This window comes from Parasphingorhabdus sp., from assembly GCF_036568145.1.
Taxonomy (GTDB): Bacteria; Pseudomonadota; Alphaproteobacteria; order Sphingomonadales; family Sphingomonadaceae; genus Parasphingorhabdus.
Genome location: NZ_DATCTC010000015.1, coordinates 1 through 115343, shown reverse-complemented (window position 1 = coordinate 115343; position 115343 = coordinate 1). Strand labels below are relative to the sequence as shown.

Below are 115343 nucleotides of genomic sequence, written 5' to 3'. Positions count from 1 at the left end.
TCCGGTCGTTCGTCGTAGCCGCTTCAAACAATATCTTTTGCAACACTGTATTTTGCACCATTACGCCCAGCGGGCCGTCATCCTCATCGGGGATGAAATCAACCTTGCCGGGTTTCAGGCTGTCATTGATAAGGATCCTGTCAATATTACAGCCATGGGGCGCCAGCTTTTCGGCCAGCCCGATCGCCTCGAATATGTTCCAGCTTGCGCTGTTGATGGACGAAACGCGCCCGTCATTCTTCACATCATTCAAAGCAGCGGGATCAGCGCGATCAATGACCGCGACACGCAATCCGTGGGCGGCAAGGGTCAATGCCTGGGTCAGGCCGATTAACCCCGCGCCCAATATAATCGCATCCGATTTGATCGGATCAGTCTTATTCCCGATATTGGCTGTTCCGGTGCTTGTCATTTGGGGCCTTATATCTTTCTGTCTGATACCGGCAGGATAGGCTTCACCGGGCCGAAAAGAAAGTATGTTCCGGTAAACAGCACCCAACAAAACTTGACGGGGAGTCGCCGATCCGCGCAAAGGAAGCTATAGGTGGAAATTATTCGGGCATTTGCCCCGAAAATGATGCACGAAACCGACCGATACCGGGAGTGAAATATGGCCGGAAAAGCGAATGAAGCCAGTTGGCGAGACGTAATGCGCCTCAGCCTGCTGCGCAGTGGTGCGTTGATTAGTGCGATCATGCTGGGTTTATTGGCTCTGTTCCTGTTGCTTGCCTTGGCCACCTATTCGCCAAGCGACCCTTCTTTCAATACAGCCGCGGGCAGTGTTGAGGATAACTGGATGGGGATTGCAGGCTCCTATAGCGCCGACCTGTTACTGTCTTTGTTCGGCGTTCCGGTAATATTCTTCATCCCGTTGATAATGGTTTTCGCCCACCGCCTGTGGCGCAATGTCCCGCAGGCAGAGTGGAGAAAACAGCTCATCTGGTGCCTGGTCGCCGTTTTGCTGGTCAGCATTGGCCTGTCCCTGTGGCTGTCCGATAGCCAGGCCAATTTGCCTTCCGGCTGGGGCGGGCTGACGGGTATGGCCGTTGCAAAGGGTATTGATGCGGGCCTGAATGCCGTTTCGCAAAGCTGGAGCGCGATGATTTCGGGCATATTGACGGCGCTCATGGTGACGGGCGGCCTTGTCATTGGTTATTTCAGCCTTCGGCTCGACAAGTCCCTTTTCTCCCTCCTGCAAGTCGGGCAGCTTGGAAAACATATCAAATTGCCATGGTCCAAGGCGGAGGAAGAAGACAGCGGACTGGTCATCGAGCCGCAAAGGGCGGCCCAAAAACCCAAAAAAGCCCCTGCCCCGCGCAAGGAAGTCAAACCGGACAACCGCCCGCCACCGGAAATCAGCGACCGTGCCTTGCCGCCCAAAAAGGCCAGCCTTTCCAGCGGCAAGCAAGGCGACTTTTTTGGTCCCTATTCCCTGCCCTCCATTGACCTTTTGACCCCCCGGCCGGAAGAAGCCAATAATGTCGTCGACAAGGCAGGGCTGGAACGTAATGCGCGCCTGCTGGAATCCGTGCTGGATGATTTTCATGTCAAAGGGACGATCAACGCGGTTCGCCCCGGTCCGGTTGTGACCATGTATGAACTGGAACCTGCGCCGGGTATCAAGGCCAGCCGCGTGATCCAGCTTGCCGAGGATATTGCCCGCAACATGTCTGCGCTTTCCGCGCGTGTCGCCGCGATACCGGGCCGCACCGTGATGGGGATCGAATTGCCCAATGCCAAGCGCGAGCCGGTTGTTCTCCACGAAATGATCGCCAGTGACAGTTTTCAGGAACAGACCGGGCAGCTTCCGATCATTCTGGGCAAGAATATTTCCGGTGATCCGGTGATAGCCGATCTGGCACCGATGCCGCACCTTTTGATCGCGGGCACCACCGGCTCCGGTAAATCCGTCGGCCTGAACTGCATGATCGTGTCCTTGCTTTACCGGCTGACCCCGGACCAGTGCAGAATGATCATGATCGATCCCAAGATGCTGGAACTCAGCACCTATGACGATATTCCGCACCTGTTATCGCCTGTCGTTACAGAACCTGCCAAAGCCATCCGCGCACTGAAATGGGCGGTTGAACAGATGGAGGAACGCTACCGGATGATGTCATCCATTTCGGTGCGTAACCTTGCCAATTATAACGAGAAGGTCAAAGCGGCCAAAGCCAAGGGTGAGCCGCTGGGCCGCAAGGTACAGACCGGTTACGATCCCGACACATCGCGTCCGATTTACGAGGAAGAGCAGCTCGATTACGAAGTGCTGCCGCAGATCGTGATCATTGTCGACGAGCTTGCCGATTTGATGATGACCGCCGGTAAGGAAGTCGAGTTTCTTATCCAGCGCCTTGCGCAGAAAGCGCGGGCAGCGGGCATCCACCTGATTATGGCAACGCAGCGGCCATCGGTTGACGTTATCACCGGCGTCATCAAGGCTAACCTGCCGACGCGGATCAGCTTTCACGTCACGTCCAAAATTGACTCGCGCACCATCCTTGGTGAACAGGGCGCGGAACAGCTGCTTGGCAAGGGCGATATGCTCTATATGCCCGGCGGCAAGCAACTGACCCGTGTTCACGGCCCCTTTGTATCCGATGACGAGGTCCGCATGATCGCCGACCACTGGCGGGCGCAAGGAACGCCGGAATATATCCAGGCCGTAACCGAAGAGCCTGAGGACGGCAGCTATGCCCTTGACGGTGCGGATCTTTCGGACAGCAAGGAAGACCGGCAATATGCCCAGGCTTGCCAGATTGTCTTTGAAAGCCAGAAAGTCTCGACCAGCTGGCTGCAAAGGCAACTTCGGATCGGTTATAATACAGCCGCGCGGATTATCGAGCGGATGGAGGATGACCAGTTTATCAGCCCGCCCAACCATATCGGACGCCGCGAAGTTCTGCGCGACCAGAATGGTGAAATGCTTTAGGTGCTTTCTATGGTTTTGGCGCAATTCAGCTGTTGTTCAATCGCCTTTTGCTAAGCGTGCATAAGATTTTTCAGGAGTTTTCAATATGTTGAAATATGCCTTTGCCCTTGTCGCAGCGCCTTTGGCGGTCACGGGTGCCTTTGTCGGCGCAACGCCGGCATTCGCCCAGCAAAGCCCTGCGGATAGCCTGAAGGCCGTTTCCGCCCATTTGCGTGCCATGAATACCATGACCGCCAGTTTCGCACAGACGGACCGTAGCGGACAGATATTGGCGGGGAAACTGACCCTGAAACAGCCCGGCCACATACGCTTTCAATATGGCAAGGATGTCAATTTGCTGATCGTGGCCGATGGCAAGGCGCTGACCATGATCGATTATGACGTGAACCAGGTGCAGCGCTGGCCGATCAACAACAGCCCTTTAAGCGCTCTGCTTAATCCCGAGCAGGATTTGTCGAAATATGGAAAATTGATTCCGACTCGCAATCCGGATGTGCTGAGCGTCGAAGTCCGCGACCCCAAACGGCCTGAATATGGGGTGATAACGATGATTTTCACCAAAGTGGCCAGCGCGCCCGGCGGTCTGCGACTTGATGGCTGGGTTTCGCTCGATTCGAAGAACAACCGCACCTCGATCCGGCTGTCGGATCAGAAATACGGCGTTCCGGTCGCCAACAGCACCTTTAACTGGACCGACCCGCGTCCAAATCGTCGCGGCAGGCGATGAATGGAGGCGTCGTCTCGGCAAATGGATGATGCATTAAGCTTTGTTCATCTAAGGGACAGAATCGCAGTTCTATAAGGGTTACAGGATGAGATGAAACGATCAGGTTTTCCCCCTGTTACCTGATCAACAAGTTTTCACTTCATTCTATGCGTGACGAACGCGAGTTAGCCCTCACCTCCTAAATGCCCCCGGAGGTGAGGGTTTTTCGTCTCTAAACTATCGAAAAATTTGAAAAACTGTCCCGCATTTGCTCCGGTTTAAGCTTGGGTTTTGCGGCTATAATCGCTAGTAGTCTGGCGATGAATAATAGCCTGAAAATTGTAAGCTGGAACATTAACAGTATTCGCGCCCGACTCGATATCGTGGAACGCTTCCTGAGAGAAGAATCACCCGACATACTCTGTCTGCAGGAAACCAAGGTACGGAATGATCAATTCCCCGAAGGTATATTCCGGCAGCTCGGTTACAATCACCTCGTCCTCAATGGCCAGCCCATGCACCACGGCGTTGCGATGATCAGCCGTGTGCCGCTTCACAAAGACGAACGGTTCGACTGGCAGGACAATGGCGAGGCGCGGCACGTTGGTGCCCGTCTGGAAAACGGTGTCCGTATCGAAAATGTCTATATTCCGGCAGGCGGGGAAATCCCGGACCGTGAGCTAAACCCGAAATTCGGACAGAAACTCGATTTTTACGAGCGGATGACCCAGTGGTCGGACAAGCTTGATACGCCAACTATCCTGCTGGGTGATTTCAATATCGCTCCGCTGGAAGCCGATGTCTGGAGCCATAAGCAGCTCATCAACGTGGTGAGCCACACACCGCTTGAAGTTGACACGATGGCCAGATTGCAAGCGGCCCATGAATGGGTCGATATCGGGCGCAAGTTCATCCCCGATCCGGAGCGTCTTTATACGTGGTGGAGCTATCGTGCCCGCGACTGGCGCGCGTCGGACAAGGGGCGTCGGCTCGATCATGTCTGGGTCAGCCCCCAGCTCACCGACACGGCGGTCAGCCATAATGTCCACGAAGACGCAAGGGGATGGGGCAAGCCATCGGATCACGCGCCGCTTATTACAGAATTCAATTTCTAAATGGCAACGCCTGCCGCCCCTGATTCCGCTGCTACGGATGCCAAAGGCGCGCGGCGAGCGGCCAGGGGAATAGATGCATTGCGGCGCGGCTGGCCGATCAGTATCGCGGCCGGAGACGCAAAAGCGGATAGCGATATGCTGAACCTGCTGCCCGCCGAAACAGCCGATCTGGACCGGCACCTGTCCTCGCGTTCCCCTATCAACCTGCTGATATCGTCCAGCCGTGCAGACACGCTAAAATTGCTGAACCAGCGGGCCGCCGCCGACCCCGCGCTTCCCGTCCAGATCAGCTTGCCGGGACCGGTTAGCGCGGCAGAGCTTATCGCGATTGCCGACCCGGTTCTCGACATGGAACACCCCATGAAAGGCCCGTTCCGCAGCGAGGAGCTAAGCCATCCGCAAGCCGCCAAGGCCGCTATGGAACTGGCCCGGCAAGCAGGGGTGCTGCCCGCGTTCCTGATCGTGGACGAACCGGCCGAAGACCGGTTAAATGCAAAAGATGCCTCGGCCTATGCTGATTCCACTGCGCTTGTCATCAGTGCCCATGCCAAACTGCCCGTCGCCGCCAATACACAGGCGCATATATACGGTTTTCGCAGCGAGGCCGATTCAACCGACCATGTGGCGCTGGTCATCGGTAATCGGGACGACACGGTCCCGGTCGTACGGCTGCATAGCGAGTGCCTGACCGGTGATGTGCTCGGCAGCCTGAAATGCGATTGCGGGCCACAGCTACACACCGCCCTCGCCCGCATGGCAGAGGCCAACTGGGGCGTTCTGCTCTATTTGCGGCAGGAAGGCCGGGGCATTGGCCTTATCAACAAATTACGCGCCTATGCCCTGCAGGATCAGGGATTTGACACGGTTGACGCCAACCAGCGGCTTGGCTTTGCCATTGATGCGCGGGACTTTTCGACCGCAGCCCGCATGCTGGAACTGCTCAATATCCCGACCGTAAAACTGCTGACCAACAATCCCGAAAAGGTCAAAGGTCTGGAAGCATGCGGCATATCGGTTGACGAGCGCCTGCCGGTAAAGATTCTCGCCAATCCGCATAATGAATTTTATCTCGACACCAAACGGGACCGCACGGGTCATAAGCTTTAGGATCCCATCTCCTATTCCGGCGTAGCGTCAAGATATGCTTGTCCAGAAAGCGAAAAGCCCTACTATGTTCTTGGGGTCGCGGCAAAACTATCTGTAGGCAGGTTGCGCCAAATCAATGCAGCCGCCAAAAATAAAGCCTATAATATGGTGACATAATCAGGAGATAAGCGGTGAAAACAATATTATTGCACGTCTATGACGATTGCGCATTTGAATCACGTTTGCAGGTCGCACTGGATATAGTGCGGGCGCATGAAGCCCATCTGGTCTGTGTCCAGCCTACGACGCAATTTACCCCCATGACATTCGGGCCAATGGGCGATGGTTTCGTTGCAAGTATTGATTTTGCGCAACTGGAAGCTGCCGAACACGAACATCGTGAGAAAATTGAAAACCGCTTGAAAGTGGAATCCGTCTCCTGGGACTGGCACACCAGCTATGGTGATCCGGCGACAATACTGTCCGAGCGGAGCAGCCTTGCCGATCTGGTCATTGTCAGTCAGTCCTTTGCAAAACGGGATGCTGCGGACAAACCCCTCCCCATTGCCGGGGATGTTGCGATCTATGCGAATTGCGCAACCATGGTCGTACCTGTCGAAAACACATCCTTTGATTGTGAAGCTCCGGTCATGGTCGCGTGGAACGGTTCTGCCGAATCTGCCAAAGCCGTGCGATTGGCCCTGCCCATGCTGAAAATGGCCAGCGAAGTGCATCTGGTGACGGTTGGAGAGGAACCCGACAAGTTCCCGCATGTCGAGGCGTCCACCTATCTGGCAAGGCACGGTGTCCCGACTATCCTGCACGAACTGAACGGCAAGGGGAAAGAAACCTCTGCCATTATCACGGACTTTGCAGCCGAAAAGAATGTCGCAGCGTTGGTGATGGGCGCTTATGGCCATAACCGGTTGCGGGAAATATTATTTGGCGGTGTTACCAAAAACCTGCTCCTCAATGCGAAACTCCCGTTGATAATGGGGCATTGAAGAACGCTTAGTGGCTTTATGACTGCCCTTGTTTAGGGGTGATCGCCACTGTTAAAGGGCAGTCAATCGTCCGTTTTGCCGTCACTGCCGCCCTGCTTCAATTCAGGATCAGCACTGGCTTCGACATCGGTTTCAGCTTCGTCTTCCAAGCCAGTTTCATCGTCAATCAGCACGCGCTGTGCCGCACCGTCCAGATCATCAAACTGCCCGTTACGCATAGCCCAAAAGAAAAAGGCAAGACCAACCAGCCCCATAAGGAGCGCAACGGGGATCAAGATGGCTAATCCACTCATGTTTTGGGGCCACTCATATTTGGCGGCCACTCATCTTCGGGGCCACTCAATTCGCAGCACTATTGAGCCGCAACGCATTACCAACCACGATCAGGGACGATAGCGACATCGCAATCGCCGCAATCAACGGCGTCACCATGCCGGTCAGAGCCAAGGGAACCGCTATGATATTATAGCAAATGGCCAATCCGAAATTCTGGCGAACAATCTGCATCGTCCGCCGGGCAGTCTGAACCGCAAGCGCAACCGGCAGGAAGGAATCGCTGGTAAACACCACATCGGCGGCTTGCTGACCAACGTCGCTGGCAGAGCCGGGAGCGATAGACACATGGGCCGCGGCCAGTGCGGGACCATCGTTCAGGCCATCTCCGACCATCAGCACCTTGTGATCCATGGAGTGAAGCCGGGCGATACTATCCAGTTTATCCTGCGGACTGGCCCCGGCCTGCGCGGTCAGGCCGATCGCACTGGCCGTTTTCGCAACCGACGCGCTATTGTCACCTGATATGATCGTGCCGGACAGGCCAAGGGCTTTCAGCCGTTCAAGCGCTTGCGAAACATCGGGACGGATTTCATCCTCTAGCTGGATATCGACCTGTTCGGTGCCGATCATGAGCTGGCAAGAAAGATAGCTTTCCGATTTAACCGGCTTGCCGAGCGCGACCGGTACGCCGTCCCAGCGCCCCGACATGCCCATTCCGGGCACCTCTTCCAGACCGTCGAGCTGGACCGGCGCTATATCTTGAGCCAGCAATGCAGCGCGTATTCCCTTGCTAACCGGATGTTTGCTGGCCTGAGCCAGTGCAAGAGCCACCTGTTTTTGCGGCAAGGTCAAATGATCCAGATCGACTGGCACAGGACGGCCCAGAGTCAATGTCCCGGTTTTGTCGAACAGAGCGCAATCCGCTTCGGATAGCCGTTCAAGCGCGCTGCCATCCTTTATCATCACGCCCTTGCGCAGCAGCGCACCGGAAGCCACGACCTGCGCCGCCGGTACCGCCAATCCCAAGGCGCACGGGCAGGTGATAATCAGCACCGCAACAGAAATCAGCAGCGATTGATGCCAACCGGCACCCATGAACATCCAGAACACAAAAGCAAACAGCGCAAGACTGTGCACGGCCGGCGCATAGAGGCGTGCCGCCTTGTCTGCGATTCGCACGTAAAAAGAACGGTGTTGCCCCGCTTCGTCCATCAGTCGCGCAATATCGGACAGGCTGGTATCTTCACCCGTGGCCGTAATCCGGACGGTTACGGGAGCGCTCATGTTAAGCGTTCCGGCCAGCACGAGGTCCCCCGCTCCCTTGGGCTGCGGTTCGCTTTCTCCGGTCATCAGGGAAAAGTCAAAATTGCTCGTGCCGCTCTCTATCACACCGTCTGCGGCCAGATTGTCTCCGGCTGCAACAACCATCCGCATGTCGGGGCGTAGCTCTTTGACAGCAAGCCATCTGGTTGTGCCATCCTCGTTCAGGACCATCGCGCCCGGTGCGGTCTGTTTGAGCAAGGCGGCAATGCCTGCGCGCGCGCGGTCGCGCATCATGCCATCCAGTACCCGCCCGGCAAGCAGGAAAAACAGCAGCATAACGACACTTTCAAAATAGGCATGTGCGCCGCTGGTCATGGTTTCATAAATGCTCAGGCCGGTTGCCAGCGTGATACCGATAGTGATCGGCACATCCATATTGGTGCGGCCATGGCGAAGGGCGGTAAAGGCTGAGCTGAAAAACGGACGGCCAGAGTAAAAGAACACCGGTATGGCGATCAACGCGGATAGCCAGTGGAACAAATCACGCGTTGCGCCCATTGCGCCGGACCAGACACTGACCGACAGCAGCATGATGTTCATCATGCCAAAACCGGCAACGGCAAGTGCACGCAGCAGCTTGTCCGTCTCGCCCTTATCTTCCGTCAGCGAGTTATCTGCCAATATTTGTGCTTCAAAGCCCAGTCGCTCAAGCATTGCTTTGATCGCGTCTGCACGAAGGGCTGGCAGGTGGGAGACAACAACCTGCTTTGTCGAAAAATTGACTCTGGCCGACAGGATATTCGTCTCGGCAGAAAGGCCGTTTTCGATTTTGGAAATGCATCCGGCGCAGCGGATAGCGGGAACAGCAAAACGCGAGACAGAGGCCTGCGCGCTTTGCGCCTTCATAGCGTCAAGGTCAGTGACGGCGTTCAAAGAACATCCCGTGCCAGCGCCATTTCTTTGCCGCCGTGCGTAATCAGGATCCTCAGTTTCCAGCGGCCCTCGGGCAGAGTATCACTGCTGACATAAGTTCCGGTGCTGTCTTGCCGAAAGCTGAGTTCGACCGGATCGGTTCGCCCTACCGGATGCGACGCCGTAGCAGTGATTTCGGCCCCCTGAAGAACTGTCTCATCAGCGCCCAATACTGTCATCGCCACTTTGCCCTCATGGCGAACGATCTTTGAAACGTCCCAGCCATGGGCAGCCTGTTCGCGGGCTTTTTCCAGCCATTCATTATATTTCTGGCTGGCCACATAACTGTTATCGACAACGGTTCCGCCAAAGGTCGTGACGGCAAAGCTCGCCATCAACAAGTTAACCGCGATCACGACCCCGAAAAAGGAAACAATAATCGCAGTCGCATGATAACCTGTAAATTTCCTGGGCTTTGCAGATTCTGGTTTCATCCGTCATTCCTTGGCCGTTCAAAAATAACTTCTTCGCTATCCTGTGCGGTCCGGTCATCACTGGCCTGAACAGAGAGTATAAACTCTTCTCTTTCAGCCCCCTCACCCGGAGCTGCAACAAATATCCTGACCTTGCCAACACTATCAGCGGGTATATTGACCGTAACGGAATCTCCGGCCGTTTCCCGTGATCCAGAGCCCGACCATAGCACGGCTTGACCAAGGCCCGACATGGAAACTTCCATTGTGCGCGGGCGACTTTCCATATTGCGGATCTTCACGTCATAACTGTTACGTATGGCGCCGTCGGACAACTGCACATAGATTGGGTTGCGGTCCGCCTGCGCCGAAATATCCACTCTCATGCGGTTTCCAAGAACAAACAGCATTCCCAAACCGATACCGACCCAGACCGCAAAATATGCAATCGTCCGGGGCCGCAGCAGGTTTTTCCATGCCGGAACTGCCGGTTGACCAGCCCGCTCCCGATCAGCATCGTCATAGGTGATATAATCAATCAAACCGCGTGGCCGATCAATTTTTTCCATCACCTGATCGCAGGCGTCGATACAAAGCGCGCAGGTGATACAGCCAATTTGCGGCCCTTCACGGATATCTATTCCCGTCGGGCAAACCTGAACGCATTGAAGACAATCTATGCAATCCCCGAAATTTTCCGGATCATTCTTGACCTGCTTCAGGCTGCCGCGTGGTTCGCCGCGCCAGTCCTTGTAAGTCACGATCAACGAATTTTCGTCCATCATCGCAGACTGGATGCGCGGCCACGGGCACATGTATATACAAAATTGTTCCCGCAGGAATCCGCCCAATATAAAGGTCGTCGCGGTTAATATCCCAACGGTTGCATAGGCAACAAACGGCGCCTCACCGGATACAAACTGACGTGCCAGAGCGGGGGCGTCGGCAAAATAGAAAATCCACGCACCCCCCGTGGCAAATGCAATAATCAGCCAGATCGACCATTTGAAGAGCCTGCGGATGATCTTGTTTGCCGTCCACGGTGCATTTTGCAGCCGCACCTGTGCGTTGCGATCGCCATCAATCCAGCGCTCGATATGCTGATAAAGGTCGGTCCAGACGGTTTGGGGACATGCATAGCCACACCACGCGCGCCCGACGGCAGAAGTTACCAGAAAAAGCCCGACACCCGCCATGACCAGCAGACCGGCGACATAATAGAACTCGTGCGGCCAGATTTCGATGCCAAACATGTAGAACCGCCGGCCAGCCAGATCGACCAGAACCGCCTGATCCGGAGCGTAAGGCCCGCGATCCCACCTTATCCACGGTGTGATATAATATATTCCGAGGGTAATCGCCATGACGACCCATTTCAATCGCCGGTAATATCCATCCACCGCTTTGGGAAAAACAGGTTTCCGCTTTTCAAAAAGTTTGCGTTTATCTTGGGTGACTTCAGAAACGCCCATCACCCTCAACCTGTTCATTTTCTATTTTTTCAACTGTGTCTTCCCTCACGTCTTCCATCGCGGGCAAGCTCTCACCGCCGCCCAGGGAATGAACATAAGCCGCAAGCATCCGGATAGTGGCCGAATCAAGCCGGTGGCCCCAGCGCGGCATCACGCCGTTGCGGCTGTTCGTTATGGTATATTTCAGCGATTCACGGTCCAGACCATATAGGCTGATCGAATCTCTCAGATTAGGGGCGCCCTGTGCGCGGTCGCCTTCTCCTTGCGGGCCGTGGCAAATCGTGCAGTTGGCTTCAAATAGTGCCGCCCCGCGCGTTGCCGAAGCGCTGTTCTTTTCCTGATTGGCAATAACACGCACATAGCTGACCAGATCGTCGATTTCGCGTGGCTGCAAAATACCGTCGCGGCCAAAGGCAGGCATTTGTGAAAAGCGAGTCTCGTCATGGTCCGGATTACGGATGCCGTGGATCAGGGTATATTCAATCGCATCCAGATCACCGCCCCACAGCCAGTCATCATCATTCAGGTTCGGATAGCCTTTCGATCCTGCTGCGCCAGAGCCGTGGCACTGGACACAATGAACCTTGAACGCAGAGCGGCCACCTTCGATGGCCTGCTGCATAAGCTCGGGACTGCCCTGCAGCTTGTCAATATCGATAGCGACAAGTGATTGCCGGATGGGTTCCAGCTCGACTTCCCGGGCCGACATCTCTTTTGCAAGCTCGCCCCGGCTGGTCCAGCCCAAAACACCTTCGGTAGCCGAATTGATCATCGGCCATGCCGGATACAGGATGACATATATAATGCCCCAGACGATCGTGGCGTAGAGGGTCAGCAGCCACCAGCGGGGCATCGGGGTGTCCAGCTCTTCGATGCCGTCCCATTCATGGCCAACGGTTGGAGTGCCGGTCAGTTCATCAATACGGCTTTTGTCAGTCATTTTCGCCACCCTCTTCATGGCTGTCATCAAAAATCATATTGGCCGCCTCTTCGTGATCGCGGTTCGCACCGGGGCGAAAGGTCCAGCCAATGAATGTCAGAAAAACCAAAGCCATGAAGACCAGCCCCCAGCTATCGGCAAAATGGCGCAGCTCATCATAGCTCATCGCGGTTGCTCCAGCGGTTCGCCCATTTCGAAATCGACCAGCGTGCCCAACATCTGGAGATAGGCAACAAGCGCATCCATCTCTGTAAGCCTGTCGGGATTGCCGTCAAAATCACGGATTTGCGCCTTGGGATAGCGTTCCTGCAACTCGGTTGGGCTAGCCATGGAATCCGCCTGTGTGGCGAGATCCTCATTCGCCTTTTCGATCGCTTCCTCGGTATAGGGCACGCCGAGCCGCGCCATGGCCCGTAAATGTGCGCTCATATCGCCTTGATCAAGATCACGGTCAGCCAGAAAAGCATAAGGTGGCATGATCGATTCCGGCACCACGGCGCGCGGGTCGACCAAATGCTGCACATGCCATTCATCCGAATAGCGTCCGCCGACACGGGCAAGATCCGGCCCCGTGCGTTTCGAGCCCCACTGGAACGGCCTGTCATACATCGATTCTGCCGCCAGTGAATAGTGACCATAGCGTTCCACCTCATCACGGAACGGGCGGATCATCTGGCTGTGGCAGCTATAACAGCCTTCACGGACATAGATGTTGCGTCCCGCCAGCTCCAGCGGCGTATAGGGCCGCACACCATCCACTTCCTCAACCGTATTGTCGATCCAGAAGAGAGGAGCAATCTCGACAATCCCGCCAATCGCCACCGCGATAAAAGAGAAGACGGCCAGCAAGGTAACATTGCGTTCAATCTTGTTGTGTTGCTTTGCAAGTTTGGACATTTTCCGCCTCCTATTCCGCTGGCTCTGCGGCGACAGGCCGCTTCGCGCCGGTAACAGCAGAGTCAACAATAGGCCGGTCTGCTTCAGGATCATGCGGTGTTTCGGTCATCGGTTTTTCTTCCCGCTGATGTCCGGCAATCGTCATCCAGACATTATAGACCATCACTACGCCGCCCGCGAGATAGAGCAGGCCGCCAGCCGCTCTGATCAAATATAGCGGCTCCATCGCGGTAACAACTTCGATAAAGGCATATACCAGATAGCCATCATCGCCATATTCGCGCCACATCAGGCCCTGCATAATCCCGGCAACCCATAGAGCCGACGCATATAAAACGATGCCGACAGTCGCGAGCCAGAAATGCCAGTTGACCATTCGCAACGAATAGAGCCGTTTCTTGTCCCACAGGCGCGGGACGAGATAATAGACTGCGGCAAAGGTAATCATGCCATTCCAGCCCAGGGCCCCTGCATGAACATGCCCGACCGTCCATTCTGTATAGTGCGAAAGCGAGTTGACCGCCTTGATCGACAGCATCGGTCCTTCAAAGGTTGCCATGCCGTAAAACGCAAGGGCAAGCACCATCATCCGGATGATGGGATCTGTCCGGATTTTGTCCCACGCACCATTCAGTGTCATCAGGCCGTTAATCATTCCGCCCCAGCTTGGCATCCACAAAACGACCGAGAACACCATGCCGAGCGTCTGTGCCCAGTCTGGCAGCGCCGTGTAATGAAGGTGATGCGGACCAGCCCAGATATACAGGAAGATCAGCGACCAGAAGTGGATGATCGACAGGCGATAGCTGTAAATCGGCCGCTCTGCCTGTTTCGGCACGAAATAATACATCATCGCGAGAAACGGTACGGTCAGGAAAAATGCTACGGCATTATGCCCATACCACCACTGGGTCAGCGCGTCCTGCACTCCGGCAAAGGCGCTATAGCTTTTTGAGCCAAGCAAGCTGACCGGCATCGTCAGGCCGTTGACCACATGCAACATCGCAATGGTCAGAATGAAGCTGAGATAAAACCAGTTGGCGACGTAAATATGCGGTTCGGTCCGCTTGACCAATGTGCCGATGAATACAACGGCATAGACAATCCAGACAATGGTGAGCCACAGATCGACATACCATTCCGGCTCGGCATATTCCTTTGACTGGGTAATCCCCAGCACATAGCCCGTTGCGGCCAGAACAATGAACAATTGATAGCCCCAGAAGACAAATCGGGCGAGGCCAGGGAAGGCCAATCTCGCCCGGCAGGTGCGCTGCACAACATAATAAGACGTTGCAATCAGCGCATTGCCCCCGAAAGCAAAAATCACAGCAGAGGTATGCAGCGGACGTAACCGCCCGAAAGTCGTATATTCCAGACCAAAGTTCAGTACCGGAAAAATAAGCTGCAAGGCGATGAACAGGCCAACCGAAAAACCGACAACTCCCCAGAAAATGGTCGCAATCACGCCCCATCGTATCGGGTCATCATCATAGACGCCCGGATCGGCAGGTGCCCTTAATATACCGCGCCCGATCGCCGCATAGTCGGCTTTACTGATCGTCACCCAAAGAACGGTGCCCGCGGCCAGGATTATGATTCCCATATGCACGGCAAATGCAGCATCGGCAGCCAAGGCCATCGCAATGAATGCAATAAATACCACAGCCAGCCACCCGCCGACTTTCAACAAGAGCGTATCCATAAAGTCCTTCCCTGTTAGAACAGTTTGGCAAACCATCTTCAGTGATAGCGCAAATGGGCTAAAACACTGTCATTCGCCTTGATCTATATCAATGAGAGCGCAGCTTAACAAAGGCTATTACCGTTACGCCGCTAATCACTGGGCTAATCATGGGGCCCTGAACGGAATATCACAGCCTTTTTCAGTTACATAAGTGGTTTTTCGTTAGTGCCGGGCCAGCGGAATAAAAGGCATGCGTCGTTTCCACATCAAACACGCCAACAAACCATCATCCCCCTTACCGCGAAGGCGGAAGTGATGGTATTTTGGTTATATCACAATATAATAGGAAACAGGGCCGAACCGCCCCTTCCATTCTAAAGCGGACTGAAACAGCCTAGTTTTTAAAAGGGGCTAGTTTTTAAAAAGGCCTATTTAAAAGGGAACGTCGTCGTCCAGATCATTGTCAAAGGTGCCGCCGCCGGATGATCCGCCGCCTGTGCTTCCCCATTCGTTGCCGGAACCGCCGCCGGAACCACCAGCGCCCCATCCGTCATTGCTGCCGCCACCCGAGGCGCCGCCGCCCATAGCGCCGCCGCTGCCCGGACGGGAATCGAGCATTTCCAGTTTCCCGTCATAGCCCTGCAATACGATCTCGGTCGTATAGCGGTCGTTGCCGGACTGGTCCTGCCATTTACGGGTCTGGAGTTTGCCCTCGATATAGACCTTGCTGCCCTTGCGCAGATATTTTTCGGCAACACCGGCCAGTCCTTCGGAAAAAATGGCGACGCTGTGCCACTCGGTCTTTTCCTTGCGTTCGCCGGTATTGCGGTCTTTCCAGCTTTCAGAGGTAGCAATACGCAGGTTGCAGACTTTGCCGCCATTGCTGAACGTCCGCACTTCGGGGTCGGCGCCCAGATTTCCTACGATAATAACCTTGTTGATGCCGCCAGCCATGTGCTTTTTCCCCTTGGAAGCTGATTTCTGATTCGTGCGTTTGTCTAACCGGCTTTACAGGCCCAGAGCAACCGCCGTCCAGTATGTAATCCCGGCAAAGATATAAGCCAGCACAAAAAGATAGGCGACCATGAAACTTGGCCATTTCCAGCCATTGGTTTCGCGTCTTGTCACCGCGATTGTGGAAATACATTGCGGCGCGAACACGAACCACGCAAGAAAAGCGAGGGCCGTCGGCAATGACCAGCGGCTTTGCAAACGCTCGGTCAGGGATTTGGCCTCCTGTTCCTCGTCAGTCGCGTCAATCGCATAGGTTGTCGCCAGCGCAGAGACAGCAACCTCCCGCGCAGCCATGGCGGGGATTAGCGCCAACGTGATTTCATGGTTGAAACCAATGGGTGCAACAACAGGTTCGATGACGCTGGCGATGCGTCCGGCGGCGGAATATTCCACTTGGCTAACCGGACTATCGAGGGGCACTTTGGGGAATGACAGCATGAGCCATAGCACCACTGTCGCGGCGAATATGATCGTACCGGCACGGCGCAGGAATATCCACGCCCGCTGCCACAAGCCGAGCAGAATATCACGGATATGCGGCACTTGGTATTTCGGCATTTCCATAAGGAAACCGCTATTTGGTCCCTTGGCCACAGTGCTGCGAAGCACCACGGCGACCACCATCGCGCCGACAATGCCAAAGAGATAAAGCGCGAACAGGACCAGTCCCTGTAACCCCACACCCATTCCGACATCACGGGCGGGAATAAACGCGCCGATGATGATCGCATAAACCGGCAACCGCGCCGAACAGGTCATAAGCGGCGCAATCAATATGGTGGTCAGGCGGTCTTTGGGGTCGGCAATGCTACGCGCCGCCATGATCCCCGGAATAGCGCAGGCAAAGGACGAAAGCAGCGGTATGAAGCTGCGACCGGACAGGCCGGCGGTGGCCATCAGCCGGTCCATGATAAACGCCGCGCGGGTCATGTAGCCGCTTGCTTCCAGAACCAGAATGAACAGGAACAGGATTAAAATCTGTGGCAGGAAGACAACGACCGAACCGACGCCGCTTATCGCGCCCTCGACTATGAAGTCCCTTATAAAGCCTGACGGCAAATTGGCATCCACTGTCGCAGCGGCCCATTCGGTTGCGCCCTCGATCCAGCCGATTGGGGCCTCTGACCATGCAAAGACCGCCTGAAACATCACGAACATAAGCGCGAACAATATGATCGGCCCTGCAACCGGGTGAAGGAACAGGGCATCTGCGCGTTCCGACCAGCGCCGGCCAGCCGTTTCCGATATTACCGTCTGATTGGCGAGCTTCTTTGCCAGTTGGATCCGCTCATGACCGGTTCCGGCCTCTGTTATAAAGGCCGGAACCTTTATCGGTGCCTTGTCATCCAGACGTTTTGCCAGCGCGGCGGACAGCTCATCAAGCCCGCGGTGGCGCACCGCAACCGTGGGAACAACCGGCACGCCCAGTGCTTCTTCCAGCTTTGCCGGGTCCAGCGTCAATCCGTCACGCTCGGCCAGATCGACCATGTTGAGCGCGACTACAACCGGGCGGCCCAATGCGATGATTTCCAGAGCGAAGCGCAGATGATTGTCGAGATTCGCGGCATCCAGCACGATGATAATCGCATCGGGCTTGCGCTCGCCTTCCTGCACGCCTTGGATAACGCTGCGCGTCACCGCTTCATCGGGGCTTGTCGGATCAAGGCTATAACTGCCCGGCAAATCGACCAGTTCAACCGGACGGCCATCGGACATCTGGAAATGGCCCGATTTACGTTCGACCGTCACGCCGGGATAGTTCGCGATTTTCTGCCGCGCGCCGGTCAGCGCGTTGAACAGGGCACTTTTGCCAGCATTGGGGTTGCCCGCCAGGACAATGAGAGGTGTTGCCAAGCTCATGATTTATGCCAGAATATCGACCGAGATGGCCGACGCATGCAATTTGCGGATGGCAATCATCATGCGTCCTACTTTCAGGGCGATCGGGTCATGAAGCCCGAACATGCCCTGATATAATTTTTCGACTTCGACGCCTTCTTCCAGACCAAGATTGCGGATCTGGGCACCTTCATTTTCCGACATGGAAGTCCAGTCTATCGCTGAAATCTTTGCGCGTTTGCGCATGGGCAATTTGTCCAGCGTCATCGCAAGCTTAACAGGTGCGTTCATAAGAAAACTCGATAATATCCAGTATAGTGCTTAATTGCGATTGATTATCAATATTGACGGGATAAGGCCAGCTTTAATATTGAATCTGCCCGGGCTTTTTCACCGGCTCGGGCTGTTATGGGTATATGGTGCTGATAAACCGGATAGATTTTCATCAAGCGTTACCGCGATAACGCAGCCGGCCAATGAAACGGGCCATGCTGAACCGGTCACCGCCCGGCCTGAGCAGCTTGGCCTTCGCCTTTTCGAACTGCATGATATTTTCAATCCGCCGGTCCAGAAAGGCCTTTGTTTCGGCATAGTCCTCGCTGTGGTCGTCAAGAAAGACACCCATCGTGCTGCCATAGACAGCCGATAGCATGACCCTTTTTGTATAGTGGTTATAATCGGTCGCTGTATCGCCAGCGAGCCGCCACATCTTGTCCGCGACGCGCCAGCCCATCTTGGCTGCAACCCGCAAGTTCTGCGGCATAGAGAGGATCGCCAGTGCGCGGCGTAATCCTTCCCTGTCCGACTCCATTATATCCATCCGCGCCGTAACCAGCGCGGTAATCCGCTCACGGATCTTCATCGCATCAAGTTCGTCCTGCGAGTATTTCGCGGCCATTGCCTCATCCACCGAGAGGAACCAGGCGTCGATCATGTCAACCGGACCTTCGTTAAAAGCTAGCCGGGCGAGATCGGCATCAACCCCGGTTAAATCCGCTGCTGCCGCGACCGCTTTGTCGTTCCAGCCGTCAAAAGCTGCCTGCGACGCCAAAAGCGGTGCCAGAAAAGCGCGAACCTCGTCCAGCGTCGGGTCTTCTCGCAATCGCTCCGGCTTTTTTGACATCATGTCCTGCGTTCCTTGATCCTCGGGCATCTAACAAATCCGATATAGGCAGAAAGAAAATATTTATAAAGCACTCCATTGCAAACCGCCACCGCCCTGCGTAGCTATTCATCAAGCAATTAAATGCGAAGGAGCAGGTTTATGAGCACATTATTCGACCCCATTACTTTAGGCGCAATCGAGGCCCCCAACCGGATGCTGATGGCGCCGCTGACGCGGTGCCGCTCAACGATGGAGCATGTGCCGACGCCGATTATGGGCGAATATTATGCGCAGCGTGCAGGTGCCGGCCTGATCATTTCCGAGGCCACGGGCATAAGCCAACAAGGCATGGGCACGCCCTTTGCACCCGGCATCTGGAACGACGAACAGACCGAAGCATGGAAGCCGGTTGTTGAACAGGTCCACAAGGCCGGTGGACGGATTATCTGTCAGCTCTGGCACATGGGCCGGATCGTGCATCCCGATTTTCTGGGCGGTGAAAAGCCCGTTTCAGCATCCGCCACCACCGCACCGGGCAACGTGCGCACCTATCAGGGCAAGCGCGAATATGTTGAAGCACGGCCATTGGAGCTGGACGAGTTTCCGGGACTGCTTGATGATTATGCCAATGCGGCGGAAAATGCCAAGAAAGCCGGTTTTGACGGTGTGCAACTGCACGGCGCGAATGGCTATCTGATCGACCAGTTCATCCGTTCGGGCACCAATTTCCGGACCGACCAATATGGCGGCTCGGTTGAAAACCGTATCCGCTTGCTGGGTGAAGTGACACAGCGGCTGGTCGATGTCTGGGGCAATGACCGCGTATCCGTGCGGCTGTCGCCCAATGGCGATTCGCAAGGCGCGGACGATGCAACACCGGTCGAGACATTCACGGCGGCCGCCAAATTGCTCGACAGCATCGGGATTGCGTTTCTGGAACTGCGTGAACCACGCGAAGACGGAACTTATGGCAGCACAGACGTTCCGCCGGTAAGTCCGGATATCCGCCCGGTATTCAGCAAGCCTTTGGTGCTGAACAGCGACTATTTCTATGACAATGCGACCGAGGCACTGGAACAGGGCAAGGCTGATGCGATCAGCTTTGGCCGGACGTTCATGACCAATCCAGACCTGCCGGAACGTTTCCGCACCGGGGCGGAATTGAACCCCATCGACTTTACGCCGACCTGGTATTCCCAAGGGCCGGAAGGCTATATCGATTATCCGCGGATGGACGAGGTGGAGACGGCGAAGGTCGCCGCTGAATAGATCGTCAGAAGGTCATCTGGAGCCGCCGGAACATGCCATGTACCGGTGGCTCAGAGGCTTCCTGATCGACCAGACGCGACTCAAGCCTTTGTAAACGCAGGAATAATTCTTCGCTGGCGTAGATTATATTGCGCGCTTCTTGCGGGAATCTGTCGACTATACGATGGTCGCTGTCCGCAGCTTCACCCAGGGAGCGGCTGATATTCCATATTTGGCCATCACTCAGCCCGTCACTATGCAGGGCACGCTGGTTGAGCAGCCATGCGATACAATGCATCACGCGCGTCGTGACTTTCAGTGATTCGCACGAAAAGGCGACCGACAGCGCCGCGCTATCCGCACATTGTTCACTGAACCGGCCGGACTCGAAATAGGAACGCGCCTCGTCAGAGAGTATCATAGCCTCTGTATAAAGCGCATCCAGCAATCTGGGCGTTATCAATGCTTCGTTAACAGCCATCCCTTTTCTGTAGCATTTTCTAGCGGCAGGAATAGTGAAACTTGGCGGGTTATATGGTTAACGCGCGCACTGTTCCATTGTGACACGGACGCGGCCAAACTGTTAACTGGTGGACAGAAATAGTTAACTACAACCGCAGCCCGCAACGTCATCCGAACATGCAGGCCCATGCAGCCCCATAGGCGCCAGGCTTTTACGCGATGTCGTCGGGTATCAACTGGTTTTCAATCTGTATGATGCGGTCGCGCAGAAGCAATTTGCGCTTTTTCAGACGCGCCCCGCGAAGCTGGTCATGGCTGCCTGATTCGACCAGCGCACTTATCGCCTGGTCAAGGTCACGATGTTCTATCTTGAGCAATTCAAGCCGCTGTCGCAACTCTTGGTCCGATATCCCCATGTTGCCCCCATTCGCCTCTTGAAAGCCTGCAACAAATTTGTCATCTTCATCCTATTCATGGATCATGTCTAAACCAAGACAATAATATCCATGACAATAGTCGCCGGTTTAATGGCCCAAATTCATGGGAAGCCCGCGACATAAAGAAAGGGACACCCGCAACCCACTTTTATCCCGTAACTACATAAATCAGGAGAATATTATGGTTCAGAATCATCTGTCAGCGCTGCGTAACAAACACGCAATCCTTGATCGCAAGATCAGCGAAGAAGAGGGGCGCCCGTTCCCAGATACGATTCGACTCCATGACCTGAAAAAGCAGAAGTTGAGGTTGAAAGACACATTACTGGCGGAACCGCTCAGTAACCCGGCCTAAACCATTCACATTCCCGGCTTTCCCTCCGGCTTCCCCATATTCCGGCTTATTATTCAAGCCCTTATTCAGGAAGCCGACAGGGGAAGTCGCGGCTTATATGGCGCAAACCCGCCCTGCGATTCGGGGCATATCCGCTATCCGGCAGGCAATACTGGATTTTTTTCTGACTTGCGTCCGGTTTTGGATATCGCGCGCTGTCATGGTTTCTGCTAGATCGAAATCATGGTCACTAAAGATACGTCCAGTCTGGTAACAGCTCGTAACATATTGACCGGCCTTAGGTCGATCATGGCATCTCCTGGTAATGCTCAAACAAAGCTTAACCAGGTGGTGGAAACCATTGCCGGGGCGGTGGGCAGTGAAGTCTGCTCGATATATCTGCTGCGCGAAGGCGTGCTGGAATTATATGCCACGCAAGGATTGAAACAGGAAGCCGTCCACGTCACGAAACTGGCCTTTGGACAGGGCCTGATCGGCTATATTGCCAAGAATGCCGAAAGCCTGAACCTTGCCGAGGCGGCAACCCATCCCGATTTCCAATATCGCCCGGAAACCGGGGAAGACAAGTTTCACAGCTTTGCCGGTGTGCCCATCATCCGCAACCAGCAAGCGGTCGGGGTTTTATGTGCCCAGCATATCGACCCGCATAAATATGCCGAAGAAGAAATCGAATCGTTCGAGACAGCGGCGATGGTGTTGGCCGAACTGATATCCAATACCGGCCTTATTGATGAAGACAGTGTCGATAACCCCGATTCTTATAATAACGGTACAGACCGGCTTAGCGGATTGCAGCTGGTCAAGGGCAAGGCCAGCGGCTTTGCATGTTTCCACCAGCCGCGGGTTAAAATCGAGCATACCGTTGCCGAAGATACCGAGGCCGAGCGCCACCGGGTTTATTCCGCTTTTGACAAGATGCGTAGCCAGATTGACCATATGACCAATCAGGCCGAATTTGGCGGTGGCGGGGAGCATGAGGAGGTTTTGCAAACCTATAAAATGTTCGCCTATGACGAAGGGTGGAGCCGCCGCATCAATGAAGCCATCGACAGCGGCCTGACCGCCGAAGCGGCGATTGAACGTGTGCAGCAACATACAAGAATGCGGATGCGCCAGATTAATGATCCGCTGCTCGCCGACCGGATGCATGATCTGGAGGATCTCTCCAACCGCTTGCTACGGATCGTGTCCGGCCAGATGGGCACGGCCGCGACCCTTGGTCTGCGTCAGGATACGATATTGGTGGCGCGCAATCTGGGGCCGGCGGAATTGCTTGAATATGACCGCCGCCGCCTGAAAGGCGTGGTTCTGGAAGAAGGGTCACTGACCGCGCATGTCACGATCATCGCCCGCGCCATGGGCATCCCTATTTTGGGTCAGGTGAAAAATGTCCGCCAATATGTTCGCGAGAATGATTATCTTCTGCTCAACGTCGATGACAATGTGCTGTTCCCCCGGCCCAGCGCGTCGATGCAAGACGCATTTGAAGCGCAGATAGAGCTGACCAACAAGAAACGCGCGGCCTATGCCGAGTTGAAGGACAAGGAACCGGTTACCAAAGACGGCACCCGGATCACCTTGAACATCAACGCAGGACTGCGTGACGATATGAAGATGCTGGCCCTGACCGGGGCAGATGGTATCGGATTGTTCCGCACGGAATTCCAGTTTCTTGTCGCTGCCGCCCTGCCCAGCCGTTCCGGACAGTTGCGTTTCTATCGTGATGTGCTTCATGCTGCCGGGGACAAGCCGGTTGTGTTCCGCACCGTCGATATTGGCGGGGACAAGCCGTTGCCCTATTTCCGGGCCAGCGAAGTGCGCGAGGATAACCCCGCAATGGGCTGGCGCGCCTTGCGTATCGGTCTGGAACGCGATGCCCTGATGAAAGTTCAGGCGCGCGCCCTTATTGAAGCAGCGGCAGGACGTGTGCTGAATGTCATGTTCCCGATGATTGCCGAACCGTGGGAGTTTGACGAAGCCAAAGCGGTGTTTGAGAAACAGCTCGATTACCTGCACGCCCGCGGCAAGCAATTGCCACTGCGTGTCCGCTATGGCGCGATGCTGGAGGTTCCGGCTCTGGCCGAATGTCTGGACCTGATGGCATCACGGCTGGACTTTCTGTCCATCGGAACCAATGACCTGACCCAGTTTCTTTTTGCCGCGGATCGCAGCAATCCAAAGCTGGCCGAGCGGTTTGACTGGCTCAGCCCGGCGATTTTGCGTTTCATCGGGCGGGTTTCCAAACAGGTCGATGAGCTGGGAATTGATCTTAGCATCTGCGGCGAAATGGGTGGACGTCCGCTCGAAGCGATGGCGCTGCTGGGTCTGGGTATCAAACGCCTGTCCATCACGCCGGCATCCATTGGCCCGGTCAAGGCGATGATCCGCTCTTTGGATCTGGGCACTGCACAGGAACAATTGCAAAGCATACTCTCTGATCCGCCAGCCAATCCCAGAGCGACTTTGGAAGAATGGGCGATAAGCCACGAGGTGGAGCTTGGTTAAACCGGATGGTGGCCCGGTACCCGCTCCTGATCCACTGGGCCAAGACTATTGATAATCATTGACTTATCATCACTTTAATGGCTTTTTAGGCCAACAGTGGAAATCGGGCTCGCACCGCGAACCGGCCAAAGGAGTGTAGCGTGGCCGAAGACAATGACGCACAAGCAACAGAACAGGAAAATGCGGAATTAAACCTGCACAGCGCCGGCGATATGCTGCGCGAGGCACGCGAGCAGAAAAATCTTGCCATAGAAGATATAGCAAAGACGACACGTATTCCCCAGCGCCACCTGGAAGCCATTGAAACCGGCGATTATGGTGCTTTGCCGGGCCGCACCTATGCCATTGGTTTTGCCAAATCCTACGCCCGCACCGTGGGGTTGAGCGAGGTCACGATTGGCGCCTTGCTGCGTGAGGAAATGGACGATCAGGGCCATAGCGCATATGAACCGGAAATCAGCGACTATGCACCGGCGAACCCCAGCAATGTGCCGCCCAAATATCTTGCATGGATAGCGGGCGGTATCGCTGTCTTGCTGCTGGCCGGTTTTTTGATATGGCGCGCGACAGTTTTGGGACCGGACGACCTGGTATATGAGGGGGCCGACACACAGCTTGCGGATAATGAAGCGGGCGAGGGCCCTCTGGACGGCGCGGCAAAACCGGCTGGCCCGTCTCCGGCAGCGACCGGCACTGTCATTCTGACCGCAACCGAAGCCGTGTGGCTCAGAATATATGACGAAGACGGGGAGCGTTTGTTTGAAAAGGAAATGGCCGTCGGCGAACAATATACGGTTCCGTCTGATGCCAGCAATCCACAGATTCTGACCGGCAGGCCCAATGCGTTGACCGTCACCATTGATGGCGCGGTTGTCCCGGCACTTGGCCCGCCGGACCGGACGATCAAGGATGTCGGCATCAGCGCCGCCGCCTTGCTTGCCCGCAACAATCCGGGTGGATCAGCGGCCAATCCTGATTCCCAAGCGGCAGAGGGACAGACTAACGCGCAATAGCTTCGCCGGAACTGGGCCGGAATGACCGGGCTTTCACGCCGGATTGTGGCCGGACACTGGACCATGTGCCAGACGGCATGTAGGATGTTATAGTAACCGCCCGTTACTCTATTTACTTTGCCACAGTTTCTATGGTTAACACGTCCTATTCTTTGGAGGCTCCTTTATGAAACCCGTTCTGTCCTTGCTGTCGCCGATTATGTTTGCCGCCCTATCGGTCAGTCTGGCCGCTGCATCCCCTGCCTCTGCACAGGATAGCAGTGTCGGCAAGCGGGTGGAAAAACTGGAAGACGAGATGCGAGCGGTTCAGCGCAAAGTATTTCCCGGCGGTTCGTCCCGTTACTTTGAGCCCGATATCGCACCCGAACCCGCAGCACCGGCCGCGCCATCGACGACCAGTTCCGCCGTTAGTGACCTGATCGCACGGGTAGATACGCTGGAAAGCAGCCTTGCCACCATCACCGGACAGGTCGAGCAGAATAATCACCGGATCAAGCAGCTTGAAGATAAGCTTGCCGCCGCCACTATCGCACCGGTCAGCACCAATCCCGGCGGCGTTACGGGAGGTAGCGGCGCAGGTAACGGCACTGGCACATCAACCCCCTCCCCCGCACCCGATCCGGAGCGTGTGAACGGCGTGTCTTCCATCATCATGCCGGTTAGCGGCGACCAGGGCGAAGATGCCTATATCTATGGCTACCGGCTGTGGGAGGCGAAATATTATCCCGAAGCACAGGCCCAGCTAAAGAAAGCTGCCGAAGACCATCCCAAACACCGCCGCGCCAGCTTTGCCAAAAACCTGTTGGGCCGCGCCTATCTGGATGACGGGAAACCGGCATTGGCGGCGATTGCGCTATATGAAAATTATCAGGAAAATCCCAGCGGGGAACGCGCGCCTGACAGCCTCTATTATCTCAGCACCGCCTTGATCGCGCTGAACAAAAAGACCGAGGCTTGCCAGACACTGGCCGAATTGCAGGATGTCTATCCGGACGCATCCGCTGGCCGGTTGAGCGCGAACATTGCCCGCAACAAGAAAACGGCCAACTGCAAGTGACCGATAACCGATGACCGGCGACGCGCTTTCGGACCGCTTTCGCGGCTCTCTGGCGGCGCTTGTCCCGGACTTTGAAAATAGCGATGACATATTGGGACTTGCCGTATCCGGCGGGCCGGACAGCCTTGCGCTGCTGCTACTGGCGCATGACAGTTTTCCCGGCCGGATCGCCGCCGCCAGCGTCGATCATGGACTGCGTGCGCAAGCGCACGACGAATGTGTGTTTGTCGCCAGAATCTGCGAGAGCCGCGCCATCCCGCACCGGATATTAAAGCCATCCTTCCCCATTCGCGGAAGCATTCAGGCAGAGGCGCGCAAGGTGCGATATGGCTTGCTGAATGGCTGGCTGAAACAAGAGAATATCACATGGCTCGCCACCGCCCACCATGCCGATGACCAGCTTGAAACCATGATCATGCGCATTTTGCGCGGCAGCGGCATTGACGGCATGTCCGGAATCCGTGCCAGACGCGGGCACCTTATCCGCCCGCTGCTGCCCTTTTCAAAAGACATTCTGGCCGGTTACGTCACCGCCAAAGGGATAGAGCCGGTTCAGGACCCGTCCAACAGGGACCCGAGCTATGACCGCGTCCGGGTGCGCGAAGCGCTGATGATGCTGTCCGGATTTGATGTCAGCCTCGCCAGCCAGAGCGCAGCCGCCATTGACGATGCACGCACGGCGATCGTCTGGATGGTCGATAAACTGGCGGCGACCCATATTCGCGAAATGGATGACGGCTGCACGCTGGACAGTCATGACTTTCCCCATGAAATTGTCCGCCGGTTGCTGCTCAAATGCCTGCATATCTGCGACCCGTCTTTGTCCCCGCGCGGTAGCCAGCTGGGCCCGCTGATAAAGGGCCTGTCACAGGGTGCAACACTGACCATCGGTAATATATTGTGCAAAGGCGGACCGGTATGGACTTTCACCCCCGCGCCGCAACGGAACATCAAGAGTAACAATGGGTAAATATATCAATATGTTGCCCAAAAACTCCGCGAGCCGAACAGAGTGATCGGTAAAAACATTGGCGCTTATATTGTCATCCGGGGCAAAACACCTATCTTTAAGGTACAGAATCGCCTGAAACATTTGAAGTCAGCGATACCAACAAGGACGTAACGCGTAATGAATGACGAACAGGATCCCAAGGACAATCCGTGGATGAAAAGCATGCTCATCTGGGCAGGCGTCATCGTGGCACTACTGCTCACGGTTTCGATGTTTGGTGCCGGTGCAGGGGCCGATGGCGCAAATGCGATCAGCTATTCCTCGTTCCGTGCAAAAGTTGCGGAAGGTAGCGTCAAAAGCGTTGCGATTGCCCCTGACAGGATCACGGGCGAGCTGACCAACGGCGACAAATTCGCGACAACTCCGGTCGGCAGCGACCCCAGCCTTGTCAATCTGCTCGATGAAAAAGGCGTGGAATATAGCGGCCAGGCAGAAGAAAGCCCCAGCATCTGGCAATATCTGCTGATCCAGTCCTTACCGTTCCTGCTCATTCTCGGCATCGCATTTTTCGTGCTGCGCCAGATGCAGAAGGGCAGCGGTTCCGGCGCGATGGGCTTTGGTAAATCCAAGGCAAAATTGCTGACGGAAAAGCAAGGCAAAGTCACGTTTCAGGACGTAGCCGGTATTGACGAAGCGCGCGAAGAGCTGGAAGAAATCGTCGAATTTCTGAAAAACCCCAGCCGCTTTGCCAAACTTGGTGGTCAAATCCCCAAAGGCGCTTTGCTGGTCGGTTCGCCGGGTACGGGTAAAACCCTTTTGGCCCGCGCCATTGCTGGCGAAGCCGAAGTGCCGTTTTTCTCTATCTCCGGTTCAGACTTTGTTGAAATGTTTGTCGGTGTCGGCGCCAGCCGTGTCCGCGACATGTTTGAACAGGCGAAAAAGAACGCGCCCTGCATCGTCTTCATTGACGAGATTGACGCTGTTGGCCGTCACCGTGGTGCCGGTCTTGGCAACGGCAATGACGAGCGCGAACAGACGCTGAACCAGCTTCTTGTCGAGATGGACGGTTTTGAGGCCAATGAAGGTATCATCATCATCGCCGCGACCAACCGTCCCGACGTGCTTGACCCTGCATTGCTGCGTCCGGGCCGTTTTGACCGTCAGGTCGTGGTCCCGCGCCCCGATATCGAAGGTCGCCAGAAAATCCTTGAAGTGCACATGAAAAAAGTGCCGCTGGCTCCCGATGTCGATCCACGCACGATTGCGCGCGGAACGCCCGGCTTTTCCGGCGCTGATCTGGCCAACCTTGTCAACGAGGCTGCCCTGATGGCAGCGCGTCGGAACAAGCGTCTGGTTGCGATGGACGAATTTGAAGCGGCCAAAGACAAGGTCATGATGGGCACCGAACGCAAGTCCATGGTGATGACCGAGGACGAGAAGAAGATGACCGCCTATCACGAAGCCGGTCACGCGATTGTCGCTGTCCATGAACCTGCTTCTGACCCGATCCATAAAGCAACGATCATCCCGCGCGGCCGCGCACTGGGCATGGTCATGCGTCTGCCGGAGCGGGACAGCTACAGCTATCACCGCGACAAGATGCACGCCAACCTTGCCGTGTCTATGGGTGGCCGCGTCGCCGAGGAAATCATCTTCGGCTATGACAAGGTATCATCCGGCGCATCTGGCGACATTCAATATGCGACCAAGCTGGCCCGTGACATGGTGACCCAGTGGGGCATGTCCGACGAGATGGGACCGCTGCAATATGAAGAGGAACAGGGTGAAACCTTCCTCGGCTATTCGCAGGGACAGCGTGTTCACATGTCCAACGAAACCGCGATGAAAATCGACAGCGAAATCCGCGGTATTGTCGATGCGGGCTATGACCGCGCCAAGGACGTGCTGACCAAGCATGAAGACCAGCTTCATCTGTTGGCCAATGCATTGCTGGAATATGAAACCCTGTCCGGTGAGGAAATTGCCTCGCTGCTCAAGGACGGCAAGTTCGAACGTCCGGATGGCGATGTCATCCAGCCATCCGCTGTGCCAACGGTTGGAACGTCGATACCGAAATCCGGTAAAAAGCATAAAGGCCCGTTTGGCGATCCCAAACCGCAGGGAGCTTAAGAGGTTACATAAACGCTCTTTTGTGGAGTTAATCGAACAGCCCGCCATTCCAGATCCGGAATTGCGGGCTGTTTCTGTTTGTGGTGCTGTGGCTGTCTTCTCCCTTTATCCCATCACCGTCATTCCCGCGCAGGCGGGAATCGCTGCGGATATAGTGCCATATTTCCAGCGATTCCTGCCTTCGCAGGTATGACGTTAGGTCGCTAAGGTCGTGGATAGAAACCGCTGTCCTACAGAGCCGCGCCTATGATACGCACAGCACGGCTCTTTCTCAGATTGCATATTACCAGCGCGCTATTTCACCCGCCCTGTCTAAAGCGGCGGCAGGGATTTTGGACAAATGTTGGAAAATCCTGCGCAAAAAGCCGGAATCGGCGGAAAATAAAGCGTCCTTGGTGTGAAGTTAGTGAAGTTAGACCCTCGTGCGCCCGACTCCCCAAACAAACGTCGGCACGATGAGGGCGCCCAAATAAAAACAGGCGGCAACTCCTGAAAGAGCGCCGCCCGTTTTTTTCAATTCAGACTATAGCGGATTAACGCCGTCCATAGTCTCCCGAAACACCAGCGCTGCGCGGTGGAGCGGCTGCGGTAAGACGCAGGGCTTCGGCGGACTGGCTGATCGAACCGATTTCATCTGGCGTATCATCGTCGTCAATCTGCACTTTTTGCAGCGACTGGATGAGGCTTTCTTCCAGATCTTTTGGTTTGATCGTTTCTTCTGCAATTTCGCGCAGAGCAACAACCGGATTTTTATCACGGTCGCGGTCGATGGTCAGTTCAGCACCGCCGGAAATTTCACGAGCGCGTTGCGCCGCAAACAGCACCAAATCAAAGCGATTCGTGACTTTATCAACGCAATCTTCAACGGTAACGCGAGCCATAAGGCCCTCCTGATTCTGTATAATTCGTGGAAAGAGTTCTGCACCTAGTGGCCATACGCGCTTTTGTCAAGAAATTGGGTGGTTCCGCGCGCGCTTTGTCTGCATCACACGGCAATGAAGGAAGCGGCGGATATGCCCGTTAATCTTGCAATTAATAATCCGGTTAAGAGGATTGTCCGGCCGCGGCGAATAACCTATGCCTTGAAGCATGACTACCCCTGTTCCCCGGTCCCAGTCAGACAAGTCACAAAATGCTCGCGGCATTGATCCGGGAAATATTGCCGGCGTCGATGCTGAAAAGAACGGTGTCCCGAGGCCGGATCTTCCAGGGCCGGGCGTCCTGTCCGATGACGCCAACTGGTTTGATGTCAGCGACAACAGGTTGAAACTGATCCAGCACCCTGATGATCGTTTGCAGGCCCTCATGGGATTGATCGAACAGGCGCAAAGCAGTTTAAAGCTGTTCTTTTATATATTCGAGGCTGACAATATCGGGCAGCGCGTTCTTGATGCCTTGATCGACGCCTGCAACCGCGGGGTCGCGGTTGAACTGATGGTTGACGGTTTCGGTTCCAATGGCGCGCCCAGAGATTTTTTTGATCCGCTGCAAGAAGCCGGCGGGAATTTCGCGATTTTCTGCCCGCGATTTTCGACCAGCTATCTGGTTCGCAACCATCAGAAAATCCTTATCAGCGACAATCGCCGCGCCATGCTGGGTGGTTTTAACATTGGTAACGAATATTTCGGCCCGCAGCCGGGGGAAGACGCCGCGATACAGGACGAATCAAGATGGGAAGACCTTGGCGTCGTCATAGAGGGGCCAGAGGTCGCCAGACTCAGCGAATATTACAAAGACCTGTCGCACTGGGTGACCAATACCAATAACCAGATTCATTTGCTGCAAAAAATGGTGCATCAGTGGAAACCGGGTAACGGCAAGTTACAATGGCTCATCGGCGGACCGAATAGCCACCTCAGCCAGTGGGCGCAGGCAGTGAAAGCGGATCTGGAGCAAGCCAGGCGCTTTGATCTGGTCAGCGCCTATTTCTCCCCCGGTCAGGGACTATTGCGCCGGATAGCCCGGCTTGGAAAGCGGGGTCAGGGCCGGCTTGTTCTGGCAGGCAAAACCGATAATGCCGCCACCATCGGGGCCAGCCGCTTGCTGTACGGTTTTTTGTTGAAACGCGGCGCACGGCTATTTGAATTCCAGCCCCGGCGACTTCATTCAAAGCTGATAATTATCGATGATGTAGTTTATATAGGTTCAGCAAATTTTGATGTGCGCAGTCTTTTTATCAACGTCGAAATGATGCTCCGCATAGAAGACAAGGCCTTTGCCAATCATGCGCGCCTTATGGTTGACGGGCTGTGCGAAGAATCGAAGCTCATCACCAAGGAATTTTATGACAAGCGCAAGGGACCACTCACCTGGCTGCGCTGGGCCGTATCTTATTTTCTTGTATGTGTACTGGATTATACCGTGAGTCGGCGGCTTAACTTTGGTTCGGAGGAAAGCGAATGGCGCAGTTAGTCGCACGTCAGGAATCATTCGTCGCAAAGCACGGTTATGCTTCTGTTCAGGGATAATCTATTATCTACAAGGAATAGGATACCATGGCGGGAAGCCACATCCATTTCCGCTATTTGAAACAGGGACTCATATGCTGACATGATATATTTTCGCTCGCTGGTCATCGTTTTCCTCTCCGCTATTGTGGCATCCTGCGTTGCGCCATCTGCGGGCCGGACTGTTGGAACCGAACCGCGTGTGGAAACAGCCGCCCCCCGTTATAATGTCCCCCAGCCGCAGCGCCCCCAGACAATAAAGCCTCAGAACCAGCCTGATCCTGCATTGGTGCGGGAAATTGCGGATTTATGGCGAAGCTTTCCGGGCACAACGGGGATTGCCGTGCAAAGCATCGACAGCGGCTGGACCATCGGCCACCGCGCTGACGAGAGCTTTCCGCAGCAAAGCGTGTCAAAATTGTGGGTCGCCATGACCGTGCTGGACAAAGTCGATCAGGGTTTGATCTCTCTGTCCGATCCCATTCGTATTGGCCCGGACGACCTGACGCTTTTTTATCAACCGATGGCAGCGGAAGTGAAACGCCAGGGCACCGTCATCAAAACCGTATATACTCTGCTCGAAAAGGCGCTGGCACACAGTGACAACACAGCGAATGATGTGCTCCTGCACCATGCGGGCGGACCAAGTGCAGTCAACGCTTTCATTCAGCGCCAGCAGCTCGGCAAGGTCAAATTCGGCCCCGGTGAACGCTTGCTGCAAAGCCGGATAGCGGGTCTGGAATGGAAGCAGGACCTGTCGCAGGGCCGTAAATTCTATAGTGCGAGGGCAAGCCTGCCGATTGAAACACGCAAACAGGCGCTGGCAAACTATCTGGCCGATCCGATGGACGGAGCCAGCCCCGGTGCGATTGTTCACGCGCTAAGCCGTTTGGCGAAGGGAGAGCTGCTTTCGGCAAACTCGACCCAGGTGCTGCAATCCATCTTGAAACGCACGCGCAGCGGCCCCAATCGCCTGAAAGCCGGCGTTCCGGCTGACTGGGAATTTCTCCACAAGACCGGTACGGGTCAGGTTCTGGGGGCAGTTTCAACCGGCTATAACGATGTCGGGATTATGACCGCCCCTGATGGCAGCCGCTATGCGGTGGCCGTTATGCTGGGCGATACAACCGCGCCCATTCCCCAACGTATGCAGTTGATGCAATCCGTGACCCGCGCGGTTGCGCGTTATCACCGGCGGTAACGCTCAGGCTTACCTGTTACGGTTTATTGCGGGGCAGCTTTGCTTTTTGCCGCTTCGTGTTCCAGCACTATATTGCGGTCGTCCAGCATCTCTGCCGCATCGTCCAGCGCCTTCGCCTCGCCAACCGTAACTCCGCCAGGGCCGGGGTCATTCTGGGCTGGTCCACAGGACGCCAATATCATCGCGCCCAGATAAATACCATATCGGTTCTTCATAGTCCGCTCCCTCTTGCCGCAATCAAATGCGCGACATTCAGCCCAATTTCAACAGGTAGAGCGTTTGTATCAAACAAAAAAAGGGCTACCGGTAAGGTAGCCCTTTTTTAAACTTGTCGAAAAGGCTTATTGAGCTGCTTCTTTAGCAGCTTCGGCAGCGGCGTCAGCAGCAGCACCAGCAGCATCTGCAGCAGCGTCAGCAGCTTCACCAGCAGCATCTGCAGCAGCGCCAGCTTCTGCGGTTGCGTCAGCACTTGCTTCGCCCATGGCGTCTGCAGTGCCTTCAGCAGCTTCCATTGCTTCGTCAGCAGCTTCGTCAGCGGTTGCTTCTGTGCCTTCTACAACTTCTTCTGTACCAGTTTCAGCATTGTCAGCAGCACCGGAACATGCAGCCAAACCAAGAGCGGCAGCAAGAACGATTGATGTTGTAACTTTTTTCATTTGGGTAAACCCTCTATTATATTCCTCAAAAACCATGCGAACAGATGAAACAATCCCTCACTCTGTTCACGGGGCACGTCATTAAACGGTTGAAAAAAGGATAGCAATAACGAACATACTAGGCCGAGGGTCGCCAAGTGCTTTTTGGTGCCACAATTCACAACATTGTCAAATTAAGGGCGAGAAATCTAGTGCATTGACTACATATAAAGAAATCTTTATATGATATCGCCTGATGGATGCAATATTAGCCATATTTCGAGCACTGGCGGATCCCACACGGATACGAATCATGCTGCTTTTGCTTAAAATGGAGCTTGCCGTGGGCGAGCTGGCGCAGATATTGGAACAAAGCCAGCCACGTATTTCACGCCATATCAGGATATTGGATGAGGCTGGACTGGCCGAACGGAGGAAAGAAGGAAGCTGGGTTTTCTTGCGCCCCGGCCAAGCGGCGGAACTCGATATTCTAAGACGCCTTTTTCGGTCCGATAATGTCATATCTTCACAGCAAGCCATTGATGACGAGGCGAAACTGGCCCTTGTCCGCAAAGCGCGAGCCGAGATGGCAGAACAATATTTCGAAGCCCATGCCGAAGAATGGGATGCCATCCGGTCACTGCACCTTCCCGAAGATGCTGTCGAACAGGCAATGCTGGCATTACTGAAAGATGTTAATCTCGGCCATTTTCTGGACATTGGGACAGGAACTGGCCGGATGGTTGAACTGTTCGGCCCCAATTCAGAAAAAATCACGGCGCTGGACAAAAGCCCCGAAATGCTCCGTCTGGCGCGTGCGAAGATATTGGGGAATGAGGGCGACAAGACCGATCAAGCTGCATTGGCCAGAAAAACCGAACTTAAACTGGGCGATTTCAACCATTTGCCTATTGATGACAGCCAGATTGACAGCGTCATATTGCATCAGGTGCTACATTATGCACCTTATCCCGAAGCGGTGCTGGCCGAAGTATCCCGTGTGCTTCGTAACAACGGCATGGTGATGATTGTTGATTTTGCGTCACATGACCGTGAAGAACTGCGGACCGCCCATGCCCATGCCCGGCTCGGATTTTCCGATGACAGCATGAAAAGATGGTTTGCTGCATCCCAGATAGACATGGTGCAAAGCCGGACGCTGGATGGCGGTGAATTGACCGTCAAAATATGGGTTGGCCGAAAATCGAGTCTGCCTCGCATTCACACAGACAGCGGAAAAGCTTCCTTCGCTGATCTTTCAAACAAAAGTAAAAGAGCCGCTTTATGACCGAATATGCCCGTCCCCTAGGTTTGAGCCAATTGGAAGAAGCAAAGCGCGCGCTTGATGTGCCGCTATTTGCCGGACTGAACGGTGATGCCGATGTTTCCTTTGAGTTTTTCCCGCCAAAAACGGAAAAGATGGAACAAACCCTCTGGAACAGCGTGCTGACTCTTGAACCGCTTAACCCGCGTTTTGTCTCGGTCACTTATGGCGCCGGAGGATCAACGCGGGAGCGCACCCACGCGACAGTTGCGCGGATTGTCAAGGAGACCAATATTCCGGCAGCAGCGCATTTGACCTGTGTCGGCGCCAGCAAAGCAGAAATTGCCGAAGTGGCTCAGTCTTATTGGGAAGCTGGTGTACGCCATATTGTTGCGCTTCGCGGCGATCCGCCAGTCGAGGGACAGCCATTTGAACCACATCCGGAAGGTTATAAAAGTGCAGCGGAACTGGTTTCAGGACTCAAGGATATTGCACCGTTTGAAATCTCGGTAGCGGCCTATCCCGAAACTCACCCGGAGGCGAGCTGCCCGCAGGCCGATCTGGACAATCTGAAACGCAAGCTGGATGCCGGTGCAAACCGCGCAATTACGCAGTTTTTCTTTACCGCGGAGGCTTTCTTCCGCTTCCGGGATGCTGCCGATGCAGCAGGGATTGATGCCGAACTGGTCCCCGGAATATTGCCGGTTTCCAACGTCGCACAGACGCGAAAGTTTGCGGGCCTGTGCGGGGCGGAGATCCCACCATGGATGAATGACCTGTTCGAAGGACTGGATGACCATCCTTCCGCGCGCCAGTTGATCGCGGCGACGGTCGCGGCTGAATTGTGCCGCAAACTTTATGCTGGCGGCGTCCGTCAGTTTCATTTTTACACGCTCAACCGCGCAGAGCTTAGCTATGCAATCTGTCACTTGCTTGGCAAGCGGCCAGTGAGCGGTCAGCAGGAGAAAGCAGCATGACCAATCCGGGCGATCAATTGCGTGCTTTGGCAGCGCAGCGCATCCTTATCTTTGACGGCGGCTATGGAACAGCGATCCAGAATCACGGCTTGGGTGAGCGGGACTATCGCGGCAATCTGGACCTTGCCGATGACCAAAAAGGCAATAATGACCTGCTCAGTCTGACGCGTCCCGATATTATCGAAGGCATTCACACCGCTTATCTGGATGCGGGTGCAGACATAATCGAAACCAATACTTTCAGTTCAACCAGAATCAGCCAGGCCGATTACGGATGCGAACATCTGGTCCGCGATCTCAATATCAAATCGGCAGAAATTGCGCGCCGGGCCTGTGACAAGGCAGAGGCCAAAGATGGCAAAAAGCGTTTTGTCGCAGGCTCCATCGGCCCGACGAACAAGACCTTGTCCCTGTCCCCCGATGTCAACGATCCCGGCTTTCGGGAAATTGATTTTGATTATCTGAAAAGTGTTTACCGCGAACAATGCGATGCGTTGATCGAAGGCGGCGTCGATTTTCTGTTGATCGAGACGATCTTTGACACGCTCAACGCCAAATGTGCCGGTATGGCCGCGCAGGAAGCGGCGGAGGCAAGCGGCCGCGATGTGCCGTTAATGCTTTCAATGACATTGACCGACCTGTCGGGACGTAATCTTTCCGGCCATACAGTAGAAGCTTTCTGGCACGCGGTGCGCCACCTGAAACCCATCACTATCGGGCTTAACTGTTCCTTTGGCGCCGATCAGTTGCGACCGCATCTTGCCGCGCTGGCCAAGCAAGCCGGCACGCTGATCATGGCCTATCCCAATGCAGGTCTGCCCAATGATCTTGGTGAATATGACGAGATGCCGGATCAAACCGCAGCATTGATCGGTGAGTGGCTTGGCACCGGTGACACAGGAGGATTAGTCAATATCGTCGGGGGTTGCTGCGGCTCAACGCCGGAACATATCGCCGCGATTGCCCGCACGGTTGCCGATGCCAAGCCGCGTGCTATTCCTTCTCCGCCTGTCGTCACCCGCTTGTCCGGGCTAGAACCTTTTACAATGGCGGCGTGAATAACCGAACTTGAATAGCGTTAGTGGTGAGCCTGTCGAACCACGCCTCTCGACCAGAACATATCCCGAAACAGAAACGCCCTTCGACACGCCAAGGGCTAACGGAACTTAAAATGACCTCAACCCCTTCTTCCGCACAATTTGTCAATATCGGCGAGCGTACCAATGTGACCGGTTCCGCGCGTTTCAAAAAGCTTATCCTCAACGGCGACTATTCGGCAGCAGTGGAAGTGGCGCGGCAACAGGTCGAAAACGGCGCGCAGATTATTGATGTGAATATGGATGAAGGCTTGCTTGATTCCGAACATGCAATGACGACGTTCCTCAAACTGATTTCTGCCGAACCGGACATTGCCCGTGTACCGGTAATGATCGACAGTTCCAAATGGTCCGTCATCGAAGCGGGCCTGAAATGCGTGTCCGGAAAACCCATCGTCAATTCCATCTCGATGAAAGAGGGCGAAGAGGAATTTCTGAAATATGCCCGCAAATGCATGGCATATGGTGCAGCGGTCGTTGTCATGGCATTTGATGAAACCGGGCAGGCTGACACGAAAGAGCGTAAGGTCGAAATATGCACCCGCGCCTATAATCTGTTAACCGGCATCGGCTTTCCGCCCGAAGATATAATCTTTGATCCCAACGTGTTCGCGGTTGCCACCGGCATCGAAGAGCATCGCCGCTATGGTCTCGATTTTATAGAAGCCACGGCAGAAATTAAGGCAAATTGCCCGCACGTCCATATTTCGGGCGGGCTTTCCAACCTGTCGTTCAGTTTCCGCGGCAACGAACCAGTGCGCCGCGCGATGCATAGCGTGTTCCTGTATCACGCCATCCCCGTCGGAATGGATATGGCCATCGTCAACGCGGGTCAGCTGGACATTTATGATGATATTGATCCGGAACTGCGCGAACATTGCGAAGATGTGATTCTGGACCGCCGCGACGATGCGACCGACCGGCTGATCACTTTGGCAGAAAAGTTTCGCGGCACCGATGTAGCGGCGGAAAAAGCGGCTGCCGAATGGCGCGGTTATGATGTTAGCAAGCGGTTGGAGCACGCCCTTGTCAAAGGCATTGATGCCCATATCATCGAAGATACCGAGGAAGCGCGGCTTGCCATTTTCAACGCAGGCGGACGCCCTATCGAGGTTATCGAAGGCCCGTTAATGGGCGGGATGAATGTTGTCGGCGACCTGTTCGGGTCCGGCAAGATGTTCCTGCCGCAAGTGGTGAAATCTGCTCGCGTGATGAAAAAAGCCGTCGCCCATCTCTTCCCTTATATCGAGGCGGAAAAGGACGAGAAAGCGAAGGGCAAGGGCAAGATTATCATGGCGACCGTTAAGGGCGATGTGCACGATATTGGCAAGAATATCGTCGGGGTCGTCCTGCAATGTAACGGATTTGAAGTGATTGATCTGGGCGTCATGGTGCCCTGGCAGGATATATTGAAAGCCGCGGCTGACAATGATGCCGACATGATAGGATTGTCCGGCCTGATCACCCCGTCGCTGGATGAAATGGTCACTGTTGCCGAAGAAATGGAGCGTGCCAACATCACGATGCCGCTGCTGATTGGCGGGGCAACAACGTCCAAGGCGCATACCGCCCTGCGTATCGAACCTGCCTATTCCGGCCCGACAATTTATGTGCTTGATGCCAGCCGCGCCGTTGGTGTGGCATCTCAGTTGGTCAGCGATACCCAGGCGGAAGGCTTCATCGCAAAGACCCGTGAGGATTATGAACAGGTCCGTATCGCCCGCGCTGGCAAGACAGCGAAAAAACTGACCACGATAAAGGAAGCCCGTGCAAACGCCCCCGTGATCGACATGAGCCAAAAGCCCCCCGCACCCAAAAAGCCGGGGCTGCACGTCTATGACGACTGGGATTTGACGGATCTACGTGACTATATTGACTGGACACCGTTTTTTCGCGCGTGGGAACTGGCGGGCACATATCCCTCTATTCTGACCGACGATGTGGTCGGAGAAAGCGCCAGCGATCTGTTCAGGGACGCGCAGGCCATGCTGGACAAGATTATCGAAGAAAAATGGCTGACAGCCAAAGGCGTCGTAGCTTTGTGGCCCGCGCGTCGCGACAAGGACGACATTTTCTTTAAACCCCTTCCTTACAAGGGAGAGGCGGGAATGGGGCATAATTCAAATGACCCGGACTCCGACAGCCTATCGCTGGACGGCGTGAGCGAAATTTGTCTGCCCATGCTGCGTCAACAGGTGAGCAAGCGGGAAGGCAAAGCGCATAACTGCCTTGCCGATTATATTGATACGGCTGACGACTGGATTGGCGGCTTTGCGGTGACCACCGGCCACGGCATTGACGAGCATGTCGCCCGCTTCCATGCCGATAAAGACGATTATAACAGTATCTTGCTCAAGGCCCTTGCCGATCGGCTGGCCGAGGCTTTTGCCGAACGGATGCACAAGCATGTGCGCATGGATCTATGGGGCTATGCGCCGGATGAAAGCCTCGACAACAAGGCGCTCATCAAGGAAAAATATCAAGGCATCCGCCCTGCCCCCGGCTATCCGGCCTGCCCGGATCACAGCCTGAAACCGATATTATTCGATGCGCTGAATGCGACCAACCACACCGGTATTGAACTCACCAGCGGCTTTGCGATGACCCCGACATCCGCTGTATCCGGCTTTTACTTCGGCCATCCGCAGGCCGATTATTTCGGCGTGGCGCGTATCGGGGAAGATCAGGTCGAGGATTATGCTTCGCGGCGCGGCGTATCGCTGGACCAAGCACGGCAATGGTTGCGGCCCAACCTGAACGAATAGAAGTGCTTATCAGGATATGTAGGCTATCACCCTCTTTGGACAAATAAGCCGTTAGTCCTGAGCCTGTCGAAGGACGCTTCTAAATCACGCGTGACATCAAGGCCGTAAACACCCTTCGACAGGCTCAGGGCTAAAGAAGACAAAAGGCCCGTTATGTTCAATTTAAATCGACAACATATCCGCCAGACATCCGTTGACTAATCGCTCCAAAGGTGGCGCACAGTGGGACAAGGTGATGCTTGTCATTGTTTTGAACTTCGGGCGGCTTTATAGGACAACAAAGGCAAATACCGCCTGTCAGGAGCTTCTCAGGTGAAATTTTCGGTCCCGTCATTCATCATTCTCGCTTTCGCAATCACGGCCGCGCCTGGGGCCATGGCTCAAAACCGGGCTCAAAAGCCGGTCAAAAATAGCGCACCCTTCACGGTGGCGGAAAAGGGACAGGCTTTTCAAAAACTATCGGATGCCGTCAAAGCCATTGGCGCCAGGCGCGGTACGATCGTCATCGCCCCCGGCTCCTATCGCCAATGCGCGGTCCAGACCGAGGGGCAGATTACCTATCGTTCAGCCGTTCCCGGACAAGCGATCCTGGACGGCGGCATTTGCGAAGGAAAAGCGGCGCTGGTGCTGCGCGGCCAGTCTGCGGTGGTGGATGGGATCGTATTCCAAAACTTGCGCGTGCCCGATGGCAATGGCGCGGGTATCCGGCTAGAGCGAGGTGATCTCACGATCACCAACTCGCTGTTTCGTAACAATGAGCAAGGATTGCTCACGGCCAATGACCCAAAGGGCAACATCACTATCGAGCGTTCCACATTCCAGCGGCTGGGCCGCTGTGACCGGGGGTTATCCTGTGCCCACAGCATTTATGTCGGTGATTATGGTTCACTGAAAGTAACCCAGTCGCGCTTTGAAATGGGTTCCGGCGGGCATTATATCAAAAGCCGCGCTCCGCGCATCACCGTGACCAATAGCAGCTTTGACGATACGCATGGCCGCGCAACCAATTACATGATCGACCTGCCCGCCGGAGCATCCGGTGTGATTAGCGCCAATGTCTTTGTTCAGGGCCAGAACAAGGAAAATTATAGCGCCTTTATCGCTGTGGCTGCAGAGGGCAAGCGGCACAGCTCGGCTGACCTCAATATCCATTCCAATAACGCATCGCTGGCCAAGGGCGTGCAGCGCAAGACAATTTTCGTCGCCGACTGGAGCGGCGACCAGATGCGGATTGCGAATAACAGCCTGAGCCCCGAATTGAAGCGTTACGAACGACGGTAATTAGCTTAATTCTGGCAGCTATTACCCGCGCCGCCATCAATATCCAGACAGCGGCCATCTGTTTCATCAGCGGGAATATCCACACCCACAAACGCCGCTAATGTCGGCGCAATATCCACCGTCTTTACCGATGTAGGCTGCTCAAAATGGGTGATCCCCTTGTGCCAGAACAGCATCGGCACGCGGCGGTCATATTCCCACGGGCTACCATGGGTGGCAACATAGCCGAGCCCGCCATGGGTAATCGGCGTCACCGCTTTATTGAGCAAGACAATAAAATCGCCCGAACGGTCCGGATGGAAAGATGCCCGTGCGCGCTCGGCCAGTGTCCATTCCTCCACAGGCCCCTGCGGCATTGGCATTGCGGCGAGATCAGCACTGTCCAGAACGGAATGGACTTGGCGGTGGCTGGTGAGCAGCTTCATGGCTTCGGCCTTGACCTTGGCTTTCGTATCTTGGTCAAGGGACAGGCTGATATAATAGTCCCCTAATGGGCTGTCGGCGTGAAGCAATGGCTCATCCCCCGGTAGCGCCAGCGATTCGCGTATCTGCGCGCCGATATATTTGGCGTTCAAGTCCGGATCAATCCGCTCCGCTTGGGGAAGACCTTGCTCCTGTAAACGCTCCGGCAGATCGTGCCCGCCATGGTCGGAGGTCAGCATGGCGATATAGTCGATATTCTGCTCGTCCAGCGCGCTGAACAATATTCCCAGATTGCGGTCCAGCTCGCTCATCTGGATGCACATTTCAAGGCCGCCTGTACCAAAGGCATGGCCGATATAATCGGTTGCGGACAGGCTGAGCGATAGGACATCCGTCGCCTCGCCCTGCCCCAGCTTCATCGACTCGACAAGCGCCAGTGCGGCATTGACCGTTGCACCGTCAAAATCTGGAGTGGCGCGAAAAATGCTGCTGGCCCCTTCTGGTCGCTGAAACGCATAGTCGCCAACCGACTGGTCATCACTAACAGCTATATTGCGGTTTCGCGCCGCACATTGGGCCGGAATGGCATAGGGCGCGCGTGCCTTGTCAATATTGGCAGCGATATCGGTGTTCAGCGCACCGATGGCCGGGGCAATGGTCCGCCCTTTCAACGTAGTGAAGCCCTTTCCCTTCCACCAGTAAATCGCATCCACAACCTGACCGCCCATCATCAGCGCTCCGCGATCCTTGCCTGAAACAGCAACGTTGCGCGATTCAGGGGAAATTTTCTTTAACCGCTCACCCAGCGTCGGCACCAGCAAGTGCCATGCGGAGGCGACATAATCACCTTGCGTCGGGGCGGTAATGCTACCAAAGCTGGTGCCTTCGATCCGCTCGTCCTCCGCGCAATAAATGGTCTTGTCCTCACGTTTGACGTTGAGGTCGATCCAGTTATTGGCGATAATTCCGGCGCGGCCAGCATGGACGCCGGTCATAATGGTCGCATGGCCGGGGCAGGTTTCTGTCGCAGCATGGGATTGATAACCGGAGGGGAACACCGCTCCGCCAGACAGCCGCTTTAAACCGCCGGTAAAGCTGCTGCGATATTCGCTGAACAGATCGGCAGAAAACTGGTCAACCGAAATGGCCAGGACCAGTTTTGGTTTGAAGGGTTTCTTTTCGCCCTGATCTTCGGCATTGGCCGCGGCGGAGAGTGTAAGGCAGGCCATGAAAACTGTAACATATTTAATAGCGCGCACGAATAACCCCTCATGATAAGACGCTGTGGTAAGACAGCATTGGATAGACTATCAGCCTATAGAGAAAATGGTGAAATATTTATGACATCCACATTTTGTTCAAGGACTATCTGGTCCGGGCTCAAGGTTCGAACCATATTGCAAGCCATTCTTGCCGCGCTTGTTGTCGCCGCGCTAATCGGCATCAACCCGGTCGGAGAAGTGATCGGAAACCCTGCCGAAGCGCAGGTTACAACCGCCAAACGGGAACTGAATGTGCCCGCCACACTGGTTGCAGAAGCGCAGCAGGTGCACGCGGGGCAGGACATTACCCTTGCTTTTGTAATGACGCCAAAACCCACATGGCACGGCTATTGGGAAAATCCGGGCGATGCCGGCATGGGCATGAGTTTTGACTGGCAATTGCCGGATGGCGTAAGCGCCGGAGAAGCCAAATATCCTGTTCCTGATACGCTGCTAATTTCCGGAATCATGAACTATATTTACGAGGGCAATTACGCGGTCCTCGTCAATCTGACGCTCTCGGAAAACATAGCGCCGGGCCCGCTACCGATCACGGTAAAATCCCAATGGCTGGCCTGCACAAATGAAGTCTGCGTTCCGGAACAGGATACGCTCTCCATCACATTGGAAGTGGTGGATAAAGGCACTGCCGTTTCACGCAACAAGGAATTTGACGACCATCGCAAAGCCCTGCCCCAACCACTGGGCAGTGACGCAACCTTCATGGTCAGGGATGATCTGTTCCGTCTGTCCGTTCCCATTCCCGCAGCTCTTGATGTTGAAACCCCCTATTTCTTCATCATAGAAGACGGGATTCTGGACTATTCCGCACCCCAAAAGGTCAACCGTGACGGTGACAGGTTAATCATCGAAACGACAGCGCGCGGAGATATGCTCGAAACCATCTCCGGAGTTCTGAAAATCGGACCGGGCATTGGGCTCTCGCTTGATGCATCCAAGGGCGAAGTCGAGATGTCCGGCATCCCTCTCAGCACCGGGGGAGATGGCGGAAATTTTAATAATGGTGGCGACCAGTCTCACGCATCCCTGCTTTTCATAGCGCTTGGCGGGGCGATAGTTGGCGGGTTGCTGCTCAATCTGATGCCCTGCGTGTTCCCGATTCTTAGCCTGAAAGCGCTCAGCCTCGCCAAGGCTGGCGGCGATGAACATATCGTCCGCCGCGATGCGCTGGCCTATACTGCCGGTGTTGTTCTGGTCGCGGCGGCCTTAGGCGCATTACTGCTCGCGCTTCGTGCCAGCGGAGCGGCAGTCGGCTGGGCATTCCAGCTTCAGGATTCCCGGATCATCTTTGTGCTGCTCATCCTCGTCACCGCAATCGGTTTCAACCTTGCGGGTTTGTTCGAACTGCCCAATGTCAATTTTGGTAACAGGCTCACCCAGAAAGACGGGGCGAGCGGATCATTCTGGACTGGCGCGCTTGCTGCCTTTGTCGCAACGCCTTGCACTGGCCCTTTCATGGCGGCCGCTTTGGGGGCTACCATTGTGCTGCCGCCGGTTGCCGCGCTTGTCATTTTTGCCGGCCTGGGCCTTGGCCTTGCCTTGCCCTTTCTGCTGATCGCTTTCATCCCCGCTATCCGCAAACGCCTGCCAAAGCCGGGGCCATGGCTGGACAGTTTCCGCAAGGCTATGGCTATCCCCATGTTTCTAACCGCAATCGGCCTTATCTGGCTGCTTGGCCGTCAAATCGGTGAGGACGGGTTGGCACTGTCCCTTATCTTCCTTTTGCTCATTAGTTTGATTCTATGGTGGTTCGGGGGCGGTCAGGCAAAGGGACTGTCCCGCGGAACAATAACCACCGGCGCATTGGTCGCAGCGATTATCGGCGGAGTTTTATTGCTGCCCGGTCAACAGGCAACTAATAGCCAGCGCGCAGCAAACGCATCCTCCGCCACCCTGCCCAGCGAGCCGTTTAGCGAAGCGAGATTGTCCGAATTGCGTGCAGCCAACCAACCTGTCTTTGCCTATTTCACGGCTGACTGGTGCATTACCTGCAAGGCCAATGAAGCCGCCGCAGTGCAGCGACAGGAAACCGCTGATGCTTTCGCGGCCGCGAATGTCGCCGTACTGATGGGCGACTGGACACGTCCCGATCCGGAAATCAGCAATTTCCTTGAAAAACATGGCCGCGCCGGGGTCCCGCTTTATCTCTATTATGCACCGGGCAAGGAACCTGTTATATTGCCACAGATTCTGACCGTCAGCACGCTGACCGACCTAGTCGCATGACCGATTAAACGGATGCGTGCCAACACTGATTGAATGGAAAGGATATTCCCATGTTCTATAAACCGGCTATCACTTCCCTTGCTATTGTCGCTGCATTTGGCATGGCCATGCCGCTCGCTGCTGCTCAGAAAACCGGTGCCATCGCACAGGATTTCAAGCTAACCGATATGAATGGGAAAACGGTGCAGCTTTCCAGTTTCCGGGGAAAGCCCGTGGTTCTGGAATGGCACAATCCGGGATGTCCGTTTGTGGCCAAACATTATGATAGCGGCAATATGCAAAAAACCCAGGCCGCCGCGCGCGAACAAGGCGCGGTCTGGTTGACGATCAACAGCGGTGCAAAGGGGAAACAGGGCTATATGAATGGCCCGGATGCACAAAAGCTTTTCAAAGAAACGGGTATGAAATCCAACCACTATCTACTCGACATGAAAGGTGTGGTCGGAAAAGCCTATGCCGCAAAAACAACACCGCATATGTACATTATCGATGCTTCCGGAAAGCTGGTTTATCAGGGTGGTATTGATGACAAACCAACTGCGGACCAAGCCGATATCAAGGAAGCGCGTAATCATGTCAGCGCGGCATTGGCTGAACTGAAGGCCGGCAAAAGCGTTAGCGTTGCCCAATCGCGGCCCTATGGTTGTTCCGTCAAATATGAGAGCTAAGATCAGGGAGTAGACTCAATAGAATCAAATCTACTCCCTACCTTTGTTCCGGCGACATGCGACCCTAATGCCACCGCCGGGCAAACTATTTCCCCCATCAAGTAAACTTTTATATGCCATAAGCACCAGCCGACATTGCGGTGTGCCATGACCATAGCTTTCAACCATCATATGATGCGGATTGCGCAAACCGCGTCAAACCGTCGCTATGAATTTTTGTATAATGCCCCTTACCGTAACCGGAGATGAACTCTAGGGTAAACTATTGTAAATATAATTATCGCCTTGATATTTGATTATAATTTTTTCATTGAAATAGCGAAATCCCGCCAAATATCCCTAAATAACCCTGCGACCGGGTAAAATGGGCATTGAAAATACCGCATATTTGATTCGCGTGGATACCAACTATTGCCGCTAAGAATGATGGTTCAGAATTTCCTCTGCGTCCGGCCATAGCGCATCTTGCGTGTGCCCGGCCTCCCCTCGGTTGCACGTCCTTTTGGTTTAGCCAGTTGTAAGTCGGCAGGAAGGCCCAGCTCTTCGGCCTCAAGCTGACGGATCTCATCGCGCAGCCGTCCCGCTTCCTCAAATTCCAGATCAGCCGCAGCTTCGCGCATCCGCTTTTCAAGGCTTTCGATATGGCTGCGCAGGTTGTGGCCGACCAGATGCTGCGTATCGTCATCGATCGGCACGGTGACCTGATCCTGGTTCGATACATGGGCAATAATATCACCAATATTTTTCTTGATCGTTGTCGGCGTGATGCCGTGCAGCGCGTTATATTCCTCTTGCTTCTTTCGCCGCCGTTCGGTTTCACTCAGGGCGCGTTCCATCGAACCGGTGATCCGGTCTGCGTAAAGGATCACCCGCCCGTCCACGTTACGCGCCGCCCGACCAATCGTCTGAATCAAAGAGGTTTCGGACCGTAAAAAGCCTTCCTTGTCAGCATCCAGTATCGCGACCAGACCACATTCCGGTATATCAAGCCCTTCGCGAAGCAGGTTGATCCCGACCAACACATCATAAACACCCAGCCGCAGATCCCGGATCAACTCGATCCTTTCCAGCGTCTCGACATCGCTGTGCATATAGCGGACCTTTATTCCCGCCTCGTGCATAAATTCGGTCAGATCTTCAGCCATTCGTTTGGTCAGCGTCGTGACCAGCGTGCGATAGCCCTTCTGCGCGACTTTTTTGCACTCGTTAATAAGATCATCGACCTGATCCTCAACCGGCTTGATCTCGACCGGCGGGTCAATCAGCCCGGTAGGACGGATCACCTGTTCGGCGAACACACCGCCGGTCTGTTCCATCTCCCACTTGCCAGGCGTAGCCGATACACTAACCGTCTGGGGCCGCATGGCATCCCATTCGTTGAAGCGCAGCGGACGGTTATCGATACAGCTTGGCAGCCGGAAACCATATTCGGCCAGCGTAATCTTGCGCCGGTGGTCGCCCTTTGACATTGCGCCAATTTGCGGCACGGTCTGATGGCTTTCATCGACGAATAATAGGGCGTTATCGGGCAGATATTCAAACAAGGTCGGCGGCGGCTCTCCGGGTAAACGGCCGGTGAGAAAGCGCGAGTAATTTTCGATACCGGCGCAGCTTCCGGTCGCCGCAATCATTTCAAGGTCAAAATTCGTTCGCTGTTCCAACCGCTGATGCTCCAGCAGCTTGCCCTCCGCCTCCAGATCTTTGAGGCGTACAGCAAGTTCCAGCTTGATCGCTTCCATCGCCTGCTTCATCGTCGGACCGGGCGTCACATAGTGGGAATTGGCGAAAACCCGCACCCGATCAAGGCTCGCGCCCTTTTTGCCCGTTAACGGATCGAATTCGACAATATCCTCAATTTCGTCACCGAAAAAGGAAATCCGCCATGCCATATCTTCATAGTGAGAAGGAAAGATTTCCAGACTGTCACCACGCACCCGGAAATTGCCGCGAGCGAATGCCTGATCATTGCGCTTATATTGCAGGGAGACGAGTTTACGGATAATCTCCCGCTGATCCACCACCTGTTCTTTTTTAAGATCAAAGATCATCGCCGAATAGGTTTCGACCGAGCCAATACCGTAAAGACAGGACACGGAAGCAACTATAATCACGTCATCACGCTCCAACAGCGCTCTGGTCGCACTATGGCGCATCCGGTCAATCGCTTCGTTTACCGAGCTTTCCTTCTCGATATAGGTATCGGACCGGGCGACATAAGCTTCGGGCTGGTAATAATCGTAATAGCTGACGAAATATTCGACCGCATTATTGGGGAAAAAGCTTTTAAACTCGCCGTAGAGCTGCGCCGCAAGAATCTTGTTCGGTGCCAATATCAGGGCCGGACGCTGGGTCGCCTCGATAATCTTCGCCATCGTAAAGGTCTTGCCCGATCCGGTAACGCCCAATAGCACCTGATCGAGCTCGCCCGCCTGTATCCCCGAAACCAGTTCCTTTATCGCTTCGGGTTGATCGCCGGACGGTTCAAAATCGCTGACCAGCTCAAATGCTTTGCCACCTTCCGATTTTTCGGGACGAACAGGTTTGTGGGGAACGAAATTTTCATCGGTTTTCGGTTCCGCCAGACCTTCTCTGATAACCAGTTGCACCATGAAAGGAATATGGGGCTAAACAGGTCCGGTGTCATCCCCCAATCTTGGCCCCAATCTTGACATCAACCTTGACCCAATATTCGTGAACGAAGATATTACATCTTCATAAATTTACAAAACCGGACAATCGGGATATGGGAATAGCCGGGTCAATAACTAAACAAGGAAAAACCCCTGTGATCAAGATTGTTTTAGCCGTAGCCGCATCTGCATTGATGGTAGGCTGCTCCAGCAACACCGCAGATACCGACAATGATGGCAATATCAGCGCGGATGAAGTTGCAAAAGTGATGAACGAAGTCACTCTGGAGCCCGGTGAATGGGAGAATACTGTCGAAATCGTGGATATCAAAATCGAAGGTCTGCCCGAAGGCGCGCCTACGAATATCATGGATAGCATGAAGACAACGACCGTCAGTAAATCCTGCATTACAGAAGAACAGGCCAAAAACCCGGGCGCGGAATTTTTTGCCGCACAGGAAAAAACCGACTGCACAGTCAAGAAGTTTGACATGAGCGGCGGCGCGATCTCATCCGAAATGACTTGTGGCAATGTTGGTGCACCGGGTGAGATGACCATGGTAATGAACGGTCAATATGGTCCAAGCAGCTATGACATGACCATGCAAATGAACGGCGGTGCCGGCGGCATGGAAATGGACATTACGGCGAAAAGCAACGGCAAACGGATCGGGAAATGCCCAACAAGCTGAACCTCTGACACCTAAATTTATTAAAGACGGAGCAAAGCCCATGTGCTTTTGCTCCGTTTTTTATGCCTATTGTCCATCACGCCATTGCATCTATTGGTAGCAGTGATAGGTTTCACACCGAAACCATATCAGCAATACCAAGGGAGAGAGAGAAGCAGATGATCGCTTACACAATGCTGGGCACCAATGATAAAGACAAAGCTGTTGAATTTTACGACAGTCTTTTTGAAGGAACTGATATCAAAAAACTGTTCCAGACCCCTTTGGGTGGGCAGTTTTACGGTCGGGCGCCCGGGCAACCGATGATCTGTATCACCAATCCCTATGATGGCAATGAAGCCTGTTTTGGCAATGGCACAATGGTCGCACTGTCTTTTGACGACACCGATCAGGTGGATGCGCTTCACGCCAAGGCAATGGAACTGGGTGCTGTCGATGAAGGCGCACCTGACTGGCGCGCACCCGATATTTTTTACGGTGCCTATTTCCGCGATCTCGACGGCAATAAATTATGTGCCTGTAAATTTGCTATTGGCGGATAGGTCTTGCTTTAAAAAGCAGCGCTGAACAATTTAGACATTCGGAATCTGTCCGACACAAGGATTGGAAATTAGGGGAAAAATCGTGAAACATCATCTATTGGCTTTGGCCACATGCGGCCTGTTGGCTTCCATATCACCTGCTCTGGCACAATCAGGACCGACTACGGACCTTGGTAAAGCTGTTTCGTCAGATTATGATGAAAAGCTGGGTGCATTGTTCCTCGATTTTCACCGCAATCCGGAACTGTCTTACAAGGAAACCCGCACAGCTTCTATCATGGCCAAGGAATGGCGCGCGGCCGGGTGGGATGTTACCGAAAAAGTCGGCGGCACCGGGGTTGTTGCGGTCATGGAAAATGGCGACGGCCCGACTCTAATGCTGCGTGCGGATATGGACGGGCTGCCCCTCGTCGAAGATAGCGGCCTGGATTATATGTCCACGGCCAGACAGGTCAGCATAGATGGTCAGGAAAAACCGGTTATGCACGCCTGCGGCCATGATGTGCATATCACCTCCCTGATCGGAACGGCGCGCCGCCTGTCGGCAATGAAGGATCAGTGGCGCGGGACGGTTGTGCTGATCGCGCAGCCCGCCGAAGAACGCATTGGCGGCGCAAAGCTGATGATGGATGACGGGCTTTACAGCCGCTTCCCCAAACCAGATTTTGCCATGGCTTTCCATGTCTCGGCCGATACACCGACCGGCAAACTGGCGTTGAGAGAGGGGATCAGCTCTTCCTCATCTGACAGCGTGGACATCACCGTATACGGGGTTGGCGCGCATGGTGCATCGCCGCACCGCGGAAAGGATCCGGTTGTCATGGGCGCGCAGATCATCATGAATTTGCAAACTCTGGTCAGCCGCGAGATTGCGCCGCTTAATCCCGCCGTGGTGACGGTTGGATCTTTCCATAGCGGCTTCAAGCATAATATCATTTCCGACAAGGCGGAGATGCAGCTTACCGTCCGTTCCGATGATCAGGAAACCCGCGAAAAACTGCTCGAAGGCATCAAGCGTATTTCGGAAAATGTCGGCAGAATGAACGGCCTGCCCGACGACAAGCTGCCCAAGGTCACAATATCACAGGAACGGACACCGGCGACATATAATGATGCCGCCCTGACCCGCCGGATTAAAAACCTGTTTTCAGAGCGTTTCGGGGCCGATGTTTTTGACGATAAGCCACGCGAAGGCATGGGTGCAGAGGATTTCGCGTATTTTGTCGCACCCAATACCGATGTGCCTGGCGTCTATTTCTCAGTTGGGGGAACACCGCAATCGGCCTTTGACGCCGCAGAGGCAGGCGGCCCGCCCGTGCCATCCCACCATTCGCCATTTTTCAAAGTTTCGCCAAGGGAATCCGTGACTCTGGGCACAGAGGCTATGACCGCAGCCGCTTTGGACCTGCTCGCCCCCAAAACAGAATGACCCGCGATGGCTGACGGTCTTTCCAAAACTCAGCTTGCGGCGCTGAAGAATCTTTTGGTTAAGCGGCAGTCGGAGCTCAAAGCACTGGACGACGAAGGTGCAAACTGGCGCGGCACGGTGGAACTGGACCAGCAAAGTGTTGGCCGCCTGTCGCGCATGGATGCTTTGCAGCAACAGGAAATGGCACAGGCCGAAGCACGCCGCCGGACCAGCGATCTTGCGCGGATTGATATTGCGCTGAAACGGATCGCAGAGGATGAATATGGCTGGTGCGCCGAATGCGGCGAACCCATTGCCTATAAACGTCTGGAAATCGACCCGGCGGCGGCATTATGCGTTAACTGCGCGCGGTAGCAATAGCGTTTTCCGGCAGCGGTTTTGATACGGCGCGGGGCGAAGTTTACAAACTGCACAAACCTCTTTTGGTCAGTTGAAGGTGCCCGCTCTTGACGACGGTGTAGAACAATCTTGACATGCAACCATTTAGTTGCATATTAGTGTTCATAGCAGATATTTTCCATGCACTGGCGGATAAGACGCGGCGACAGATGCTTGACCGGCTATTTGCCAAAAATGGTCAAAGCCTGAACGAACTCTGTGAACAAATCTCCATGTCTCGCCAAGCCGTGGCCAAACATCTCGCGATATTGGAAAAGGCCAATCTGGTCACTGTTCACTGGCAGGGCCGGACTAAACTCCATTACCTTAATCCCGTGCCGCTGAGCGATATTGTCCACCGCTGGGTCGGCAAGTTTGAAGATGCACGCATCACAGCGCTCACAGATTTCAAAGACCAGATCGAGAATGACAGGAAACCGGAAGAGGAGAAACGCAGTGCCTAGCTCATCTGCAGCAACCCCAAGCGACATCACCGCCACTCGCGGATCAACCGGCGAACAATGTGCGCCCGATTTTGTCTATACAATCTTCATAGCAGCCAGCGTGGAAAAAGTCTGGAATGGCTTGATCGACCGCGACATGACCAAGGCTTATTGGGGCCATTATAATGAATCGGATTGGCAACCGGGATCGCGGTGGAACCATGTTCGCAGCGATGGAAGCGGAAAAACCGATGTCCGGGGGCATATTATTGAAATTGATCCGCCCCGCAAAATGGTCTGGAGCTGGGCCTTTGACAGTGAGGGGGACGATCCGGCCAAACTCTCGATTGTGACCTATGAGCTTGTTGCGCTTGGCCCGGATACGAAATTGACCGTTGTCCATAGCGAGCTTGAACCCGGTTCAGAGATGGATAAAGGCGTGCGCGATGGCTGGCCCGCAGTGCTTAGTAACCTTAAAAGCTTGCTGGAAACGGGCGAAACCCTTTCCGATCAGCTATGGGAATAATCCGCCAACGGCCAAATAGACTCAAAAATGCGCCGGACGGAATGTTTCGAGCTTTCTCTTTGAAATCCAAAGGCTACTATCCCGCAGATGGATGCCAACAACAATCTTCCGGTCGATATAAAGCCCCATGACGGCCAGTTTCGCGGCGGACGGCATTATTTTGCCTGCCGGGTCTATTATGAAGACACGGATTTTTCCGGGATTGTCTATCATGCCGCTTACCTGAAATTCATGGAGCGGGCACGTTCCGATATGCTTTATCAACTTGGCATGGACCAGCGCGCTGCGTTTGAGGCGGGCGACGGAGCCTATGCGGTGGCTGATTTACATATAAAATATATTGCACCGGCCAGGTTTCAGGATAATCTGCTCGTCATCAGCGGCGTGCACAAATTACGGAAAGCCAGCGTCGAAATAGAACAAACGATCATGCGCGGAGACGAAAGAATAGCGTCAGCCACTGTTCAGGCAGCCTTCCTTACGCCTGCCGGGCGGCCAAGACGGCAACCTGAACCATGGACGAAAGCATTTGCTGCGGTCATGGTAGATGCGATTGATACAAAACCCGACGAATAAGAGGATTATATTTTGCTAGACAGTCTCTCTATCCATGCAGCTTCCGGTGAATTTTCACCCTTTAACCTGTTTTTACAGGCGGATATCATCGTCAAAGCGGTCATGATCGGTCTGCTGCTTGCCAGCATCTGGACATGGACTATCATTGTCAGCTTCGGGATGAAAATAAGCCGTATCGGAAAGAAGACCGATCAATTTGAGCAGTCTTTTTCCAAAACCGACAATATTGACAAATTTTTCGACGATCATGGAAAATCCGGACTGCCAATAGCCAAGGTGCTGTTCGAGGGGATGCGCGAGTGGCGGCGATCCACTGCACGCGGCCCGATTGACCGCGAAGGCACACGCCAACGCCTTGCCACCGCTATGAATTCCTCGATCACCCATGAAGTGGACAAGCTGGCCGACCGTCTCAACTTCCTTGCCACCGTCGGCAGCGTTGCCCCTTTCGTCGGCCTGTTCGGGACAGTCTGGGGCATTATGCGCAGCTTTTCGGCCATTGCGGCAGAACAGAACAGTTCGCTCGCCGTGGTTGCGCCGGGCATTGCAGAGGCGCTGTTTGCGACCGCGATTGGCCTGTTTGCAGCGATTCCCGCCGTTATTGCCTATAACCGCTTTTCGCACCGCTTAAACAAGATGGAAGCCCGAATGGGCCGCTTTGCCGACGGATTTCACGCGACATTGAGCCGCGAACTGGAATTGGGAAAATAAGCGATGGCAATGAACCTAGCCCCCGGACATGGCCGCCGTAATCGGGGCCGTGCACCTATGTCAGAGATAAACGTCACCCCCTTTGTCGATGTTATGCTGGTGCTTTTAATCATCTTCATGGTCACCGCGCCTTTATTGGTCACCGGTGTACCCGTGGACCTGCCGGAAAGCCGCGCCAATGCGCTGGAACAGGATCAGGAACCAGTCCAGATCTCGATCGACCCACAAGGCAGGATTTACCTTGATGATGAAGAAATGGACCGGGATATTCTGGCCTCGCGCCTGAACGAAATCGCAGCCACCCAGAATCCGGATAACCCGCGGCAAATCATGCTTCGCGGTGACAAAACCCTTGATTACGGGTTTATTATGGCGGTTATGGGTGAACTCAACCGGGCCGGGCTGAACCGCGTATCATTAGTCACAACAGGTTCATCTGAGTCTAATTAGGAAATACAGGCTGTATGGAGAAGGCTGAAAAAATTGGCTTGGGTGTTGCTGCTGCCGGGCATGTTGCCCTGTTTGGCATATTGTCGCTCAACCTGCTGTTTCTGCCGGATAATATTTATAAGCCCAAGTCCATCGAAGTTACGATTGCGGATGAGGTCGGTCTGGAAAGCAGTGCGCCCAATCTTGCCCTTATGCCGCCAGCGACCAGCGTGGCCGAAGAGCTTGGCGATCCCGATCCGGCGGATCTGAGCCAGCCGGAACCCAGCGAACTTACCCCTGCCCCCACAATAGAGCCAACACGCCCGCAGCCCGCACCCGCCGCCGAACCAAAGCCTCAGCCTAAAGCCTCTCCGAAGGAAAAGCCCAAAGCGCAGGAGAAACCTGCGACCGAATCCAAGCCAAAACCAAAAGGGTCGCGGTTGGGCAAGGATTTCCTGAAAGGCATAACCGACCAGTCATCGCTGAGCCGTAATCAGGAAGCGACCGGAGAAAAAGCATCTGCCAGCGTCGTTGCGTCTTTGCAGCAGGAATTATACCGGCAGATCAAGCGCCACTGGAAGCCGCCTACCGGAGCCGATGCGGAGCTTTTGCGGACAAAAGTCACTGCCCGGCTTGACCGTAATGGCAATATTGTCGGAACACCCACCGCCACCACGACCGGAATCACCGCCAGCAACCGTTCCCAGGCTGACGTGCACAAGGAACGGGCGATTGCTGCCGTAAAACTGGCCGCACCTTATACGACATTCCCCGATAAATATTATAACGAGTGGAACATCATAGAACCTGTACTCTATCTGGGTATATAGGGTCAGGCTATATAGGAGAATATCATGGTTACAGCTCACCCCAAGCGCCTATCGTGGCTAGCCGCCTTCATCCTGTTCATCGGGCTGGCCGGGCTGGCGATGCCCGCTCATGCCCAGTTGACCGTCGATGTTGATAATGTCGGGGCTGACCAGCTAACCATTGCCGTGCCCGCCTTTGCGACACCGCAAAGCACCGACACACCGGCGGGAACTACCGCTGAACTGGGCAATAAAATCAGCGACGTGATTGTGGGCGACCTGCGTTCCAGTGGCCTGTTCAAACCGCTGACCCGCAATCAGGTTCGCGGAATCAGCTTTAGCGAAGTGACCACACCGCAATTTCCATATTGGCAGGGCACTCCCGCTTCTGCTCTCCTACAAGGATTCATCCGCGCGAATGCTGATGGCAAGCTGACCGTCGGCTGTTATCTTTATGATGTTGCGCTGCAAACCGAACTGACCCGTCAGGGCTTTGTCGTTGAACCCCGCGACTGGCGGCGCGCGGCCCATAAATGCGCCGATAGCGTTTATTCACGCCTGACCGGCGAATCACCCTTCTTCGATAGCCGCATCGCTTATATTGCCGAGACAGGTCCTAAAGGTAACCGGCGCAAACGGCTGGCTATCATGGATAGCGACGGAGCCAACCACCGATTCATCACCAATGGTCAGGCAACCGCGCTGACTCCGCGCTTTTCTCCCGATTATAAGAAGATCGTATATCTGAGCTTTCTGGACGGAAACCCCCGCATTTATGTCTATGAAATCGGCACAGGGCAGCAAAGGCTGATTACCCAAAGCTCTAACCCCACATTTGCGCCGCGCTGGTCGCCCGATGGCAAATGGCTGCTCTATTCGATGGCCATTGCCGGGAATACCGATATCTACAAAGTATCGTCCCAAGGCGGAACGCCGGTGCGGCTGACCTCTGCTCCCGGTATTGATATTGGCGGCAGTTTCTCCCCCGACGGTAGCCAGATCGTTTTTGAAAGCGACCGTTCGGGAAGCCAGCAGCTTTATGTGATGAGCGCCAATGGCGGTAATGAACGGCGAATCAGCTTTGGCGGCGGCCGCTATGCAACGCCGGAATGGAGTCCGCGCGGCGATTTGATCGCTTTTACCAAAATGGCCGGGAATTTCCGCATTGGCGTTATGACACCGGGCGGCGGCGGAGAGCGATTGCTCACCAATAACTGGCAGGACGAAGCCCCGACCTGGGCACCAAATGGCCGTGTTATCCAGTTTTTCCGGACAACCCGCGGAAGCGGTGAAACAGGCATCTGGCAGGTCGACCTGACCGGCCAGAACGAGCGCAAACTGCCCACTCCGGTAGATGGCTCTGACCCGGCATGGGGGCCTATTCTGCCTTAACAGTTTTTCAAAAGTAGAACTATTGTGAGACAAGTGACTGAAAAACGGCTATAAGTCCAATTTGGGCATGCTAAAAATAGGAGCAAGACTATGTTAAAATATGCGACCCCTCTGCTAATTACCACAGGACTAGTCCTCGCAGGTTGCGCTAAAAAGGCACCGGAGGAATTGCCGCCACCGCCAGCGGGCACGACCGAGCCAGCTCCGCCTGCATCATCCGGCCCCGGCTATGCACCCGGATCACATGGGGACTTTGTGGCCAATACAATGTCGGACCGTATTTTGTTCGAGCTTGATAGCTATACTGTTGATTCGCAGGACCAGGCGATATTGCAGAGCCAGGCCCAATGGCTTGCACAATATCCCAATGCACGGATCACGATTGAAGGCCATGCCGACGAACGCGGCACACGCGAATATAACCTCGCTCTTGGTGAGCGCAGGGCGAATGCCGCGAAAAACTATCTGGCGTCTTTGGGTGTTAGCCCGGACCGGATGACCACCGTAAGCTATGGCAAGGAACGCCCCGAGGCATTGGGCTCCAACGAAGCGGCATGGGCACAAAACCGCCGTGCTGTGACCATCGTCATTCAATAAGAAACGCGCTTCTTCCTCTCCAGGAGGGACAGAATAACAAAGGCCGCTATCCCGATCGGGTAGCGGCCTTTTCATGTCTTGAAACTGTTATATTTTGGCGGCTTATTTCTTGGTGCCGGTCATAGCCATTTCACCAAAAGCCCCGGCATTGACTGAACCGGTTAGTACACCGTCTTCTACAGTCGCCTTGCCTTCCAGCTTCATTGGCATCGGCACGGTCATGTTCATTTCCCATGTCAGCTCGTTGCCGTTAATCTTGCCGTTTTCCAGTTCCATGGAACCCATGGCGCCTTCGTTTGTGCCGGTGAACGTGTCGCCGTTGGTGACAATTGTCACCACGGAAGCCTGGTCGCCCATCGGGGATTTGGTGATGCAATCATAAGAACCGTCTATCGACATAATACTCTCCTTTAAAAATTAATCTGGCCTTCTCAATCTAACCCTCGTTTATCAATCAAACTCAGGCGCAGACGTTCAGTCTTCCCCGGCTGCCGAATCACTTGAGCCATTAGCATTACTAACATTAGTGTTATCAGCTTCATAGCCGCGATATTCGACGCTCATGTCGAGCGCATCAAGCTGCGGTTTGATCTTGGCCGCATCACCGACAATAACCCACGTAAACCGATCAGGATCAATCGCACCGGCCATCGCCTTGTTAAGATCATCGGCGCTCAAAGCCTTGTAACGGTCGGCTACGGTTTCGGCATAGTTGGAGGGGCGCTGATACATCACGTCGCTTTGCATCTGAGAGAGTACCCGACTGGATTGCTCAAACTGACCGGGCAGCTCGCGCACATTGCCGTTGACGGTGCGCTCCAGCTCCGCCTGTGTTACGCCTTTGTCCCCCAGAAATTCCTCTACCTGCTGCTTGATCGCGGCAACGGCCGGTCCGGTCTGGTTGGTCTGCACGGGCGCGCGCATGACATAGGGAACCTCATGCTCGCCGCGCAAAATCATGTTGCGGGTGCCATAGCTCCAGCCCTTAGTCTCGCGCAGGTCCATATTGATACGCGACAGGAAGTTACCGCCCAGAACCTCGTTCGCAGCGTTCAGCGTCAACAGGTCATCGGTCCCCCGGAAAGGCGTAACCTGTCCCGCAAGGATCATCGACTGCGGCGAATTGGCGCGGTGGATGACGACAATCTTGCCTTGTGCTTCGGGAATCGGGGCATCGAAATTCTTTGCCGGTGCGGCCTTGCCTTTGCCTTTCCATTTCCCGAAACGCGCCTCGAGCTTTTCAAGCAGCACCTGGCGGTCAATCTGACCCACAGCAAAGATTGTCGCATTTTCAGGCCGCATCCAGCTTTGATGGAAGTTTACCAGATCATCACGGCTGATCGCGGCGACAGATTCCTTCGTGCCATTGCCCGAAAGCCCCCGACCATAAGGATGCACATCACCGAATAGCAGCGGCGGCAAGGCGTTGGCCGCAATGCTTGCCGGATCGCTTTCCTCGCGGTCAATGGCGGTCAGTTGCTGCACCCGGATGCGTTCGATATCATCGGTTTCAAACGCCGGATTTCTGACAATATCCGCCATCAGGTCGAGCGATGCGTCAAGATTGGGGTTAACCGCGCTCAGATTGACGCTGGTGCGGTCACGCCCGCCACCAACGCTGATATTGGCGCCCAAGCGCTCCTGCTGCTCGGCAATTTCAATGGAGTTCAGGCTGGTCGTGCCTTCTTCCATTACCGAGGTGACAAAATTGTGCAGGCCGATTTTATCCGTGGGATCCGCGGTGGCTCCGGCGTTAAAAGACAAGGTGACGCGCGTCATCGGAACGGCATCACGCCGCGCGAAATAGACTTTGATCCCGTTAGATAGCACCGAACTTTCGACATCGGGGAAGTCGACATTGGAGAATTCCCCGACTTCAGGAAGATTGGAACGGTCCACAGGAGTAACAGCCGCAGCAACAGCGGGCTCACCATCCTGCATGTAAAATGCGGGAGCGGTCAGCGTGCCTGTTCGCGCGCCTTTACCGGATTCCACTTCCTGATATGCCTCCCGCTCACCCGGCACGACCCGGATACCGACAACCGGACGGGTCAGCCATTTTTGCATAGCCGAAGTCACCGATTCCGGAGTTGTGGAAGCCAGCCGCGCCAGCTCTTTCTTGTAATGTTCCGGATCATCGGAATAAAGTTCACCTTGCGCCAGTGCAGTGGCTTTTCCGCTAAATCCGCCAACCTGCTCCAAACCGGCAATCCGCGATGCGGCATCACGCGTTGCGACCCGCTGCACTTCATCTGCGGTTGGGCCTTTCTGGATAAAGTCGGCGATGATTTCATCCAGCCGCCTGGCGACCATGTCCGCATCTTCACCCGGCTTTACATCGGCCTGAATCTGCACAAGGCTGCCGTGGACAAAGGGCAGTACGAATGCAGAAACCGCCACTGCATTTTTCTCTTCGCGCACCATGATATTGTCCAGCCGCGAGCTGGCAAGACCGCCCAGCACCGCCATGCCGACATCAAGCGGCGTATAATCGGGATCGTTGAGCCCCGGAACCACCCAGTTGCGATAGATACGGGTGGTCGCCACCTTGTCTTTCATCACTTCATAGACAGGGGCGTCCAGCGTTGGCAGTTCCGGATTAAGCTGGGCGATTTCTTTGCCCGGCGCAATGTCGCCGAACCATTTCTGGACCAGCGGCTTGGCTTCGGCCGCGTCAATATCGCCGGCCAGCACCAATATCGCGTTATTCGGGCCATAATGGTCCGTGAACCACAGCTTCATGTCATCGAGCGAAGCAGCTTCCAGATCTTCGAGCGAACCGATCGTGTCATGCCCATAGGGATGGCTTTTGTCCGGGAAGAGCAATTCCGTCTGGCGATAGCCGACCAGACCATAAGGCTGGTTATCGCCCTGACGCTTTTCGTTCGAGACAACGCCGATCTGGTTGTCGAGCTTTTCCTGCGTAACCGCGCCCAGCAAATGACCCATCCGGTCGCTCTCAAGGAACAAAGCTACTTCCAGTGCGGATTTTGGCACGGTCTGGAAATAATTGGTGCGGTCGAGCCATGTCGTGCCGTTCAAATCGGTCGCGCCAATTTGCCTTAAGGGATCAAAATAATCGCCCGGTGCATTTTCCGAGCCGTTGAACATGATATGTTCAAACAGATGGGCATAGCCTGTCTTGCCATCCGGTTCATTGGCGGACCCCACACCATACCAGACAGATACCGCCACAATCGGTGCCTTGCGGTCGGTGTGGACCAGCACTTTCAAACCATTGTCGAGCGTGAAGCGTTCATAGGGTATATCTACAGCTTCGACCAGCTCGCTAACCGGTGCCGGCTCAGCGAATGTTGCATTGCTCGCCGGGCTATCGGCATAAGCCGGAGCTGCAAAACTCAATGCGGTAGAGCTAAGCGCAATCGCAATATTGCGGGAAAAGCGTGACATCCAAAATTCCTCTTCACGATAAAATAGTATATATTTGAACTACTATGGGCATGCAGACTTGTCGCGCAAGTCCTGTTGGTCTTCGATTAACAGCGGACGGGGATCGACCAACAACATTGGTCCATGCAGAAATGGGAAGGATGACAAGAGGGAGCGGCTATTTCTGTTTCCAGCCCCAGAACAGATGGCAAGGCAATATGTTCCAAAGGCAATAGCCATTATCGATACGGTCAAAATGCGGCGTCATGAAATCGCGCGCACGTTTAACAAATTGATAGACCAGAAAAGCACCGCCGGGGCGCAAAGCGTCGTAAGTTTCCTTGGCAATTTTGGGCCCAAGCTGATTGGGAAGGGTGGAAAATGGCAGGCCGGACAAGATATAGTCTGCCTTTTCATGGCCCAGATCCTGAAGGATTTGTTGCACATCGGCGGCCGAGCCGTGAATGGGATAAAAACGACTGTCGCGGATACTTTTGCCAAGATAGTCGATAAAGTCTGAGTTGAGATCGATGACGATCAGCGTCGCATCCGGTTTCATCCGCTCCAGCACCGGGCGACAGAATGTTCCAACGCCGGGGCCATATTCAACGAACACATTGCATTCGTCCCATTTCACCGGCTCCAGCATCTTTTTTACCGTCAAAGCCGAGGATGGGATAATCGAACCAACCATCACCGGATGCTTCAGGAAACCCTTGAAAAAAACGCCCCATGCACCGAAAATGCGGGCTGCGCGCAATTTTATCGTGTCCCTTAACGAGGCGTTTGCAACGCTGTTATTCAATCAATGTCTCCTGTTTTTCCGTCACCTGATTAGGTTATAATATTCATATATTCAAACATTCTTCGCGCTTGTCGTGAACAAAGGGAGGTTCAGAAAGGCCATATGAACTTATATCAACGCGGATCAATCGCTGTAATCTTTTGTGCCCAGCGCACCCAAAACGACGACGAATCCTATAGCGCCGCAGCAAATGCCATGAGTGACCTTGCTGCAAAGCAACCCGGTTATCTGGGTCAGGACAGCGCCCGTTCTGCTGATGGCCTGGGTATTACGGTCAGCTATTGGGAAAATGATGAAGCTGCCAAAGCATGGCGCGATCATCCTGACCATAGCGCAATTCGCGAACAGGGACGGGGGAAATGGTATGAACGTTATACATTGCACGTCACGCGGATAGAACGCAGCTATGATTGGATAAAATAGCGTGCCATACAGTTTTCATGGCTGATTCCTCTGCACCCAAAGCCGCACCACAAACGGCGGTAGAAACCTATACACCTATCGACAACACACGCATGGCGGTGTTGTTCATGGTCATGCTTGTCACGGCGTCGGGCAATACAGCGATGCAGTCGATATTACCGACGATCGGCACGCAGCTGGACATTCCCGATTTCTGGGTGAGCGCAGCCTTTAGCTGGTCCGCTTTGCTATGGGTCTATACCGCCCCCAAATGGGCGCGCCTGTCCGACAAGCGCGGCCGTAAAGCTTTGATGCGGCTGGGGATGATCGGGTTTACATCCTCTATGGCCTTGGCAGGACTGGCGCTGTTTTTTGGCCTTCTGGGCTGGTATAGTGCCTTGCTGACCTTCATATTATTTGCCATTTTCAGAAGCCTTTATGGGGGTCTGGGCTCCGCTGCGCCCCCAGCGGTGCAAGCCTATGTAGCCGCGCGGACCCCGCGTGAAGAACGGACCAAGGCGCTATCGCTCATCTCGTCTTCTTTCGGTCTGGGCACGGTTGTTGGCCCTGCTATCGCACCCTTGCTGATCTTGCCGGTCCTTGGATTGTCCAGCCCGATGTTCGCTTTTGCGGCTATTGGCATAATCGTGATGATCGCGTTGAAGCTGAAACTGCCCGACGATACGCCAAGGTTTGAAGCCCGCGGTGTCGTTACGACAGAACCGTTTAGTTCTGCACTTTCAGCCAGCACGCTGCGGGATGAGGGCCACGAATACCGCCCCGCAGGACAGGCATCCGAAACAAGCGTAGTGCCGCAGCTCCGTTGGGGGGACGAACGTATAAAGCCGTGGCTGATTACCGGAATCATGGGCGGCAATGCCAACGCTCTCATATTAGGAGTTATCGGCTTTCTGTTACTCGACAGGCTGGGTCTGCGCGGCGACCCGGCAATGGGGGTCGAGATGACAGGCATTGTCCTGATGTCCGGTGCGGCGGCGACCTTGCTGGCTCAATGGGGCTTGATCCCGCTGTTACAGATGGGGCCGCGCTCGTCGATTCTATGGGGCATGCTGCTTGCCGCGTTGGGCTGCTTCATCATCGGTTTGTCGGACGGCCTTTTCGAGATCATCCTTGGATTTGCCGTCAGTTCGCTGGGCTTTGGCTTGTTCCGTCCCGGTTTTACCGCAGGTGCATCGCTCGCTGTGGAGCCAGAGGAACAGAACGGCGTTGCGGGCATTGTAGCCTCGGTCAATGGCATGGCCTTCATTGCCTCTCCGGCGCTGGGCGTATTGCTGTACACCTATTTCAATAACCTGCCATTCTGGTTGGCTGTCGCCATGTGTCTGTTCGTTTTTTTCTGGGGCTTCAAAACGCTGCATCTGGACGATTAAGCCGCGCCCTGATTGCTCAAGACGCGGCTTATATATGCCATACCGGAACCGGCGCGACTAACGTTTAGTCTTCTTTCTCGGCATTGATCGGCCGCAACATGCCGGGACTGACAAAGCCGATGGGATCGGCCCGCATGGCATTGCTTTTCAGTTCGCTTTCCATTTTGGAATATTCTTCCTCCATTTCCGGCGTTACCGAGGCACGGCTATCTTTCAGAGCCTTTTCAAAATGCTTCATCGACACTGTTTCGACCAGTCCGCCATATTCACGCAGCGCATAAAGGCCGGCGCGGCGTACCAGATCTTCCAGATCGGCGCCGGAATAGCGATCCGCCCGCTCGGCAATGTCATCAAGGTCGACATCCTTCGCGATCGGCATTTTTTCAGTATGAATCGCCAAGATGCGGCGGCGGCCATCCTTTCCGGGGACAGGTACATAGACAAGCTCGTCAAACCGGCCAGGCCGCAGCAGCGCCGGATCGACCAGACCGGGACGGTTCGTTGCACCGATCACGATCACTGACTGCATTTCTTCCAGCCCGTCCATCTCGGCAAGGATCGCATTGACGACCCGTTCCGTCACTTGCGGTTCCCCCATGCCGCGTCCGCGGGCCGGGACCAGGCTGTCAATCTCGTCGATGAATAATATGGTCGGAGCAACCTGACGCGCTCGAGCAAATAGCCGCGCGATCTGTTGCTCGCTCTCCCCATACCATTTGGACAGAAGGTCGCTGGACTTGGTGGCAATGAAATTGGCCTCTGCCTCACGTGCCACGGCCTTTGCCAGCAATGTCTTACCGGTTCCCGGCGGACCATAGAGCAAAAAGCCCTTGGCCGGGCGAATACCCAGACGGGTAAAGGCTTCCGGGTTTTTCATCGGCAGTTCGATGCCCTCTTTCAGGCGTGTCTGTGCGTCATCCAGACCGCCAATATCTTCCCAGCGGACATCGGGAGCCTGCACCATCACTTCACGCATGGCAGATGGCTGAACGCGTTTCAGCGCTTCGACAAAATCCTCACGGCGGACCACGAGCTCTTCAAGCACTTCCGGCGGAACGGTTTCTGATTCCAGATCGATTTTCGGCATGATCCGGCGGACAGCTTCAATCGCCGCTTCGCGGGTAAGGGCCGCCAGGTCGGCACCGACAAACCCATAAGTCGTGCGTGCAAGCTCGGTCAGGTCTACTGCCGGGTCCAAAGGCATGCCGCGTGTATGGATGCCCAGAATTTGTTTACGGCCAGCCAGGTCAGGCACGCCAACAATGATTTCACGGTCAAACCGGCCCGGACGGCGCAACGCCTCATCAAGCGCCTCTGGGCGGTTGGTGGCAGCAATAACCACCAGATTGACGCGCGACTCCAGACCGTCCATCAGCGTCAGCAACTGGGCCACCAGCCGCTTTTCGGTTTCACCCTGCACTTCACCGCGCTTGGGTGCGATGGAATCGATTTCGTCGATGAACAGAATGGACGGCGCGGCCTTGGCAGCGGCTTCAAAAACCTCCCGTAATTTCTTTTCCGACTCACCATAAGCCGAACCCATGATTTCCGGACCGTTGATCAGGAAAAACTCGGCATCGCTTTCATTGGCAACAGCGCGGGCCAACCGTGTTTTGCCGGTGCCTGGAGGGCCATGGAGCAAGACACCGCGTGGCGGATCAACGCCAAGCCGGGTGAAGAGTTGCGGATAACGCAACGGCAGCTCAACCATTTCACGCAGTTGGTCGATAGTATCATGCAAGCCGCCAACATCATCATAGGTAACATCGGCCCGGCGATGTTCGGTCGATTCCACATATTCCGGACGCAGTTCGACTTCTGTACTTTCGTCAATATGGACTAGCCCCTTTGGAATGGTAGAAACCACGAGCAAGCGAATCTGGGTCAGTGAAAAAGCCGGAGCAGCCAGCATTTGCTGCAATTGCAACGGCATATCGCTGCGGTCGACCTGCTGCTGGCCATGGGTCGCGACAAAATCGCCCATCGTCACGGGACGCCCCATGAAGCTGCGTTTCAGGCCGGCACCGCTGCCATGTAAGCGCAAATCCTTCTGTGCCGGGGCAAAAATGACTTTTTTGGCTGGCTTCGAATCGGCTTTGCGAATCTCAACAAAGTCACCGGAGCCGACACCGGCATTGGCACGCTGCAAACCGTCTAGCCGGACAAAGTTCAGCCCCTCATCTTCAGGATAAGGCAGAACCGCACGGGCCGGAGTTGCCTGTTTCCCGCAAATCTCAACCACATCGCCTTCGATCAGTCCCAATTTACCCATATTATCCCGCGACAAACGGGCAAGGCCGCGGCCGCTATCTTCCGGTCGGGCATTGGCGACCTGTATTTTTATCATGGGAGAATCGGGTTCAGAATCAGATTTGGGATCAGAGGCGGGGTCGGAACTGGGATCAGTCATGGTCGAATACACTCCTGCGATAGTATCGTTTCCAATAAGATAGGGAGACAACAGCCATTATACGACCCCCGAATTTAGTACGAAAGCAAAGGGCGTCAAAGAATGTATGGATTTCGGACAAAAAAAAGGCCAACCCCGAAGGATTGGCCTGTAAAAGTTTTTAGGAGAGGATGCCTGAAAGGCGAGTTCTAATTGGCCGAGAATCGATTATGTTGCAAGTGCGAAAAGGACATTGGGAGTTGCGTATTATGCAACCAGTTGCTAAGAATGCACTTGAGATACAGCCAGTCTATCCAAAATGATGACTATTTTGCGTTGCACAAACTTTATTTAACCACAATATCGGATATATTATGCGCCGACTTCCCCCCCTCCGTTCATTAGAAGCTTTTATCCGTGTTGCCCGGTTAGGCACTTCCAAAGCCGCAGCCGCTGAATTGGCGCTGTCAGCTCCGGCACTCAGTCGCCGTATCAAAGCGCTCGAAGATCATATCGGAAAACCGCTTTTCGAACGGCGCAACCAGTCGATGGTTTTGAACGAAGACGGCCAAGCCCTGCTGGAGGCCGTTGCCCCGGCCATGGAATCAATAGGCGATGCCGTTGACCATATGACCGTTAGCGGTGGTTCTTTGCGTCTACGTCTGGGTGTCCTTCCTCTTTTTGGCGCCACCCGTCTGGTGCCCCGGTTGCCGGAGTTCAGGAAACTCTATCCCAAGCTGCATATTGATGTAGATACCTCTACCCATGCCCAGAATATGCTAGGCGATTCTATTGATGCGGCGATCATAATTGCCGACCATGTGGACCCCAATCTCTACGCGGTCAAACTAGACACCAACAAGATTTATGCGATTGCCGCAGCCGAACTTGTCCACGGCCCAAATGCGATCAAGACACCGGAAGATTTGATGGATCACAATATCCTGATCCATAGTGATATGCTTAAAGCTTTTGACTGCTGGAAAGAGGCCGTCGGCATACCGGACCTTAAACCGGCCAGTATTGACCAGATGAACAGCGGTCCTTTGATACTGGAAGCTGTAGCACAGGGACTTGGCGTCGCGATTATGCATGGTGGCCATTTTTCCGACGCGAACGACCCTCGCCTGGCCCGTTTGTTCGATTATGATATAGACAGCCCTTATGCCTATTGGTTCGTGTGCCGCAAACGTGACCAGAAACATCGTGCTGTGCGGATTTTCCACGATTGGGTCATCAAAGCTGGACTTTAACCGAGGCTGGTTCCTGCAAGGCAAGCGCCTAAATGGATGTCATCAGGCGATCCGAACAGTCGCAATGGATAAATTTTTTCGTTTTCTGACATTTTGTTCAGGAACCATTACAAGAGTCATTCGTAAACCTACCGACCCCTGTATAAACATTGGAGAAAATATATGCGTTTTAAAGCTTTAGCTGCTTTGTCATTGTTATCCCTTTCGGCCACGCCGGTTATGGCACAATCACAAGCGGTCGCCCCTGTAGCGAGTTCAAGCGTAGAACGCGTTTCTGCGAGCCAGCAAAAAGCAAATAGTCTGGCCGGTGGCAGTGACACTGTCCTTGCTGTTCTGGCTGCTGCAGTTGCTGCAGCTTTCGTTACACTGACAATCATTGATGACGATGATGATGACGATGCACCTGTCAGCCCATGATTAGACGTGAAATCTGATTTCACTTTTCATCAGAAATAATTTTCATGATCGGGCCCCTTTTGGGGCCTGATTTACGTTGGCAGCAACTACTTTTGATCAAAGATCCATGAGATACAGTCTTTAGCGTTTAGGATTTGCCGGATAATTTACGTAAAATATCCGAGGCAAATATGCTCAATGTATCATCGCGCGCGCCCATGATCACGATACGGTCCCTGGGCTTGGCGATCTCCACTATATACTCGCCGCAATCAGCCCGGCTGGCGATATATTTCGCATTTCCTCCGGGACCCTTAACTGCTTCCACAATCGATTCGCTACTGATAGTGCGGTCAACGGTACCGCCGAAATAAACCGGATCGCACAGGATTACACAGTCATCCTTGTCCAGTATCTCTGCAAAAACCTGCGACAATTCTGATCCCATTTTCTTTATAGGACCAAAGCCATGGGGCTGGAAAAAGGCAATGATACGCCCCGGAAAGGCTTTCATAGTTTTTAGCGTGGCGGCGATCTTGTCGGGATTATGCCCGAAATCATCAATCACGCTGATCTCATTTACCGTTCCCACAACATCAAAGCGCCGGGCAAGGCCGCTGAAACTTGAGATAGCGGCAACAGATTGCGCAACCGGTACACCGACAGCCGATGCTGCAGCAATGGCCGCCAGCGCATTGGCGATGTTGTGATGGCCCGGCACCTGAAGCGTGACCGTAAACTCCTCCCCACCCGTAGAGAGCGTGAAGCGGCTGCTGATCAGTGCTTCGTTTATGGCGGTAGCCCGGAAATCAGAGCCTTCGCTGAAACCGAAACTTATCGCTCCTTGCAAGTCCAGCCCGCCGACCAAAGATGCGGTTTCGGGATCATCCCGGTTCCAGACACAATGGCTGGCTTTACTCGCAAAATCACCGAAAAGCTGACGCAGCTCCTCAAGGCTTTTATGATCCAGACTCACATTGTTCAGCACAGCAATATCGGGATTAAATAAAGCGATAGATCCGTCGCTTTCATCCACCTCGCTGACCATGATCCCGCCATTACCCACCCGCGAACTGGCGAAGGGGGCGTCATCGGCAACGAAGTTTTTCATTACCGCACCGTTCATGATGGTCGGATCCAGACCGGCTTGGGTCAATATCCAGCCGATCATGCCGGTCACGGTCGATTTCCCGCTGGTTCCGCCAATCGCAACGCTTTGCGGGGAAGCATTAAACTGCTCGGCAAGCAATTCGGCTCGTGTCATGCGCTTGCAGCCAAGGCTTTTGGCTTTCGCAACATCCGGCACGCTGTCTTCAATCGCGGCAGACGCGACCAGTATCTGATCGCCGGAAGTAATCCCGCTGCCGTCTTGCGGAAACAGGCCAATGCCCTTGCCTTTCAACCATTCAAATTTTGCTGCCAGACGCCCTTGATCCAGCGCACGGTCGGATCCTGATACCTCGGCACCGCTTTCCCGGACAATCATTGCCAGAGGTTGCATTCCGGAGCCGCCTATGCCGCAAAAATAATAGGATTTGTCTTTAGTCATATTCCCCCGCTATGGCCTCGGCAGCTTTTTGGCAATTGGATTGGTGCAAAACAAGGTCGGGGGAGTGAAAATATAGTGGAACAGGTCAGGATCGGTATTTGCGCACCGTCAACGCCCCTTTACCCGGAAGAGGCCGATCAGTTAATTGCGCTTGCCAGTGAAAGCCATCCTGAGGCGCAATTGGTCTTTCACGATCAATGCTTTGCCATAGAGGGTCATTTTGCAGGCAATGATGAGCTGCGCGCTTCCGCTTTCGTTGCACTTGCCAATGATCCGACAATTGATGCGGTGTGGTTTGCGCGGGGCGGATATGGTGCGGCGCGGATTGCGGATGCAGTTATGGAGCGAATGGAGCCTGTATCGCATGTTAAGCATTTTATGGGCTATAGCGATGGCGGGAACTTGCTCGGAGCGCTGTACAAAGCCAGGATCGGCACCCAGGCGCACGGCCCGATGCCGGTGGATATCCGGCGCGAGGGAGGCGATGCAGCGGTGCGGCGCGGGCTGGACTGGCTGGTGCGGCGGGACCATGCGGCGCTGGAGCCCCATATCGAGCCGGGCCGGAAATATGCCGCGTTCAACCTGATGACGCTGGCGATGATGGTCGGCACGCCGCTGCTCCCCGACCTTGAAGGCCATGTCCTGATGATCGAGGAAATTGCCGAATATCTTTATGCTTTCGACCGAGCCATGTTCAATGTCACCACCCATCTTGCGGGCCAGGGACTTGCCGGAATAAGGCTGGGCCGGGTCAGCGAGGTGCCAGAAAATAACCGCCCGTTCGGGGAAGATGCCGACCAGATCATCCGGCACTGGTGCAAGCGCTATGACATCCCCTATCTGGGCACGGCAGATATTGGCCATGATGCAGAGAACAAGGTCGTGCCCTTCGGGACTATTCCCGACTAGATTTCTTCATGACCAGATCGGCATCGGACAGCGGAAGGTTTCGCGCTTAATCCAGACCTATTATTCCGGTGCCTCAACCTCACCGCGGGCAATTCTTTTGTCCTGGGTATTGGTTTCAAAATCGCTGGCGTCGTGGCGCTCGTGAAGCTGTGTCTCCGGCTCGCCAAAGCTGCGGTTGACCATCTTGCCGCGCTTGACCGCCGGGCGGTCGTTAATCTGCTTGGTCCAGCGTTGCAGGTTTTTATAATCCTGCACCTGAAGAAACTCGCCAGCGTCATATAATGTTCCGCTGGCCATACCGCCATACCACGGGAATATCGCCATATCCGCGATACTATATTCGTCGCCAGCAAAATATTCATGGGAGTCCAGATGGCGGTCCAGCACATCCATCTGCCGCTTTGCTTCCATCGCATAGCGGTTGATGGGATATTCGAATTTTTCGGGAGCATAAGCATAGAAGTGCCCGAAACCGCCGCCAAGGAAAGGTGCGCTGCCCATTTGCCAGAACATCCAGTTCATCGCCTCTGTGCGTTTCCAATGATCGGTGGGCAGAAACTTTTGAAATTTTTCAGCAAGATAGACCAGCATCGAACCGGATTCAAAAAGCCGGGTTGGCGGTGTGGTGCTATGATCCATCATCGCCGGAATCTTGCTGTTCGGGTTAATGTCCACAAAGCCGCTGCCAAACTGGTCGCCATCGTTGATATTGATAAGCCATGCGTCATATTCCGCCGCAGTCACGCCCGCTTCCAACAGCTCTTCCAACATGATGGTGACTTTTACGCCATTGGGCGTCCCCAGCGAATAGAGCTGGAAGGGATGCTTGCCGACCGGCAATTTCTTGTCATGGGTGGCTCCTGCAACCGGGCGGTTGATATTCGCAAAACGGCCGCCATTTTTACTATCCCATTTCCAGATTGCGGGCGGGACATATTCAGCGAGTTTGTCGGTCATGCTCATCTCCAAATCAGCTATTTCTCTCGTGTGAACCGCGACGTTCTTCCGCGGCTACTTTCAATATAATTTAGCTTATCTTCTGACACGGAATAGATCAGGTAGCAGGTCTGTTTTTCTTTACCCTGCAGAACAAATGTTTTTCCAGCCATATCGGGGACAAGGGTTTTGCAACTGTCCACGAAAATGATCGGCACATCATCTTGCAAGGCACCATCAGTGAAAGACTGAAAGCGGCTACCCCTTATGCTTATGGTGTTTCTGGCATCCTCATCGGATGTCCAGTCACCCTGCATCTGTGCAAGATAACCGGTTTCGGCAGCCGCCGGGTCAATGCTCGCGGGGTCAATGGTCATGGCCCCGGCATTATCACTGTTACCGGCGTCCTGATCCCCGGCCGAGCAAGATGCCAGCAACAGGCTGGTCCATGCAAGGCCGGAGAGGAAGGCGGTTTTCACTATATGATTTTACTGAATCACAGAAACAAATGTCTGGCTTAGCCAAGCGTAATGCTTTTGATCGAGCCGGGATTTGCTGGTGGTTCGCCCTTGGGCAGCGCGTCAACAGCTTCCATGCCGCTCGTCACTTCGCCCCAGACCGTATATTGTCCGTCAAGGAAGCTGGCATCGTCAAGACAGATGAAAAACTGGCTGTTCGCGCTGTTCGGGTCCATCGTACGAGCCATGGAGCATACGCCGCGGGCATGGCGTTCCTGGCTGAATTCTGCCGGAATATCCGGCTTGTCGGATCCGGACATGCCGGTGCCGGTGGGGTCACCGCCTTGCGCCATGAAACCGTCAATCACGCGGTGGAAGACTACGCCGTCATAAAAACCTTCTGCGGCAAGTTCGGTAATCCGCTGGACATGGCCGGGCGCCAGATCAGGACGCAGTTTGATTTCAACATCACCTGTATCAAGGTGGAGTGTCATTTTTTCGTGCGCCATGCTTTATTCCTTATAGTTGTGTTTGGGTTATCAATCTTATGGCCCTGCATATAAGCGCGCTGTTTCCAAAAATCACCCGCTGCATGCGATAAATTTCACAAAAGATTGCAATTAGGGCGTTACAGCTATTACAAACCCCGCGATATGTGACGCAGCAAAGCCGAAAAAAGGGAGCATCGACATGGCCGATATGACTGAAGCTCCGGAAATAGAAGATGCTGCACCGCCCAGCCACGATGAAGATAACCGCCTGACCGACGAATTTGTCCGGCTGGTTTCCGTTGCGGTTGACAGTGGCGACAATAATCTGGCGCAGGAACTGGTCAACCCGCTGCACAACGCGGACATTGCCGACCTGTTCGAGCTGATCGGCCGTGAAGAGCGCGCGCCGTTAGCCAACGCCCTTGGCGATCTGGTCAGCGCCGATGTGTTGTCGGAAATGAACGAATATGTGCGCGACGATTTGATCGGCGTGCTCGATCCCGGCCAGATTGCCGACCTGACCGAACAGCTTGATACCGACGACGCGGTTTCAATCATCGAGGATTTGAACAAGGCCGAACAACAAGCCGTGCTCGCCGAGCTGGAACCGGAAGACCGCGCGGTTATCGAAAGCGCGCTGACCTATCCGGAAAAATCTGCTGGCCGGATCATGCAGCGCGATCTGGTCGCCGTGCCGGAACATCTGAATGTCGGGCAGCTGATCGACTATTTGCGCGAGCATAATGATCTTACTACCGAATTTTGGGAAGTTTATGTCGTCGATCCCGCGCACAAGCCGGTCGGTACGTGCCAGCTAAGCTGGATATTGCGCGTTCCCCGGGACATTGCGGTCTCCGATATCATGAAGCGGGAACAGACCCTGATCCCCGTCGATATGGATCAGGAAGAAGTCGCTATCCGGTTCCAGAAATATAATCTTATCTCTGCCGCGGTGGTCAACGAAGACGGCCGGTTGATCGGTATGATTACGGTTGATGACGTTCTGCACATTATCGAAGATGAAGCCAGCGAAGACGTGTTGCTGCTATCCGGTGCGGGTGAAGGCGATATTAACGAGCCGATCAGGGACAGTTATATAGCGCGCGTCCGCTGGCTGATCGCCAATCTTGTTACCGCGATGGCCGTCAGTCTGGTCATTGCGATTTTTGGCGGGGCGATTGAAAAGATGGTGGCGCTGGCGATATTGATGCCGATTGTCGCATCCATTGGCGGCAATGCAGGAACCCAGACTATGGCGGTATCGGTGCGCGCGCTGGCGATGAACGAGCTGACGCGTTCCAATACCAGACGGATTATCGGGCGCGAGTTCCGTATTGCGCTGCTGAACGGCGGGACTATCGCGATACTGGTCGGCCTTGGTACCGGGCTGATATTTTCCAACATCATGCTGGGCAGTGTGATCGCGGCGGCGATGGTGATTAACATCCTTGTCGCCGGTTTTGCAGGGATAGTGGTTCCGGTCACGCTGGAAAGGATGAATCAGGACCCTGCCCTGGCCTCCTCCGTATTCGTGACGATGATAACCGACACGATGGGCTTTTTGGCGTTCCTTGGTCTGGCTGTGCTCAGCGGGATGGTTTCGCTTTAGTTTTTTTAGACCTCAAGCGCCGGGCGCGGGGATTTTTTATTAGACCTCAGGCGCCGGGCGGGCGCATCCGCGCCCTTGGCTACGCGCCATAAGGCGCGGCGGCCGGTCGGCCTTGCCTCCGCTTCGCGTCGGTCAGGTGAGTGTCATAACTGTCGCGTAATGGGAGCGCCAGTCCGGCGCGCAGCGTCGGCAAGCGCGACCGCGCGACCGCGCGCCCGAGCTTATGCGAGGAAAGCCAAGCGGGCGGATGCCCGCGCCCGGCGCCTGAGGTCTAATAAAAAATCCCCCCGCCTGAGGTTTAATTAAAACCCCTCTTCTCTGTTCCATAAACAGCCGCGAAATTCTCCATATCCGTATAAATACGATCCCGTCCGCTATCGCCGATCATCTCGCGGGTCAAAGCATCAAAGCGCGGCCGGTCGCCCTCCACCACATGCCGCAACATGCTGAGCAGCAATATCTCGTCTGGCATGCTGTGCGGACAACAGGCGCGGCCTATTTTAACCGCTTCCGGCCAGGCGCCGCCAATCGATTCGATCATGATCAGGAACCGGCTCACCGCCAGATCGCTACCCAGACGTTCCCGTAAAAAAGGCCGCGCATCACGAAAGGCTTTCTGGCTCGCCACCGCAACGCGGATAGCTATGATGATCCGCGCTTCTGCGCTAGGCAGAGACATTAAATCCGGCATTGGTGTTAATAGTTTTCCAAGCTGACCTGACCAGACACCCATTGATTTCTCCTTTTTTCTGACTTGCTTTGCCTCTTCGCCCATCCATGGGATATTGATATTGCGAATGATTTGCAATAATATATTTCATAAAAATGTCCGGAGCCTTTTCCCAGGCGGTGCGTTGACATGGAAAGGCCACTCAAACCGATAGAAAAGGAGAGTAAAACCTCATGCACATTCCCAGCGATGCCCTTGTCCTGATCGCCGATGGCGAAAAAGCGCTATTCCTGCGCAACGAGGGAGACGAAAAATATCCCAACCTGCAAGTCGAAAGAAAACAGGAACAGGATAATCCCCCCAACCGCGAACAAGCCGCCAATCGGCCCGGTCGAATGTTCGACAACGGCGATCACAGAAGCGCGGTTGACGATACCGACTGGCACGAACTGGCCAAGGACCGCTTCGCTGCGGATATATCCGACCGTCTTTACAAGCGGGCTTATGACAATGATTTTTCCGACCTGATCATCGTGGCCACCCCGAATACGCTTGGCGAATTGCGGCAGCATCTGCACGTCGAGGTGCTCGACAGGTTGTGCGGAGAGGTCGACAAGGACTGGACGAACCATCCGCTCGACGAGATTGAGAAGCTGCTGCAAAAGCAATAATCGCGCCCGCTTGACTAATCCGGTCGTGGGTCACACATGGATGCCATGCCGCTAAACATGACCAAAATCGCCTATCGCAGCGAAAGCCCCGCCACCTTGCGGGCTTGGCTGGAATCGCACAGGCAGGCTGGTGAAGCGCGGCTTACCACCCGGTATCTGCCCAAACGCCATGCCGAAATGGTGGGCGGTTCGCTTTACTGGATACACGCGAAAACCATTGTCGGGCGCAGTCCGCTCATCGGGTTCATGGACAATGGCGCAGGGCGGCAATGGATACGGCTGGAACCCAGACTGATCGCAGTACAGACCATCCCCCGCCGCGCGCATCAAGGCTGGCGCTATCTGGAAGAGCAAGACGCTCCCCCCGATCTGGGCGAAGGCGCAGAAGGCACGGACGAAATGCCCGCGGAAATGCTGGGCGAGCTATCCAAACTGGGTCTGGTCTAGAAGTGCCTGGCCGGTCAGGCGTCCTGCTCGTCCAGCCAGTTTTTAATCAGGTTATACGCAATCGCAAATGGCGGCGGCGCGATGAACTTGGCGTCCTCGTCACCATTCATCGCGGCCTTCACCTCGTCCAGAGAGAACCAAGCCGCTTCCTCGATCTCTTCCTCGTCCAGGGTCAGCGTCGGATCATCCGTTTCGCTGGTGCAGGCCATCATCAGCGATGACGGGAACGGCCAGGGCTGACTGGCGATATAGCGCACGTTTCGGACCTTGATGCCCGCCTCTTCCCACAATTCGCGCGCAACGCCGCCTTCGATACTTTCGCCCGGCTCGATAAAACCGGCCAGCGCCGAAAACCGCTTGGTCGGGAAGCGGGCTTGGCGGCCAAGCAAAATCTTGCCCTCGCATTCTGCCAGCATGATCGCAACCGGGTCGGTGCGGGGGAAATGCTCCGCGCCGCAGCCCCCCTCTTCCCTTGTGCACGTCCTTGACCAGCCGCCTTTGCGTGACTCCGTCACCTGCCCGCAATTTGCGCAAAAGCGGTGCCGCGCATGCCAGTCGACCAGACTGCGCGCCGTGGCATAGACGCCCGCCTGCTCCGGCGGTAAAAAGCTGAGTGACTGCCACAAGCGCTGATCCCCCGTCGAAGTCGCAGTGCCCGCGCCGGTCAGCTCGGCAAAACAGGGCCGCCCGCCATCATCTATTCCCAATAGCAGCAGGTCATTGTCCGGCGACGCCTCATAAAGCCCACCCCATGCAAGATCGCCCATCGCATCAAAAACGGGGTTCAGCCCGTCCAGCTTTAACAGGCGCGCATTGGGCCGCATCATCTCTTCCTTGAGCCGCGCCGGGTTGACCCGCACCTGATCCGCACGGTCCATCGTCCCGCCTGCAAAAGTCGGAATGATGCCGCTAAGGCTGCCTGTTAAATTCTCGTGGATAGTCATTATTCGTTTCCTATATTCTTTTATTTACTTTCCGGCTCACGGGCTGGTTTTGGCCTCGCCCGCTGCCATTTGCTGCATCAAATCTGCATAAACATAATTCGGAAAATCGCTCTGGAACGGATAGCTGATGGCCGGCATATATTGCGTATAGCCGCCAGCACGAAAGTCATTGACGGTATCGACAAAAGCCGATGTTCCCGCAGCGCCGCCCCAGCCATAGGTTCCTGCCGGGCTTTTCTCTGTGCCAAGCCCTACACGCCCGCCAGCACCAAATCCGTGATGCGCGATCCAGCTTCCCTTCAAATCCACACTCGGTGGCAGCAGGTTGGACATGCCGAGTTTCGCGGTTCCCGGCTGCATGATCGTAGTGCCGCGATATGTCCCGAAACCAAGCAACATGGTGAGAAACTTGTCATAGTCCGCTGCCGACCCAACCAGCCCCGCACCGCCATAGGCAAAAGCGGGCTTGTCGAGATAGATGCTGTTTTCCGCCGGATCAATCGGGATCAGAACACCTTTGAAGGAGAAGTAATTGTCGGTAAAATCCTTCACCCGGGCAGCAGGTAACTGAAAGAAAGTATCTTTCATGCCCAGCGGATCGAACATGCGTTTTTGCAAAAACTTATCCAGTGGCAGGCCCGACACAGTCTCCACGACATAGCCCAAAAGGTCGAGACTGACCGAATAGCTCCAACGCGTGCCCGGTTCATATACTAGTGGCAGCGCGGCAAGATTTTTGGAAAATGTGGCAATATCCGGTGTCGGCATTCCTGATTCAAAGCCGGGAACCGGGGTCCGGCTGATCGCGCCCGGCGTGATGCCTTCGGCAAAATAAGCCTTTTGGATCGGTCCCTTGCTGACGATTGAGTAGCCCAGACCCGCCGTATGGGTCAGCAAATGGCGGATGGTAATCTGTGTGCGCGCAGGAACCGTGTCATCAAGAGGCCCATCGGGATTTTTCAGCACGCGCATGGCGGAAAATTCGGGCAGGATCGACGCAAGCGGCTGGTCCAGCTTCAAAAGGCCGTCCTCGATCAGCATCATGACCGCCATGCCCGTCACCGGCTTTGTCTGCGAATAAAGCCGCCAGAGCGTATCTATGTTCACCGGTTTGTCACCGCCCAGCTTGTGCGTTCCCGCCGTAATCACCATCGGATCGGATTGGCTCATGCCTATGGCGGCCAGCATACCCGCCACTTTCCGCTGCGCGACATAATCGTTGATAATTTTGGTAAGGCCGGGAAATTGACTGGCAGACGCAAGCAGTGAGCGTGCAAATGCTGTGTGAGCATTGCCCAGAAAGGCGCCTGCGCCAATGCTGGCACCAATTACGCCAAGAACCGAACGGCGGCTGAATCCCGAAGGAACCGCCTTATCCGCCATCTTGTCTGTCACCATAGTCACACCTCCCGTTTTCGTTTAACCGCCCATCGCACCGCTTTTGTAAACAGCGTCGGTAGGCCCGCATCCTCAATCCCGTCTATCGGCCACCAGATCGCGTTCCCCAACCCGGCTTGGCCCTTGTCATTTTTATCATTGCCACATTTATCATTGTCGCATTTGTTTATGGCAATCATGTCACCTTGATAAACTGCCACATCAACCTCAAGCGAAAAATGCGTGAAGCTGTGCTGAACGACATTCTCGTGAACTTGCCAATCACCGTTTAGCGGCGGCTCGCCATGGCCATTCGTGCTTGCCGCCCATCCATCATCGGGCAAAGCGCGCATCGAACCCAGCATGCCCTTTGACGGACGGGTCACAAGCAATAATTGCCCGCCCTGCTCTATCCAGAAAAACCGTCCCTTACGCAAAGGCTTGGCCTTTTTCGGCGGCTTTACCGGATAGGATTCCTGATCCCCCTGTGCATAAGCCGCACAATGCATCTGCACAGGACATATCCCGCATTTGGGTGATTTGGCGGTGCAGATAGTGGCGCCAATATCCATACAGGCCTGGGCAAAATCACCAGCGCCAACTTCCGGCGTCAGTGCATCCATGGCCGAGCGAATATCTGCCTTGCCGCCCGGCAAGGGTGTGGCAATCGCAAACAGCCGCGCCGCCAACCGCTCGATATTCGCATCCACCACCACGGCGCGCCGACCAAAGGCAATTGCCGCAATCGCCGCCGCCGTATAGGCACCCACACCGGGTAGTTTCAGCAATTCCGTCTCCCGCTCCGGAAAGCTGCCGCCCAGCGCCCCGGCCACATGGCGCGCGCATTTATGCAGGTTGCGCGCCCGCGCATAATAGCCAAGCCCCGCCCATGCCGCGAGCACTTCCGTTTCCTCCGCCGCCGCCAGATCCGCAGCTGTTGGCCAGCGTGCGGTGAATGTTTTGAAATAGGCGATAACCGCAGCCACCGTCGTCTGCTGCAACATCACTTCGGACAGCCAGACATGATAGGGATCGGGCAATATCCCGCTTGCCGATAGCTGGGGCGGAATGCGCCACGGCAGCTTTCGGGCGTTATCCACATAATGTTCACTGATTTTGGCGGTGATATTGCGCGCTTCACCGGTTATTTTGTCGACGCCCATAGGGTGTCTATGCCATGGTAAAACGCTATGGCGAAGGAAAATAGTCCCGATGGCACAAAGCCAAAGCGCAAGAGCGCAGGAAGGCCTGCTGCCAAAGCCACTTCGGCCCGAAAATTTCACAAATATCAACGCCCCCGCGGCGGTGAAGCACGCAGTATTTCCGACCTGATGCCGGAAATCGGTCGGGCTGCCTTTCGTCGCTATGGTTTCATCCAAAGCTCTGTGGTCAGCCGCTGGCCGGAAATTGTCGGTGAGCGCTATGCGGGTGTCTCGCTGCCCGAATCAATCCGCTTCCCACGCGGCGAAAAAGAGGGCGGGACACTGAATTTGCTGGTTTCAGGCGCGCACGCAACCCTGATGCAACATATTGCACCCGAAATAATCGAGCGCGTGAACCGCTTTTTCGGCTATGGCGCGATCAGTCAGATGCGGTTCAAACACGGGACTGTAAATCCGGCCAAAGATACTAAAAATACAGGAAATCTACGCCCTGCACGCCTTGCACCATTGCCGCCTTCGCTGAAACCCGCGCCGATAGAATTGGGCGACAGCCTGCGCGACATAGGCGACCCGGAATTGAACAGGGTGCTTGAATCGCTGGCAACGGCTATTGCCAAGTCGGAAGGCGCTCCGCAAATAGACAGGCCGACGCCAATTACCGTGTTGGGAAAAGTCGGCGGCGGCAAGCGGAAGCCGACAACGGAAAAGGACCAGTAATGAAATTCGCAAGCATATATCTTGCCATTGCAGCAACAGGCGCAGCAGCGGGAGTTGCCGCTATTGCGACTACGCCTGCAACAGCGCAAAGCAGCACCCAAAGCACGGATTGGACCCAGCGTGTCACCATGTCTGACAAGGGCGGTCACATAATGGGCAACCCTTTGGCAAAGCACCGTCTCACCGAATATATGAGCTATACATGCAGCCACTGCGCCAAGTTTGAAATGGAAGCGAATGCTCCGCTAAAATCCGGCTTTGTTAAAAACGGGCATGTCAGCTTTGAAGTCCGCAACCTTGTCCTCAATTCCATCGATCTGACTGCGGCCATCGTGGCGCGCTGCGGCGGACGGACAAAGTTTTTCGGCAATCACCGGGCGCTATTATCATCACAGGCAAGCTGGATGAAAACCCTTCAGACTTCCTCTCCGGAAGTGATGAAAGGATTTGACGAAGGCACAGTGCCCGAACGGATCAAAAAAATTGCCAAGGCTGCTGGCTTTTACGGCGTAATGCAAAAGCGCGGGTTTTCAGCCGGGCAGGTCGATACCTGTTTAGCCGACCAGAAAGCACAGGACACGGTTCTCGCCATGACAAAATATGCCGCCGAGACACTGAAGCTGACAGGAACGCCCAGTTTTACCATTAACAACAAGACGGTTGACCGCGTTCATAGCTGGGATAATCTGCGGCCAATATTGACGGCACTACCGAAATGAATATCAAAAATCATAAGACTTTCAGGAAATTATCTATGTCTAAATCACTTTATTTTACATCCGTAACAATGGCTCTTGCACTGGCCCTCACCGGCTGCGGCGACGGGGCGGAAGCCGAAAATGGTGCAAGCTCCAGTAGCGCGGTTGAAACTGTTGCGCCCCCGGAAGGCCAGAAATGGTCCACTACCGTCTCGCAAACCGAGGATGGTGGCTATGTAATGGGTAATCCCGATGCGCCGATCAAACTGGTCGAATATATGTCGATCACCTGCTCGCACTGCGCCACATTTGGCGAGGAAGCGTTTAATTCGATCCGTGATGACTATGTTGAATCGGGCCGTGTGAGCTTTGAAATCCGCAATTTCGTGCGCGACCCGCTCGACCTGACCGCCGCGATGCTATCGCGCTGCGGCGGGGAAGGCCCGTTTTTCGCGCTGACCAAACAGGCACTGAGCAATCAGGAACAGATGTTTACAAAAGCCCAGGGCATGGGCGAAGCGACCTATAACAGCGTATTGCAGTCGGAACCGAAGGTACGTTTTGTCAGACTGGCCGAAGAGCTTGGCTTGATCAGCCTGTTCCAGCAACTTGGTATTTCCGAAGATCAGGCCAAAACCTGCCTTAGCGAGGAAGCAACCGCCGAAAAACTGATGAGCGGCACGCAAACGGCGGTGGAGCAACATGACATTCAGGGGACACCGACATTCCTGCTGAACGGCAAGAAAATTGAAGGCACCAACTGGGCGATGGTTGAAGCCGCATTGAAAGAAGCAGGAGCCCGGTAAGCGGGACGGGCTGATTGAAGCCTGTCGATGAGGGGCGAGATTTTGTATGGATTGATTTTCACGGCCAGCCATGAACATCCCCGCAGCGGGTCTGAACAGTTGCTGCGGGTGACAACAGGTCATGTGCCGTGCAAATAACCAAGCTGAAATTGTCCGGCTTCAAAAGCTTTGTCGATCCCACTGAATTACGCATTGAAAAAGGGCTGACCGGTGTGGTCGGCCCCAATGGCTGCGGCAAATCCAACCTGCTGGAAGCCATCCGCTGGGTCATGGGTGAAAACTCGGCCAAATCCATGCGCGGCGGCGGCATGGAGGATGTGATCTTCGCCGGAACCCAGGACCGTCCGGAACGGCAATTTGCCGAAGTGGCCCTGCATGCCGAGCGGGAAGCGGCCGATGTGTCCTCGCTCCATGTCGGGGATAATGACAGCGAACTGGAAATTGTCCGTCGGATTGAGCGCGGAGCCGGATCGGCTTATCGTGCCAATGGCGTTGATGTGCGGGCCAAGGATGTCGCGTTGATCTTTGCTGATGCCGCCACCGGCGCGCATAGTCCTGCCCTCGTCAGTCAGGGCAAGATCAGTCATGTCATTTCCTCAAAACCGACCGACAGGCGCGAAATGCTGGAAGAAGCCGCCGGTATTTCTGGTCTGCATGTGCGGCGCAAGGATGCCGAACAGAAATTGCGGGCAGCGGAGAAGAACCTTGCACGGCTCGATGACATATTGGGCGACATGGAGCAGCGCGCCTCTGCTTTGCGGCGACAGGCGAAACAGGCAGAGCGCTACAAAAAGCTGAGCGACGAGATCAGGGTTGCCGAAGCCCGGTTGATCTATGCCCGCTGGAAAGAAGCGGCAGCAGCAGCGGATGCCGCCAAAGCCGAAGCGGAAACAGCAGAAGCCAAGGTTAATGCCGCGCAATCGGCCCAGCAATCGGCAGTGAAAGCACAGAATGACAGCGCCCGGACGTTGGGCATATTGCGCGCCGAATTGACCCGTGCGCGCGAAGAAGCCAGCGAGTCCAGCCACCGGCTTTTGTCCCTGACCAACGAACGTGACAACCTGAAATCACGGCTGCTTGACCTGCAAGCCCAGGCGCAGCGGATAGAGGATGATAACGCACGCGAGGATCAGCTTACCCGCGATGCGATGGATGCTCTGGAGCGGCTGGAGGCAGATACCAAGCGCCTGTCCGCCGAATTGCAGACGCTGGAGGCCGAGCGCCCTGCCCTTGAAAAGCAGGCCGAGAAAGCCGAACGCACCGCCAGCGACAGCGAGGTCGAATATGCCAAAGCTGTGGCCGAAGAAGCCCAGATACAGGCAGAGATCAAGGTTGCGAATGCGGCCCTGAGTGCGGCGCAGACACGCCATGACCGTTTGGCAGCCGAACTGGACCGAATGGCACAGGAACGCGCGGAACTGGGTGATGAGGAACAGCTTGAAACAGCGCTTGCCGAAGCAGTAGCTTTGCGGGAAACGGCGTGGACACAAGCGGAAAATAGCGGATCTCAGATTGCCGCGATCGAAGAAAAGCGCGTAGCCGCCAGCGAAGCGCGTGACGCGGCTGCATCCGACCTGGCCTCTTTGAAAGCCGAGCTTGCTGGGCTAACATCCGAGCATGGCGCGCTGGAGCGGGAACTGTCCAAAAGCGAAAGCGACCACAAAGCCATCGATCAGGTCAAGGCAGCACCCGGCTATGAACGCGCTTTGGCGGCGGCTCTGGGAGATGATTTGCTGGCCTCAGTCGGAGAAGATGGTGATCGTTTCTGGGGGAGCGGCCACATGATTTCAGGCGTAACAGCCTCCGGCTCTGCGCCCGCTGGTACCGAAACATTGCTGGATCATGTTAAAGCACCGCCGCAATTGCACCGCCGCCTGTCACAGATTTTTGTCGCTGATACTGACGCGGATCAGATACTTGCTGTCGGACAAAGGCTGGTCACCAAATCGGGAGCGCTGCGCCGCTGGGACGGGTTTGTGGCCCGCGATGATGGCAATGCCAGTGCCGAACGACTGGTCCGCGCCAATCGTCTAACCGAGCTTTCCGGCTTGCTGGAACCCGCACAAGCGAGAGTGACTGCGGCGGAAACAGCCTTGCAGGAACAGCAAGAGACTATCGCTGCCGCCGAACAAGAGCTTGCCAATGCCCGGACAGCGCGGCGCGATGCAGAAGATTTACTGCGCCAGACGCTGCGCGAAGCGGACCAGGCCGAAGAAGCGCTCGGCTGGCTGCAAAAACGCACCGCCAATCTGTCCGAGCGGGAAAGTGCTCTGAAAGACGAGGCAAAGGCCGCACTGGCGGAACTGCAAGCGGCGCAGAAAGAGCGCAGCAACCAACCTGATGGCGAAGAGCAGCAAAAAACACGCGCACGGCTTCAGGATCAACGCGATGCGGCGCGGCAACAGGTCATGTCTTCGCAGGCTGCCTTGTCAGGGCTGAACCAGAAACTGGCACAGATCAGGGAACAAAAAGCTGTCGCCACCGCGCAAATCAAATCATGGCAAGACCGCTCTACCGAAGCTGCTACCCGTATGGCGGAGATGGCCAAGCGCGGCACCGCAATTGCAGAGGAAGTCGAGAAACTTGCCGACCGCCCCCGGGTTATCGAGGTGGAGGTCGCCAAGCTACAGAAGCAACAGGACGCTCTGGTCGCCATTGTTGCGGAAAAAGATGCCGCGCTACAGACCGCCGAACTCGCCCAGCGCGAGCATGAGGACCGGCTGACCGCGACCAGCGAAGCGTTGAGCCAAGCCCGCGAAGAACGCGCCGGCGCCGCTGCACGGGCCGAGAACCAGGACCTTCGCCGGGTGGAAATGGGTCGGATATCCGGTGAGAAGTTTGAATGTCCGCCGCAGCTTTTGTCCCAAAAATGCGAATTTGACGAAGCGACAGTCGGTGAACCGGGACCAGAATCCGCGCAACTGGAGCGGCTGACACAAAGCCGCGAGCGCATCGGACCGGTCAATCTGGTCGCGGCGGACGAGCTGGAAGAGTTAGAAACCGAGTGGGAAAAATCTACACGCGAAAGTAACGAACTTAACGAGGCGATCAACCAGCTGCGCGGTTCGATTGGCAGCCTGAACCGCGAAGGGCGGCAACGACTGCTCGCGGCCTTTGAAGAGGTGGACCAGCATTTCCGGCGTCTGTTCAGCACCTTATTCGAGGGCGGCCAAGCGCATCTGGAACTGGTTGATAGCGATGATCCGCTGCAAGCCGGTCTGGAAATCATGGCGCAGCCCCCGGGCAAAAAGCTGACCTCGCTGACATTGCTTTCGGGCGGTGAACAGGCGCTTACCGCCGTCGCGCTGATCTTTGGGCTGTTCCTCACCAATCCGGCCCCGATCTGTGTCCTAGATGAGGTTGATGCGCCGCTTGATGACGCGAATATCGAACGCTTCTGCGATTTGCTCGACAGGATGGTGGCAGAAACCAACACCCGCTATCTAATCGTGACCCATAATGCCGTGACGATGAGCCGGATGCACCGGCTATTCGGTGTAACGATGATCGAACGCGGGATTTCGCAACTGGTGTCAGTGGACCTGAATGCCGCGGAAGAATTGTTGGCGGCGGAGTGAGGGTTGTGCTTCTACTATAGGCGGGCCCCTAATCCCCCAAAACCAGCCTTGGTCCCGGCCCCTTTAATCCGGCACGGTCTTCGGGATTGTAGAGCTTGCATTTTTTCAGGCTCAGACAGCCGCAGCCGATACATCCGTCCAGCCGGTCGCGTGTGCGTTCCAGTTCGGCTATCCGTTTGTCGATCATCTTGCGCATTGCTTTGCTGATCCGGGTCCAGTCGGCCTGGGTAGGTGTACGGCCATGGGGGAGGCTGGTAAGCTGTTGTTCGATCTCCCCGATGCTCAATCCCATCTGCTGCGCGATCAGGACAAAAGACAGCCGCCTTATGTCCGATCGTAAAAAGCGCCGCTGGCCGCCGCTGGAGCGGAAAGGTTCGACCAGCCCCTTTTCCTCGTAAAAACGAATAGCAGAAACCGACAACCCTGTCCGCGCGGCCAGCGCTCCAATAGTCAGCGATTTGGTGTCAGGCATAGAATTCCCCATTGATAGAGTGTTTTAAATATCCTCTTGACCTCAATCTAACTTGAGGTTGTACGAATCACAAGTGAGGACAAACCGGAATGTCTTTTGGCCACAAACCAAACGGAATTTCTGCCTGTCCCAAATGTTCGGACGATCAAGGAAAAGGAAATGAATAATGACAGATTCGACAACCGCAGCGACCGCGCAACTGGAACATGTCAACATCACGGTCGCCAACCCACAGAGGTCCGCCGCCCTGATGCGCCACCTGTTTGGCTGGCATATCCGGTGGGAGGGGCCATCAATGCTGGGTGGCCACACGATCCACGTCGGAAGTGATGACCAATATATCGCGCTCTATACCAATGAGGATGTGAAGGCCGCCAACGATGGCCATGGCCCCACTTTCCGGAAAGGCCAGCCGATGAACCATGTCGCGATGACCGTCGATGATCTGGACGGCGTGGAGGAAAAAGTTATCGCGGCAGGATTGGAACCCTTTGGCCATGACGATTATGATCCGGGGCGGCGGTTTTATTTTTTCGACTGGAACGGCATCGAATTTGAAGTGGTTAGTTATATGTAAGCGCTGCGCCCTCGAAGCTGAACTCATTACCGCTAGGGGTGAGACGGTATCAAATCCGCAAGTGCCTTTCGGCAGTCTCACCACTAACGGATACGGGGCAATCCTGCCCCATCACCCTCACAAACTCGGATTCACCAGCACCTTCGCCCCGGTTGCCTTCTTTTCATAAGCCTTGGCAATTTCGGGGTCGATCATGTCCATCAATGAAATCTCGTTGGAATATTCGCTGTGGAAAATGCCGTTTCGTTCTTTGACGGCGTACATGCGCATTTCCATCATACGCTCCATGCCCACTCTTTCCAGATGCGGGGTGAGCAGCCAGCCGCCCACGCCCCAATACATGCCAAGCCCGCCGCCCAATATGGTTTCGCCGGTATCAAGCCGCCCATAAATATAAACCTGTTTGTGGACGGTCGAACCATAAACGCTGAACTCCGCGCCGCGTTTGGCCGCGGCCTGTTCCATGGCGGTAAGGATATAACTGGCCATCTTGCCGCCGCCGATCGCGTCAAAGCCCAATGTGGCGCCGGTTTCCGCCAGAGCATCGACAAGGCTGGGCATAAAATCATCCTTCGTGCTGTCGAGCACATGAGTGACGCCCAGATCGGTCAGGATTTTCTTTTGCGCGTCTGACCGCACAATGGCGACGAGCGGGATATTGTCCTTCACACAGAGCTTGGCGAGCATCTGGCCAAGGTTGGACGCGGCGGCTGTGTGCACTAACCCTTCGTGCCCCTCGGCCCGCATGGTGTTGATAAAGCCTTGCGCCGTCATCGGATTGACGAACAGCGATGCGCCTTCCTTTGCCGGTGCGCCTTCGGGAAGGGGCACGCACATTCCGGCTGGCATCACACGGTGGGTGCGATACATTTCCCCGCCAACAATGGTTACTGTTTTGCCCAGTAGCGCCTGAGCCGCGTCGCTGGCCCCGGCCGCGACCACTTTGCCCGCGCCTTCGTTACCGGCGGCCATTTTCTTTCCCTTGCGTCCGGCAAAAATGCGCATCATCGCGGGATCAATATCCGCGACCAGCGCAGGATTTCCGTCAATGGTTTCGGACCGCACCGTATCCATCTGGGCCGGGCTGAGCAACAGGCCGAGGTCGGATGGATTGATCGGCACAGCTTCCATTTGCACGATGACCTGATGATCCTCTGGCTCAGGCACGGCATAAGGCTCCACCGAAAGAACGAGTTTTCCGTCATCGGTGACTGTGGAAAAAAGCTGCTTCGCGTCGGAAATATCGTGGCTCATCAGTGCATCCTCTCTTATTTTTTAGAAACTTTTCGCCGAGCTCAGCGCGCCGAGACGCTCGGTAATCGTGAAAAACTCGGCGATGGTTTCGTCAATAATCTGTTTGGCGGTTTTCACCGCGTCAATCAAACCGGACGATTGCCCGGCAAGGCCCGCAGCGGCCTCCATATCGCCGCCAAAATACAGGTCCAATATGTTCTTGAATATATCCGGCGGCATCAGGCCCTCCTCATATATTTTCGCGGTGCGCTGCGTCTTAAGGGCGCGGATGCATGGCGTCGCCTTTTTATTCAGGACGTGGGTTCCGGTTTCCCTGGCATCCAGTATAGCCTGTTTATAGTTTTGGTGCACGGGGCTTTCCGCGCTCGACACAAAGCGCGTGCCCATCTGGATCGCCTCTGCGCCCAGTGCGAAAGCCGCCGCCATCCCCTTGCCATCGACAATACCGCCCGCCGCGACCATTGGCACATCGGTTTGGCGGCGAATGGCTTGCAGCAGGACCAGCGTCGAAACCTCTTCCGGGTTTTTGAAACCGCCGCCTTCTGCGCCTTCGACAACCAGGCCGTCTATGCCCGCCGCAACGCATTTCATCGCCGCATCAACCGTGGGAACCGCATGATAAACCGTGATGCCCGCTTCTTTCAGGGGGCCGATAAATTTGGCCGGACTTCCCGCCGATGTCGTGACGAACTTTACACCCGAGCCGCAAATATGGTCGAGGATCGCGGGGTCTTTCAGGAACATGATCGGGAGGTTCACCCCGAATGGCGCATCTGTGAGTTCGCCCATCCTGGCGATTTCGGCCATGCAGTTTTCCGTCTCGCCCGATGATGTCTCGATAATACCAAGACCGCCGGCGTTACACACAGCCGAAGCCAGCTGTGACCGGGCGATCCAGCCCATCGGAGCCTGCACAATCGGATATTTCGCGCCGGTATGTTCCAGAAAGCGGTTCATTAATTTTATTCCCCTCGTTGTAGACGTCCTGTTATCCCATTGGATAAAGTATTTCCTTGGTCACCTTATCAACTGCCTTCATCACGTCATCGCTGAGCACCAGATCGCTGGCGGCGAATATGTCGGCCAGTTGATCCGTGTGGGTTGCCCCGACGATGGTAGAGGCCACAAATTGATGCTGTTTCGACCATGCAGTGGCCAGCGTTACCGGCGCGATACCGGCTTCCTTTGCAATCGCCATGAAACGCTTGGTCGAGGCTTCGGTTTTTTCATTGACGAAACGCTGCGCCATAGCAGCTTGCCGCCCTTCCATCCCTATATATGCGGAGAAACGGGCGCCTTCCGGACGGCCGCCGTCAATATATTTCCCCGAAAGCACGCCCCCTGCCAAGGGTGAATAAGGGAGCAGGCTGACCCCCTCATGCTTGCATACCTGCGCCAGTTCATCCTCGAACCGGCGGTTGTTCATGCTGAAATTATTCTGGATCGTGCAATAGCGTGCGACGCCCAGACGTTCGGATGCTTCCAGCGATTTCATCAGGCCCCAGCTTGTTTCGTTGGAACAGCCGATCGCCCGGATTTTGCCCTTGCGGATTTCCTCGTCGAGCACTTCCATGGTTTCATCATAAGCAGTGCCATGGTCGGGCCAGTGGGTCTGGTAGAGGTCGATATAATCCGTGCCCAGCCGCTTCAGGCTTTCATCCAGCGCCCGGACTATATTATGCCGGTCCAGCGCAGTCATGCCCCCGCGCTGCGCCGATTTTATCCAGCCGTGGCTTGGCCCGGAGACTTTGGTCGCGATGATCAGGCTGTCGCGGGGTTTGCCCTTCATCCAGCGGCCGACGATATTCTCTGTCTCGCCTGCCCATTCCGGTTTGGGCGGAACCGGATAGTTTTCTGCCGTGTCGAAAAAGTTGATGCCCGCATCCAGCGACATGTCGAGGATTTTATGGGACATCGCCTCATCCGCCATGCTGCCAAAGGTCATGGTTCCCATGCAAATATCAGACACATAAATTGGGCTGCGACCAAGACGGCGGTGCTTCATACAGACTCTCCGGAAGAAATTATGACGTTTATTATTGGGTTTAAGGATGCCAGAATCTGAATGGGTTGCAAGGGGCAATGTAATTTTTAGGGTCAGTTTTTTGGTAGTGTATCCTTGCGCCTACCCCGCCTGACCCAGCACCAGACAGGCCAGGAACATGAGCAATCCGGCAAAGCGGTTGGACCGGAACTTGGCCAGCGCATCATCGCCATCACCGATTTTGAGCGTTGCGACTTGCCAGAACAGGTGGATCGCAAACGGGATCAGCGCGGCAAGGCCCAACAGGTCCGGCCGGATGATCCAGAATGCGCCCACCCAACTGGCCATTGCCAGTGCGTAGAAAACCAGCACGCCAAAGCGCACATTCTCACCCAGCCGAAGCGCGCTGGAACGGATGCCGACCAGCGCATCATCCTCCCGGTCCTGAAGCGCATAGATGGTGTCATAGCCGATGACCCAGAGGATCCCGCCGCCATAGAGCAGCAGCATCGCCGTGGAAAATTCCGGCGAAATGGCAAGCCAGCCGACCAGCGCGCCCCAGGCAAAGACCATCCCCAACCATGCTTGCGGCCACCACGTGATCCGCTTCATAAACGGATAGGCGGCTACCAGAGCCAGACTGCCCAGCGCGACCAGCTTGGCCGTCATGTTCAATTGCAACCAGGTAATCAGCCCGATCAGGCACAATGTTATCAACCATATCCATGCCGCTTTTACCGACACCGCCCCGCTGGCCAGTGGCCTTGAACGGGTGCGTTCCACCTTTTTGTCCAGGTCCCGGTCCACAATGTCATTTAGGACGCAGCCTGCCCCGCGCATCACGATCGAACCGAGCAGCAACCAGAGGATCAGATCCCAACGCTCCACCGCCCCGCCAGTCAGCGCCACGCCCCATGCACAGGGCCAGAATAGCAGCCACCAGCCAATCGGCCGGTCAAACCGGGCCAGTAGCGCATAGGGACGCGCGGCGGCTGGCAACAAGCCGGTCAGGCCATGATATTCTGCATCTGGGACATTTTCTGGTCGGGTTTCTGGTTGGGTCTGCATTTCTTACTCTTAGAACAGCATTTGAAAGGCGTCATTATTTTTGAACCTCAAGCGCCGGGCGGGCGCATCCGCGCCCTTGGCTACGCGCCATAAGGCGCGGCGGCCGGTCGGCCTTGCCTCGCTGCGCTCGGTCTGGTGAGTATCATAACCGTTGCTCCAAGGTCGCGCCAATCCGAGCGCAGCGAGGCAAGCGCGACTGCGCGCCCGAGCTTATGCGAGGAAAGCCAAGCGGGCGGATGCCCGCGCCCGGCGCTTGAGGTCTAATAAAAAACATGTAAAGAAACCGCCATGCCCGCCACACCTGCCTATCCGCCTCGCAGCGCTCCTCGACTTTATGTTGATGCCGAACTCAGTGAGGGTGCGGAGATCCGGCTGGAGGGCAGCACGGCGCATTATTTACTGAAAGTCATGCGGATCAGGGAGGGCCAGCCGGTTAAACTGTTCGAAAATCGCACCGGCGAATATCTGGCCCATGTTACGGCGCTAGGCAAACGGGACCTGATCCTGATGATCGACGGAAAGACCAGGGAGCGCGAAAACGTGCCCGATCTGTGGCTGCTCGCCGCGCCGATCAAGAAGGATCGCTATCACTGGATTGCCGAAAAAGCCACGGAGCTGGGCGTTGCCAAGATGATCCCGGTGCAGACGGAGCGCACGCAGAATAATCCCGTCAAACCGGATAAATTGCTCGCCCATATGATCGAGGCCGCCGAGCAATGCGAGCGCACTGCGCTGCCGGAACTGGACCCGCTGGTGAAGCTGGAGGCCTTGCTGGAAAGCTGGCCCACGGACCGCCATTTATTCTTCGCGGATGAGCGTATCCATGAAAGCGGCGAAGGCAGTTTTCGTAAAGCGCTGGTCGCGCATGACGGTCCGGCGGCGATCCTGATCGGTCCCGAAGGCGGCTTTTCCGATAGCGAGAATGCGGCCATCCGGGCTATGCCGCAATCTGTGCCAGTATCGCTAGGCCCGCGGATTTTGCGTGCGGATACAGCGGCGGTTGCGGCGATCAGCCTGTGGATGGCAGGGCGCGGCGACTGGAGCTGATTGGCGATTGCCCATCATAGGCCCTAACTTCACTAACTTCACACCAAGGAAGCCTTTTGTTCCGCCAATTCCGGCTTTTTGTGCAGGATTATCCAACATTTGTCACAGCCATCGTCCGGAACGGGAAATACGCGCGGGTTAAATATGCTTGCTGAGAAAGAGCCGGTGCGTGCGTATCATAGGTGCGACAATGTAGGACAGTGGTTTTTATCCTAAGGTAGGTGTTGGTATTAGGGTCGGTTCATCCACCGCGTTTCAGCCGCACCAGCACCGCATCCAGCGCCGACAGAAATCTCGACCGGTCATTCTTGCCAAAGGGCGGAGGGCCGCCGATATTCTCGCTGCCCATGCCTGCCCGCAAATCCGCCATGATTGCGCGGGTGGCCACCGCCGCGCCGATGGAGTCGGCGGTAAACGGCTTGCCCGTGGGAGAGAGCACTACTGCCCCCGCTTTAATACAGCGATCGGCCAGCAATATATCCGCCGTGATGATGATAGAACCGGCGGAGGCCCGCCCGGCAATATAATCATCAGCGGCATCGAACGAATCGCTGACCACCACGCGGCTGACCAGTGGATGGACCGGCACGCGAAAATAGCTGTTGCTCACGACACTGACCGGAATTTCATGGCGATAGGCCACCCGGTAAATTTCATCCTTTACCGGGCAGGCATCAGCATCGACAAAAATCCGGATCGCTTCAGTCATAAGGCGGTTTAGTCGCTTTTAGGCGCCCGGTCTTTTTGGCCTTCAAAGGGCCGTTTGCCGCGATGGGGCTTTTTATTGCCGCCAGGACCGCCAGCTCCGGGCTTGCGGTCACCTTTGAAACCGGGCTTCTTTTTAAAGCCCTCTCCAAATTCGCGTTTTCCGCCCCCTTCACTGCGGCCTTCGCTGCGACCTTCGCTGCGACCTTCAAAGCCGCCTTCGCGATCACCGGAAGGCTTGCGTTTTACATAAGGCTTGCCGCCGTCTTCGGATTTTTTGCCATAGGGCTTCTTGCCGCCAAAATCGCGCCCGCCAGAGTCGCCGCCGCCGGATTTGCGATCACCGAATTTCTTGGAACCGAATTTCTTGCCGCCAAATTTCTTGCTGGCATTGCTGTAATCACGGCCCTCACCGCCAAAGCCGCTACCGGCATTGTCGCGGCGTCCGCCTTTGCGATTGCGCTTTGCTTCGTCGCGCGGCTTGCCTTCAAACTGGGTGATGTTGATGTCGTCTGTATCATCGCCTCCGGCCTCGCGCTTTTCCGCAATGGCCGCGGTGAACTTGTCCACCACGCGGCGCGGGATTTCGAACAATGTATCATCGCCATTGATCCGGATCGCACCGATTTCATTCTTGGTGATGTGACCGCGGCGGCAAAGCACCGGCAAAATCCAGCGGGCATCGGCGCGCTGGTTATGGCCGACATCCATTTTGAACCAGACAGTATCCTCAAAGCCGGGACGCGGGCCGCTGGCTGCTGGCTGCGACTGCGCACCGCGGTCCAGCATCTGTTCGGGCGCAGGCATTTTGGCACGATGGGACTGGACCAGCATCGCGGCAATTTCTTCCGGTGTCTTTTCAGCCATCAGACGCTTGGCGAGTTCCATATCGTCCTCGTCAATCTCGACCGGCTGCATCAAAGCTTCGATCAGGCGGTCGGCGTCATTTTTCCGGATATCCGCGCGTGTCGGCACTTCTTTCCATTCCGCATTGATTTTCGCTCCGCGTAGCATGGATTCAACGCGCTTGCGGCGCTGATAAGGCACGATGATAACCGCCGTCCCCTTTTTACCGGCACGGCCAGTACGCCCTGAACGGTGCTGTAATGTCTCTGCATCGCGGGGAATTTCAACATGGATCACGAGGCTGAGCGTCGGCAGGTCAAGCCCGCGTGCCGCCACATCGGTGGCCACACAAACGCGCGCGCGTTTGCTGCGCAGCGCCTGCATCGCCTGGTTACGTTCGCTTTGGCTATGCTCACCCGACAGTGCAACCGCACTGAACCCGCGATCAACCAGGCTGGCGTGGAGTCTCCGCACCGCATCACGGGTTCCGCAGAACAGCATCGCCGATTCCGCTTCGTAATAGCGCAGCAGGTTGACCACAGCATTTTCGGTATCCGCAGGCGCGACCGTAATCGCCTGATAGGCAATATCGCCATGCCCGCGATCTTCGCCAACGGTGGAGATTCGCAGCGCATCATTCTGGTAACGCTTGGCCAGAGCGACAATCGGCTTTGGCATGGTTGCGGAAAATAACAGCGTCCGGCGCTCTTCGCCCGTCGCGTCCAGTATTTCTTCCAGATCTTCACGAAAGCCCATGTCGAGCATTTCATCCGCTTCGTCGAGCACCACGGCTCTCAGCTTGCTAAGGTCCAGCGCTCCGCGTTCCAGATGGTCGCGCAAACGGCCCGGCGTTCCGACAATGACATGCGCGCCGCGGCGCAATGAACGCCGTTCCTTGGACGCATCCATACCGCCGACACAGGTCGCAATCTGCGCGCCCGCCGGCTGGTATAGCCACGTCAATTCACGGCTGACCTGCAAAGCCAGTTCGCGGGTTGGCGCAATGACCAAAGCCAAAGGTTCAACCAGAAACGGGAAACGCCCGTTGTCGTCCAGCATCTGTGGCCCCATCGCCAAACCAAATGCGACCGTCTTTCCCGAACCGGTTTGCGCCGACACGATAAGATCCCGCCCGGCGGTTTCAGGGTCAAGCACAGCGGCCTGAACGGCTGTGGGTTTGTCATATTCGTGTTCTGCGAGCGCTTCGGCAAGAAGCGGGGGAAGTGTAGTAAAAGGCATGAAAATCCGTTCCGTGGCAAAAGTTTAAAGCCGCGCGGAAATGCCAATTACCTGCGGTCTGTGATAATATATCGTGTATCTATAGAGTTTGTGCGGCGGCCCAGCCACTAGCCCAAGCCCATTGAAAGTTATAGCCACCGAGCCATCCGGTAACATCAACCGCCTCGCCAATAGCATATAAACCCGGCATTTGCCTAGCTTCCATATTTTTGGACGAGAGTTCGCCCGTGCTGATCCCGCCAGCGGTGACTTCCGCCTTGGCGTAACCTTCTGTGCCATTTGGCATAAAGCGCCAATCGGACAATCGCCGCGCGGCCTCTTCCAGCTTGCGATCAGCCAGATTGCCGAGCTCTCCTGCCCCCGAATCCCCCGATAGCCCGATCCGCTCCATCAGCGTTTCCGACAATCGGGTGGGCAGGCGTTCGGTCATCGCCCGGTTCAGCGAAAGGCGGGGTTTCTCACGCTTCAACTCTATGAGCCAGTCCGGCTTGCAATCGGGCAGGAAATTGACGCTGACCGGTTCGCCGTGCCGCCAATAGGATGATATTTGCAATATCGCCGGACCGGACAGCCCCTTGTGCGTGAACAGCGCCGCTTCCCGAAACGCGGTCTTTCCGCAGCTTGCAATGACCGGCGCGGACACACCGGATAACGAGCGGAACAGCGTTTCCTCCCCGCCAAGGGTGAGCGGAACAAGCGCGGGGCGCGGCTCAACCACTCTCAACCCAAATTGCCGCGCAATGTCATAGGCAAAGCCGGTTGCGCCCATTTTCGGAATAGAAGGCCCGCCGGTTGCGATAACCAGCGACGGCGCGGCCGCGCTTTTGCCGCCATATTCGACATGATAATGGGCGTCCCGGTGGCTGATACCGGTGATTGAGTGCCCCAGAGACAAGGTCACGGCATCATCCGGACATTCATCCAGCAACATCGCCACAATCTGCCTGGCCGAACCGTCACAAAAGAGCTGGCCCAGCGTTTTTTCGTGCCAGGCAATGCCGTGCCGGTTAACCAGCGCGATAAAATCCTGCGCCGTATAGCGGCTGAGCGCCGATTTGGCGAAATGCCTGTTGGCGGAAAGATACCGGTCGGCCGCCGTATGAATGTTGGTAAAATTACACCGGCCGCCGCCTGAAATCAGGATTTTCTTTCCCGGTTCGTCGGCATGGTCGATGAGCAACACCTTGCGCCCCCGCTGCCCGGCAACCGCCGCACACATCAACCCGGCACCGCCAGCGCCAAGAATGATGGCATCATATGAAGTCGGGCTGTTCGTCATGATCTAATGCCATCCTGCGCCAAAGCTAAAGGTTGGCAAGTGATTTTGTGGGAGGGGGGATGCTATATGACTGCTTGTAACGCCGTTTAAGTTGGCGCGTTACACCCTTCGCTTGCGCAATCTTATTATTTGGGGGAATTTTTCGGGTGCCGGTCCGGCGGACCGGCACTTATCCGAAAAATTGGTGGAGCCTAGCGGGATCGAACCGCTGACCTCTTCGCTGCCAGCGAAGCGCTCTCCCAGCTGAGCTAAGGCCCCTTATGCGGCGCGTTTAATCCAAGCGCACCGCATTTTGCAAGCATCAATTGATGCTTGCTGCATCAAAATTACATTTACCGATTATGTTTCGGCATTATCGTCGTCGTCGCCCTTGCCTTTGGTGACTCCCAAATCGTCATCACCGCCCAGATCGACTTCGTTATCCGGTGACGGATCATCGTCATCAATGTCGATATCCAGATCATCATCGGCAACTTCGTCTTCTTTTTTCGAATCTTTCTTCACAGAATCTTCGAATGGCATGGGCTGCTTGGATTTCAGGCCGGGTTCCGGCACCCATGTTTCGCCGCATTCAATGCAGGTCGCCGGGTCTTCTTTGCCCAAATCGTAAAAACGTGTTCCGCATTTTGGGCAGGTTCTCTTTGTGCCCCATTCTGGCTTCACCATGGCTGGTTCCAAATCCTTATTTGTCAGTAATATATAATGACCGTTCACAAGATTTGCAGAATCGATCAAACAATGGGGCCGCGCCTTGCCATAGCTGAGCCGCGCTGTCAAAAGCCGTTTCACATCCCGAAACGAATCATGCATGATTTAACCCATGTGCGCCCCTATAAGAAACCCGTAAATGACCCAGAAAACAACAGACAGGATAACAGTGGACGTACAAACAGCCACCTTCTCTCCAACAGGCCCGTTAACCGGCAGGATAACCGTGCCGGGCGACAAATCCATTTCGCACCGCGCGCTGATTCTCTCTGCCCTTGCCGTCGGCAAAAGCGAGATTCGCGGCCTGCTAGAAGGGGAAGATGTGCTGGCCACCGCAGCGGCCCTGCGCGCCATGGGGGCCAGAATCGAACAGGGCGACGCCTTGTGGACCGTTCACGGGGTTGGAGTCGGCGGCTTGATGCAGCCGGAAACGGCCATTGATCTGGGCAATAGCGGCACGTCTGTGCGTTTGTTGATGGGCTTGGTTGCCTCCCACGATATCAGCGTGACTTTCCTTGGCGATGCCAGCCTTTCCAAGCGCCCGATGGGCCGGGTGATTGATCCGCTCTCTGCCATGGGGGCGGATTTTACTGCAAGGATGACCACCAATGGCCAGGCATGCCTGCCCTTGACGGTGCGCGGCCTTTGCCCTGCTGTACCGATGGAATACCGCCTGCCCGTCGCCTCTGCACAGGTGAAGTCGGCGATCCTGCTGGCCGGATTGAATACGCCCGGCATTACCCGCGTGATCGAACCTGTTCCCACACGCGACCATAGCGAAACCATGCTGAAAGGCTTTGGCGCGGATATATCGGTCGAGACGGACGGACAGAATAACCGAGTCATATCGCTCGTCGGGGAAGCGGAATTGCAGCCGCAGAATATTACCGTGCCGGGCGATCCGTCTTCCGCTGCTTTTCCGGTGGTCGCGGCTCTGCTGGTTCCGGGATCGGAAATTGTGGTTGAAAATGTCGGGATCAACGCAACCCGCGCCGGTCTGTTCACTGTGCTTCAGCAAATGGGCGGCGATATCCGCTTTGAAAACCGGCGCACGGTTGGCGGTGAGCCGGTCGCGGATATCCATGTAAAACATAGCAAACTGACCGGCATAGATGTTCCCGCCGATATTGCGCCGAGCATGATCGACGAATTCCCCATCCTGTTCATCGCCGCCGCTCTGGCAGAAGGCCAGACAACTACCACCGGCCTGTCTGAGCTGCGCGTCAAGGAATCGGACCGCCTGTCGCAAATGGCCGAAGGGCTGATGATGCTGGGCACCCAGGTGATAGAGAATCCGGATGGACTGGTCATAACCGGAAGCGGCGGAAAGCCGCTGGCGGCGAAAGCGGATGCCGGAGCGATCAAAACCGCGCTGGATCACCGCATCGCCATGAGCTTTGCGATTGCAGGGCTGGTTACGCAAACCGGCGTGCGCGTGGACGATATGAGCCCGACAGAAACCAGCTTCCCCGGATTTACCGATCTGCTGGCTGCGTTACAAAGCGAATCGCAGGGTAAAGCCCCGTGATCATCGCCGTCGATGGCCCTACCGCCTCTGGCAAAGGCACTATTTCCAAGGAATTGGCGAAACATTTCGCTTTACCCTTTCTGGATACCGGCCTGCTTTACCGCGCCGTCGGCTGGACAGTCAGGGAAAATGGCGCAGATGCGGATAATCCCGCCGATGCGCTGGCGGCCTGTAATTTTGATACCGCTTTGCTGGGCGATCCGGCTTTGCGCAGCGAAGCGGTCGGCGGACTGGCGAGCCGGGTATCGGTTCATCCGCAAGTGCGCGCCGCACTTCACAAGCGCCAGGTAGATTTCGCCTATCAACCGGGGGGCGCCGTGCTTGACGGGCGCGACATCGGAACGGAGATTGCACCTGATGCAGACGTAAAGCTGTTCGTAACCGCCTCAGCCGACGCGCGGGCACTACGCCGGTTCAAGGAAATGGAGCGGCGCGGAGAGGTTGTTAATTTTGATGTCATACTGGCCGACATCCGCAAACGCGACGAACGGGATCGAAGCCGGGCGACGGCACCGCTGAAACCGGCCAAAGATGCGGACTTGCTTGATACGACCGATTTGACTATAGGCGACGCCATCCAACAGGCAATTGCCTTGGTGAATGAGAAGATAAGCCGCCGGAGTTTTAAATAACCGGCATAGCAGATAACGGGGTGCGCAAGACGGGGCGATAAATAGCCGCCCTGACTTTGGCGCAGCTTTTTCGTTTGCGGCTCAATCTTTCGCATATAGCCAAAATGGCGGTTTTCTGCTGGATATGACTGCTGCATTCGGTGGCAATCATGTTTTGGTCCAAGACCAGCGGAACCAACCGCTTGGCCCGAAAAAATGACTATTAAGGAACTTATATGGCCTCTACGGCATTTCCCAGTCGCGATGATTTTGCGGCATTACTAAACGAATCAATTGGCGGTGAAGACCAGGGCTTTGAAGGCCGCGTGGTTAAAGGCACCGTTGTCGGCATCGAAAATGACATGGCTGTCATTGATGTTGGACTGAAATCTGAAGGCCGTGTAGCGCTGCGTGAATTTGCTGCTCCCGGTCAAAAAGCAAATCTGAACATTGGCGATGAAGTCGAAGTCTATGTGGACCGCATCGAAAATGTGAACGGTGAAGCCATGCTGTCGCGCGACCGCGCACGCCGCGAAGCTTCATGGGACAAGCTGGAAACAGAATATGATGAAGGCAACCGCGTTGACGGCATCATCTTCGGACGTGTCAAAGGCGGCTTCACTGTCGATCTTGATGGCGCTGTAGCTTTCCTTCCCGGTAGCCAGGTCGATGTCCGCCCCGTGCGCGACGTGACCCCGCTGATGGACATTTCACAGCCTTTCCAGATCCTGAAAATGGACCGCAAGCGTGGCAATATCGTTGTATCACGCCGCGCCATCCTTGAAGAAACCCGCGCAGAACAGCGTTCGGGCCTGATCGAATCGCTGGCTGAAGGCCAAGTGATCGAAGGCGTTGTGAAAAACATCACCGACTACGGCGCGTTTGTTGACCTGGGCGGCATTGATGGCCTGCTCCACGTCACCGATCTCAGCTACAAACGGGTCAATCATCCCAACGAGATGATTAACATCGGCGACACGCTGAAAGTCCAGATCATCAAGATCAACAAGGAAACACAGCGTATTTCCCTGGGCATGAAACAGCTTGAAAGCGATCCATGGGATTCCGCTTCCGAGAAATATGCCGTTGGCACGAAACTGACCGGCTCTGTCACCAACATCACCGAATATGGTGCGTTTGTGGAACTGGAACCCGGCATTGAAGGCCTTGTCCACGTTTCCGAAATGAGCTGGACCAAGAAAAACGTCCACCCTGGCAAAATCGTTTCCACTTCGCAGGAAGTCGATGTCATCGTCCTCGAAGTCGATACCGAAAAACGCCGGATCTCCTTGGGCCTCAAACAGGCTCAGTCCAACCCGTGGACCGACTTTGCCGATGCCCATCCGGTTGGCAGCACTGTCGAAGGTGAAGTCAAGAATGCTACCGAATTCGGCCTGTTTGTCGGGCTCGAAGGTGACGTTGACGGCATGGTTCACATGTCCGACATCGCATGGGGCATTTCTGGTGAAGACGCGCTGAACCTGCACCATAAAGGCGAACAGGTTAAAGCAATCGTCCTTGACATTGATGTTGAGAAAGAGCGCATTTCCCTTGGCATGAAGCAGCTTGAAAAGGGTGCTCCTGCGGTTGGCGGTACCGATACCGGCGGCCTCAAGAAGGGTTCTGTCACCACGGTTACCGTGCTTGAAGTCCGTGATGGCGGCCTTGAAGTACAGGTTGGCGACGATGGTGCCACCGGCTTCATCAAACGCTCCGACCTTGGCCGTGACCGTGACGAACAGCGTCCTGACCGTTTCCAGGTTGGCCAGAAAGTCGACGCAATGGTTATCGGTTTCGACCGTTCCAAAAAGCCGAACTTCTCGATCAAAGCCCACCAGTTGGCCGAAGAGAAACAGGCTGTCGAACAATTCGGTTCCACCGATTCCGGTGCAAGCCTCGGCGATATTCTGGGCGAAGCGCTCAAGAAAAAAGACGACTGAACTTAGCGGGCATCGGCCCGGTAAAGTTACAAGAAAAAGCCCGCCTCCTTCGCAAAGGGGGGCGGGCTTTTTCGTTGGTCCGGCGCATATGCGACCCCAGTGGAGACATACGGGCACGGAAATCTATACGGGAATATGCACCGGAATAAGATCAATACGTCCCAATGCGGGGCGAATTGCAATCAGTCATCCAAAGACCATTGAAAACATGAAGGTTTTCTGTCAGTATCCCTATATTGTGCTCTTCTGTTCTGAAGTTGTGAACGGGAAGTGAAAAGCTTGAATTATGTGGTTGCTCCACAATAGGAAAGGCACGCTCATGATACGTTCTGAACTGCTTGAGAAACTGGCCGAAGAAAACCCTGATTTAAAGCCAGATGAAATTGAGAAAATTGTTGATCTGTTCTTTAACCAGATCACCCAGAAACTGGCAGAAGGCGGTCGGGTAGAGCTGCGCGGCTTTGGTGCTTTTTCCACCCGTCAGCGCCAGCCACGTATCGGCCGCAACCCGCGCACAGGGGAATCAGTAGAGGTTCCGGCCAAGCGCGTGCCCTATTTCAAACCCGGAAAAGAAATCCGGGAACGCCTCAACAAGGGTTAGATACAAGGGCTATATCGGGCCGGATGGCGACTAAAGCGGTCAAATACCGGCAAAAGAATCGAAAAAATTCAATTTCGGCATCTCAGCACTTGACCTGCTGCGTGCAATAATGCTTGTCGAAAGTCCATTCAGCCCAGAGCTGAATATGCCGGTGCGGACGTGGCGAAATGGTAGACGCAGCAGACTTAAAATCTGCTATCCGAAACGGGTGTGCGGGTTCGAGTCCCGCCGTCCGCACCAGCTTTAGAGTGATGTTTCTGTAATATTCTTCAGTTTCACTCAGTTCGCTATGGCTGCGACCTGAAGTTCCTGTGCGTCAAAACCGCCATCACCCAGTTGCGCCGAAAGCGGACGGGTCTGGATCTTGGGACCAACTGCCCCCGGAATTGTGGCAAAGCCGGAACCATCAAGCATCACGCTTTCATTGCCGAAGTTCAACCTTACGCCGCGCAAACTGTTGGGGCTGTAGCGGACCTCAAGCTGATATCCGTTCGGCGCATTGCAATATTCGCGCAGCTGGCCCAGATTGACGGTGTTTCCGGCAAATCCAGTGCCGGCCGGGTTATGCTGAACCCCGCAAGTGACGGGAACGTGAGCCCGCAGGTTAAAACTCATGGAGCTTGTTGCAACTGCACTGGTCGCCATCGTAGCTGCCGCTACTACCACCACCGCGCTAATCAGTTTCTTCGCCATTTCAGTGCCCTCAATTCATTTCTGATGAGAGCAATTTGGCAGAATGCATTGAAACTATCGTCAACGGCTAAAGTTAACGACGCGCTAACTATTAAGCGCTACTTCGGGGCGCAGCGGCATGGGAACGGGGAAAAGAGCGTTATTGGCGAGCCCCCACGCCTATCGACCGGAGTCGTCCCTAGACCGGCTCAGACCTGACGGGAAAGCAGATTAAGTACCAGAGCAGCTTAGCGCGCGGTTACCGTAACCGATATCACGTCACTATAAACGCCGGCACGCTTTTTCGACACATCACCGATGATAAAATCTATGGGTAACGCATCGCGGATAAGGCCCGGCCTTCTCGATTTGGAAGTCCCTGAAACAGTGCGTGGGCCAGCCAGATTGACCCCTGTGCCGCCAATGGCAATCGAATAGGGCACGGACCACTGGCTCGACCCCAAGCGAAGCTGGCCGGAATTGGCCGAGCTGACCAGAATATCATAGTCGCCCGTGCTGCTGACCAGCAGGTTGAGGAGCAAAGGCGCAACGCCTTCTTTCAATTCCCCCAGATTAACGAACGCCTGTCCGTCGTTCATCGTATAGGTGCCCGAAAGACCGATCCGCGCAGACGGCAATACATTCAAGCCCAAAACCAAAGGCGCGCCGCCGAGGGAGCGAAACTGCTTGTCCTGCGCCTCCAGCGTCACATCCTGCGTGAAGGTACCGGAACCGCTTATATGGGCAGGGTCCGCGACAAGCTTATATAATATCGAACGCGATTCGCGCGGCTTGAGTTCCATTTCGCTCTGTGATGCAAAGGCAACGGATCGCCCTGCACGGGGCGTCACATCCCGCGTGTCAGTCAGGTTCACAAGCGAATATGCAACCGGGCGTCCTGTGCCTTTCGACAGTCCGAACGGCGGCGGGTTAAGTTCAAATCTGGGTGTGAAGCGGCACTCTGCCCCGCCTTCATTGATGAAGGTCACGCCAAATGTCCCTTCCGGAATGGTGCCGGAAAACGGGTCATGCCCCTTTATGATCCAGCTTGACGGAGTCGGATTAACGCGAAGCAGACAGTCGGTGGACTGCCCGTTGGGAATGGCAGGCCCCTGCGCCATAACCGGCGCAGCCACAGAAGCTGCAAGGAAAGTCAAAAATGGGCGCAGCATTGGTGTCTCCTATTTTTTCATGCCTGGCCGGACGGTACCGAGTTTTACAAGACCATCCGTGTCGGCCGGAACAGTGAATTCAAAACTTTTGTCAATCGTGCCATTTGGCCCATATGTTTCCACCTGATAACGTCGGCCCGGCAACAGGTTCGCAATCGCGAAACGCCCGACCGAATTGGTGAAGAACGGAACCGGTTGCGGGTTCTCCCCTTCTTCCACATCCAGCAGGTTCACGCGCCCGCCGATAAGCGAAACAGGCTTGTCCGGGCCAAGCACCAGCGTGCCCATCGCGCTGACAAAGGCATCCGTGCCAATACGCGCCGCGTAACCGCTCTTATAGGGTGGATATACACGAAATACGCCGGGACCGGTATCATAACCCGATGGCGGGTCTTCCACATCATATTGGACCGACTGGGTCGAGTAGGAACCGAGGAAGTTGTTAACCGCCGATCCCAGAGCGCCGCTTTTACTGATATAATTATTCTCGGCCAGCGATTGCCCCGCAACCACGCTGCGGTCGCCCAGATTTTCGTGCGCGGAAAGCAGCATGAAGCTGTCGTTAATCCGCCGCCCGATACCGAACATTCCGTCTGCGAAAGCCAATGTCGTGCCAACCCGCACCGAAGTCGCATTGACCTGACCAAAGTCAGAAATGCTTGGCCCGAAGCTGGCATGGCTTACCGACGCGTCAAAACGGTTGGCGGAATAAGAAGCATAGCCCTGCGCGCGCGAATTATTGTCTTCATGAGCGACAACGGCCCCGAAACCGACGCTGTTAAGCTGGTTCAGGCCGCTCTGGTTATAGGACAGTTCCTTGATATTATCGCGGCTTTCATAACGTGCTTCGGCCCTGCGGCGGTAATCCGGCTGGTACACTAACCCGGCAGATACGCTGAAACCGCTTCCCCGTGTAAGGGATGACGGATATTTCGCGTAATCGACACCCGCCCTGAACGTCCATTCGCGGTTCAGTCGGTAATAGCCCGTAGTGCCAAGGCGATAGCTGTCCCCCACATTGCCGCGACCTTTAAGGTAGGTTGCTGTCGAAGTGGTCAGGAATTTCAGATTGAACTGACGGGTATATTGGACAGAAGCCGTCAAGGATGTCGTGTTGACCCCTTCCAGATTGTTCAGGGACGAAAAATCACCCGACACATAATCGGCCCGGATCGTGAAACTGTCGGCCAGGCCGCCGCGGTCGATATAATGTTCGTAGCTGACGCCGCCTGCAAATCCTTCACCGGCGATTTTGGAATGGCTGACACCGCCATCGAATAGCACCCGTCCACCATTACCCAATACAAATTGGGTCTGACCGGTGAGCATCTGCACATCCTTGCTGGCCTGAAGACCAACACCGATGGCGGGAGCGTCGAGAAAGGCCTTGCGGAAAAAGCCGCTAAACGCAATCGGCCCGCGATAATCCGGCGCGCGTCCGAAACGCTTGCTCGTCGGGCCGAAAAACGCGCCATATTCATGATCGCCGGGGTCGAGATCAATCGGATCGAGATATTGCGAATAGGACAGATCCTGCACGGCCCCGGTATTATCGATTACCTGGATGTCGATATCATTGCTGCCTGCAATCAGCGGCAGCGAGCTAAAATCATAACGTCCCGGTTGCAGCCGGATTTCCCGGTAAAGCGAGCCGTTACGCAAAAAGCGCACGGTTGAATCGCGCTGGAGAATGAGCTGACGATTGGACTGCAATACTGCGGAACGGAAGGCGTTAAACCGCCGCCTCTGGCGCAGGACACCGACGCCGCCCATCGAGACAAAGGCTTGCTGTCCGCGGATTTCGGGATCCAGATCACCTAAAAACCAGCGGCGGTAATCCTCTGGCTCATCATAAACCAGCCGCGCATAGTTGCGGGTCAGCTTGTATGAATCGCCGCTAAGGCTGAATTGCTGGCCAATCTGGGCATCACCCTCGAACACCACGGGGCCAAGGCGCACGGCTCCGTCAAAGTTGATCGTCGGCGGGTCCATGCTTTCATCACTTTCCCAGATATACACACCAGACGCGCTGATATTCAGATAACCGGACAAGGTGGCAGGCTGCAAAGAGACGTCGCTGATATCATCGCGCGGCGGGGCAAATAAATCCCGGATGGCGCGTTGTTCCGGTGCAACCTCGACCACGACAACCGCCAAGGTGCTGGGATCATAGGTCAGCGCGACGCCGGTTTCTTCCAGATCCTCCTGCCCGAATTCGGACAGATTCGCCAATTTCGTGCTTAATTCGACATGCGCGGGATCGTTCAGCACAGACTTCATCAGCCGGAGAAATGTTTCCGATTCGATCAGGAACCGGTCATCTGCGGTCAACCGCAATGGCACTTCGCCAAGGCTGCTGCTCTGGAACGTCAGCGGCACCGTCATGTCAATGTCGCGGTCATAAGGGTTTATGTCCGGACGACCGTGGGGGCCAATCGGATATTGCGGGGCTATCGGTTCCTGAGCCGGTGGTGCGGGTGTTGGTTCAGGCCCCGAATCAGACGGCGTCTCAGGTCCTGTATCGGGCTGTGGAAGGGGGATAGTCGCGGGTGTGCCAGTCTGGGGAGCGGAGCCGGGTGCGCTCGGCAACGGAATCGTTACCTGCGCGGCGGCTCCGTGTGAAAAAATTGCGCTGCCGGACCATAATGCCAATGGCGCGGCAGTGCATAATAGGAATCTGCGCTTCATTGGCCGAACGTTAACTTGATCGGTCCGGGACCGAATCCTGGAATTGGCAGGCGGAAGATACGTTCACCCTGAGCCGGGACATAGCCCGTGCCCACTGCACGTGTCAGTTCTTCGGGCGAAACATCGACCCGGAGCCATTTGCCGTCCTTGTCAGTGCCAACCAGTTGCCAGGAAAAGTTGGCCATCATGGCGTGACGCCGACCGGTATTGGTTAGGGTGACGGCAACCCCGTCCTGCATTTCGGGCTGCTCCGCTGCACCGGGCGGTGTGGGCGGCTGGTAAAAAACCTGCTCTACCTTGGTCGCAGACACATCGGGTTTTGCACCCGGAGGAGCGACAACAACCAGCGCACGCATATTATAGAGGATCTGCACCTGCGCCCCGATCTGCTCGGTAGCAACCGGATCCAGTTTAACAGGCAACTGTTCAACGGATACATAATAGGATTGTGACTTATCCGGTTCTGCGGGGCCAAGCCACTGCAGACGGACCACTTGCCGGCCACCGGCGGGCAAGACGCCTTGCGGCGGGAATATCAGGAAATCTTCATCGGCGGGTGTTTCGGTAATCTCTCCCTCTGCATCGATCGCCATCCGGAACACGCGGGTTTCGAAAGCAAGATTGCCGGGATTGATATTCTGCACCTCGATACGGGCAGTGGCATCTGTCCCGCGGGATTCCATTTCAACAACCATGGGAGAAACGCGCATGGCGTAGGCCGGACTGTTCAGCGCCGGGACTGTCAGAGCCAAAGCCGCGACAAACAATAATGCTGAAGCACGCGCACGCCGCCCCAATATCGTCAAAAACGTCATTAACTTTGCCCCCAATATTTTTACCAGATTTTTTAAGCGTATTTCACAAAAGAGTTAAGAAAAGGGGAAAGAAACTTTCTTCCCCCTTCTCTCAAAGTTCATACTGCTTAAAGTGCGCGCAGTGTCAGGGTCGTGACGCCTTCATAGGTACCAGCGACCAGACCTTTAGCGGTTACTGCAGGAGCAACGATGTCGATCTGCATATCAGAACGCCATGCACCCTGCTGCTTCTGAGCAGCGTTAGCAGTGGTTGCAACAGTCAGAGACTGAGGCGTACCAGCAGCCTGGTTGTTCAGAGCAACGCCCGTCCATTGAGCTGCTACGCTGTAAGGGATGTTCGCCTGGAACTGGTTGGTATCAAAACCACCAGGAGCAGTGTTCACGAGACCGCGAATATCGTCTTTCGAGATTTCAACTTCGTTGTTGAAGTTACAACCAGCGGTCAACGATTCGATATTGGCAACCGCAGGGCCAGTCATTTCGAACGCATCGTTAACATTCTCGTTGTTGCCGGTGCGAACGCCGATAACACCAAAGTCGATGTTACGTGCAGAAGGTGTGTTGCCTGAGTAGAAAGAACAGTCCTTGTTGACTGAACCGGACAGGTTAAACACAACGCTGACGGTTGGTGTAGCGGTTTCGGTATCGCCAGGTGCATCAGCCTGCGCGGTGTAGCGCGTTCCAACTTGAGCGAGTACGCCGAGTTCACCAGCAATGGTCCCCAAAAAGCCGGGGTTGGTCAACTGGTACGGAATCGGACCTGGGCTTGCATAGTGACGTTCGTTTGTCTGTGCTGCTGCAGGAGCCGAGATGGCTACGAGAGCGATAGCGGCAACTGCGCCGGATAGGATATTTTTCATGACTTCATTCCTTTTATATGACCGCCCCCTGTTAATGGGTCACGGCCTTTCGTTCGCATCGGGTGGGTCGCAAACCAGAGGGGCATCGATGCCTACCCTTCCGGCGTAATTCCGTTTGCTGGATCATTCCCGCAAACGAATCTCAGATCGGAGAGACCGTGATCGTGATCACCTCCGAATATTCTCCGGCCAGCAATCCGGCTTCACCCGAAGGCAAGCCAAGCTCAACGCCCAGGATCATGCCATCTGTGGCAATGCCGCCGTTGCTGGAAATAACGCCGCCGGCCTGTAACTGCTGGCTGCTAAAAGATTTGGTGAGCACCTGCCGCGCCGGGTGGCGCACAGGCAGTTCAATGGATAACGAATAGGGAAGCTTACCGCCAAAAGGCCCCTGACCACCTGGCATAGTCGTGTGCGTCAACGCACCGCTCTCACCATTGATGGTCATCGTGAATGGCATGTTGCAACTAAATGCAACCGGCGTTTGGCGACTTAGTCCCCGACGTTCAAGATTACCAAAGTCCATGTCGGCAATTGTGCCCATGGCGCAATATTGGCTGATCGACCCGCTGACAGCGATGTCAAATGAACGCGCGCTTTCTATTTCGTTGGCGAAAGCAGGCGTGACTAGAGTCAACGCGGCTAACGCCACCCCGGCTTTCGCCGAAAATAAAAATCGCATGAGTGCCCCTCATAACTACTTGCGTCGCCAAGGACCCTGGTGAGCTCAACGTCCTCGCTTAATTCCTGTGGGAGTCACGACCCGACTCACCCCAAATATTGTTAATGCAACGTTAATAATGCGGAAATACGGATTTAGCTAGTCCGAAAATCATATGCCCGGTTGAAACTCCTTTGCCCCGCAGAGGGCGGCTTTCCCTGTAACCTTGAGCCTGCAATGGTTCTAATGGTAAACGCCTGAAAAACAGATACCAGTCCAATGTTGCGAGTGTCCGGAAATGGGACAAACCACTATAAAGGGTTAATCGGTTTTTACGGATTTGAGGGCTGCAAAGGCAGCGAAATAGGGGCGAATCGATAGAAAAACGATTCGGTGAAGGGCGTGATTCTCTTAAGGCAGCCCATGCACCCACACACCGTGGGCTCTACCCAAAGTCCATAAAAAAAGGCCGCCCTTTTCAGGACGGCCCTTTTGATATCGGATTTGAAAACCGGTTGGCGGAAATCAGGCTTCCTTGACCTCATAATATTGCGGTGCGGCAATATTCAGGATTTCCAGAATTTTCGCGAGAGCTGTCGGCTCGTCGGTTTCCTCCATAGCGGCAAGCTCACGGGCCAGGCGGCTGGATGCCGCTTCAAAAATCTGACGCTCGGAATAGCTTTGCTCTGGCTGGTCATCCGCACGGAACAGATCGCGTGTAACTTCCGCGATGGACACCAGATCACCGGAGTTGATCTTCGCTTCATATTCCTGCGCACGGCGCGACCACATGGAGCGTTTGACCTTGGGCTTGTCCTTCAGTGTTTCCAGCGCTTCCTTCAGCGTCTTGTCGGAAGACAGCTTGCGCATGCCGACGCCTTCCGCTTTGTTCATGGGCACACGCAATGTCATACGCTCTTTTTCAAAGCGCAGAACGTAAAGCTCAAGTTGCATGCCAGCGATTTCTTCATTTTGCAGTTCAATTACCCGGCCGACACCGTGTTTAGGATAAACAACATAATCGCCCACATCAAAGGACAGCGTATTTGCAGCCATAAAAAACCTTTCTTTCTTGAAGGAAGAGAAGGATTATTCCGGTTAAATGATTCAAAACCCGACGAAAAAACCCTTTTGTTCATACATATAACGACCAAACACCCCAGTGCCCAGCCGCTTACCGTCAACAGTGTTAACAGATTCGACACAAAAAAGCAATTATTGTTGTTTTTATGGCACGGTTGAGGGGAATAGTTGAAGATATTTACTATAACACACGCAGCGGATTTTTTGGACCTCAAGCGCCGGGGAGTCTTTGTTTTACCTCAGGCGCCGGGCGGGCGCATCCGCGCCCTTGGCTACGCGCCATAAGGCGCGGCGGCCGGTCGGCCTTGCCTCCGCTTCGCGTCGGCCTGGTGAATATTCTTTAGGTTGCGCTCTTGTGCACCCCTTCGAGGGAGCGCCGAACCGAGCGAAGCGAGGCAAGCGCGACCGCGCGCCCGAGCTTATGCGAGGAAAGCCAAGGGCGCGGATGCGCCCGCCCGGCGCCTGAGGTCCAAAAAAAAATCCGCCCGGCGCCTGAGGTTTCAATAAATTTCATTAAACTTGCCCTCCCCCGCCAACATCCCTAAATTACATTTATGGGAAAACATGAGCATCATGAGCATCACGGCGAATCTCTTGCCGATGCTGCCCGCCATAATCTGGAGGCGGCTGGCGAGAAATGGACAGACACGCGCGCCGCTATATTTGAGGCGCTTTCCGGTTTTTCGCGCCCGGCCTCTGCCTATGACATAGCAGAGCTGGTTTCGGCTGCGCGCGGCAAGCGTGTTGCGCCCAATAGCGTTTACCGCATTCTTGACCTGTTCGTGACAACCAACCTTGCCATGCGGGTGGAAAGCGCCAATGCCTATCTGGCCAATAGCCACCCCGGCTGTGAACATGATTGTATTTTCCTTGTCTGTGACACATGCGGAGAGGCAACCCATATTGATGATGATAGCTTATCATCAAAGGTTCGCGCTGTTGCACGGGAACAGGGTTTCAAGTCGATCCGTCCGGTGATCGAGGTGCGCGGTATCTGCCAGAAGTGCGGATGAAGCCGCATTTCCGGGAATTACACAACCAGCAAATATAGAGATTGATATTTTAAGGAGCTTTCTGCTGAAAGTTCGACATACCCGGCCAATATCGCTAAAGTCAGGGTGAAACAGGAGACAATATGTCAGGTCCGAAAACACCACTTCTGGATACAGTGTCCTTGCCAGCGGACCTGCGCCGGCTGGAACCGGAGCAGTTACGCCAGTTTGCAGATGAATTGCGGGCTGAAGTCATTGACGCGGTTTCGGTTACGGGCGGCCATCTGGGCGCAGGACTCGGCGTGGTCGAGCTGACCACTGCTATCCATTACGTGTTTAATACGCCCGAAGATCGCCTGATCTGGGATGTCGGCCATCAATGTTATCCGCACAAGATTATCACCGGTCGCCGCGACCGTATTCGCACATTGCGTCAGGGCGGGGGACTTTCCGGTTTTACCAAGCGCAGCGAAAGCGAATATGATCCTTTTGGCGCAGCGCACAGCTCCACCTCGATCAGCGCGGCGCTGGGCTTTGCCGTCGCCAATAAAATGACAGGCGCACCGGGGCGGGGAATTGCTGTCATTGGTGACGGGGCGATGAGCGCGGGCATGGCTTATGAAGCGATGAACAATGCGTCGATCGCGGGCAACCGGCTGGTCGTAATCCTGAACGACAATGATATGTCGATTGCACCGCCCGTGGGCGGGCTGTCCGCTTATCTGGCGCGGATTGTGTCCAGCCGCGAATTTCTTGGCATAAGGGAACTGGCCCGGCGGTTTGCCCGCAAATTGCCCAAATCGCTCCACGACGCGGCACGCAAAACGGATGAATATGCGCGCGGCATGACGATGGGCGGGACCTTGTTTGAAGAGCTTGGCTTCTATTATGTCGGCCCGATTGACGGCCATAATCTGGAGCATTTGATCCCGGTATTGGAAAATGTCCGCGATGCAGCGGAAGGCCCCTGCCTGATCCACGTCGTAACCGAAAAAGGCAAAGGCTATAAATTTGCCGAAGAAGCTGCCGACAAATATCACGGTGTGGCCAAATTTGATGTCGTGTCGGGCAAACAGGACAAGGGGCCGGGCGGCGGCCCGCCCGCTTACCAGAATGTCTTTGGCGAAACGCTCGCCAAGCTGGCCGACACTGATCCGCGCATCTGTGCGATTACCGCAGCCATGCCATCAGGAACCGGCGTGGACAAATTTGCAAAGGCCCATCCCGACCGTGCTTTTGATGTCGGGATCGCCGAACAGCATGGCGTGACCTTTGCCGCAGGGCTGGCCGCGCAGGGGATGCGTCCGTTTGCCGCGATATATTCGACTTTCCTGCAACGGGCTTATGACCAGGTCGTGCACGATGTTGCGATCCAGAATCTACCCGTGCGCTTTGCGATTGACCGGGCCGGACTGGTCGGAGCGGATGGCAGCACCCATGCCGGCAGCTTTGACATTACCTATCTTGCGACCCTTCCTAACATGGTGGTGATGGCCGCCGCTGACGAGGCAGAGCTTGCCCACATGACCTATACCGCTGCGGAATATGACGATGGGCCGATTGCATTCCGCTATCCACGCGGGAATGGCACGGGCGTCCCCATCCCCGAAAAACTAGAAAAGCTGGAAATTGGTAAAGGTCGGATTGTGCGCGAAGGCACCAAGGTTGCCATCCTGTCGCTTGGCACCCGGTTGGGGGAAGCCATGAAGGCCGCAGATCGCCTGGATGCCAAGGGGCTTAGCACTACGGTCGCGGATATGCGCTTTGCCAAGCCGCTGGATGAAAAACTGATTCGCAAATTACTGACCAGCCATGAGGTTGCTATCACCCTTGAAGAGGGGGCGATTGGCGGACTTGGCGCGCATGTCCTGACGATGGCATCTGATGCCGGGCTGACCGACACAGGGCTGAAAATCCGCACCATGCGCTTGCCGGATATATTCCAGGATCAGGACAAACCGGAGGCCCAATATGCCGAAGCGGGGCTGGATGCCGACGGTATTGTCGATACCGTGCTGAAAGCGTTGCGGCATAACAGCGCGAGCGTAGAAGAAAAAGGCGCGCGGGCATAGCCTTTGGCCATTTGACGATCAGCGCTTGCCGTAATGCAGCGGAGTGATTAGGCGCTTTGCCGATGCTACCAGAATTTGCCCATATCGATCACTGGATCTTTGATCTCGATAACGTCCTTTATCCGGCGGAAAGCGATCTTTTTTCCCTGATCGATATTAAGATGGGCGAATATATTGCACAGGCTCTGCACTGCGACCCTGTCGAAGCGCGCCGGATACAGAAAAGCTATTTCCACGATCATGGCACTACCCTTGCCGGGTTGATGCACCATCATGGCACCGACCCGCAGGATTTTCTGGATTATGTCCATGATATTGACATGAGCAGACTGACACACTCACCGGAACTCTATAGCGCGATAGCCGCCCTTCCCGGCGAAAAACTGGTCTTCACCAATGCCGACAAGCCTTATGCAGAGCGGGTTCTGGAAAAGCGCGGCCTTGGCGGCCTGTTTGACCGGATTCATGACGTGCTGGCCACCAATCTTGTCCCGAAACCGGAAGAAGCGGCTTATCACAGCCTTATCACCACCTGCGGCATCAATCCCGCCCGCGCCTTATTCGTCGAGGACATGGCGCGCAATTTGCGCCCGGCAAAAGATTTGGGCATGACGACCATCTGGGTCAACACCCGTTCGGAGTGGGGCGCACGCGGCCATGCACCGGATTATATTGACTATGAAATCCCCGATTTGGAAAGCTGGATGTCCAGCCTCTATTTGAACAAGTAAAACAGGAAAGACGCAATATTATGACTGCCAATTTGATTGCCGCCATTGAAACTGCTTGGGACAAGCGTGAATCGCTGAATATCAATAGCCAGGGCGAGGAACGCGATGCGGTAAACGCTGCACTGGCCAAACTCGACGATGGCAGCGCCCGTGTTGCAGAGAAACAGGGCGACAAATGGGTCGTCAATCAATGGCTGAAAAAGGCGGTGCTGCTGTCTTTCCGGCTGAACGACAACCAGATTATCGAAGGCCCCGGCGGCGCAAACCATTGGGACAAGGTTCCCAGCAAATTTGCCGGCTGGGGCGAAAACCGTTTCCGCGAAGCCGGTTTCCGTGCGGTTCCCGGCGCTATTGTCCGCCATGGCTCCCACATCGGGCGCAACGTCGTGTTGATGCCCAGCTTTGTCAATATCGGTGCGTTTGTCGACGAAGGCGCGATGATTGACACATGGGCGACGGTGGGAAGCTGCGCCCAGATTGGCAAGAACGTCCATATTTCCGGCGGCGCGGGCATTGGCGGCGTGCTGGAGCCGCTGCAAGCCGATCCGGTAATTATCGGTGACGGCGCCTTCATCGGCGCACGCAGCGAAGTGGCCGAAGGCGTCCGCGTCGGTGAAGGTGCAGTGCTGTCCATGGGTGTGTATCTGGGTGCTTCTACCAAGATTATCGACCGCGCCACTGGCAAAGTCCATATTGGCGAAGTTCCGCCCTATGCCGTCGTCGTGCCCGGAGCGATCCCGGCCAAGACCAATATTGACGGCGCACCCGGTCCGTCGCTTTACTGCGCGGTCATCGTGAAAACTGTCGATGCGCAGACCCGCTCTAAAACCGGCATCAACGAACTGCTGCGAGACTGACCTACTCTAAAACCCTCTCCCCTTCAGGGGAGAGGATTAAGGGCTCAATCAAACAGGTCACCGCCCACTTCTTTCCCCGCAGGCGGTTTCAGCCCCAAATGCTGCCAGCCGCGATCGTTGAGCGCGCGGCCACGGGCCGTGCGCGCGATCAGACCCAGCTGGATGAGATACGGTTCGATCACTTCCTCGATCGTGTCGCGCGGTTCGGACAGACCGGCGGCGAGCGTTTCGACACCTACCGGACCGCCCTTGTAAATATCAGCGATCATGTGAAGATAGCGGCGGTCCATGGCGTCGAGGCCGATGCTGTCCACCTCCAGCCGGGTGAGCGACGTATCGGCGGTTTCCCGGTCCACGATGGCCGATCCTGCCACATTGGCAAAATCACGCACCCGTCGCAGCAGGCGGCCCGCAACCCGCGGGGTCCCGCGTGCGCGGCGAGCAACCTCGGTCGCGCCATCGGGGGCGATATCAAGGCCAAGCAATCTGGCCGCACGGTGGACCACCTTTTCCAATTCCTCAACGCTGTAAAAATTAAGCCGCACCGGAATCCCGAAACGGTCGCGCAGCGGCGTGGTTAGCAGCCCTTGCCGCGTGGTCGCGCCAATCAGGGTAAATTGCGGCAGATCAATCCGGACACTACGCGCCGACGGGCCTTCGCCGATGATGAGGTCAAGCGCACGGTCCTCCATCGCCGGATAAAGCACTTCCTCGACCACCGGATTGAGCCGGTGAATCTCGTCAATGAACAGCACGTCGCCTTCTTCCAGATTGGTCAGCAGCGCGGCAAGATCCCCGGATTTTGCAATAACAGGCCCGGATGTCGCCCGAAAACCAACGCCCAGCTCGCGTGCAATAATCTGCGCCAGCGTGGTCTTGCCCAATCCCGGTGGACCAAAAAACAACACATGGTCCAGCGCTTCGCTACGCCCCTTTGCCGCTTCAATGAACACGCGCAAATTGGAACGCGCCGCCTCTTGCCCGACAAATTCATCGAGCGTTTTCGGGCGCAGCGCGGCGTCAATGTCTTCCGGTTGCCGTTGCGGCGTAAGATGCGGATTATCAGTAACGGTCAATACCTCAAAGCTCGTCACCCTGAACTTGTTTCAGGGTCCATCGTGATTCTATAAACAGGCTATGCCGAAAACCAAGCAACCTTGCGTCTATATATTGGCCAACAAGCCGTATGGTACGTTGTATATCGGCGTAACTTCGGACCTGCTCAATCGCCTTTACCAGCATCGCAGCAAACTTACCCCCGGCTATACGTCCGAATATGGAGTCTATCGGCTCGTCAGATTTGAAATGCTTGACGATATGGTGGCCGCGATCACGCGCGAAAAGCAACTGAAAAACTGGCACCGCCAATGGAAGATCAATTTGATTGAATCGGAAAACCCGCAATGGGTCGATTTGGCGGTAAATCTTGGTTTGCCGTCGATTAAAGACTGATTTCATTCGCTAGCCCCGCTCTTCCCATACGTAACCATTAACGCCGTCACCCTGAACTTGTTTCAGGGTCCATTTTGCGAGTTGCGCAGGTTGTGGCGTTCTCACGATGGATGCTGAAACAAGTTCAGCATGACGGGGGGTGGGTTGTTTTGAGGAGAAGCACCCAACATCACTCATCATGCTTCATACCACTTGCTGTCAGCTTAACCCACTTATGTTGACGCGTCTCATAGACCGAGAAAGATGGTTCAGGAAATTCCGGATCAGCAAAGGCCCCAACCGGTATCGCTATCATTCCCGGAAAGGGACCTGCCTGATAATATACGGTTGAGCCGCATTCGCCGCAGAAATGATAGGTTGCCGTAGTGCCGCTATCCGTTTGGCGCTCCCAGATTTTTGACTCTCCGTATATTGTGACGTTCTCGATGAGATAACGTGCCTGAACAGCAAAAGCACTTCCCGTGCGTTTCTGACATGCGAGGCAATGGCAAACCGACACTCTTTCCGGTTCACCGCTGCAACGTGCGCCCAATTGCCCGCACCGGCAACTCGCTGTTCTTGACTGACTCACTTCGCCGCCTTTTTCAGTGCAAGCCGCACTAGCGCGTCCAGTGTTGCGCCATCACCGACCTCGGCATCGGCCGCTGCCACGGCGGCGCTGGCTTCTGCCGGTTTGAAACCCAGATTTTGCAGCGCACTTACGGCGTCGGCGCTGTTGGATGATGGCGCATGGATTGCCCCCCCTACGCCCGCAATCGGGTCGGTCGCTATCGCCCCAACCTTGTCTTTCAGTTCGTTGACAATCCGCAGCGCCAGTTTTGGCCCGACGCCATTGGCCCGCGTGACCATCGCCTTGTCACCCGTGGCCACGGCGCGGGAAATCTCGCCCGGCTCCAGTGCGGAGAGGATCGCCAGCGCTACCTTGCCGCCAACACCCTGCACCGAAACCAGCAGCCGGAACCAGTCGCGTTCCGACCCGCTGGCAAAGCCCATCAGGCGCATGTCCGTTTCCGATACCTGCATCTCGGTATAGATGGTCGCGCCGTCGCCAACTCCGCCTATCGCGGCTATGGTGCGCGACGAGGCAAAGACCAGATAGCCGACGCCCTGCACATCCAGCACGATATTATCAGTGCCGATTTCGTCAATAATGCCAGTGAGTTTTGCTATCATATCCCCTGTTAACCAAAAGCATCAGGTCATTCCAGCGAAAGCTGGAATCCGGTCGCGTTAGCGTTTACGATGGTGGGCATGGGTGATCGCCACGGCCAGTGCGTCGGCGGCATCTGCCCCGGTCAGTTTCACACCCGGCAACAGTATTTTGATCATCGCCTGCACCTGATCCTTGTCCGCTTTGCCAACGCCGACCACGGATTTTTTCACAACCCGCGCCGCATATTCCCCGACATCAATGCCGGTACGCGAAGCGCCGAGCAAAACAACGCCGCGCGCCTGTCCGAGCTTCAACGTGCTTTGCGGATTGGAGTTTACAAAAACTTCCTCAACCGCCGCTGCTTCCGGCCTATATTCCAGCAGAAGGTCTGTGAGTTCCAGATCGAGTTTCAGCAAGCGGCTGGCCAGCGCCATTTTCGGATCGGTCTTTATCTGGCCATTGGCAATGTGGGACAGCCGGTTGCCCTCGGCATTGATAACGCCCCAGCCGGTTGTGCCCAATCCGGGGTCCAGCCCAAGGATAATCATGTTTCCCCCTTTCCTTCAGGGGAGGGGGTCAGGGGGTGGGGGAGTGTTCCAGGACCGTTTTGGTATGCCCCACCCCAACCCCTCCCCTGAAGGGGAGGGGCTTTTGAGTGACGCTTCCGAAGGACACGTCAATTGACCACCAAAAAAACCCTCACCGTCCGCCCGCGCACTTCCTCGAATAGTTCGGGATAGTTGCCGATGAACTGTTCCAGCCGCGCCCGCAGCTTGTCGCCTTCTCGACGCTCAACTACAAGGACGGCCTGGCCGTGGTGGAAATCGAAGGTTTCGGCAGAAATCGCCGGTTCAAGGGCGCTCTTGTCGAAGGGCAGCGGCATCAGGGTGATCATCGGCAAAACTCCAGTAGCTTGAAAAGGAAGG

The 115343-nt window shown here is 55.3% G+C and carries 107 protein-coding genes, 2 tRNA genes and 2 pseudogenes (1 of these 111 running past the window's edge); 57 read left to right on the top strand and 54 right to left on the bottom strand.

The genetic code is table 11. From position 1 onward, the window contains the following. Positions 1 to 412, bottom strand: the 5' portion of a protein-coding gene (locus VIN76_RS04215; RefSeq protein WP_332040563.1) for a UbiH/UbiF/VisC/COQ6 family ubiquinone biosynthesis hydroxylase. Its footprint begins 863 nt before the window's first position; the window shows 412 of its 1275 coding nt (coding positions 1-412); it begins with the start codon at positions 410 to 412; its stop codon lies off the left edge, out of view. A 198-nt stretch (positions 413 to 610) separates the two neighbouring features. On the opposite strand from VIN76_RS04215, the gene VIN76_RS04210 reads away from it, so the two are divergent. The 5 genes from VIN76_RS04210 to VIN76_RS04190 all read left to right on the top strand — a co-directional run bounded on the left by VIN76_RS04210 (position 611) and on the right by VIN76_RS04190 (position 6843). After that, complete coding sequence (locus VIN76_RS04210; protein ID WP_332040562.1) at positions 611 to 2932, top strand: DNA translocase FtsK; 2322 nt, start codon at positions 611 to 613, stop codon at positions 2930 to 2932. A gap of 85 nt (positions 2933 to 3017) precedes the next feature. Further along, complete coding sequence (locus VIN76_RS04205; RefSeq protein ID WP_332040561.1) at positions 3018 to 3659, top strand: outer membrane lipoprotein carrier protein LolA; 642 nt, start codon at positions 3018 to 3020, stop codon at positions 3657 to 3659. Between the two features lie 299 nt (positions 3660 to 3958). Beyond that, positions 3959 to 4753: an exodeoxyribonuclease III gene (gene xth, locus VIN76_RS04200; RefSeq protein WP_332040560.1), complete on the top strand. Its 795-nt coding sequence runs from the start codon at positions 3959 to 3961 to the stop codon at positions 4751 to 4753. Beyond that, entirely contained in the window at positions 4754 to 5860 is a 1107-nt protein-coding gene (ribA, locus tag VIN76_RS04195; RefSeq protein WP_332040559.1) for a GTP cyclohydrolase II, read from the top strand. It abuts the gene before it with no gap. A gap of 170 nt (positions 5861 to 6030) precedes the next feature. Then, on the top strand, positions 6031 to 6843 hold the full coding sequence (locus tag VIN76_RS04190; RefSeq protein WP_332040558.1) for a universal stress protein: 813 nt from the start codon (positions 6031 to 6033) through the stop codon (positions 6841 to 6843). Between the two features lie 62 nt (positions 6844 to 6905). Here VIN76_RS04190 and ccoS read toward each other — a convergent pair whose 3' ends face one another. From ccoS to VIN76_RS04130, 12 genes are all read right to left on the bottom strand, one after another. After that, positions 6906 to 7136: a cbb3-type cytochrome oxidase assembly protein CcoS gene (gene ccoS, locus VIN76_RS04185; protein ID WP_332040557.1), complete on the bottom strand. Its 231-nt coding sequence runs from the start codon at positions 7134 to 7136 to the stop codon at positions 6906 to 6908. A 46-nt stretch (positions 7137 to 7182) separates the two neighbouring features. Then, positions 7183 to 9288: a heavy metal translocating P-type ATPase gene (locus VIN76_RS04180; RefSeq protein WP_332040592.1), complete on the bottom strand. Its 2106-nt coding sequence runs from the start codon at positions 9286 to 9288 to the stop codon at positions 7183 to 7185. 23 nt (positions 9289 to 9311) lie between these two features. Beyond that, positions 9312 to 9788: a FixH family protein gene (locus tag VIN76_RS04175; RefSeq protein ID WP_332040556.1), complete on the bottom strand. Its 477-nt coding sequence runs from the start codon at positions 9786 to 9788 to the stop codon at positions 9312 to 9314. Then, a complete protein-coding gene (gene ccoG, locus VIN76_RS04170) occupies positions 9785 to 11239 on the bottom strand; it encodes a cytochrome c oxidase accessory protein CcoG (RefSeq protein ID WP_332040591.1) in 1455 nt (484 codons plus the stop codon). The genes VIN76_RS04175 and ccoG overlap by 4 nt, the downstream gene beginning before the upstream one ends. Next, positions 11226 to 12179 carry a cytochrome-c oxidase, cbb3-type subunit III gene (gene ccoP / locus VIN76_RS04165; RefSeq protein WP_332040555.1) on the bottom strand — a complete coding sequence of 318 codons (954 nt, stop codon included), beginning with the start codon at positions 12177 to 12179 and terminating at the stop codon, positions 11226 to 11228. The genes ccoG and ccoP overlap by 14 nt, the downstream gene beginning before the upstream one ends. Continuing rightward, complete coding sequence (locus VIN76_RS04160; protein WP_332040554.1) at positions 12172 to 12345, bottom strand: cbb3-type cytochrome c oxidase subunit 3; 174 nt, start codon at positions 12343 to 12345, stop codon at positions 12172 to 12174. Before VIN76_RS04160 ends, ccoP begins: the two co-directional genes overlap by 8 nt. Beyond that, positions 12342 to 13076, bottom strand: coding sequence for a cytochrome-c oxidase, cbb3-type subunit II (gene ccoO / locus VIN76_RS04155; RefSeq protein ID WP_332040553.1), 735 nt, complete (start codon positions 13074 to 13076; stop codon positions 12342 to 12344). The genes VIN76_RS04160 and ccoO overlap by 4 nt, the downstream gene beginning before the upstream one ends. A 10-nt stretch (positions 13077 to 13086) precedes the next feature. Next, positions 13087 to 14781, bottom strand: coding sequence for a cytochrome-c oxidase, cbb3-type subunit I (gene ccoN, locus VIN76_RS04150; protein ID WP_332040552.1), 1695 nt, complete (start codon positions 14779 to 14781; stop codon positions 13087 to 13089). Positions 14782 to 15195: 414 nt separating this feature from the next. After that, entirely contained in the window at positions 15196 to 15717 is a 522-nt protein-coding gene (ssb, locus tag VIN76_RS04145; RefSeq protein WP_332040551.1) for a single-stranded DNA-binding protein, read from the bottom strand. A 54-nt stretch (positions 15718 to 15771) separates the two neighbouring features. Then, positions 15772 to 17637, bottom strand: a complete 1866-nt coding sequence (feoB, locus tag VIN76_RS04140) for a ferrous iron transporter B (RefSeq protein ID WP_332040550.1) — start codon at positions 17635 to 17637, stop codon at positions 15772 to 15774. A 3-nt stretch (positions 17638 to 17640) separates the two neighbouring features. Continuing rightward, the gene (locus VIN76_RS04135) at positions 17641 to 17907 is read right to left on the bottom strand and encodes a FeoA family protein (RefSeq protein ID WP_332040549.1); all 267 of its coding nucleotides are present in this window, start codon (positions 17905 to 17907) and stop codon (positions 17641 to 17643) included. Positions 17908 to 18061: 154 nt separating this feature from the next. Continuing rightward, positions 18062 to 18739 (bottom strand): COQ9 family protein, encoded by a 678-nt coding sequence (locus VIN76_RS04130; protein ID WP_414696275.1) that lies wholly within the window; start codon positions 18737 to 18739, stop codon positions 18062 to 18064. A 141-nt stretch (positions 18740 to 18880) separates the two neighbouring features. Between VIN76_RS04130 and VIN76_RS04125 the strand changes: the two genes are divergently transcribed. Beyond that, complete coding sequence (locus tag VIN76_RS04125) at positions 18881 to 19990, top strand: alkene reductase (RefSeq protein WP_332040547.1); 1110 nt, start codon at positions 18881 to 18883, stop codon at positions 19988 to 19990. 4 nt (positions 19991 to 19994) lie between these two features. Here the strand turns inward: VIN76_RS04125 and VIN76_RS04120 are convergent, their stop codons facing one another. Both VIN76_RS04120 and VIN76_RS04115 read right to left on the bottom strand, forming a co-directional pair. Then, complete coding sequence (locus tag VIN76_RS04120) at positions 19995 to 20450, bottom strand: DUF1465 family protein (RefSeq protein ID WP_332040546.1); 456 nt, start codon at positions 20448 to 20450, stop codon at positions 19995 to 19997. Between the two features lie 193 nt (positions 20451 to 20643). Then, positions 20644 to 20847 (bottom strand): YdcH family protein, encoded by a 204-nt coding sequence (locus VIN76_RS04115; protein ID WP_414696274.1) that lies wholly within the window; start codon positions 20845 to 20847, stop codon positions 20644 to 20646. 202 nt (positions 20848 to 21049) lie between these two features. Here VIN76_RS04115 and VIN76_RS04110 point away from each other — a divergent pair, with 202 nt between their 5' ends. The 6 genes from VIN76_RS04110 (at position 21050) to ftsH (ending at position 28880) form a co-directional block, all read left to right on the top strand. Beyond that, positions 21050 to 21223, top strand: a complete 174-nt coding sequence (locus tag VIN76_RS04110; RefSeq protein ID WP_332040545.1) for a YdcH family protein — start codon at positions 21050 to 21052, stop codon at positions 21221 to 21223. A 222-nt stretch (positions 21224 to 21445) separates the two neighbouring features. Then, positions 21446 to 23728, top strand: coding sequence for a phosphoenolpyruvate--protein phosphotransferase (gene ptsP / locus VIN76_RS04105; protein ID WP_332040544.1), 2283 nt, complete (start codon positions 21446 to 21448; stop codon positions 23726 to 23728). A gap of 140 nt (positions 23729 to 23868) precedes the next feature. Next, positions 23869 to 24741 (top strand): helix-turn-helix domain-containing protein, encoded by an 873-nt coding sequence (locus VIN76_RS04100; protein ID WP_332040543.1) that lies wholly within the window; start codon positions 23869 to 23871, stop codon positions 24739 to 24741. 166 nt (positions 24742 to 24907) lie between these two features. Continuing rightward, the gene (locus tag VIN76_RS04095; protein ID WP_332040542.1) at positions 24908 to 25798 is read left to right on the top strand and encodes a hypothetical protein; all 891 of its coding nucleotides are present in this window, start codon (positions 24908 to 24910) and stop codon (positions 25796 to 25798) included. A gap of 10 nt (positions 25799 to 25808) precedes the next feature. Then, on the top strand, positions 25809 to 26768 hold the full coding sequence (tilS, locus tag VIN76_RS04090; protein WP_332040541.1) for a tRNA lysidine(34) synthetase TilS: 960 nt from the start codon (positions 25809 to 25811) through the stop codon (positions 26766 to 26768). Positions 26769 to 26927: 159 nt separating this feature from the next. Continuing rightward, a complete protein-coding gene (gene ftsH, locus VIN76_RS04085; protein WP_332040540.1) occupies positions 26928 to 28880 on the top strand; it encodes an ATP-dependent zinc metalloprotease FtsH in 1953 nt (650 codons plus the stop codon). Positions 28881 to 29413: 533 nt separating this feature from the next. On the opposite strand, the gene rpoZ is transcribed toward ftsH, so the two are convergent. Then, entirely contained in the window at positions 29414 to 29761 is a 348-nt protein-coding gene (gene rpoZ / locus VIN76_RS04080; protein WP_332040539.1) for a DNA-directed RNA polymerase subunit omega, read from the bottom strand. A 208-nt stretch (positions 29762 to 29969) separates the two neighbouring features. Between rpoZ and VIN76_RS04075 the strand changes: the two genes are divergently transcribed. Both VIN76_RS04075 and bla read left to right on the top strand, forming a co-directional pair. Next, a complete protein-coding gene (locus VIN76_RS04075; protein ID WP_332040538.1) occupies positions 29970 to 31292 on the top strand; it encodes a phosphatidylserine/phosphatidylglycerophosphate/cardiolipin synthase family protein in 1323 nt (440 codons plus the stop codon). A gap of 138 nt (positions 31293 to 31430) precedes the next feature. Then, complete coding sequence (bla, locus tag VIN76_RS04070; protein ID WP_332040537.1) at positions 31431 to 32528, top strand: class A beta-lactamase; 1098 nt, start codon at positions 31431 to 31433, stop codon at positions 32526 to 32528. Between the two features lie 23 nt (positions 32529 to 32551). Here bla and VIN76_RS04065 read toward each other — a convergent pair whose 3' ends face one another. Next, positions 32552 to 32743: a hypothetical protein gene (locus tag VIN76_RS04065; protein WP_332040536.1), complete on the bottom strand. Its 192-nt coding sequence runs from the start codon at positions 32741 to 32743 to the stop codon at positions 32552 to 32554. Positions 32744 to 32869: 126 nt separating this feature from the next. After that, positions 32870 to 33184, bottom strand: a complete 315-nt coding sequence (locus VIN76_RS04060) for a hypothetical protein (protein WP_332040535.1) — start codon at positions 33182 to 33184, stop codon at positions 32870 to 32872. 235 nt (positions 33185 to 33419) lie between these two features. On the opposite strand from VIN76_RS04060, the gene VIN76_RS04055 reads away from it, so the two are divergent. The 5 genes from VIN76_RS04055 (at position 33420) to VIN76_RS04035 (ending at position 40547) form a co-directional block, all read left to right on the top strand. Next, the gene (locus VIN76_RS04055) at positions 33420 to 34451 is read left to right on the top strand and encodes a metalloregulator ArsR/SmtB family transcription factor (RefSeq protein WP_332040534.1); all 1032 of its coding nucleotides are present in this window, start codon (positions 33420 to 33422) and stop codon (positions 34449 to 34451) included. Further along, entirely contained in the window at positions 34448 to 35404 is a 957-nt protein-coding gene (gene metF, locus VIN76_RS04050) for a methylenetetrahydrofolate reductase (RefSeq protein WP_332040533.1), read from the top strand. Before VIN76_RS04055 ends, metF begins: the two co-directional genes overlap by 4 nt. After that, complete coding sequence (locus VIN76_RS04045; RefSeq protein WP_332040532.1) at positions 35401 to 36462, top strand: homocysteine S-methyltransferase family protein; 1062 nt, start codon at positions 35401 to 35403, stop codon at positions 36460 to 36462. Before metF ends, VIN76_RS04045 begins: the two co-directional genes overlap by 4 nt. 113 nt (positions 36463 to 36575) lie before the next feature. Continuing rightward, positions 36576 to 39266 carry a methionine synthase gene (gene metH, locus VIN76_RS04040; RefSeq protein ID WP_414696273.1) on the top strand — a complete coding sequence of 897 codons (2691 nt, stop codon included), beginning with the start codon at positions 36576 to 36578 and terminating at the stop codon, positions 39264 to 39266. Positions 39267 to 39578: 312 nt separating this feature from the next. Then, positions 39579 to 40547, top strand: coding sequence for a right-handed parallel beta-helix repeat-containing protein (locus VIN76_RS04035; protein WP_332040531.1), 969 nt, complete (start codon positions 39579 to 39581; stop codon positions 40545 to 40547). 5 nt (positions 40548 to 40552) lie between these two features. On the opposite strand, the gene VIN76_RS04030 is transcribed toward VIN76_RS04035, so the two are convergent. Continuing rightward, a complete protein-coding gene (locus VIN76_RS04030; protein ID WP_332040530.1) occupies positions 40553 to 42229 on the bottom strand; it encodes an alkaline phosphatase family protein in 1677 nt (558 codons plus the stop codon). Between the two features lie 81 nt (positions 42230 to 42310). Here VIN76_RS04030 and VIN76_RS04025 point away from each other — a divergent pair, with 81 nt between their 5' ends. Together VIN76_RS04025 and VIN76_RS04020 are read left to right on the top strand one after the other, a co-directional pair. Continuing rightward, positions 42311 to 44479, top strand: a complete 2169-nt coding sequence (locus VIN76_RS04025; RefSeq protein ID WP_332040529.1) for a protein-disulfide reductase DsbD family protein — start codon at positions 42311 to 42313, stop codon at positions 44477 to 44479. 50 nt (positions 44480 to 44529) lie between these two features. Beyond that, positions 44530 to 45147, top strand: coding sequence for a redoxin domain-containing protein (locus VIN76_RS04020; protein WP_332040528.1), 618 nt, complete (start codon positions 44530 to 44532; stop codon positions 45145 to 45147). Positions 45148 to 45578: 431 nt separating this feature from the next. On the opposite strand, the gene uvrB is transcribed toward VIN76_RS04020, so the two are convergent. Then, entirely contained in the window at positions 45579 to 47756 is a 2178-nt protein-coding gene (uvrB, locus tag VIN76_RS04015) for an excinuclease ABC subunit UvrB (RefSeq protein WP_414696272.1), read from the bottom strand. A 176-nt stretch (positions 47757 to 47932) separates the two neighbouring features. Here uvrB and VIN76_RS04010 point away from each other — a divergent pair, with 176 nt between their 5' ends. The 12 genes from VIN76_RS04010 (at position 47933) to pal (ending at position 56301) form a co-directional block, all read left to right on the top strand. Next, positions 47933 to 48469 carry a DUF3617 domain-containing protein gene (locus VIN76_RS04010; protein ID WP_332040527.1) on the top strand — a complete coding sequence of 179 codons (537 nt, stop codon included), beginning with the start codon at positions 47933 to 47935 and terminating at the stop codon, positions 48467 to 48469. A gap of 158 nt (positions 48470 to 48627) precedes the next feature. Next, on the top strand, positions 48628 to 49011 hold the full coding sequence (locus VIN76_RS04005; RefSeq protein WP_332040526.1) for a VOC family protein: 384 nt from the start codon (positions 48628 to 48630) through the stop codon (positions 49009 to 49011). Between the two features lie 82 nt (positions 49012 to 49093). After that, positions 49094 to 50440, top strand: coding sequence for an amidohydrolase (locus VIN76_RS04000; RefSeq protein WP_332040525.1), 1347 nt, complete (start codon positions 49094 to 49096; stop codon positions 50438 to 50440). 6 nt (positions 50441 to 50446) lie between these two features. Beyond that, positions 50447 to 50794, top strand: a complete 348-nt coding sequence (locus VIN76_RS03995) for a TraR/DksA family transcriptional regulator (protein ID WP_332040524.1) — start codon at positions 50447 to 50449, stop codon at positions 50792 to 50794. A 119-nt stretch (positions 50795 to 50913) separates the two neighbouring features. Continuing rightward, positions 50914 to 51282 (top strand): metalloregulator ArsR/SmtB family transcription factor, encoded by a 369-nt coding sequence (locus VIN76_RS03990; RefSeq protein WP_332040523.1) that lies wholly within the window; start codon positions 50914 to 50916, stop codon positions 51280 to 51282. Further along, positions 51275 to 51787 (top strand): SRPBCC family protein, encoded by a 513-nt coding sequence (locus VIN76_RS03985; protein WP_332040522.1) that lies wholly within the window; start codon positions 51275 to 51277, stop codon positions 51785 to 51787. The genes VIN76_RS03990 and VIN76_RS03985 overlap by 8 nt, the downstream gene beginning before the upstream one ends. 87 nt (positions 51788 to 51874) lie before the next feature. After that, positions 51875 to 52363, top strand: a complete 489-nt coding sequence (locus VIN76_RS03980; protein WP_332040521.1) for a YbgC/FadM family acyl-CoA thioesterase — start codon at positions 51875 to 51877, stop codon at positions 52361 to 52363. A gap of 12 nt (positions 52364 to 52375) precedes the next feature. Further along, positions 52376 to 53074 carry a protein TolQ gene (gene tolQ / locus VIN76_RS03975; RefSeq protein WP_332040520.1) on the top strand — a complete coding sequence of 233 codons (699 nt, stop codon included), beginning with the start codon at positions 52376 to 52378 and terminating at the stop codon, positions 53072 to 53074. A gap of 3 nt (positions 53075 to 53077) precedes the next feature. Further along, complete coding sequence (gene tolR / locus VIN76_RS03970; RefSeq protein WP_332040519.1) at positions 53078 to 53524, top strand: protein TolR; 447 nt, start codon at positions 53078 to 53080, stop codon at positions 53522 to 53524. A gap of 14 nt (positions 53525 to 53538) precedes the next feature. Further along, positions 53539 to 54333 (top strand): cell envelope biogenesis protein TolA, encoded by a 795-nt coding sequence (locus VIN76_RS03965; protein ID WP_332040518.1) that lies wholly within the window; start codon positions 53539 to 53541, stop codon positions 54331 to 54333. Positions 54334 to 54357: 24 nt separating this feature from the next. Further along, the gene (gene tolB, locus VIN76_RS03960) at positions 54358 to 55704 is read left to right on the top strand and encodes a Tol-Pal system beta propeller repeat protein TolB (RefSeq protein ID WP_332040517.1); all 1347 of its coding nucleotides are present in this window, start codon (positions 54358 to 54360) and stop codon (positions 55702 to 55704) included. Between the two features lie 90 nt (positions 55705 to 55794). After that, positions 55795 to 56301: a peptidoglycan-associated lipoprotein Pal gene (gene pal, locus VIN76_RS03955; protein WP_332040516.1), complete on the top strand. Its 507-nt coding sequence runs from the start codon at positions 55795 to 55797 to the stop codon at positions 56299 to 56301. A gap of 102 nt (positions 56302 to 56403) precedes the next feature. Here the strand turns inward: pal and VIN76_RS03950 are convergent, their stop codons facing one another. The 3 genes from VIN76_RS03950 to VIN76_RS03940 all read right to left on the bottom strand — a co-directional run bounded on the left by VIN76_RS03950 (position 56404) and on the right by VIN76_RS03940 (position 60496). Further along, positions 56404 to 56700 (bottom strand): hypothetical protein, encoded by a 297-nt coding sequence (locus VIN76_RS03950; RefSeq protein ID WP_332040515.1) that lies wholly within the window; start codon positions 56698 to 56700, stop codon positions 56404 to 56406. 75 nt (positions 56701 to 56775) lie between these two features. Next, the gene (locus tag VIN76_RS03945; protein ID WP_332040514.1) at positions 56776 to 59712 is read right to left on the bottom strand and encodes a pitrilysin family protein; all 2937 of its coding nucleotides are present in this window, start codon (positions 59710 to 59712) and stop codon (positions 56776 to 56778) included. Positions 59713 to 59869: 157 nt separating this feature from the next. Next, a complete protein-coding gene (locus tag VIN76_RS03940; RefSeq protein ID WP_332040513.1) occupies positions 59870 to 60496 on the bottom strand; it encodes a class I SAM-dependent methyltransferase in 627 nt (208 codons plus the stop codon). A gap of 102 nt (positions 60497 to 60598) precedes the next feature. On the opposite strand from VIN76_RS03940, the gene VIN76_RS03935 reads away from it, so the two are divergent. After that, on the top strand, positions 60599 to 60919 hold the full coding sequence (locus VIN76_RS03935) for an antibiotic biosynthesis monooxygenase (protein ID WP_332040512.1): 321 nt from the start codon (positions 60599 to 60601) through the stop codon (positions 60917 to 60919). Between the two features lie 17 nt (positions 60920 to 60936). Next, positions 60937 to 62289, top strand: coding sequence for an MFS transporter (locus tag VIN76_RS03930; protein WP_332040511.1), 1353 nt, complete (start codon positions 60937 to 60939; stop codon positions 62287 to 62289). A gap of 64 nt (positions 62290 to 62353) precedes the next feature. On the opposite strand, the gene VIN76_RS03925 is transcribed toward VIN76_RS03930, so the two are convergent. Beyond that, a complete protein-coding gene (locus VIN76_RS03925) occupies positions 62354 to 64636 on the bottom strand; it encodes a CDC48 family AAA ATPase (protein ID WP_332040587.1) in 2283 nt (760 codons plus the stop codon). A gap of 416 nt (positions 64637 to 65052) precedes the next feature. Between VIN76_RS03925 and VIN76_RS03920 the strand changes: the two genes are divergently transcribed. Then, positions 65053 to 65931: a LysR substrate-binding domain-containing protein gene (locus tag VIN76_RS03920; RefSeq protein ID WP_332040510.1), complete on the top strand. Its 879-nt coding sequence runs from the start codon at positions 65053 to 65055 to the stop codon at positions 65929 to 65931. A 162-nt stretch (positions 65932 to 66093) separates the two neighbouring features. Continuing rightward, on the top strand, positions 66094 to 66348 hold the full coding sequence (locus tag VIN76_RS03915) for a hypothetical protein (protein ID WP_332040509.1): 255 nt from the start codon (positions 66094 to 66096) through the stop codon (positions 66346 to 66348). Between the two features lie 127 nt (positions 66349 to 66475). On the opposite strand, the gene VIN76_RS03910 is transcribed toward VIN76_RS03915, so the two are convergent. Beyond that, complete coding sequence (locus VIN76_RS03910; protein ID WP_332040508.1) at positions 66476 to 67876, bottom strand: UDP-N-acetylmuramate--L-alanine ligase; 1401 nt, start codon at positions 67874 to 67876, stop codon at positions 66476 to 66478. 75 nt (positions 67877 to 67951) lie between these two features. Between VIN76_RS03910 and VIN76_RS03905 the strand changes: the two genes are divergently transcribed. Continuing rightward, positions 67952 to 68785 carry an LD-carboxypeptidase gene (locus VIN76_RS03905; protein WP_332040507.1) on the top strand — a complete coding sequence of 278 codons (834 nt, stop codon included), beginning with the start codon at positions 67952 to 67954 and terminating at the stop codon, positions 68783 to 68785. A 60-nt stretch (positions 68786 to 68845) separates the two neighbouring features. Here VIN76_RS03905 and yghU read toward each other — a convergent pair whose 3' ends face one another. From yghU to VIN76_RS03890, 3 genes are read right to left on the bottom strand one after another with little or no spacing between them, the layout of a single operon-like run. Further along, positions 68846 to 69742, bottom strand: a complete 897-nt coding sequence (gene yghU, locus VIN76_RS03900) for a glutathione-dependent disulfide-bond oxidoreductase (RefSeq protein ID WP_332040506.1) — start codon at positions 69740 to 69742, stop codon at positions 68846 to 68848. 17 nt (positions 69743 to 69759) lie between these two features. Next, positions 69760 to 70200: a hypothetical protein gene (locus VIN76_RS03895; protein ID WP_332040505.1), complete on the bottom strand. Its 441-nt coding sequence runs from the start codon at positions 70198 to 70200 to the stop codon at positions 69760 to 69762. A gap of 38 nt (positions 70201 to 70238) precedes the next feature. Next, positions 70239 to 70688 carry a peptidylprolyl isomerase gene (locus VIN76_RS03890; RefSeq protein WP_332040504.1) on the bottom strand — a complete coding sequence of 150 codons (450 nt, stop codon included), beginning with the start codon at positions 70686 to 70688 and terminating at the stop codon, positions 70239 to 70241. A 181-nt stretch (positions 70689 to 70869) separates the two neighbouring features. Between VIN76_RS03890 and mgtE the strand changes: the two genes are divergently transcribed. Then, complete coding sequence (gene mgtE, locus VIN76_RS03885) at positions 70870 to 72279, top strand: magnesium transporter (protein WP_332040503.1); 1410 nt, start codon at positions 70870 to 70872, stop codon at positions 72277 to 72279. Positions 72280 to 72577: 298 nt separating this feature from the next. On the opposite strand, the gene VIN76_RS03880 is transcribed toward mgtE, so the two are convergent. Next, positions 72578 to 73012 carry a hypothetical protein gene (locus VIN76_RS03880; protein WP_332040502.1) on the bottom strand — a complete coding sequence of 145 codons (435 nt, stop codon included), beginning with the start codon at positions 73010 to 73012 and terminating at the stop codon, positions 72578 to 72580. Between the two features lie 170 nt (positions 73013 to 73182). Here VIN76_RS03880 and VIN76_RS03875 point away from each other — a divergent pair, with 170 nt between their 5' ends. Both VIN76_RS03875 and VIN76_RS03870 read left to right on the top strand, forming a co-directional pair. After that, positions 73183 to 73620: a host attachment family protein gene (locus VIN76_RS03875; RefSeq protein ID WP_332040501.1), complete on the top strand. Its 438-nt coding sequence runs from the start codon at positions 73183 to 73185 to the stop codon at positions 73618 to 73620. A gap of 45 nt (positions 73621 to 73665) precedes the next feature. Next, the gene (locus VIN76_RS03870; RefSeq protein WP_332040586.1) at positions 73666 to 74067 is read left to right on the top strand and encodes a DUF1489 domain-containing protein; all 402 of its coding nucleotides are present in this window, start codon (positions 73666 to 73668) and stop codon (positions 74065 to 74067) included. Between the two features lie 14 nt (positions 74068 to 74081). On the opposite strand, the gene nudC is transcribed toward VIN76_RS03870, so the two are convergent. Genes nudC through VIN76_RS03855 form a run of 3 tightly spaced genes read right to left on the bottom strand, consistent with a single transcriptional unit; the run spans position 74082 to position 77551 of the window. Next, positions 74082 to 75011 carry an NAD(+) diphosphatase gene (gene nudC / locus VIN76_RS03865; protein ID WP_332040500.1) on the bottom strand — a complete coding sequence of 310 codons (930 nt, stop codon included), beginning with the start codon at positions 75009 to 75011 and terminating at the stop codon, positions 74082 to 74084. A gap of 36 nt (positions 75012 to 75047) precedes the next feature. Continuing rightward, on the bottom strand, positions 75048 to 76409 hold the full coding sequence (locus tag VIN76_RS03860; protein ID WP_332040499.1) for a serine hydrolase domain-containing protein: 1362 nt from the start codon (positions 76407 to 76409) through the stop codon (positions 75048 to 75050). Positions 76410 to 76411: 2 nt separating this feature from the next. Continuing rightward, the gene (locus VIN76_RS03855; RefSeq protein ID WP_332040498.1) at positions 76412 to 77551 is read right to left on the bottom strand and encodes an A/G-specific adenine glycosylase; all 1140 of its coding nucleotides are present in this window, start codon (positions 77549 to 77551) and stop codon (positions 76412 to 76414) included. Between the two features lie 27 nt (positions 77552 to 77578). Between VIN76_RS03855 and VIN76_RS03850 the strand changes: the two genes are divergently transcribed. The 4 genes from VIN76_RS03850 to smc all read left to right on the top strand — a co-directional run bounded on the left by VIN76_RS03850 (position 77579) and on the right by smc (position 83350). Further along, positions 77579 to 78268, top strand: a complete 690-nt coding sequence (locus VIN76_RS03850; protein WP_332040497.1) for a DUF721 domain-containing protein — start codon at positions 77579 to 77581, stop codon at positions 78266 to 78268. After that, entirely contained in the window at positions 78268 to 78987 is a 720-nt protein-coding gene (locus VIN76_RS03845; RefSeq protein WP_332040496.1) for a DsbA family protein, read from the top strand. The genes VIN76_RS03850 and VIN76_RS03845 overlap by 1 nt, the downstream gene beginning before the upstream one ends. 35 nt (positions 78988 to 79022) lie before the next feature. Beyond that, entirely contained in the window at positions 79023 to 79772 is a 750-nt protein-coding gene (locus VIN76_RS03840) for a thioredoxin domain-containing protein (RefSeq protein ID WP_332040495.1), read from the top strand. Between the two features lie 128 nt (positions 79773 to 79900). Then, positions 79901 to 83350 (top strand): chromosome segregation protein SMC, encoded by a 3450-nt coding sequence (smc, locus tag VIN76_RS03835; RefSeq protein ID WP_332040494.1) that lies wholly within the window; start codon positions 79901 to 79903, stop codon positions 83348 to 83350. Between the two features lie 28 nt (positions 83351 to 83378). Here the strand turns inward: smc and soxR are convergent, their stop codons facing one another. After that, complete coding sequence (soxR, locus tag VIN76_RS03830) at positions 83379 to 83822, bottom strand: redox-sensitive transcriptional activator SoxR (RefSeq protein ID WP_332040493.1); 444 nt, start codon at positions 83820 to 83822, stop codon at positions 83379 to 83381. Positions 83823 to 83988: 166 nt separating this feature from the next. Here soxR and VIN76_RS03825 point away from each other — a divergent pair, with 166 nt between their 5' ends. After that, positions 83989 to 84399, top strand: a complete 411-nt coding sequence (locus tag VIN76_RS03825) for a VOC family protein (protein ID WP_332040492.1) — start codon at positions 83989 to 83991, stop codon at positions 84397 to 84399. 117 nt (positions 84400 to 84516) lie between these two features. Here VIN76_RS03825 and VIN76_RS03820 read toward each other — a convergent pair whose 3' ends face one another. The 4 genes from VIN76_RS03820 to ubiA all read right to left on the bottom strand — a co-directional run bounded on the left by VIN76_RS03820 (position 84517) and on the right by ubiA (position 88705). After that, the gene (locus VIN76_RS03820; protein WP_332040491.1) at positions 84517 to 85653 is read right to left on the bottom strand and encodes an NADH oxidase; all 1137 of its coding nucleotides are present in this window, start codon (positions 85651 to 85653) and stop codon (positions 84517 to 84519) included. A 21-nt stretch (positions 85654 to 85674) separates the two neighbouring features. Next, the gene (locus tag VIN76_RS03815; RefSeq protein WP_332040490.1) at positions 85675 to 86610 is read right to left on the bottom strand and encodes a nitronate monooxygenase family protein; all 936 of its coding nucleotides are present in this window, start codon (positions 86608 to 86610) and stop codon (positions 85675 to 85677) included. Positions 86611 to 86641: 31 nt separating this feature from the next. Beyond that, positions 86642 to 87658 carry an aldo/keto reductase gene (locus VIN76_RS03810; protein ID WP_332040489.1) on the bottom strand — a complete coding sequence of 339 codons (1017 nt, stop codon included), beginning with the start codon at positions 87656 to 87658 and terminating at the stop codon, positions 86642 to 86644. A 120-nt stretch (positions 87659 to 87778) separates the two neighbouring features. Further along, on the bottom strand, positions 87779 to 88705 hold the full coding sequence (gene ubiA, locus VIN76_RS03805; protein ID WP_332040488.1) for a 4-hydroxybenzoate octaprenyltransferase: 927 nt from the start codon (positions 88703 to 88705) through the stop codon (positions 87779 to 87781). A 288-nt stretch (positions 88706 to 88993) separates the two neighbouring features. Here ubiA and VIN76_RS03800 point away from each other — a divergent pair, with 288 nt between their 5' ends. Continuing rightward, positions 88994 to 89752 carry a 16S rRNA (uracil(1498)-N(3))-methyltransferase gene (locus VIN76_RS03800; protein WP_332040487.1) on the top strand — a complete coding sequence of 253 codons (759 nt, stop codon included), beginning with the start codon at positions 88994 to 88996 and terminating at the stop codon, positions 89750 to 89752. 241 nt (positions 89753 to 89993) lie between these two features. Here the strand turns inward: VIN76_RS03800 and VIN76_RS03795 are convergent, their stop codons facing one another. The 5 genes and pseudogenes from VIN76_RS03795 to VIN76_RS03775 form a co-directional block, all read right to left on the bottom strand. Beyond that, positions 89994 to 90461, bottom strand: a complete 468-nt coding sequence (locus tag VIN76_RS03795; protein WP_332040486.1) for a YaiI/YqxD family protein — start codon at positions 90459 to 90461, stop codon at positions 89994 to 89996. A gap of 440 nt (positions 90462 to 90901) precedes the next feature. Then, positions 90902 to 92542: pseudogene (locus VIN76_RS03790) on the bottom strand (DEAD/DEAH box helicase); the annotation flags it as partial. A 79-nt stretch (positions 92543 to 92621) separates the two neighbouring features. Further along, a complete protein-coding gene (locus tag VIN76_RS03785; RefSeq protein ID WP_332040484.1) occupies positions 92622 to 93821 on the bottom strand; it encodes an NAD(P)/FAD-dependent oxidoreductase in 1200 nt (399 codons plus the stop codon). 182 nt (positions 93822 to 94003) lie between these two features. Beyond that, a tRNA-Ala gene (locus VIN76_RS03780) sits at positions 94004 to 94079 on the bottom strand. An 81-nt stretch (positions 94080 to 94160) separates the two neighbouring features. After that, positions 94161 to 94487: a TIGR02300 family protein gene (locus tag VIN76_RS03775; protein WP_332040585.1), complete on the bottom strand. Its 327-nt coding sequence runs from the start codon at positions 94485 to 94487 to the stop codon at positions 94161 to 94163. 181 nt (positions 94488 to 94668) lie between these two features. Between VIN76_RS03775 and aroA the strand changes: the two genes are divergently transcribed. The 5 genes from aroA (at position 94669) to VIN76_RS03750 (ending at position 99449) form a co-directional block, all read left to right on the top strand. Continuing rightward, positions 94669 to 96057 (top strand): 3-phosphoshikimate 1-carboxyvinyltransferase, encoded by a 1389-nt coding sequence (aroA, locus tag VIN76_RS03770; RefSeq protein WP_332040483.1) that lies wholly within the window; start codon positions 94669 to 94671, stop codon positions 96055 to 96057. After that, a complete protein-coding gene (locus tag VIN76_RS03765) occupies positions 96054 to 96689 on the top strand; it encodes a d(CMP) kinase (protein ID WP_332040482.1) in 636 nt (211 codons plus the stop codon). Before aroA ends, VIN76_RS03765 begins: the two co-directional genes overlap by 4 nt. Positions 96690 to 96904: 215 nt before the next feature. Next, positions 96905 to 98608: a 30S ribosomal protein S1 gene (rpsA, locus tag VIN76_RS03760; RefSeq protein ID WP_332040481.1), complete on the top strand. Its 1704-nt coding sequence runs from the start codon at positions 96905 to 96907 to the stop codon at positions 98606 to 98608. A gap of 319 nt (positions 98609 to 98927) precedes the next feature. After that, positions 98928 to 99209, top strand: a complete 282-nt coding sequence (locus VIN76_RS03755) for an integration host factor subunit beta (RefSeq protein WP_332040480.1) — start codon at positions 98928 to 98930, stop codon at positions 99207 to 99209. 153 nt (positions 99210 to 99362) lie between these two features. After that, positions 99363 to 99449: transfer RNA gene (locus VIN76_RS03750), tRNA-Leu, on the top strand. Positions 99450 to 99488: 39 nt separating this feature from the next. On the opposite strand, the gene VIN76_RS03745 is transcribed toward VIN76_RS03750, so the two are convergent. From VIN76_RS03745 to VIN76_RS03715, 7 genes are all read right to left on the bottom strand, one after another. Next, entirely contained in the window at positions 99489 to 99902 is a 414-nt protein-coding gene (locus tag VIN76_RS03745) for a hypothetical protein (protein WP_332040479.1), read from the bottom strand. A 227-nt stretch (positions 99903 to 100129) separates the two neighbouring features. After that, positions 100130 to 101053 (bottom strand): hypothetical protein, encoded by a 924-nt coding sequence (locus VIN76_RS03740; protein ID WP_332040478.1) that lies wholly within the window; start codon positions 101051 to 101053, stop codon positions 100130 to 100132. A gap of 9 nt (positions 101054 to 101062) precedes the next feature. Then, positions 101063 to 103741: a hypothetical protein gene (locus VIN76_RS03735; RefSeq protein ID WP_332040477.1), complete on the bottom strand. Its 2679-nt coding sequence runs from the start codon at positions 103739 to 103741 to the stop codon at positions 101063 to 101065. Further along, a complete protein-coding gene (locus VIN76_RS03730) occupies positions 103738 to 104556 on the bottom strand; it encodes a fimbrial biogenesis chaperone (RefSeq protein ID WP_332040476.1) in 819 nt (272 codons plus the stop codon). The genes VIN76_RS03735 and VIN76_RS03730 overlap by 4 nt, the downstream gene beginning before the upstream one ends. A 107-nt stretch (positions 104557 to 104663) precedes the next feature. After that, entirely contained in the window at positions 104664 to 105416 is a 753-nt protein-coding gene (locus VIN76_RS03725) for a hypothetical protein (RefSeq protein ID WP_332040475.1), read from the bottom strand. A gap of 142 nt (positions 105417 to 105558) precedes the next feature. Continuing rightward, positions 105559 to 106098: a hypothetical protein gene (locus VIN76_RS03720; RefSeq protein WP_332040474.1), complete on the bottom strand. Its 540-nt coding sequence runs from the start codon at positions 106096 to 106098 to the stop codon at positions 105559 to 105561. Positions 106099 to 106602: 504 nt separating this feature from the next. After that, positions 106603 to 107133: a CarD family transcriptional regulator gene (locus VIN76_RS03715; protein WP_332040473.1), complete on the bottom strand. Its 531-nt coding sequence runs from the start codon at positions 107131 to 107133 to the stop codon at positions 106603 to 106605. Between the two features lie 581 nt (positions 107134 to 107714). Between VIN76_RS03715 and VIN76_RS03710 the strand changes: the two genes are divergently transcribed. The 4 genes from VIN76_RS03710 to dapD all read left to right on the top strand — a co-directional run bounded on the left by VIN76_RS03710 (position 107715) and on the right by dapD (position 111812). Continuing rightward, positions 107715 to 108173: a Fur family transcriptional regulator gene (locus VIN76_RS03710; RefSeq protein ID WP_332040472.1), complete on the top strand. Its 459-nt coding sequence runs from the start codon at positions 107715 to 107717 to the stop codon at positions 108171 to 108173. A 122-nt stretch (positions 108174 to 108295) separates the two neighbouring features. After that, complete coding sequence (gene dxs, locus VIN76_RS03705; protein ID WP_332040471.1) at positions 108296 to 110224, top strand: 1-deoxy-D-xylulose-5-phosphate synthase; 1929 nt, start codon at positions 108296 to 108298, stop codon at positions 110222 to 110224. Between the two features lie 62 nt (positions 110225 to 110286). Continuing rightward, positions 110287 to 110955 (top strand): pyrimidine 5'-nucleotidase, encoded by a 669-nt coding sequence (locus VIN76_RS03700; protein WP_332040470.1) that lies wholly within the window; start codon positions 110287 to 110289, stop codon positions 110953 to 110955. Between the two features lie 20 nt (positions 110956 to 110975). Then, entirely contained in the window at positions 110976 to 111812 is an 837-nt protein-coding gene (dapD, locus tag VIN76_RS03695; RefSeq protein WP_332040469.1) for a 2,3,4,5-tetrahydropyridine-2,6-dicarboxylate N-succinyltransferase, read from the top strand. A 44-nt stretch (positions 111813 to 111856) separates the two neighbouring features. On the opposite strand, the gene ruvB is transcribed toward dapD, so the two are convergent. Then, positions 111857 to 112906, bottom strand: a complete 1050-nt coding sequence (gene ruvB / locus VIN76_RS03690) for a Holliday junction branch migration DNA helicase RuvB (RefSeq protein WP_414696271.1) — start codon at positions 112904 to 112906, stop codon at positions 111857 to 111859. A gap of 43 nt (positions 112907 to 112949) precedes the next feature. Between ruvB and VIN76_RS03685 the strand changes: the two genes are divergently transcribed. Further along, entirely contained in the window at positions 112950 to 113264 is a 315-nt protein-coding gene (locus tag VIN76_RS03685) for a GIY-YIG nuclease family protein (protein WP_332040468.1), read from the top strand. 169 nt (positions 113265 to 113433) lie between these two features. Here the strand turns inward: VIN76_RS03685 and VIN76_RS03680 are convergent, their stop codons facing one another. The 4 genes and pseudogenes from VIN76_RS03680 to VIN76_RS03665 form a co-directional block, all read right to left on the bottom strand. Beyond that, positions 113434 to 113835, bottom strand: coding sequence for a GFA family protein (locus VIN76_RS03680; protein ID WP_332040467.1), 402 nt, complete (start codon positions 113833 to 113835; stop codon positions 113434 to 113436). Further along, the gene (gene ruvA / locus VIN76_RS03675) at positions 113832 to 114437 is read right to left on the bottom strand and encodes a Holliday junction branch migration protein RuvA (protein WP_332040466.1); all 606 of its coding nucleotides are present in this window, start codon (positions 114435 to 114437) and stop codon (positions 113832 to 113834) included. Before ruvA ends, VIN76_RS03680 begins: the two co-directional genes overlap by 4 nt. Before the next feature lie 57 nt (positions 114438 to 114494). Beyond that, entirely contained in the window at positions 114495 to 114965 is a 471-nt protein-coding gene (ruvC, locus tag VIN76_RS03670) for a crossover junction endodeoxyribonuclease RuvC (RefSeq protein ID WP_332040465.1), read from the bottom strand. A gap of 128 nt (positions 114966 to 115093) precedes the next feature. Beyond that, positions 115094 to 115343, bottom strand: a pseudogene (locus tag VIN76_RS03665) (hypothetical protein); the annotation flags it as partial.

Bases quoted from the DNA above. Each gene is read 5' to 3' on its own strand.
- VIN76_RS03950 (WP_332040515.1), bottom strand. From the start codon at position 56,700: ATGTCGATAGACGGTTCTTATGATTGCATCACCAAATCCCCGATGGGC.
- VIN76_RS04065 (WP_332040536.1), bottom strand. From the start codon at position 32,743: ATGAAGAACCGATATGGTATTTATCTGGGCGCGATGATATTGGCGTCC.
- VIN76_RS03820 (WP_332040491.1), bottom strand. From the start codon at position 85,653: ATGAGCCACGATATTTCCGACGCGAAGCAGCTTTTTTCCACAGTCACC.
- rpsA (WP_332040481.1), top strand. From the start codon at position 96,905: ATGGCCTCTACGGCATTTCCCAGTCGCGATGATTTTGCGGCATTACTA.
- VIN76_RS03915 (WP_332040509.1), top strand. From the start codon at position 66,094: ATGCGTTTTAAAGCTTTAGCTGCTTTGTCATTGTTATCCCTTTCGGCC.
- soxR (WP_332040493.1), bottom strand. From the start codon at position 83,822: ATGCCTGACACCAAATCGCTGACTATTGGAGCGCTGGCCGCGCGGACA.
- VIN76_RS04130 (WP_414696275.1), bottom strand. From the start codon at position 18,739: ATGTCAAAAAAGCCGGAGCGATTGCGAGAAGACCCGACGCTGGACGAG.
- mgtE (WP_332040503.1), top strand. From the start codon at position 70,870: ATGGCCGATATGACTGAAGCTCCGGAAATAGAAGATGCTGCACCGCCC.
- VIN76_RS03755 (WP_332040480.1), top strand. From the start codon at position 98,928: ATGATACGTTCTGAACTGCTTGAGAAACTGGCCGAAGAAAACCCTGAT.
- VIN76_RS03810 (WP_332040489.1), bottom strand. From the start codon at position 87,658: ATGAAGCACCGCCGTCTTGGTCGCAGCCCAATTTATGTGTCTGATATT.
- VIN76_RS03925 (WP_332040587.1), bottom strand. From the start codon at position 64,636: ATGATAAAAATACAGGTCGCCAATGCCCGACCGGAAGATAGCGGCCGC.
- VIN76_RS03825 (WP_332040492.1), top strand. From the start codon at position 83,989: ATGACAGATTCGACAACCGCAGCGACCGCGCAACTGGAACATGTCAAC.
- VIN76_RS04005 (WP_332040526.1), top strand. From the start codon at position 48,628: ATGATCGCTTACACAATGCTGGGCACCAATGATAAAGACAAAGCTGTT.
- VIN76_RS03880 (WP_332040502.1), bottom strand. From the start codon at position 73,012: ATGGGTGTCTGGTCAGGTCAGCTTGGAAAACTATTAACACCAATGCCG.
- VIN76_RS03745 (WP_332040479.1), bottom strand. From the start codon at position 99,902: ATGGCGAAGAAACTGATTAGCGCGGTGGTGGTAGTAGCGGCAGCTACG.
- ptsP (WP_332040544.1), top strand. From the start codon at position 21,446: ATGGTCACTAAAGATACGTCCAGTCTGGTAACAGCTCGTAACATATTG.
- VIN76_RS03740 (WP_332040478.1), bottom strand. From the start codon at position 101,053: ATGCTGCGCCCATTTTTGACTTTCCTTGCAGCTTCTGTGGCTGCGCCG.
- ubiA (WP_332040488.1), bottom strand. From the start codon at position 88,705: ATGCAGACCCAACCAGAAACCCGACCAGAAAATGTCCCAGATGCAGAA.
- ccoP (WP_332040555.1), bottom strand. From the start codon at position 12,179: ATGACTGACAAAAGCCGTATTGATGAACTGACCGGCACTCCAACCGTT.
- VIN76_RS03715 (WP_332040473.1), bottom strand. From the start codon at position 107,133: ATGGCTGCAAATACGCTGTCCTTTGATGTGGGCGATTATGTTGTTTAT.
- VIN76_RS03845 (WP_332040496.1), top strand. From the start codon at position 78,268: ATGAAATTCGCAAGCATATATCTTGCCATTGCAGCAACAGGCGCAGCA.
- VIN76_RS04115 (WP_414696274.1), bottom strand. From the start codon at position 20,847: ATGGGGATATCGGACCAAGAGTTGCGACAGCGGCTTGAATTGCTCAAG.
- ssb (WP_332040551.1), bottom strand. From the start codon at position 15,717: ATGGCTGGCGGCATCAACAAGGTTATTATCGTAGGAAATCTGGGCGCC.
- ruvA (WP_332040466.1), bottom strand. From the start codon at position 114,437: ATGATAGCAAAACTCACTGGCATTATTGACGAAATCGGCACTGATAAT.
- ccoS (WP_332040557.1), bottom strand. From the start codon at position 7,136: ATGAGTGGATTAGCCATCTTGATCCCCGTTGCGCTCCTTATGGGGCTG.
- VIN76_RS04110 (WP_332040545.1), top strand. From the start codon at position 21,050: ATGGTTCAGAATCATCTGTCAGCGCTGCGTAACAAACACGCAATCCTT.
- xth (WP_332040560.1), top strand. From the start codon at position 3,959: ATGAATAATAGCCTGAAAATTGTAAGCTGGAACATTAACAGTATTCGC.
- VIN76_RS04160 (WP_332040554.1), bottom strand. From the start codon at position 12,345: ATGAGCTATGATGAGCTGCGCCATTTTGCCGATAGCTGGGGGCTGGTC.
- VIN76_RS03870 (WP_332040586.1), top strand. From the start codon at position 73,666: ATGCCGCTAAACATGACCAAAATCGCCTATCGCAGCGAAAGCCCCGCC.
- VIN76_RS03875 (WP_332040501.1), top strand. From the start codon at position 73,183: ATGCACATTCCCAGCGATGCCCTTGTCCTGATCGCCGATGGCGAAAAA.
- ccoN (WP_332040552.1), bottom strand. From the start codon at position 14,781: ATGGATACGCTCTTGTTGAAAGTCGGCGGGTGGCTGGCTGTGGTATTT.
- aroA (WP_332040483.1), top strand. From the start codon at position 94,669: ATGACCCAGAAAACAACAGACAGGATAACAGTGGACGTACAAACAGCC.
- dapD (WP_332040469.1), top strand. From the start codon at position 110,976: ATGACTGCCAATTTGATTGCCGCCATTGAAACTGCTTGGGACAAGCGT.
- VIN76_RS03710 (WP_332040472.1), top strand. From the start codon at position 107,715: ATGGGAAAACATGAGCATCATGAGCATCACGGCGAATCTCTTGCCGAT.
- uvrB (WP_414696272.1), bottom strand. From the start codon at position 47,756: ATGGTGCAACTGGTTATCAGAGAAGGTCTGGCGGAACCGAAAACCGAT.
- ftsH (WP_332040540.1), top strand. From the start codon at position 26,928: ATGAATGACGAACAGGATCCCAAGGACAATCCGTGGATGAAAAGCATG.
- VIN76_RS03700 (WP_332040470.1), top strand. From the start codon at position 110,287: ATGCTACCAGAATTTGCCCATATCGATCACTGGATCTTTGATCTCGAT.
- VIN76_RS03935 (WP_332040512.1), top strand. From the start codon at position 60,599: ATGAACTTATATCAACGCGGATCAATCGCTGTAATCTTTTGTGCCCAG.
- nudC (WP_332040500.1), bottom strand. From the start codon at position 75,011: ATGACTATCCACGAGAATTTAACAGGCAGCCTTAGCGGCATCATTCCG.
- VIN76_RS03990 (WP_332040523.1), top strand. From the start codon at position 50,914: ATGCAACCATTTAGTTGCATATTAGTGTTCATAGCAGATATTTTCCAT.
- VIN76_RS03720 (WP_332040474.1), bottom strand. From the start codon at position 106,098: ATGCGATTTTTATTTTCGGCGAAAGCCGGGGTGGCGTTAGCCGCGTTG.
- VIN76_RS03855 (WP_332040498.1), bottom strand. From the start codon at position 77,551: ATGGGCGTCGACAAAATAACCGGTGAAGCGCGCAATATCACCGCCAAA.
- VIN76_RS03980 (WP_332040521.1), top strand. From the start codon at position 51,875: ATGGATGCCAACAACAATCTTCCGGTCGATATAAAGCCCCATGACGGC.
- VIN76_RS04125 (WP_332040547.1), top strand. From the start codon at position 18,881: ATGAGCACATTATTCGACCCCATTACTTTAGGCGCAATCGAGGCCCCC.
- VIN76_RS03965 (WP_332040518.1), top strand. From the start codon at position 53,539: ATGGAGAAGGCTGAAAAAATTGGCTTGGGTGTTGCTGCTGCCGGGCAT.
- tolR (WP_332040519.1), top strand. From the start codon at position 53,078: ATGGCAATGAACCTAGCCCCCGGACATGGCCGCCGTAATCGGGGCCGT.
- ribA (WP_332040559.1), top strand. From the start codon at position 4,754: ATGGCAACGCCTGCCGCCCCTGATTCCGCTGCTACGGATGCCAAAGGC.
- VIN76_RS04205 (WP_332040561.1), top strand. From the start codon at position 3,018: ATGTTGAAATATGCCTTTGCCCTTGTCGCAGCGCCTTTGGCGGTCACG.
- pal (WP_332040516.1), top strand. From the start codon at position 55,795: ATGTTAAAATATGCGACCCCTCTGCTAATTACCACAGGACTAGTCCTC.
- ccoO (WP_332040553.1), bottom strand. From the start codon at position 13,076: ATGTCCAAACTTGCAAAGCAACACAACAAGATTGAACGCAATGTTACC.
- VIN76_RS03945 (WP_332040514.1), bottom strand. From the start codon at position 59,712: ATGTCACGCTTTTCCCGCAATATTGCGATTGCGCTTAGCTCTACCGCA.
- VIN76_RS04180 (WP_332040592.1), bottom strand. From the start codon at position 9,288: ATGAAGGCGCAAAGCGCGCAGGCCTCTGTCTCGCGTTTTGCTGTTCCC.
- metF (WP_332040533.1), top strand. From the start codon at position 34,448: ATGACCGAATATGCCCGTCCCCTAGGTTTGAGCCAATTGGAAGAAGCA.
- VIN76_RS03995 (WP_332040524.1), top strand. From the start codon at position 50,447: ATGGCTGACGGTCTTTCCAAAACTCAGCTTGCGGCGCTGAAGAATCTT.
- VIN76_RS03775 (WP_332040585.1), bottom strand. From the start codon at position 94,487: ATGGTGAAGCCAGAATGGGGCACAAAGAGAACCTGCCCAAAATGCGGA.
- VIN76_RS04120 (WP_332040546.1), bottom strand. From the start codon at position 20,450: ATGGCTGTTAACGAAGCATTGATAACGCCCAGATTGCTGGATGCGCTT.
- VIN76_RS04075 (WP_332040538.1), top strand. From the start codon at position 29,970: ATGACTACCCCTGTTCCCCGGTCCCAGTCAGACAAGTCACAAAATGCT.
- VIN76_RS03815 (WP_332040490.1), bottom strand. From the start codon at position 86,610: ATGAACCGCTTTCTGGAACATACCGGCGCGAAATATCCGATTGTGCAG.
- rpoZ (WP_332040539.1), bottom strand. From the start codon at position 29,761: ATGGCTCGCGTTACCGTTGAAGATTGCGTTGATAAAGTCACGAATCGC.
- VIN76_RS04060 (WP_332040535.1), bottom strand. From the start codon at position 33,184: ATGAAAAAAGTTACAACATCAATCGTTCTTGCTGCCGCTCTTGGTTTG.
- VIN76_RS03685 (WP_332040468.1), top strand. From the start codon at position 112,950: ATGCCGAAAACCAAGCAACCTTGCGTCTATATATTGGCCAACAAGCCG.
- ccoG (WP_332040591.1), bottom strand. From the start codon at position 11,239: ATGGGCGTTTCTGAAGTCACCCAAGATAAACGCAAACTTTTTGAAAAG.
- VIN76_RS03860 (WP_332040499.1), bottom strand. From the start codon at position 76,409: ATGGTGACAGACAAGATGGCGGATAAGGCGGTTCCTTCGGGATTCAGC.
- dxs (WP_332040471.1), top strand. From the start codon at position 108,296: ATGTCAGGTCCGAAAACACCACTTCTGGATACAGTGTCCTTGCCAGCG.
- tolB (WP_332040517.1), top strand. From the start codon at position 54,358: ATGGTTACAGCTCACCCCAAGCGCCTATCGTGGCTAGCCGCCTTCATC.
- VIN76_RS04175 (WP_332040556.1), bottom strand. From the start codon at position 9,788: ATGAAACCAGAATCTGCAAAGCCCAGGAAATTTACAGGTTATCATGCG.
- VIN76_RS04055 (WP_332040534.1), top strand. From the start codon at position 33,420: ATGGATGCAATATTAGCCATATTTCGAGCACTGGCGGATCCCACACGG.
- metH (WP_414696273.1), top strand. From the start codon at position 36,576: ATGACCTCAACCCCTTCTTCCGCACAATTTGTCAATATCGGCGAGCGT.
- VIN76_RS03725 (WP_332040475.1), bottom strand. From the start codon at position 105,416: ATGAAAAATATCCTATCCGGCGCAGTTGCCGCTATCGCTCTCGTAGCC.
- VIN76_RS03910 (WP_332040508.1), bottom strand. From the start codon at position 67,876: ATGACTAAAGACAAATCCTATTATTTTTGCGGCATAGGCGGCTCCGGA.
- VIN76_RS04020 (WP_332040528.1), top strand. From the start codon at position 44,530: ATGTTCTATAAACCGGCTATCACTTCCCTTGCTATTGTCGCTGCATTT.
- VIN76_RS03800 (WP_332040487.1), top strand. From the start codon at position 88,994: ATGCCCGCCACACCTGCCTATCCGCCTCGCAGCGCTCCTCGACTTTAT.
- VIN76_RS03785 (WP_332040484.1), bottom strand. From the start codon at position 93,821: ATGACGAACAGCCCGACTTCATATGATGCCATCATTCTTGGCGCTGGC.
- VIN76_RS04095 (WP_332040542.1), top strand. From the start codon at position 24,908: ATGAAACCCGTTCTGTCCTTGCTGTCGCCGATTATGTTTGCCGCCCTA.
- VIN76_RS04025 (WP_332040529.1), top strand. From the start codon at position 42,311: ATGACATCCACATTTTGTTCAAGGACTATCTGGTCCGGGCTCAAGGTT.
- VIN76_RS03795 (WP_332040486.1), bottom strand. From the start codon at position 90,461: ATGACTGAAGCGATCCGGATTTTTGTCGATGCTGATGCCTGCCCGGTA.
- VIN76_RS04210 (WP_332040562.1), top strand. From the start codon at position 611: ATGGCCGGAAAAGCGAATGAAGCCAGTTGGCGAGACGTAATGCGCCTC.
- ruvC (WP_332040465.1), bottom strand. From the start codon at position 114,965: ATGATTATCCTTGGGCTGGACCCCGGATTGGGCACAACCGGCTGGGGC.
- yghU (WP_332040506.1), bottom strand. From the start codon at position 69,742: ATGACCGACAAACTCGCTGAATATGTCCCGCCCGCAATCTGGAAATGG.
- bla (WP_332040537.1), top strand. From the start codon at position 31,431: ATGATATATTTTCGCTCGCTGGTCATCGTTTTCCTCTCCGCTATTGTG.
- VIN76_RS03890 (WP_332040504.1), bottom strand. From the start codon at position 70,688: ATGGCGCACGAAAAAATGACACTCCACCTTGATACAGGTGATGTTGAA.
- VIN76_RS03730 (WP_332040476.1), bottom strand. From the start codon at position 104,556: ATGACGTTTTTGACGATATTGGGGCGGCGTGCGCGTGCTTCAGCATTA.
- feoB (WP_332040550.1), bottom strand. From the start codon at position 17,637: ATGAGCTTGGCAACACCTCTCATTGTCCTGGCGGGCAACCCCAATGCT.
- VIN76_RS04045 (WP_332040532.1), top strand. From the start codon at position 35,401: ATGACCAATCCGGGCGATCAATTGCGTGCTTTGGCAGCGCAGCGCATC.
- VIN76_RS03920 (WP_332040510.1), top strand. From the start codon at position 65,053: ATGCGCCGACTTCCCCCCCTCCGTTCATTAGAAGCTTTTATCCGTGTT.
- VIN76_RS04135 (WP_332040549.1), bottom strand. From the start codon at position 17,907: ATGAACGCACCTGTTAAGCTTGCGATGACGCTGGACAAATTGCCCATG.
- VIN76_RS03930 (WP_332040511.1), top strand. From the start codon at position 60,937: ATGGCTGATTCCTCTGCACCCAAAGCCGCACCACAAACGGCGGTAGAA.
- tilS (WP_332040541.1), top strand. From the start codon at position 25,809: ATGACCGGCGACGCGCTTTCGGACCGCTTTCGCGGCTCTCTGGCGGCG.
- VIN76_RS03735 (WP_332040477.1), bottom strand. From the start codon at position 103,741: ATGAAGCGCAGATTCCTATTATGCACTGCCGCGCCATTGGCATTATGG.
- VIN76_RS03840 (WP_332040495.1), top strand. From the start codon at position 79,023: ATGTCTAAATCACTTTATTTTACATCCGTAACAATGGCTCTTGCACTG.
- VIN76_RS03850 (WP_332040497.1), top strand. From the start codon at position 77,579: ATGGCGAAGGAAAATAGTCCCGATGGCACAAAGCCAAAGCGCAAGAGC.